The sequence below is a fragment of the Arthrobacter sp. QXT-31 genome (assembly GCF_001969265.1).
GTDB lineage: Bacteria > Actinomycetota > Actinomycetes > Actinomycetales > Micrococcaceae > Arthrobacter.
Map to the genome: position 1 here is coordinate 54614 of NZ_CP019304.1, position 112579 is coordinate 167192.

Genomic DNA, 112579 nt, shown 5'->3' on the forward strand with positions numbered 1-112579 from the left:
TCCCGCGGATGGCCAAGGTCGGTGACGACTACTACCTGACCCTCAGCAAGCCCCTGGCCGCGGAGAACAACAACACCCCAGACCCCGAATTCTGGGAACCTGTGAAGCTGTCCGCCTACCACGCCGCCCTCGAAGCGTCCGGCGAGGCGGTGACCTCATGAGCTCCCCGGCCATTCCGCCCCTCCTGTTCGACGCCTTCCGGGACGGCACCCGGGCATCCTGGGGCGCCCTGCCCGAGACGCCTTGTATTCAACCTTGGCCTCACGCCAGAGGAGGCCTACCGGTTCACCGACCCCTACAGGCCAGGCAGGAAGGGCTGGGTGATCGGGTGCTTCGCCGTCGGCGTCCTGAGCTTTGTCATCCTGATTGTCATCGGCGGCCGGATCGCCATCACCAGCTTTCTGGGCATCCGCGGCGTCATCGCTTCGGCGGACTCCGAGGGGGATGCCTGGTCATGGGTGGGTTTCGCTGCTCTCATTGCCCTATGGCTCTCGGTCATCTGCGCGGCCATCCAGCTGAGCTCCCGCCGCCGGCCGGCGAAGGCATGGACTGCACGGCTCAGCGCAGCCTGGTCGATCCACGGCCACCTGCTGTTGCCCGTTGAGTCCATCCCCCTTGATGTCCGTGACGAGGTGGTCGGCCTGCTCGAGCGGCTGGAGAAGGCACGCCGCGGCCTGATGGCCGGCGGCCTGCCCGGTGACGGCACCGAGCTCGTCCCCGCGATGGAGGCAGTGCGGGTCCTGGTCGCCGCGGCCGCTCTGCCCAAGCATGGGGCGCAAATGGCGGCAGCACCCGACATCAGCGACCCCGCGGTCCAGCGGCTCGCCGCCGAGTACAAGCGTGCACTCAGGGTCCGCAAGGAAGTCCTCGCTCGAGTGAAGGAGGAGGCCTCCGCTGTGGAGGCGTTGCTGGCGGCGCGGCGCCGCGCCCGGGACGACGCCCAGTTGATCCAGATCGCCAACCGCGACAACCAGTAACGAACGGTGTCCAACGCCTCCCCCGGCTTAGGACATCAGCCTTGTATGCTCATTCCGGATGACGGCCGCGGGGGGGATGCGGTCGTCGCTGTACGCGAAAGTCTCTCGCCATGTCCATTAGGAAAGTGCTTCCAGCTGCCCTCGTCGCTTTGGCCGTTTCGGCCGCGGCCCTGATTGTGGCCCCGCCCGCCACCGCCTCCGCCCAGGTGTACAACCCATGTGCCAGGCTCAGCGCCGGCCAAACCAAGTTCTCAGGCTTCGGAGCCGCCAGGGTCACGTTCGCGACGGCCACCACCCGGAACACGAGCCTGCTCACCATCACCGGCTGTGTCCGCTCCGGCAGCCGGTACATCCAGGAGTGGCAGGACTGGGGCTATGGAGGGCTGCGGGGGTTCGCTGCGCAGAACAAGGAGTGGGAGGACACGTACCGGTCTCCGACTGGTTCGTTCAGCTTCACCGAGGCTCTGGGGCGCAGCAACCCCGGGACTGCGCTGAAGTACCACAAGGTCAATTACTGGTCCCGTTGGGGCGGCGAACGGAACCAGAACTACAACCAGTACTTCGAAGGCGCCGGTGGCGAATCCGACGAAAACCTCTGGCAGTTCATGAACCAGGGCTACTACGAGCAGGCTGCGGTGATCAACTACAACCGCAAGCCTGACATGCCCACGGTTCTGGGTGCCTCATTCGCCATCTTCCTGCACGCTGGGCGCACCCCGAGCGCGGGCTGCGTCTCGACCAGTTTGGCGACCGTGACCCGCTTCCTCCGGAGGAGCCGGCCCGGTGACCGCATCATCATGGGCTCCGTGGATGACGTCTTCACCCCCTACTCGAGCAACCCGTTCGGTGCCATCACGGCCAAGTACGCACGAACGGGCGGCCCGGCCAGCTGGCTCGGCAACCCCGCCTCCCGTGAGACCTCAGGACTCCGCAATGGTGGCTCGTACCAGGCGTTCCGCGGCGGATCGATCTACTGGTCGGCCGCCAGCGCGGCACACACCGTTGGAGGCGCGATCCGCGGCACATGGGCTGCTGCCGGCGCGCAGAACGGTCTCCTCGGCTACCCCGCCTCCGATGAAGGCCGCGGCCTGAAGAACGGTGGCTCGCACCAGACCTTCCAGGGCGGGCGCATCCACTGGTCCCCGGCCACCGGTGCCCACATCACACGCGGGGCCATCCTCTCCGCCTGGGCAGGTTCCGGATATGAGCGCGGACCCCTGGGCTACCCGACCTCGGATGAGGTGAAGGGGCTGAAGAACGGCGGTTCCTACCAGACCTTCCAAGGCGGGGTCATCCACTGGTCCCCGGCGACCGGTGCCCGCATCACCCGCGGGGCCATCCGCGCGGCATGGGCGGCTGCCGGTTACGAACGTGGCACTCTCGGCTACCCCACCAGCAATGAATTCGCCTTCAGCGGCGGCACCGTACAGAACTTCCAGGGTGGCGTGATCACCTGGACCGCCACGGCCGGAGCCCGCAAGGTGACCGGTGCGATCGGCGCCAAGTTCAACACTTTGAGGGCCGCCCTCGGTACGGCGGTAACCAGTGAAACTGCCATGGCGTTGGGCGGCCGCAGCCAGGGCTTCCGCGGCGGCTACATTGTCTGGTCCAGCTCCACCGGTGCCCGCCTGTCCTCCGGGGCCACCCGGACCGTCTGGGTAAGAAACGGCGCCGAGTCCGGACCGCTCGGATTCCCTATCTCCGATCCGCGGCCGGGGACAGCAGGCGGCACCGTTCAGGAATACCAGCATGGTCGCATCTCCGTGTCTTCAGACGGCACGGCCACGGTCGACCTGAACGCCCCAACGGCGGCGCCGGCTCCCACGCCGTAACCGGGCAGCGGTGAGGATTCCGTCCGATGCCTCACACATGAGCGCCATGGACTCTTCCTCACCGCTGCCCCGGCCTGTGCCCACCGAGATCACACCTCTGGAGGAGCGCGCCGTTCTTCGCTTCCAGTACGACCTCGACTTCCACAAACGTGTGCAGGCGGCCGCTGAAGAGCTGCTGGCGGAACATCCCGACGATCCGTTGTACATCCGGCTCCCGGACGCCATGAGGTCCCTGCAGCAGCAGGACGAGGCCGTGGTGAGCGACGACCAGATCACCGCCGGCACCCGGTACCTCGCCGACATTCTTGGGCTCCCGTACGCGGTGATCCAGGACAAGGAGAGGGAGGGCCTCAAGGCAGGTGTCCACGGCCTCCTGGCGGCTGTGAACGGTGCGTCGGCGTGAGCATCGAAGTGGCCGCAGCCCTGCTGGCAGAGCACAGCACCTTCACCTGGAACAAGGCACGCACCCGCATCCGCTGCAACGCCACTGACTGCGACGCCGTCATGGATGCCCACGATGGGGAATCAGGTGCGGCCGCTGCCTTCCCCTGGCATCAGTCCGACCTGCTTCCCGTGAGCGCCGAGGCCATCCTGGCCGAGCACAGCGCGTACGGCTGGAACAAGGACGGAACCCGCATCCGCTGCAACGGCTGCCGGACGGTCATGGGCGCCGACGGGGGCACCGGGGCACTGCTGGCGTTCGCCCGGCACCAGGCAGAGCAGTTGCCCGAAGCGGTTGCAGCCGAGCCACTGTCGGAACAGGAGACTGTTCCGGTTGATGAGCCCGACATCCCCGAGGAAGTGGCCGGCGAAACCGAAGAGGAAGACGAGGAAGCCTCGAGCGTGCCGACGGTTCGCCGCAACACCAAGCTCCTCGGAGAGACGATCGCCGCGCTCAAGTAAGGTGACCGGGTCCAGGCAACCTTCCACACCGTCCGCTACGGCCAGTTCACGATCGAAGGCACCGTCATCAAGGGCGGAGCGGGGCTGGACCGCAACCAGCTCATCGTCGGCGGCTGGCACATTAACGCGAACGCCCGCGCCTCCAAGCACCTGCGCGAGCTGACCGTCCTGGCCACGGCAGGCAACCACGACTACCCGGTGGCGCCCCCGCCGCCTCTGCCCGAGCACTACGGGAACGGTGCCTGACCTTGCCCGACTACATCACCTTCCGGGAAACCATCGAGTTCGAAATCGAGGTCCCGGCCAACGACTTCGAGGCCGAACACCACTACGGCTACGGATTCCGTGAAGCCGATACCGTGAAGTCGATTGCCAAGTAGGTTATCGGCCGCCGCCACGAACCCGACTACGTGATCGACATCGATTTCAAACGCGAGGTGTACATCCTGCGCGCCGACGGCGTTGAAGTGTTCGGCGACCGCAGCCATGACGCAGTCATCGCGAAATTCAGGGAGATCACCGGGTCGACGCAGCTCATTGACCTGTTCGATGACCTGGAGGACAAGGACAAGTCCTGGCGGTAGGAGCGGTTGCAGCCGGGGCTGCTACCCGTCCAGTCCGGTGAGAGAGCGGTCGAGTGCCCCACACATGACGGGCATGGAATTTTACGGACACGTCAACACCCTGGAGCAGTTCTTCTCGTACGGCCCCGACGGGCAGCTGCGCTACAGGCCCTGGAACCGCAACTACTCGACTGTCCATCCGGACAGAGAGCCGGGCACCGACATGAACTCCGTCGCATTCACGATCAGAGGCGGCGAATACTTCCAGGTCATGGAAGAGCTCGACAAAAGCGAAGGCCGCGGCGGTGTCCGGCCAGCCGGAAACTTCATGGACGACCGGGGCGATGGAACGGAACCGGGTCGCCACCGGCGCCGGAGCCGTCAACAGCCGGCACCGGATGGACACCAATGAGGCGATGCGGCTGCTGACCATCAACAAGGGCCGCTCGCACCGACTCGCCGGATGGTCGGTCCTCGACTCGTGGCGCACCGTGTCCGCCGAACAGATGGCCGCGTTCACCGGCTCCCACCTGTTCCTGGATCCGTCCTGCTCCAACATCGCCGCGTCCTTCTCCATCGATCTGGTCGACTTCGGCACCTACTCCCACCCGTCCCGGCGGCTGGCCGGCAAAGACCGGGGCATCCTCTACCGGCCCGGCAACTCCGACGCGTTCGACAAGCTCGTCCGCCCGACCCTGACGTTCCCCGAGTGGGTGTCCGTCACTGGTGGGTCCCCGTGGAGCCACGGCGGACAGTACGACCGGCACAACCTGCTCTCCGCAGAGCTTGCCCTGCGCGCCGCAGAGTACCTCCCGGTCGGGGCCGTCCTGGGCGAGAAGCACGCCACCGTTGACCTGCTCGCAGGCACCGGCATCGGCAAGACGGTGAAGAACCCGGACAACCGCCGCGCCGACGGCGTGCTCGTCCGCCCCGACGGGCTGCGCGTCGCGTACGAGATCACCGCGACCGCTTCCGCCTCATTCGACTCCAAGGTCCGCCGCTGGGCGCAGCTCCTCGCCGAGCGTCCGCTGGAAACCTCCGGGCTCGTCGTTGTCTTCATCGCAGCACCTCACCCGGACCGTGGCCGGGCAGGCCGTGACCCGCGCAGTGAAATCTACCGCCGTCTCTCCAAGGTCCTCACGGAGTTCCCCGGCGTCGGCGAAGACTCCCCGGCCGCGCGCATTGGCGTCGTGTCCTGGGACGAGTGGTTCCCCGCCCGGCACGAGGTGAGTGAGCAGTTCTTCACCCTCGCCGCCGACTTCGCGCTCGGGGACGGCCGCGGCGCCGCCAAGTGGGTCAGCCGGCCACTGCTGGATGGCTACGCGTTCACCCCCTGGCACACGTTCGACGCGACCGCCGTCGTGGAGAACGCGCCGCTGATCGCTGCGTCCCCGCACTGGTTGCGCACCGGGGAGCACACCAACCTGCTCGGCACGCCCATGTCCAGGGCGAAGCAGTAAGCACCGGTACCGGCACCTGTCCGGCCCGCGCTGGGACCGCCGCTGCCGCTCGGGTTCGCGCGCGGCGCTGCCGGTAACGCAGGACTCCCGGACCGGCTCCGTATCACCGGCTGAGGGTCCTCGCCTGCGCCGGGTGGTCAGCTGACAATCTCTGGCCTTGGCTACTCCCAGAAGGCGTCGGCCTTGGCTGTATCGTCGAAGAACTCCCGCCCCTCCGTGATCTTTCCGTCGCGGATCTGGAACGTCAGGGCGGCATCGGTATCCAGCGTCTTGCCGCCGTTCTCCGCGTGGTTGTGCTGCAGCCCGACAATGTGGTTGTCCCCACCGATGAGTTCCTGGAGCGTCACCTTGAAGGTTCCGTTGGAGCGGGCGGCCAGTTCACCGAAATAGCCCAGGACGGCCTCACGCCCCTGCTTGGTCCCGGACAGCACCCCGTTGCCCGCGACGTGCCACACCGAATCTTCGGCGAACATCTCCCGCAACGTATCCATGTCACCGGCCTGGAAGGCCTCGTAACCGCGCCGAATCAGTTCAACATTTTCCTGGGTTCCCATTTCCGGACCTCTCCGTCTCCATTGTCGGAACACTCTCGGACGGCTAAAGGGTAGCCCTGGCCCATGCCCTTGTCGATGACGATTTCGTGGGCGCCAGGTGCCCCGCGCACCGCCTCATCCGGTGTCGGTGTTTAGGCGGCATGCCCTCGCCGTTTCCCGCCGCGACACTGCATCTTCACCGGGCCGCCCTAGCTTGAGCGGAGGCAACAACACCCCGGAAAGGCACCCGTTTCATGTCACCTCTCGTCCCCCGCTCCGAACGCACTGCTGCCTCCGGGTTGTCCCGAAGAGGTTTCCTCGGAACGGCGGCAGCGGCGACGGCGCTGGCCGCTACAGGCTCACTGCTCCCGCCATCGGTCCAGGCGGCCATGGCCCAGCCCATCCGCCCCGGCGGCCTCAAGGCCGTCAAGCACGTCATCGTACTCATGCAGGAGAACAGGTCCTTCGACCACTACTTCGGAACACTGCGCGGCGTCCGCGGCTTCGGCGACAAATCCACGCCCCGGCTGCCCGGCGGCAAGTCCATGTTCGAACAGCCCCGCGACACCGGGGAAACCGTTCTGCCGTTCTCGCTGCGCAAGGCCGCCGAACTTGCCGGGCGGCCAGGCTCCGACATCCAGTACCTTGGCGCCCTCGACCACTCTTTCAAGGGAACCACTGCGGCATGGAATAACGGCTGGTGCGACAAGTGGGTTCCCGCCAAGGGGCCCTCCACCATGACGTTCTACGAACGGGCCGACCTTCCACTGCAGTACGAACTGGCCGACACATTCACCATCTGCGATGCCTACCACTGCTCGGTGAACGGATCCACCAACCCCAACCGCAACTACCTGTGGTCCGGGACCAGCCTCAACGAGCCCGGCAGCGCGAACCGCGCCGTCACCAACGCCGCCTACAGCTACGACCACGCCGGCTACGACTGGACCACCTACCCTGAGCGGCTGGAGGCAGCCGGCGTGTCCTGGCGCATCTACCAGGACTGGGACAACTTCACCGACAACGCCGTCGAGTACTTCAAGACCTTCAAGGACATCGGCCACACCATGCTGGCCTCCGTGGACGGCCGGCTCCGCACCACCGAAGAGTTCTACAACCAGCTCGCCGGGAAGACGCCCGCAGAACAGCAGCACCTCCTCGCCCAGCTGGCCGAGGGACGCTCCCGGCTGAACGACGCCGACAGGGCGCTCTTCGACAAGGCCATGTGGCGCGGCGAGCCCAACACGCTGCTGGACCGGCTCCGCGCGGACATCACCTCAGGAACGCTGCCGCAGGTCAGCTGGATTGTCCCTTCCGCGGCGGACTCGGAGCACCCCAGCGCATCAACCCCCGTCGGCAGTGCAAACTTCGTCTACCGGCTGCTCGACACCGTCGCGAGCGACCCGGACATATGGGCCGGCACGGCCATCTTCTTGAACTTCGACGAGAACGACGGCTACTTCGACCACATTCCCCCACCCGTCCAGCCGCGGCCGGCATCGGGAGAATCGACCGACTGGTTCACCGGGGAGCCGATCGGGCTCGGACCCAGGGTCCCCATGACCGTTGTCTCGCCCTGGACCATCGGTGGCTATGTCAGCTCGGAAGTCTTCGACCACACCTCCGTCATCCGCTTCCTGGAACGCTGGACCGGCGTCGAAGAACCGAACATCTCCCCCTGGCGCCGGGCCGTGTGCGGGGACCTGACGAGCGTCTTCGATTTCGACACCGCCGGCAAGCCCCCAGTACCGGAACATCCAGGGCCCGTGCCGCATGCGGTCAGCCGTTGGCGCCCCACACCGCCAGCGAACCAGACGGCCCCTGCCCAGGAACCCGGCTCGCGGCCCGCCCGTCCGCTGCCGTACCGGCCACGGATCCAGGCCACCGCCGGTGCAGCCCGGGTCACCCTCGACCCGGCCAACAGCGGGAAGCAGTCGGCGCACTTCATCGTCTATGGCTACGCAGGGGAACTCGCAGAGCCGCAGCACGTCGACGTCCTCGGACGGCAGACGATCCGCGTCCCCGTGCCGTCCGGCAACTACGACCTGACGGTCCTCGGCCCCAACCGCTTCCAGTACGAGATGAAAGGCTCGACAGCGGGCGCAGCCGCCGGCGTCGGATTCACCGTCACCGGACGCCGCGGAAAGCGTGACGTGGAGGTCGAGCTCAGCAACCACGGGCGGGACACCGTGAGCCTTGAAGTGCGCTCCTTGCAGTACGCCAAGGTGACAGAAAAGCTCACGCTCAAGCCCGGGCAGCGAAAGACACTCGACTGGCCCGCACCTAATGGCTGGTACGACGTTGAGCTCACCTCCCTGAATGACACCGGATTCCGCCGCCGGGTTACCGGCAGGGAAGAGGACGGAAGCGAGGGCGTCTCGGGCTGACCGCCCTCCCCGTCCGCTTAAAGACTGGGCCGGCGACTGAGCGCCCCTCCTGGCGCACACATCCGGTCGTCGGCCCTCCGGGTGGGAGCGAATCTCCCGTTTGTCCACGACGGCACGTGGCGTTGTCCGCATTCTGATTGCGCTGAGCCGCCGCCGAATATGGCTTTTATCGTTGGCTCGCTACCTGCCGTCAGCCTGTTTGAAAGGTCGTCCCATGGCACTTGATCTCCTCGAATGCGTCAACTGCCAGACCGACGACCACGTGAAGCTCGTGGAAAAAATGACGGGAACCCAGAGGCGGCTCCGGTGCAAGCAGTGCGGACACGAGTGGCTCCGCGGCGAACCAGCCCGGGAACCGGTGGCAAGGCCGCTGCCGACACTGGCGGAGATCAAAAAGCAATTCCCGAAACCAGGGGACGTTGATCCTGCGAAACTCGCCCGGGCGAATGAGCTCAAGGCCGAGTTTCTTCGCACTGAGCCCGAGCCTATGCCCGATGTTGCCCCCTACTGGACCAAGTATCGGCAGATCTTCAGCGCCGAGGGTCTCCCGGAGGCGGACCCGCAGGACCTCAAGGCTTTCGCCAACTCAAGCGTCGGCGCACGGCCAGGGAACATGTCCGGCTTCAATCAAGCATGGAATGAAATGGGCGCCGATGCCGCCGCAGCCCAGGTCCGCAAGGCAATCGACTACCTGCTCCGCGGAAGCTCGCCCGCAGCGCTAGAAGACCGCCTGACCGATCTCATCGACGACACCACCCCCAACAGCATGAAGGGCCTCAAGGAGTCACTGCTCACGAAGGTGCTGTGCATCGTCTACCCCGACAGGTTCCTGACGATCCTCATGTACACCGGCATGGCCGGGAAGCGGGAAATTGCCCGCTCACTGTGGGGCTCGAACTTCACGCCCCGGAGACGGTCAACTGGACCATCGGACGCCTCATCCTCTGGAGCAACGACCTGTTGGTGGCACTCCTCGGCGACGGCTTCGAGCACAAGCAGCACGCCGCCGAATTCCTATGGTGGGCCAAGTACAAGATCTAAACCGAAACCGCTCCGCTACCGGAATGCTGACCAGCCAGCCGCCGGTCTGCACGTGGTGCTGAAACAAACCTGACAGCTCCCACGGACCAGCACCTGCAACTGCCGGCAGCACCCGGCCCAACACGCCCTGCCTACGCATGGTTTCGGGCATGAACGAACAAAATCCGAAAGACAAATGCAACGCCGACCGCCGGGAAATCGACGAGTGGATGTCCGGCAACGGCAGTAAGGTTCTGGTCGGAATCCTGGGCGTCATCGTCCTGTGGTTCATCGTCACCCGGTTCTGGTGACCGGCGTGAATGGCAGCTACGGCCGGGCAGGCAACGGGCTGTCCGGTAACACCGGCTGGGCGGCCAGCGGGGGCGCCGTGCAGGCCGGTGCCCGCGGTGAGAAGCAGACCGAAGAGGTGCTGCGCCAGTTCGCAGACCGGGCCGCTGTCCTGCACGACCTTCGCGTCCCGATCCCCGGGTTCAACGCCAACATCGACCCCGTCATCTGACTGGCGAGCACGGAGGCGAAGCCTAGCCGCGCTCCTCGAATGTTCGGCGTTGACTTGTCCTTGGAGAAGCCATGTTTTTGAGACTGGACGAGTAGTCTGAGACGACGTCCGGTTTCCAGATCTAATGCTTCCGCGTGGTCTCTGGCGAAGAATGGCCCAGTTGTTTCTGAGCAGTTTCGTCGCCGTAGAGATCAGCGATCTCGCTACCGACCGTTGACCGGAACGTGTGGGGCGTAATTCTTTCGAGAATTCCTGCGTCGCCTTTTGCCTTCCTGAAGTCTGATCTGAAATTGCTTGTGACGGCGGCGGATCATGTCCTGAATCCAGTCATTTGTCAGCGGGAGTGTCCTGTGGCTTTTATTGGACTTGGGATAAGTCTGACGGTCGAAGACGCCGGAATCCTCCACCAGGGTTCCGCTCACCGTTACCCAGATGTTGTCCCCCTCGATTTGAACGTCGTCCCAGCGCACGGCGAGACCTTCACCTATGCGCATGCCTGTGGACAAGAGGAATTGCACAACGTCGGAGAGCCTGCCCGTGGGCTTGGGTCCTCCGACTCCTGGCTCCGGCTGCCGACTCCGGACGGCCTCGTGCACGGCGGCCACTGTTGCCGGCCTCAGCTTCACAGGGGTTTTCCGCGGACTGGGCAAGTTGGAGACAGAGCGGACGGGATTGTCAGTTCTGTGCCCCTGCCGAACGGCGTAGTCCATGACTTGTGTGAGTACCTGCTTGGCTATGGCAGCGGTCCTGTAGCCATCGCCGGTTTCCTTTTTGTACAGACTATGGATGAAGTCTTCGCACTGCGGAGTTCTCAGCCCCGCCACGCTAGTCTTTCCGAGGGCTGGAAGAATGTGGTTCCGCAGGTTGCCCCTGTACGAGTTCCATGATTGCATCCGCAGGCCGTCAGTGGGCGGTGCACCTGTTTGAGCGATGTTGTCGATCTTGACGGGCGCTGGTCGACGAGCCTGGAGCCAGCGTTCAGCTAGCTCTTCAAGGGTGAAAGAAGCGAGCTCCGCTTGCGCCGCGAGCTCTTTGCGCCGCGTCGACTCCAACTCTGCCTGCTTGACGGCAAGCCGCAGTGCACGATCGGCGGCACCTGCAGTTCTTCCAGACCGCTTGATGTCATGGCGTACTCCTTCGTCGTCGTTATAGCGACTCCGGGCTGTCCATCTGCCGGACTCATCCTTCGTGGGCTTGTACCGGAAAAGTTGCCAGGCGGGCATTTTTGCCCGTGTCATCAGCTGACCCTCTTTGCCTGGTTTTGCATCCAGCTATCCACGTCGCTCATGCGGTAGAGGACACGTCCCTGTCCAATTCGCACGTACGCAGGGCCGCAGTCCAGGCTTGCCCAGTTGGCCAGCGTGGCAGCGCTGAGCCGCATATGGCCCGCAGCTTCTTTCCGAGTCAGCCAGACTGTTTTCTCGATCTCGTAATTTGCCTCGTTCATATTTACTTCTATGCAGCTGCCGGCGCGACGGGTGTCACTTTGTGGCGCCACCAGTACGGGCACACTTTGGGGCACACTTTGGAAAGTGATTGGCAGGAGTGCCCGTGAACGCTTCTCCGATGACAATCCGCTAGATTCCGGGGCGTAGGCCATGATCGGGGACGTGTAGGAAGCGGCGGGAATCCCACACTCGAAAGGAAAAGGTCCTCAGGTGGATTCTGCCCAGAGAGGCCCGGGAGGTCCCGGGATCCCTCGGTTCTTCGGCATGCGGGCCTTTGCGAGGACCCGATACCCCCGGACGACCAGATCTCCACAAACCCGGGACCGGCGCCCCGTGCAAAACACGCGAATTTCCTCGACTCCGATCATGCTGTTGTGCAAACCGTGGGCAATGAAGGGACATGAACAACCAGCCAGACAGCAGGCACCACCGCCCGGGACGGCCCGCTCCCATTCCACAACGTCATGTAGTTGTCCAGCACGGAGGCAATGAACAGGTATGAAGCACAGCAGGCCGGCCGGCACCTCGCTCCAGGACACCTCGCCAAGAATTGACGGAGCCATGCAGTAGACGCCGGAGACAACGATGAAGAAGCAGAAAGAACACCACGAGCCCCACAGGAGGAACCCCCAGTGAAGAACCAACGGCGCGCAAAAGGAATCCAAGCCAGATTTTTCTCAGGTCATGTTGCCCAAGCCACGAACGTCCATGAACAGGTAACGAACGACAGACCGTCGATCCAGGAAGGCAAGGAGGCAACAGGCCACCAATGAAAAAGGCCCCCGAAGGGGCCCTTCACAACACAATTTGTGCACACTCAGAGGCCGAAAAGCCCCTGAACAGGGAAAACACGTGCCCGAGATGGGACTCGAACCGGGCACCAAACCCTGAAAACCCTCCATTCCCCCGAAAACATCCCCAAGCCGGCCCAATCCGACGCCGGTACAACCGAATCCGAAGCCCAAGGTGTGCACATTGTGCACACCTTCTTTTGTGCGCATTTTGGGCTTCAATCCGTGTACGTACAGCGTTTTGAGGGCGAGGAGTACCATGACGGGCGCGCACGGTCACTCCGCCTGATGTCCGGAGAAACCGGGCCTAACCGAGCCCGACGCACGGCCTTGCCCGTGCATTTCTGTCCGGGGCAAGCCGGGGACAAGAATTCCATAAACGTCATCGCGTGGTGACCTCCTTCGAACATCTCATGGGCGAACATCACAGAAGAGGCATGACCGAACGTCGACCTACCGGGCACCGGAGTGCCACAAGGCCCCGCACGCTCCGACATGACGGAATCACCATTATCGGCGCATCAAAATGAGCTGCGTAGACGCCATTGGCCACGATGGTGTCCCGGCCCGGCGACATTTCTAAGTGACGCGGTTGTGGAGGCTGCCGGGTTCGTGGCGGACTTCATCTTGGCCTGCAGCCACATCCAGGCCCGATCCGGGTCCTTGGCCGCCGCTACAACAATAAAGCCCCGGACCAGGCAGGTCCGGGGCTAGCTACTACGTTACGCTCGATGATCACGCTGAGATCCACGTGTATGTCATTGTCTGCTTGGAGGCGGGTCTCAAGGTAGCGGGCCAGGCGTGTGTCGCTGGCTGTGTGCTCGCCCTGCGGGATCGCACCGCTAAAAACTGCTTTGGTCTCTGTGGACTTCAGTACGTCCAGCGGCGCCCAGCCACGACGGGTGGAAGTCATCCGCTCGATGTCGGTCCGGAAGGATAACTTGTGTCCTTCGCGGGCTGTGGCGCGCATAGTGAAGGGGATAAAAGTTATTGACAAGGGGTCCTTTCATAAGGGCTGCCAGTCTTCGGCGCCCGCATATAACAAGGCCTCCTGCCGGGGCTCTTATTCCCTTCCCGTACTCAAAGAGTCGAGCATCACTACGGTTCGGGTGCTTCCTTTTCCCGCTCCGGATCAACGCGCTTCGGGCGCCCGCACGCATACCCGGCGCCAGTACCTGTGGTCCTGCGGGACCAAGCTCGGGCAGGCACGGATGTATGGTTGTGCTGGCTAATAGTTGCCGCACGTCCTACACGAGGAAGCCACGAGGTGCAGGTGTGAACGAGTACGAGGCTTCACTGGTCATCAAGTCCGGAGCGGAACTGCTGTCTTCGGCTTCTTCCGACCCCCGCTCGGAGGAAGGCTACGCGGCTGTCAAGGCCAACATCTCGGAAGCACTGGAACGCATAGCGGAAGCTCTTGACAACTTTGAATCCAGTTCGGGAGCGCCCAGCCGTTCAACCGGCTGGGTCCAGGACCTCCACCGCGTAGCGGACGACCTGGCGGAACGATAAGGCCGAAACGCCGATGACAGCGAGTGACCCGGACCGGCCACCTGCAGCACGTTTTGATCGCGCCGTGCTGGTCTTCAACCCCGGCAAGCCTGGCATGACCGCCACGATCATCGAGCTGCAACGCGAGCTGGCCGCCGGAGCCCCGGATCTGCAGGTTGACTTGCTGCCCACCGACTTCGCCGGGCACGCACGGGACCTTGCACGGTCCGTCGCGGCCGTAGGGTCCCCACTGATTGTTTCGGTCAGCGGCGATGGCGGGTACAACGAGGTTGTCAACGGGGTGATGGACGTTCCTGGCAGCAAGGCCGTGTGCACCGTCGTCGCGGCAGGTAACGCCAACGACCATCACCGGAGCATGCCCGAAAGACCCTTGCTGGAGGCTGTCCGGGAAGGCCCGGTCCGGCAGATCGACCTTTTGCGCATCACGTTTGGGGAGGGACAGCCGGAACAGGTTCACTACGCCCATTCCTATGTCGGTTTCGGGCTTACGCCGTTGATGGCCATCGGTATCGAGAGCGGCGGAAAGGGGAAAATCCTCGAACTTCTGTCCGTCGCCCGCACACTCTCGCACTTGCGCCCGTTCGAGCTTGTCCGGGCCGACGGGGCGACCGCCCGCTTCGACAGTCTGATCCTGGCCAACATTTCGCGGATGGCCAAGTACGGGACGGTTAGCGAGTCGGTCGGTCCCGATGACGGCAGGTTCGAGGTTGTGACGCTCCCCCACTCCGGGCGCTGGAAGATGGTACTGATGACTCTCCGGGCGGTGACGATGGGACTGGGGAATCAACCGAGCGTCAGCAGCTACGCCTTCACCACGCGTGATGCTGTCCCTTGCCAGATTGACGGCGAGGTCAGGCATCTTCCCCCGCCACCCATGTTCTGGTGGAAAGCGCGAAGGGCGCCCTGGCCGTTATCTGACCCAGGGGCGCCCCTGCTTTATCTGATGACTCGCGGGCTTGCCGCTCCGCGCGGACCTATTTTTAGTGGAAGTGGATCTCGGCGGCGGCCCTGCGGACCGATTCGAGCCGTTGTTCCTCGATGAGGCCGAGGGCATCGAGCTCCTCGGCCCGTTCGGTGCGCTCCAGCGCCGCTTGGGTAGTGACCTCGTTCAGGATTATGCCAAGGAGGTGGGCCAACCCTGCCTTGAGATCCATCAGGTTCGTGTTCGTGATGAGGAGGCGGCGGTCTGAGACACGGAGCTCGACGTCGCTGTACCCGGCATCTGCGAGCCGCCGGCTGATGTTGCTTCCCTGGAGCAGCTCGAGTTCCCGGGGCTCGGGCCGGCGCGAGAACACTACCGGAACGGTGTAGCGGGAGGCGGCCCGTGCTGTCCCGAGATCATCCGGTAATGCGGAGGCGAGGATCCCACTGAGCGATAGCGGCGAATCGGTGCGTGCCGGAGGAGGGATTTGTGTGGTGGTCATGGCGTTCTGCCAACGTTCTTGAGGATGCACTGCCGGACCCGCGGGAGCGTGGACGGCTGTGACTGAGGTTCAGTGACCCGGGACCGGGCCAGCTGGAGGGAGGACTTTGCCAGCGGGCGCAGAAGCAGCGCGCTTATGTCCGCCCTCTTTGTCCCAGCTCTCGGCCGCATCAGAGTCGGAGTGGCTCGATGCCGTGTTCCCGGTTCTACGGGGCTGTGCGCAGAGGAGTTGGGGACGTTCACCGGAAGCGGATGTCCAATCACGACTTCCCGATAGCTCCGAGCATACAGGCGGAACGTTGTTCGTGGTCATGTATGCGGCAGATTCCGTGGGAGTTGGGCTAACAGCTTAAGATGCGGCGTCCAAGGTTGATGTCCGGCGCCTGGTTCTGCCCGTCCCGCTGATCGGTGATCTTGACTCTGGAACCGGGCAGCTGCCCGGCCCCGGCCGCCATCAGCTCGCACGCCTCGACCAGGGTCTGTGCGGCCAAGGGGCGAGCTTGGTCTGGTCGTTGTGGTGCTTGCAGCCTGGGCACGCCACGCGCACCGGGTACTTCGCTGGACCTTTCGATCCAGGAACTCGCCCCGGCAGGCGCCCACCTCCATTTCCGCCGGCGGGTGCACTGGAACCGACACCACGACAGGAACAGCACGCAAAAGCGCTGGAAGTATCCAGGTGAAGCCGGTGTCCGGGCTGGTGTTCTTGCGCTGCCGGCAGTCCATTCGCTTTCGGGCGGGATTTCTTCCCGCGCGCACAGATTACCGTCCCCACAGCGTTGCCGTCCGGCCTGACTGCGCCGGCGCTTTGCCTCCCGGGCAAGACGTCCTCACTTTTCGCCCAGATTGCCACAGGACTCCTCCAGAGGCAGAGCATCCCAGGGATGCGGGCCGACAGCTCCGCGGCTGCGTTAGGCCGGTACCTGTATCGTTCGAAGTCAGGAACCCCTTCGGTTCCGCGACAGGAGCAACCATGGCTGACAAGTCCCCCCGCCAAGCAGCATCCAAGAAATCCGACAAAACCATCAAGCAAAAACGCGCCGACAAGAAGGCCGCCGCGGCAGCCTCCAGTTCAGGAGACAAGGCCACCGCGGCCAAGGCGACGAGCCCTAAAAAGTGAGTGTTTTGACAGATCACCTCACCCTCGGCGTGCTTTCCAGCACCAGAAAACCTGACGAGCAGCGCCTTCCGATACATCCCCTGCACCTGAAGCGCGTTGCCCCTGAAATCCGGCAGCACCTGATTTTGGAAGAAGGCTACGGGGAGCGTTTCGGCGTTCGGGAATCCGATCTCGCACCACTTGTGGGGCGCATCGTCCCGCGCGAGCAACTGCTGGCGGAGGCCGACGTCGTTCTTCTGCCCAAACCGCAACCCGAAGACCTTGCCGAACTCCGCGACGGGCAGGTCCTATGGGGTTGGCCGCACTGCGTCCAGGACCGGGCCATCACCCAGCTGGCAATCGATAAGAAACTCACGCTGATTGCCTTCGAGGCGATGAACCACTGGGCCAGCGACGGCGGCTTTGGCCTGCACGTGTTCCACAAGAACAACGAACTGGCCGGCTACTGCTCGGTGCTGCACTCCCTGGCCCTGACCGGCTCCACCGGGGACTACGGCAGGAGGCTGAGCGCCGTCGTCATCGGCTTCGGCGCGACGGCGCGCGGGGCCGTCACCGCCCTCAACGCCCACGGCATCCATGACGTCCAGGTCCTGACCAACCGGAGCGTGGCCGCCGTGGGTTCGCCCATCCATTCGGTACGGATTGCCCAGTTCGATCACGACGACAAAGCACCATTCCTCAGCGAGGTCATCACCGAACGCGGACGGGTACCGCTGGCGCCGTTCCTGGCCGAAAGCGACATCGTGGTCAACTGCACGCTGCAGGACCCCAACGCACCATTGACCTACCTCCGCACCGAGGACCTGGACGCTTTCCGGCCCGGCAGCCTGATCGTGGATGTTTCCTGCGATGAGGGTGGGATTCAGCTGGGCGAAGACCACCACGTTCGCCGAGCCGATGTTCACGGTCGGGGACCACATCGACTACTACGCAGTGGACCATAGCCCCTCCTACCTCTGGAATTCCTCCACTTGGGAGATCAGCGAGGCCCTGCTGCCCTTCCTGGAAACGGTCATCACCGGGCCCGCGGCCTGGGCCGGAAACGAGACCATCAGCCGTGCCATCGAAATCCGCGAGGGCGTGGTCCTGAACCAGGACGTGCTGCGGTTCCAGCAGCGGGAACCGCAGCACCCGCACTTCCCATTGCCCGCCTAAGGCACGTCACCGCATTGCCCGCGTTGGGCGAGGGGTTGTTCGCCCCCGCTCGGGTGCGGCGGTCGGCCTGATGACCGGAGACCGGCGAAAGAGCCGGGACTAGTGACCGGGAAGTGCTGCATCATCGAAAACCATGAAGCCATAAACGTCTTTATCCCCTGGGCAATGCCGGTTAATCGGCCCCGCGCGCAGCAGCATTCATGATTGAAGGACGCTGCCCGGACCGGTAGGCAGATGCGATGACGGGTTCGAGTTCGTCGATCACGGTACGGTTCCCGGGGAGAACCACATGGGCGAGAAATTGCGATTCGAGCGTCGCAACACCGGCTGCCACGGCTGCGAGTTTGGCGTCTGTGGACAAGGCGAAAGAATGCCAAAATCTGCGGGCAGCGAGCTCCAAGGCTTTTGCTGTATCTTCCCGGCTACGGGACCCTTCGACCTCACCCCGGACAGGAGGGATTCGGTCAGGTTGCGGTATAGAGATGACGATGCGGAACTGCCTTCCGCAGGCCCTGAACGCAATGGCGCTGAGCCGCCCGCGTTGACTGAAACGAACATCGGTCGCCCCAAAGTTCAGGAGCGCACGCTCGACATGTTCCCGTGCATCCCCAACGCTGAAGGAGTCACCACGGTGCACAAAACTCCGGCTATCAAAAGTTGCCATCGTCTAACTATGCGCCCCCATGCCGCCCTCGACTGCTTCAGCCCATCGGCGGGCCGAAGAAAGCTACAGGACCGATTTTTTGGGGACTTTAGGTGCAGTGGGGTTAACCGGGCCTAGTGTTGGGTGTGTCGGCACATGCCGCGCAACTACCCTCAGGGAGGGTGCATGAACTCCAAGCAGTCCAGGTCCGAACAATTCATGCTGTATCTGAAAAGTCTGGGTGGTTCGGAAGCTGACGTTACCGGATCTGCCTGCGCGGTCAGCGATGAGGACACCGTGGAGACGGTAATCTCGCGGCTCAGGATGGAGAAATACACTCAGGGCAGTAAACTCGTGGACCCCTCGATTCTTCAGGCCTGCGCCCAGGTCCTAATTAGCAGGCGCGACGAGAACAAACCCCTCCACCTGCCGCGACATCCCCAAGAAGGGGACTATCAGTTGGATATCCGCCTCGCCGGGTCCCTCACAACCAGGGAACCCATTCCTGTGAAGAGCCTGAAAGACGCCAAAGTCTGGGCCACGGAACGACTCGACGCCATTGGCGCCCAAGCCGGTGTCATCTACCTCTCCACCCCTGGCAACACTGGAGCGGGAACGGGGACGCTCGTTTCCAACTTTGAACGCTCCGTCGGCTGGCTGGTACCGATAACCACGCCGCCCGCCACCGCAGAATGAAGGACATCATCGACTGGATCGGGCGAAAAGGAAAACGATCTCCACATCCCGGCTGGCCAGCTGGACCTCGGTCACCCATGCAACGACGCTATATGACGTGTCGAAGGTCTCGTGCGAACGCTCCCGATCGGACTCCGCGGTCGCTTTAAAAACGCCAGGAGACCCTGACCTGCAGCGTTACGGGGCTCTCACCACCACGTAGCAGAGTCACTGCGCCGTCCATGAGCGGTGACTAACTCCAGTCAACAGCCCTGATAGCAGCTGGGCTGGCAATTAGGGGTTAATGCGCCCATGCTGGTCAAGAGCAGAGCGATGAATCGGTCAAGCCTACGGCCCCTGAATCGTGAACCTCAGGCGCTGATTAACGACCAGTTCACAGTTCCCGGTCAGAGCCGTTATGCAGTCAGCGGCTCTGATGGACCACGTCGCAGCCCGTGGCAGCGACGTTTCTCGCGACCCAACATATTGGGTGTGCTCCACACAGGGCGCAGCAAGAACGAGTCCCAATTTTCATGACCGGGCCTGCCATATGTGGAACACTCCCCACAAGTCCTTGGACAGCTTCGTGATCGAAACCTCGGCCCGGACTGTCGCTGTTCCAACTCCGGAATCGACAGTGAACTGCCTGGAGCTGACCGGTGCACTGAAAACGTCCACGAGCAGCTGGGCCCAAGGTAACTTGAAGGCTATAGGAGCATCGTCGAAGCCTCGAAGCAGGAAAATCGAAGCCAAAGAACCCGGAGGCTGGGTGAAGCTGGAGGGGATTGACAGCAGCCTGGATGCTGCTCGGGGCAAGCACTTCCAGGTCGTGATTTCAGGGAAATGGGACTGCTCAGATGCTCGTTCAGTGCCGTGGAACGAGGTCGCGTTGCACTGTGGGAAGTTGGTTCAGTTCGTGCGGACAGGCATCGATGTCCAGTTCGCTGACGTGATCGCCGATCGCGTAGTAGGCGAGGCAGGCCTCCAAGGGTCTAGGTCCGAAAGTAAGCAAGCTGCGTGCGCCGATTGCCGCTGCCGGTACTCGTCCACCAGACAGCGCTCGTTGGGTCCCTAAGGGGCCGGGGACTGCTGGAAGAGGCTTCTGTCTAACCGGGCAAGTCGCCGCGCACCCCTCACGCCCCTCGCATTCCCGCCCTGACGGGCGGCGAGCTCCCGCTACTTCCGGAAAGTTGCTTCACGGGACGGTGTCCTTGCACACTGCAGACTGCTCACAGCCCGAGCCCGGCCGCGGCGCATAGCCTTGTGGTCTAGGATGGCCAAACAAGCCAACTCTAAAAGGGCAGGGGCCATGTCATCGTCTTCCAAGGACTACTGGACCCAGGACGAAATTGCGGCGCACGAGGCGCGAGGTGGAGGGTGGGGCGGCGGTGGCCGGCCCGTTCCGGGCATTGATTACTCCACTGCTCCGTCCTTCATGCAGCCGGTGAAGACCAACCGCGACCGGAACCGCGAATCCAGCCCGGAGGGTGACAGCGATGATGATTGGGCGTGAGGCCATAACGCCAGGATCTGGCTCGACAGGGTGGGTTGCTAAACGATATCTCTGAGAGGTTGCGACCCCAAGCTACGTTCTGGCCGTTCTGATCGTCCATTGTCGCCGGGCGAATTCCGGACCGCGGGCTTTGGGATACGAAGCCACGGGTAGCTTGCTGACGAAGTTGACCTGGGAAGCTGAAGGCCCTCATCCATGGAACGCCGCTCCTACAGGACGTCGAGGCAAAATTCCTCGACCTGGCCGCGCTCCTGTCAGTGACAAACCCAGTGGCCTGTCCTCCAAGTTTGGCTGAGCGTGTAGACTTGGTCAAAAGCGTCCACGCAGATGGTGGTCCCGTTCCGGAGGCCCGACCCGGCTTCTCTTTTCTTATCTGGAAGCGCCCGACTAAGAGATCCGTGCCCGCTGTTCACCGCAAACGCAAGGTTCCTTAAGCAGACGCGGCATCAACCCCTAACCCGCGTGTGCGCCCGCACACCCGCGGGGACACCCTGCACCGCGTCTTGCACGTCCCGCTCCCCGTCCTTGTCGGGGCTAAGCGGCGAAGATCCGTCCGGTCTGCCGAAGAGTCGGGCGGCAGGTCCCTGCCTGCGCCGGTTCCAACACAGTATTGTTTCCCGATTGCGCTTGTGCGCACGTAGCCTGAAATGGGTGTTCCGATCACCACCACCGTCCCCAGTCCTCCCTCCTGCCCGCCCGGGCCTCACGCCTACTCAGACGCGCAGACGTTCCCTGTCCTGACCAAGGCGTACCTCCAGCTCTCCCAACAGGTCCGCGAGACGGGCCTGCTGCGCCGGACTCCGTGGTTCTACGCCCTTGTCGGCGGCGTTCTTGCCATCGGGATCGCCGGCTGTGCCGCCTTGTCGGTTCTGCTCGGGCCGAGCTGGTTCCAGCTGTTGATCGCCGCCGCGCTCGGAATTCTGTTCACGCAAGTCGCCTTTCTCGCGCACGAGGCAGGGCACCGCCAAATCCTGGCAGGGGGACCAGCCAACGATGTGCTCGCCCGCTTCTGGGCGCTGTGGCGGGGTTGAGCTATTCGTGGTGGGACTCGAAGCACTCCCGCCACCACGCGAACCCCAACAAGGTAGGCCGCGACCCCGACATCGAGGTTGACACGATCTCATTCCTCCACGTGGACGCGGCAAAGCCAGGGGCATTCGTGCCCTGATCACCCGCCGCCAGGGCTGGCTGTTCTTCCCGCTGCTGACACTGGAGGGCCTGAATCTGCACTATCTCAGCCTTCGCCACCTGCTCTCCCGAGGACCGGTCAAGGGCCGCAGGTCGAGCTTGGCCTGCTGGCGCTGCGCTACTCCGCTGTCCTCCTGCCGCTCTTCTGCTGCTCCCGCCAGGCATGGCGTTAGCATTCCTTGGAGTCCAGCTGGGAGTTTTCGGCCTGTACATGGGTGCGACGTTCGCCCCCAACCACAAGGGCATGCCTGTGATCGACCGCGATGCGAAGCTGGACTTCTTCTCTAAGCAGGTGCGCACGTCGCGGAATATCTCCGGGGGCTGGTGGGCCACGTGGCTCATGGGCGGTCTGAACTACCAGGTGGAGCACCACCTCTTTCCGAGCATGCCGCGCCCGCATCTGGCCAAAGCCCGCCGGCTTGTGCGTGAGCAGTGCACCCGGCTTTCGGTTCCCTACACCGAAACCAGCATCTGGAGCTCCTACGGCACCGTAATCACCTACCTGAACAGGGTGGGCCTCGCCGCGCGCGACCCCTTCGAGTGCCCCATGACCGCCCAGTACAGGCGCAGGTAGTGGCCTGCAGGGGGACAGAACACAAGCATCGAGCAGTCCGCATCACAGCGCGGTGCTTGAACAGCACGTTCTGGTCCCCGGCTGGCGGCCCGCGTTCAGATCCTTCCAGACACCAGCGCCGCTCCTGCCGGACGGCCCTTTGCAGACCCGAAAGGCGTACGCTGAATCATGAATAGCAACTACGTTCGGGGCGCTTCCCTCAGCTGCTCCTCGCTCCAAATGGACATCAAGCAAATGCTCGACGGGGCCGGGGCCCATGATTGCCGTATCACTTCCGAGCACGGCAACGGAGCGGTCACCTTCTTCGGAGACCATCAGTTTCGTCTGATCGTGCCGCACCCTGAGCCGACCGATCCGCCTAGGGTGCCCGGCACCAGCCAGCGCGGCGAAACATCAACGGTCAAGAACACCGGCTGACCTGGAAGCCGCGCGCCATTCCTGGCGTCAGTTGTCCTGCTGATCAAGGCCAAGCTCGAAGCTGTCGCAGCCGGCATCGTCACTTTCGACGAGGAGTTCCTCGCCTACATGCTCATGCCCGAAGGCGGGACCGTCTTCCAAGCCGCCGCGCCCACGATCGCTTCTTCCTACGCCGCCGTTGAGGTCCTTCACATGAGCGGGCTGGCTACCGCTGCTGCGAGGACAACCTCCAACTAACACACCAAGTCCGGCACCGAAGAAGTAACGGGAGAATCTAACCAGGGGTCTGCACCATGGGAAGAACCGCAACTAAGGGTGCGGGCCTGTGCAGGGTGCAACTTGATAAGGGCCGTCTCGGGATCCATCCCGCCGTCGAGTCAGTCCGGCTCCCGGCAGCACGGTAACCTGAAGCCATTTCGGGCCGGTTCACGAGCGGACACCCGGCTTCTCCCGACCAGGCCCGTGTAGTGGTGAAGCGCGCAGGACGTGCGCCAAGCCCGCAAGAGCGCGGCCCAACAGCTCAGCCTCCAAAAACGGGAGCCCGGCTTCGGCAATGACTCTGGCAATAGCGTCAGCGACTCCCCCGTTAACGCTTCGAGGCGGGAACTGGCCTCTGGATCGTTAATGAGCCCCGATTCGAAGACAAGACGATGCGCGCGGTCATCAGTTGCAATGAAGCGGAAATAGGCGCGGATGACGGCCCGGACCCGTTCCTTATTCTCCGTGGTGGAGTCGAGCGTGACGGTCAGAAGATCCGTCAGGGCAGTCAGGTGAAAATCCAGCAAAGCAAGGTAGAGCTCACGCTCGGACAAAATACTGGTACAGCACCGGCTTGCTTACCTGAGCTGCGCGCATAATGTCATCCATGGCGGCGTCACGGTAGCCATAAGCGAGGAACACCCCCTGGGCCGCAACCATCAGCTGCGTCCTGCGGTCGTTCCGGGACAACCTCGCACGTGCCCCATCGGCCAGCTCACAGCCAGTCAACGGCTCGGATGCCTCTGCCTGCGGAACCACTGTTGCCCTCTTTCCGCTCAGCCTCACTGTACCGGGAGAAATGAAAAGCCAACGTGAACCGACAGGATTGCAGAACACCCGCGCCGGCGGCGAAAGCCGGCCGCGGTCCCTCCGGCACGACCTTGGTGAAGCATTCAGCGGCTAACTCCGCCGGGAACGTGATGATACTGTCCACCCGCAGTGCCAGATGCTCCGCCACCGAAATAACCCCAAGACGATTGTGAGCGGCCATGAAAACTGCCCGTAGATGGTCAGCCCGCTGAGGCGGATTCCTGGGGCCGATGCAACACCCGAGCCCAGCTGGGCATCAGTACATCACGAAGACGCCCGGCGGGTGCGCCCCGGTCCAGTGCAGGCCAGACGGGCTGGCAGGCCTTACAGACTGGTGTCCACGATTTCTAGCACGCCTGGTCGACCAGCAGGCTGATTGCCTAAATATGTTGTTCGGGCTAGCGGGAGCGCTTAGGCGTACATCTGGCCTACCAGCGTTCAGGGGCAGGTCCCCGGGCGAAGCGGCGTCCGGTGATCTTCTCGGGGGTGGTGGTCACGAAGACGTATTTCACCGTAGGAATCCACGACTGCAGCGGAAGTTTCGCTGCGGCCTCAGTTTCGACCGAGTTCTGCAGAACTTTTGCCGTTCCGTGAACGATGACGCTCCATGCGAGGTCCTCGGTGAAGCCGTCTGTTTCCAACGCAACGTGACGATTGATTGTCAGATTTACCAGCTTGCTGCCCTCAGCCGTGCAGAAAAGGACAACGCCGTCGTGGGCGAGGTAATTGATGGGGAAAATCTCGGGTATATCGCCCACACTGACGGCAAGCCTTCCAAGTTCGGATCCGGCCAACAGGTTCCACGATTCCGTTGGTCCGAGTTCCTGCACGGGATGCTCCTGATCAGGCTTCATGGGTGCTCATTTCCGGAGAGTTTATCTTGGTAGGTGCAGAGGGTGACATGAATCGACGGGACCAACGATCACGTGTCCGAAGGACTTTGACCATAAAATCAGTATGACGGTCCAGCGACCATATATCTCTCTAAGGCCCAAGCTGCTGGTGAGGCCTAAAATCCGAGTTTGAACCAGGCAGGCGGGTCCGTCGGGTCAGGTCATCGGTTCCTGACGGTCATGGGCCTGCATGGGGAGCAGCGGTCATTGCCTTGAACCCCAGCCGCCTGCCGTTCCGGGGACGCGTCGAGGACCCCCGCCTAATGGGATACGGTCAGCACGGAAGACGTTTCCCTACGCCTTTAGGTTCTTTGTCTTCGGCGGTGAGCAGGCCCAGCTCCAGGACGGCTTCGACATCGCTGGTGTCCGGCGCGGCGGTATCGTCGTCGGTCATGCTCGGTTGCTCATTCCCCCAGTTAGAGGGTGAGAGCCCGAAACCTATAAAGGAGCAGGCACACTGGACCATACCCGATGTTCCTGCGGGAATGCTTTGCCAGCCAGAGTCGTCTGCCAATGGCAACCCGGTTTGAGGACTCCAAAATCCGGAACTCTTCGGCCTGCGGAGACAAAGCCCCACCTGGCATCCCTCACAGAGCTCTAACAGTCATGCAGCCAGCCGGACGCCCTGCCATGAACGGTCGTGGGGGCAGAAACAGGCAACACGTCCGGATAGCTGGCTCCGCAACCACAGAAGGTCATGCGGTTCCACCCCGGGCCGGCCATGAATATGCAGAACAGCCCATCACAACCGGAAAGGAGGAGTGGGATGAACAACCAACGTCAAGCAGAAGAGAAATTTTCCGTCGAACGTTCTCAGATCATGATGTCCGACCCCAAGCTGTCCATGAACAGGTACCAAAGAGCAAACACTCAAGCACAAGAACCGGGCAAGGAGGCAACCGGCCACACCACCGGCCACCAATAAGAAAGGCCCCCGAAGGGGCCCTTCACACTACAAATTGTCCACACTCAGAGGCTTAAAAGCCCCTGAACAGGGGAAACACGTGCCCAAGGTGGGACTCGAACCGGGCGCCAACCCTTGAATACACGCCACTCCCCCGAAAACATCCCCAATCCGAACCAGTCCGACGCCAGTACAACGCAATCCGAAGCAGAGGGTGTGCACATTGTGCACACCCTCTTTTTGCCCCCTTCGATGCACTAGCCAATGGGGAGCGCTCCGCCGCACGACTCGCACCAAGCTCGCGTACAAGGCTGCCACAGGGTCCCGACACCGAATCCATCCGGCAGCAGCTGCAGCGAGTTTCCCGACACACGTGTTGCGAGCATGAGTCCGGGACTTACGTACATCGCCTCCCGCACCTTTCCATCCATCGGCGGCCTCTCTCGCTTTCATCGCCCGTCCGGCGCTCCAGGACATGACTGACCCGGCCAGCCTGAGGACATGTCCAGAAGAAGCGCAGCAACCCGAAAGGCATGCGAACCTCATCGGTCATTCCCACACTATTGACGGCCTTCCCGGAAGGCCCTGGAACTCAATTCCACAATTAGAGGGTTGGAGGCGCGGGTGACTGGACCGGGGCTTCGACACCCGGCCGCGCAGCGAGCGGTCCTTCTGGGCGGCGATGCGGCACCGGATCGACCCCCGGAACATCAGGCTGCGAATGACGGGCCCGGCAGCGGTGGACTACGTCCTCTCCAGCTATCCCAACCTGGTCTGATGACAGCAACGGTCCCGTCCGGCACCTACTACCCGGACGGCAGGCAGCAGCCCCGCGGGCCGCGCCCCTGGTGCATGTCGTGCAGCACGGACGAGCATCTGCGCGCCGAATCCATCACGGCCCTGGACAAGTCCAGCGACTCACTGGCGGTCGCGTTCAGCTGCTCCTAATGCAACGGCTCACGCGTCCAGGCAACCACAGCAGAGCTCCTCGCCCCGGTGCTGGTCCGCAACCCTGGCCTGGCCGACGACGTCGTTCACGTCGGCTCCCTCTACATCCACTGCGGCGAGCCGATGACCCCACCGGATCCGGCCCGCAGGACCTGGAGCGTCCGGTTCACACCCAGCCCGGACCGGCTGATTCCTGGGCGCGTACCTGCACACCCGGGTGCTGCATTGCCGGTGCGGCTTTCAGATGGAGCCGCCCCACTAGCCAGGCCTGTCCCGGGTCCGGGACGTTGCCAGACAGTCCAGCATGGGACAGCCCGGCAGACCGGTGCCTGGAAGATCACGGCAGGTGTGGCTGTTGCCGTCACTGCGTCCTTCCGCTGTCCGGGCACTTGGCTGGCGCAGGACGAGTATAGTCAGGGCTTTCCACCGGGACAGTCGGGGAAGCAGCAAAGTGCCCCCCCCCCCCTTGGCCGGCCCAGCGTCCATCGACGATGTCCTCAAAGGAGGCGGGATGACCTGACGCCCCTTCGTGTTCAGTGGGCCGCACTCGCGCTGGTCGCCAACGGGGCACGCAAAACACCGGGGCCGTTAGCTGCGCAGGAGGTCCAGCTCCTGGATCCTGCGGTACAGGGTTGCACCGACGGCCAGCAGATCCTCGATTTGCCAGTCGTTCACCTGGGTTCTAGTGGAAACCCGAGCGTATCCGATGAGCTTGTTCGCCATAGCCGTCTCGCCGACTCGCCAGAGGGTGTGCGCAGAATCTACCACCGCTGCGAAAGAGACAACCACGGCCCGGCATCGAAGGTGCAACGCGGAGCGACGGGCAACCACGCTGACACCGCAAACCACTCGTTCAGCAGCAGCGAGCCTCACAGGTGAGCGGCCGGTAACCGCCGGTCTAGACGGAGGGCATGGAAACCATCCAACCCTGGTCCACGAATCCGTCCGGAACTTGTCTAGCAGGACAGCATTGACCCCCGGCATTCCCGTGGCAAAGATCCTGTCACGGGATGGGATCTGCTGGCCATTGCCGTAGAGAGGGGGGACATACTCAAAGGACAGCCACTCGCGCTGCACTAACCAGGGCCCGAAGAGGAAATGAGGCAAGCGCATAGCCGACCAAACACGCCCACCAACCACCGAACTCCTCGTTGACCATTTGCAGGACCTTGTCCTGAAAACCCAGGACGTCAAAGAACTGCTGGACGAACTGGCCGAGTTCACCGCCGTCGCCCCGACCGACCCAGCCACCGCCTTCTGCAGCATCACGCTGATCCAGCGGAAGAAACCAGTGACCGTGGCCCGCAGCGAAGACAGCGCAGGCCACATGGACGAAACCCAGTACGCAGCCGGTGACGGACCCCGCCTGGCGCCAATCCGTCAGCAGACGATTGTGCATCTCCCTGATATGACGGTCGAGGAACGCTGGCCCGGCTTCACCGCGGTAGCCCTGGAAGCCGGGGTAGGATCCAACCTGTCGGTCCCGCTGATCCTGGAAGGAGAAGCCGAAGCAGGCCTGAACCTGCACTCCACACGGCCCCACGGCTTCACCAGTGAAGACATCAGCCTGGTCGAAACGTATTCATATCATGCGTCCAAGGCACTGCGCCTGGCCGTTCGGATCAGCCAGCCCGCCGAGGCGAAGGCCCACCTCATTGCCGCCATGGAATCCCGGACCACCATTGACCTGGCCACCGGCGCGATCATGGCGCAGAACCGTTGCAGCCAGGCCACAGCCATGAAGATCCTGAAAATCGTTTCCAGCACCCGGAAGATAAAACTCCGGGACATCACCGCATCAGTAGTCGCCTCCGTTTCCCAAGACCCCAGCGTCCGGACGCACTTCGACGCTTAAGACCCGGGGAAACCTTGGTCGGCCCCGGCTTGACGGAACCCCGTTGTCGGCAGGCAACGCCAACGGTGGTGTCAGGCGTAGTTTTCCGGGGGTTGGACGGAAGGGGGCCCGCGAGCCCGGCGGGGATCTGACCTCCCTCGTCGCGGCACTGGTCGCCTGTCAGCGCACACCCGGCCGTGCACGACCCCAGTCCGCTGCTTCATCGAAGGGCAGGCAAACCCCAGGGCCGCCGGGCAGGGCTTCCACGGGTGCCGGCCTGGTCGGTCGTGCATGGACTGAGTACGGGTGTCCTTTGTGCGGTCGTTCCCTGGGTTTGAAGAGTGGCAGGTCATCGGGGTCGTGGATGCCGTTCAGATGGGCCAGCAGCGCCTGCCCGGGCTGACCGGGGTTGCGGGCCAGATGATCCAGTAAGGACGTGCGCGTATCGGGATCAAGACCGGGCTGGGCCAGAATTTCCCCGATCAGCCGGTTGAGCTGGAATTCCAGAAGCCCCTCCCGGGCCGCCGGCGGCACGTCGGGCCCAGCGGGGACTTGTGGTCTTCCGGTGGCCGCGGTGTGCTGGCCGGGGCCCCCGGTTGTGGCGTGCAGCGTCATGATCATGTCCTTTCGCCGGCGCCGGCTCCCGGTCGCGTACGTGACCGTTCGCACCGGCGGCGTTGCCAGTAGTCCCCGGTCTGCATGAGGATCACACCAAAGTGGTTGTCGTGGGCCCATTGTTCGGGCTCAACCGGGGAAATTCCCGGCGCACCTTGGGGACTGGGCCGCCCTCCCCTCGCCCGCACCGGGGCCGCCGGGTGCTCGACCCGCCTTGGGCCCTGCAGGGAAAGTGCTCCGTTCATTTGCGGCCAAGCCGGGGCGGCTGAGCCTGCGCTAACAGTGGGGGCCGTGGACTGACGTCAGCACACCTTTCGTGGATTGGCTGCTGGGATGGGGTATTTTGGACGTCCACTCCGCCCGGCGGCGGTAGGGCGTGCCAGGGAGTTCATTAAGAACCAGTCGGTCTTCATGGGAGGGCTCCCCGATGACCAACCTCATGCTGTCGGCCGTGCCGTTGTCTTTCCAGGGTTGCCCGATCACACCAACTGCACCGCACAGTATCCACCCGGCCAGCACGCGCCATCCCTGGAGGAAACAGGGAGGTTTTTCAGCGTGGCGTGGCTGCCGCCAAGGCCTCCTGGATGAGGTGGCGGGCGGCGGCCTGCGCCAACCGTGGGGCGTCGTGATCCGGCGTGGGCATACCGAGAGCCTGCGCCCCCTCCATCAGGAGCGCAAGTGTTCCAGCGAGCCCGTCCGGGTCGGCGGCGCCGGCCTGCCGGGTCATGAGGCGGATCCACTCCAGTACGCCGGCCCTGTGCTCTGCAATCCTTGAGTGCACGGCGCTGCCCGCGCCGGCCTCTGCGGACGCCTTCTGGAACGCCGCTCCCGGTACTCCCCCGGGTGTCCTTCCCAAAGCAGGGCATCGAACATGGCTGTCAGACGGTCGGCCGATGTATCAGTTTCCTGCCCCGCCGCCCGCCGCAGTTCGATTTTCCAGAGCCTGTCCATCTCATCGAGGTAGGCCAGGACAAGGTGTTCCTTGCTGGGAAAATGCCTGTAGAACGTCGCCTTGGCGACCTCGGCCTCCTCGATGATCCTGTTGACCCCCACTCCCCGCAAACCATCAACGTAAAACAAGGCAGCCGCGGTCCGCACGATGCGGTCCCGCACGACGTTGCTTCGGCGTCATTCACTTGACTCACGCTCCCTGTCGGGTGGTGCGCCGGAGTCTGCCGCTGCGTCCGTTGCTCTGTTGCGATGTGGTGCGTTGCGTTAGCGGTCACCGCATGAAGTTAAACCGAGCCTAATAGCCCTACACCCCCCACGCTACGCCCATCCCCTCCCGAGGGGATGGGCACGACCGTGATCAGTTTTGATTTACGCTTATTGCCCGCGCCCGGAAGCCGGCCCCGGCTCCGGGTGATTGAGGCAGGGAATCAGCGAACCCGCATCCCTCAGAGCTGTCCGGTTTCTTCACCTGACTACGGCGTCCGGCCGCTCACCGCCCGGACGCCTGTCCGGGCGGTGAGCGGCCTGTGAACGGGAGACAGGCCGAAGAACAGCGCTCATCAAACGCGGTCGACACACGGACAGAAGCGGCGGAAACCACCAAGAACAGCCTGGCCCGGAACCCCGTCGTGTCCCGGCAAGCGGCAGACCGTGCAGCACGCGCACCGTATCTCCTCCGGTGGCGGCCGGGCTATCCGCGGCATGGAGTCGCCCGCTCTTCCGTCGTTCAAGCAACCGGCGAAGCCCGGCAGTGACGGGCGCCGCGAGGCTACCCCGGCATGACGGGCACGACAATCGGCCGGACGGGTCCCGATATGCGCCCGCACCATGGTGGATCAGCGTGTTTTGGCGCTGTCCGCCCTTTACGTCCCGGAACGTCACGGAGGCGTCAAAACAGTGTCCGCACGAACAGTGCATTGCACCGGCCCATACCGTGCCCGGCCCCACATTGCCCGGCCTCTGGTGCCTCCGCACGCTGGTCCACGATCAGTAGCAGTGGGGCAGATCCGGGGGCCGTTAAGGACCGGTGCGCCGACGCTGCAGGGCTTGGCTCTCTTTTCGCGCTTCTCTCCCGGAGGTCGCTGCCGCCGCTTCTACAGCGCCTTTTGTGAGAAGCCAGCGCATTGGATAATGACTCAATAGCCTGCATCTATCCGCTGAAGTTGTCAGCGTCGGGCGCGGCGCGACGTCGTCGTGGTTGTCGCGGCCCGGGGAAAGGATCGCCACCATGCCGACCTTTCGACTGATCTTGGCCCAGCCCGTGAGCCCACCGCCTGCCGGGGCCGGGTTCGGCCGGCAAGTCTTATTGCGGGCGCAGGGTGCACGGAACCGGCTCCTGTGATGGACGCCAAGCTGCCGCCGGTCGATGAGCTTGCCTCCTTCGCCGCCAGGATGTCGGATTTGCTGCTGACCCACGACGACGTCGGAGAAGCCGTCCGGGCTTTAACCCAGGTCCTCATCGAAGCGATCCCCGGAAGTGCAGGGGCGGGCGTTAGTCTCATGGATGCGCGCGGCCAGCGAACAAGTACCTCGGCTACCGATCCGGTCGTGCTGGAGGCGGACCAGTTGCAGTACGACCTGCGGCAAGGACCCTGCCTGACGGCCTGGGCTCAGCAGACGACGATATTGATCGACGACACGCAATCGGAAAAGCGCTGGCCTGCGTGGATCAGAGGCATCGCCCATCTGCCACTGCGCTCAGCTCTCAGCTGCCCCCTCTCGACTCCTCACGGCGCCATCGGGGCCCTGAAAATCTACTCCCGCAATCCCGGCGGCTTCGATTCCCGAACCCTCCGGTTGGCCGGCCTGCTCGCGCGCCCGGGTGCCCTGATGCTTGCCAACGCCCAGGCACGCGACGCGGCCCAGCATTTCCGCACCGGATTGGTGGCACTGAAAGGCCACGACGCACTGGGAACGGCCATGGGCATCCTGATGGTGCGACGTCGCTGCAGCCGGGAGCAGGCCTTCGCCATGCTCATCACGATTTCGCGGGAACGAAACCAACCGTTGCACCAACTAGCCCAGGAAATCGTAAGCGGCGAAACCACGCTTTAGACTTCCCGGCGAGCTGTTCGTCCGGGCGGCCCTGTCCAGGGAAAGAGGGTGGCACGGCGTCCCGGGCCGCTGTCACTTATAACTGCATGGGGGCGCCGGCCACCGCCAACGGATGCAGCCACCGGCCATAATCCTGCGTCCTGCTCGTTCAGGTGTTGCCGTCGCGCGGGGGCGGCGCCGGGCGTATCCTGCGCGGCTTGAAGCGAGTAGGCTCGGAGATACGCGGACCGTGGATGTCCCGGTGAGCGTTGTGCCATGAGCGCGCACCAAGGCACGGCGTCTCCGGCCGTGGAGACCACTCCGGAGCAAGGTCCGGGTACTCAACCCTGGCATCAAGGATTGAGGCAGGTAATGGCCGCAACCACGCAGCCGCCAACGAGCACGCATAACCCATCACCCATCAGGCAGCAGCAGCAGGATGTCGTGCCCGAACCTGCCCTCGCTGCTGTTAGCCCGGTGCCACGCCGCCGCCTTCCCGGAAGTCAGCCATGACCGTCCCGTCACTGGCACAGGAAAAGATCCTTGCGGAGATCGTGGCCTACCCGGATCCCGAGCCCGGAAGGGACCTCGAGCGCGTGCCATGAGCAGAGATGCTGCAGCGGAGGCACAACGGCACCTGACCTCCCAGGTCTTCCGTCAATCCGATCTTGGCCTTGACGCACTGTGGATCCATTACTTCAGCATCGGCGGAGACGCCGGACCACTGGAGATCGATGCCTACCTGCACGACTCGTACATGCTGCGCCCCGTCCAGCGGGACCTCCTCGACCACGCCATCGAGGAGATGGGCGACGCATAGAAGGGCGAACAAATGCGGTGACCGGATGCCCCCACCCTGTCGCCGCCATCTGTCGCCATTCGCGCCATAAGGCGCTATCTGCCAGGGCTTCTTTCTGGGCATCCCTTGCCACCGCAAGCTCTACCCAACGGGCGGCCGCTGCGTCGCAGCAGGCACTGGGCGGGACCCCAGTCGGTGAGGCCACGGACGGGGTCGTTTGTGGCTGCATTGTGCAGCGGGCCGGCTCCTTTTACATTTGAATCCATGACGGAGGACGATCTGGAGGACGCGTTCGAGCGGCTACATGATTTGATCACCGGGGCCGAGGACCTCAAGGGATTCCTTGACGGCGTCGCCGGGTTCGCTGCAGAAAAAATGTCCCGCGTCAGGGGTACGCAGATCGAGTGCGCGGTGACACTGCGCAGGCGCAAACACAGCACCACGATCGCGGGCAGCAGTGAAAAAGCGGTCATGCTGGACCAGATCGAACAGCGGATGGGTGAAGGACCATGCGTCGAGGCTCTGGAGGTCGGCCACCCGGTCATTCTCTCGGACGCCCACAATGAAAAGCGCTGGCCAAACTACTGCAAAGTCCTTTCCACTGAGGGATACCGCAGTGCCGTGGGGATCCCCTTGAACCTTGGACCAGACTCCGACGGTGTGCTGGACTTCTTCGCCGCCCCGGCCAATGAATTCGCCCCGGACACTCTCGGGGACGCGCACGTGTATGCCGACATGGCCGCCCGCACCCTGCGGCTCGCCATCAGGATCAGCGCGGCCGAACAACTGGCGGACAACCTCAAGGCCGCGCTGGAAAGCAGAACCGTCATCGACCTCGCCTGCGGGATGATCATGGCGCAAAACAACTGCCCGCAGGATGAAGCCATCGAGATTCTCAAGAAGGCATCCAGCGGCCGCAACGAAAAACTCAGGGTTATTGCAGAAGAAATTGTTCAGCGCGTCTCAAAGTCTGACGCCGCCACATACTTCGAGGAATAGCCAGGACTTAGGCGCGGCAAAGTTTCCCGGCGTTCGCCAACGCCAGGACCCCACATCACTGGGCCGGATAAGCGTGATGCTGGATCGGTGGACCAGGACACCTCAGCAGCGGCGACGTCCACGAGCCGCTCACAGTATGGGAAGACTTCAACAACGGGCGAAACCTGACGCGAAGTAGCCGCCACCGGCAGCAACCGGCGCGGCGGCCGCAAGCCGTCGAGCTACTCACGGGCAGGCGCTGGTACGTCATCAAATCGGCACGTGAGGCCGGCGCAAACCTGGGCCCAGATCGGCGACGCACTCGGGATCACCAAACCAGCTGCCCACGACGTCCACCGCCGCAGGATCGAAGAGCAGGAGAAACACCTGCCGGACCTCCACGACGCGGCAGCGGCGCACCGTACTGGAAGACTGAAAGCCCCCTGCACGGGGATGGCTTAGGGGACCACTCCCTAGGTGGGCCAAATCCCAATTTTGGCTAAGACTCTAACTACAACCTAGCCTGTTTTCGGGCTATAAACGTGGAACGAGAACGGTGCCGCTAGCGAAGCCAAGGACAAACTTTCCGCTTTGGTGGAGGAAGCCGACAAGACGCACGAGATCACCAGATCACCCGCCATGGACACCCGCCGGCAGTCCTGCTGTCCGCGGCGGACCTGGAGTCGCTGCAGGAAACAATTCATTGACTTTCCCGGCCTCCCGTTCGCGAAGACCTGGAAGGCCCGCGCGACATGGCGGACGGCAATACGACCAGCGGCGGTGATCTCCGCCGCGAGTTCGGACTGCCGCGGGGCGACAGATGCACTCGACCCCGACCATGCGCCATGGAAGGTCAAAGTAACCAGACCGGCGTTGAAGGGCTTTCGGCGGTTGCCGGAGAAGGCAGCGGCGGCGATCGTGGAATTCGTTACTGGCATCCTCGCTGCCGACCCTCATTGGCCGAGTAAACCGTTGACGAACGAGCCCCTCGGCCTGCGCACGTCGCGCCGGGGCAACTAAAGGTGTTGTTCACCCTCGGCGTCGAAGGGCACGTTCTGAACGTCCACCGTATCGAACACCAGTCCAACGTCTACACGCCCCGCTAGCCAACTGACACGGGGACCGGAAACCGGCTACCGAGGTCATGACCCGGCTCCGCCATGCCTACTACGTGGCGGCTCTGGTGGCCGGACGTAACTAGCATCAGGATCCGGACAGCCCCCTTCGGCACGTCCGCCTGGACCACCCGCGGTACCATCACCGGCACACCCCTGACCTGCGGCTGGGACACCACCGCGGTTGCCCACTGACTCTACGACCTGCGCGCCACTACGTGAAATGGCTCATACCCGGCAGGTCACCTTTCGTGGCAGTCGGTAGTCCCAGCGGGTTCGTGCCCCCGGGGGAAGGTCTTAGCTCTCCCTATCGGCGGGAAAGCGTGAGATTCCGCGCCAGGCCAGTCGGTAGACCAGGTCGCTGGCCACCTCCAAGTCGTGGTTCCCGCTGGTTCCAGCCAGTAGCATGCGCTGACATACGCCAGGCCGGCTAGGGCGCGGCCCAGCATGGCAGCCTCCACAGGCAGGAGCCTGGTGTCTTCGGCAATGACTCTGGCAATCTCGTCAGCGATACCTCTACTAAACGTTTCGAGGCGGGCACGGGCCTCAGGATCGTTAATGAGCCCTGATTCGAAGACAAGACGATGTGCGCGGTCATCGCTGGCGATGAAGCGGTAATAGGCGCGGATGACGGCCCGGACCCGTTCCTTGTTGTCTGTGGTGGAGTCGAGTGCCCCGGTCAGATGATCCGTCAGCGCAGTGAGTGAAAATTCAGCAAAGCAAGGTACAGCTCGCGCTGGGACGAAAAATGCTGGTACAGCACCGGCTTGTGACCCGGGCAGCCCGCGCAGTGTCATCCATGACAGCGTCATGGTAGCCACAGGCTACGAACACTTCCTGCGCCGCGACCAGCAGCTGCGTCCTGCGTTCGTTTCCGGGACAACTTCGCGCGTCGTCCCCCGTCGGCCAGCTCACCAGGAGCCGACGGGTCGGATGCCTCTGCCTGCGGAACCACTGTTGCCCTCTATCCCCCCTTGGCCTCACTCTACCGTGACAAGTGAAAGCCAACGTGAGCCGCGGGCGCCTCCTGCACGACCTTCGAGGTTCCTCCGCCTTGGGTTGTCCGATGGTGCCGCCTTTGGAACGATAGACAGCATCTCCAGCATCAGGGGATCCCGATGCCGATGTTCGGCCCGATGAAGGGGTGGCGGTGACACGGCAGCCGGGGGTGCACGGCCAGTTGTTCGTCCGGCGCCGGCGAACCGGTGGCCGTCGTTCTCTTTGGCTGGGGGATCCTGTGCTTTGGAGGGTGCCGCTGCAGTTGTGGGCACCGGTATGCTCCTGCATGGCCGCCCGGGGTGTGTAAGGTTGTGTTGTGGGCGGTTCCCCACCGTTCAATTTGAAGACACGGGGTGTGAGTGTGGACGAGTACGAGGCCTCATTAGTCATCAAATCGGGCGCGGAACTACTGTTGGCCGCTTCGTCTGACCCCCGTTCCGATGAAGGTTATGCTGGGGTCAAAGCCAACATCTCAGAAGCGCTTGAACGTAGCCGAAGCGCTGATGAATTTTGAGGCTGGTGTGGGTTCCCCGAGCCGTTCCACCGGCTGGGTTCAGGACCTCCGGCGCGTCGCGGACGATCTAGGGGAAAAGTAGGGTTGTTGCGGGCCGATGGTGGCCCATTGAACCTGGCCAGACAGGCCGGGCGGGTTTGACCTGGTTGTCGTGCCGACGAGCCGACTGTAAAAAGAGGTAAAGGCCATGGCAGCGTCTTCCAAGGCTCATTGGACCCAGGACGAGATCGACGCGCACGAGGCGCGAGGCGGAGGATGGGGTGGCGGCGGCCGGCCAATCCCTGGCCTTGATTACTCCACTGCGCCTCTTTCATGCAGCCCGTAAAGACCAGCCGTGACGGGAGCCGCGAGGCCAATCCTGAGAACGATGGGGATGACGATTGGGCTTAACGTATCCGTGCTGTGAGCATCCCCTGTGGCGGGGGCGCCTCCCCTTGACGATGATAAGTAAACTTATCAGTGGGCGTGATGTCCAGCAGTGCGGCGTCACGCTCCTGGCAGTTACAAAGCAAGTGATCTTATCCTGCGGGTTCGATTGAACGTGTAAGCTTGCTCAAACGCGTCCACTCAGATGGTGGTCCCGTTCCGGAGGCCCGACCCGGCTTCTCTTTTCTTATCTGGAAGCGCCCGACTAAGAGATCCGTGCCCGCTGTTCACCGCAAACGCAAGGTTCCTTAAGCAGACGCGGCATCAACCCCTAACCCGCGTGTGCGCCCGCAACCCCGCGGGGACACCCTGCACCGCGCCTTGCACGTCCCGCTCCCCGTCCTTATCGGGGCTAAGCGGCGAAATCCGTCCGGTCTGCCGAAGAGTCGGGCGGCAGGTCCCTGCCGTGCGCCGGTTCCAACACAGTATTGTTTCCCGATTGCGCTTGTGCGCACGTAGCCTGAAATGGGTGTTCCGATCACCACCACCGTCCCCAGTCTCTCCCTCCTGCCCATTCGCGGGCCTCTCGCCTACTCAGACGCGCAGGCGTTCCCTGTCCTGACCAAGGCGTACCTCCAGCTCTCCCAACAGGTCCGCGAGACGGGCCTGCTGCGCCGGACTCCGTGGTTCTACGCCCTTGTCGGCGGCGTTCTTGCCATCGGGATCGCCGGCTGTGCCGCCTTGTCGGTTCTGCTCGGGCCGAGCTGGTTCCAGCTGTTGATCGCCGCCGCGCTCGGAATTCTGTTCACGCAAGTGGCTTTTCTCGCGCACGAGGCAGGGCACCGCCAAATCCTGGCAGGGGGACCGCCAACGACGTGCTCGCCCGCTTCTGGGCGCTGTGGCGGGGTGAGCTATTCGTGGTGGGACTCGAAGCACTCCCGCCACCACGCGAACCCCAACAAGGTAGGCCGCGACCCCGACATCGAGGTTGACACGATCTCTTCCTCCACGTGGACGCGGCAAAGCCAGGGGCATTCGTGCCCTGATCACCCGCCGCCAGGGCTGGCTGTTCTTCCCGCTGCTGACACTGGAGGGCCTGAATCTGCACTATCTCAGCCTTCGCCACCTGCTCTCCCGAGGACCGGTCAAGGGCCGCAGGTCGAGCTTGGCCTGCTGGCGCTGCGCTTCGCCGCTGTCCTCCTGCCGCTCTTCTTGCTGCTCCCGCCAGGCATGGCGTTAGCGTTCCTTGGAGTCCAGCTGGGAGTTTTCGGCCTGTACATGGGTGCGACGTTCGCCCCCAACCACAAGGGCATGCCTGTGATCGACCGCGATGCGAAGCTGGACTTCTTCTCTAAGCAGGTGCGCACGTCGCGGAATATCTCCGGGGGTTGGTGGGCCACGTGGCTCATGGGCGGTCTGAACTACCAGGTGGAGCACCACCTCTTTCCGAGCATGCCGCGCCCGCATCTGGCCAAAGCCCGCCGGCTTGTGCGTGAGCAGTGCACCCGGCTTTCGGTTCCCTACACCGAAACCAGCATCTGGAGCTCCTACGGCACCGTAATCACCTACCTGAACAGGGTGGGCCTCGCCGCGCGCGACCCCTTCGAGTGCCCCATGACCGCCCAGTACAGGCGCAGGTAGTGGCCTGCAGGGGGACAGAACACAAGCATCGAGCAGTCCGCATCACAGCGCGGTGCTTGAACAGCACGTTCTGGTCCCCGGCTGGCGGCCCGCGTTCAGATCCTTCCAGACACCAGCGCCGCTCCTGCCGGACGGCCCTTTGCAGACCCGAAAGGCGTACGCTGAATCATGAATAGCAACTACGTTCGGGGCGCTTCCCTCAGCTGCTCCTCGCTCCAAATGGACATCAAGCAAATGCTCGACGGGGCCGGGGCCCATGATTGCCGTATCACTTCCGAGCACGGCAACGGAGCGGTCACCTTCGGTTTCGGAGACCATCAGTTTCGTCTGATCGTGCCGCACCCTGAGCCGACCGATCCGCCTAGGGTGCCCGGCACCAGCCAGCGCGGCGAAACATCAACGGTCAAGAGCACCCGGCTGACCTGGAAGCCGCGCGCCATTCCTGGCGTCAGTTGTCTCTGCTGATCAAGGCCAAGCTTGAAGCTGTTGCGGCCGGCATCGTGACTTTCGACGCGGAGTTCCTCGGCTACATGCTCATGCCCGGCGGCGGGACCGTCTTCCAAGCCGCTGCGCCCGAGTCGGCTCTCTTCCTACGCCACGGAGGTCATTCACAACCTGGGTGAGGCCAGCTATCGCGGCCGCGAGGTGGACCAGCGCAATCTTACACATCAAAGCTCGGGCATTAAAGAAGTAACGGGAGAATCGAAGCAGGGTTCGGAACCAATGGTAAGAACCCTGATCAACGGTGCGGCTCGTGCAGGTTTAGCTTGAGCATGGTCGTTTCCGGAGCCACTCTGCTGCCGAATTAATTCACCGTAAGGCAGACCAGGAATGCAGCGCACTCCTACCGTGGATGCGACCCATTCTCCAAAATACTACCTGGTGTCCTGCGGTGTTTATGATGCATCCGGGTCCCTACGGGGGATTGGCCCACTTCCAACAAAGGAAATGCATGGCAGTGGGCGTGAGCCTGCACGAAAGGATTTGATCATTGGTGGAGAGCCGGTTCCCCGACGAGGACCCGTTTCCGCTGCAGGACTTGCCTGGCGGCGGCGCCCCGTTGGTGCGGGAACAGGCGTACGAGATCATTCAGGCGGTCCTGAGCGGCACTGATCCCGCCGGGGAGGAGGCCCGTGAACGCTTACGCGAACACGTCGCCGCGCACCCCGGAAACCCGGAGACCGCCCTCCGTGAGCACCTTGTCTTTTCCCGTGCCCTGGCCAGGCACCTGGCCGGGAAGCCAAGACCCCCTCGGGAGGACGTCCATCGGCACCAGGGCGAACGGGACATGGGCAGGCCTGGCCAGGAACGGGCGGCGATCGAGGCCGTCCTCCGGGGCGACAGGCTGGTCACCGCCTTCCAGCCCATCCACGACCTGGCCCGGAAGGAAGTCATCGGCGCAGAGGCCCTGACGCGCTTCGTGTGGGAAAACGGGGACGACGCGGGGTCCTGGTTCCGGAATGCTGCAGCCGTCGGCCTGGCGGCAGACCTTGAATTCTCGGCACTGCGAACTGCGCTGGCGGCAGCACAGGACCTGCCGGCCCACTGGTCCTGGCCCTGAACATCTCCCCGACGGTCTGCCTTGATCCGCGGCTGTTGCTGATCCTGGAAAACGCTGCTGTGGAACCAGCCCGGATCATGCTGGAACTTACGGAGCGGATCCAACCCGGACAGTTGCGCCCTCTTCTGGACGCCCTGAGGCCACTGCGCCGTAGCGGCATGGGGCTGGCGGTCGATGAAGCCGGACCGGACGCGGCCTCGATGCGCCACATCCGGGTGCTTAAACCCGATGTCCTCAAGGTCCGCCCGGACCTTGTCGCCGGCATCGACACCGATCCCGGCCGCCAGTATCTCCTGGCCGACCTCGTCGAGTTCGGACGACAGACCAGTGCCGTCCTGGCGGCGGTGGGAATCGAAACGGGCAACGAACTGGCCGTCCTGACCCGACTGGGAATCTCCGCCGGTCAGGGACACTTCCTCGGCAAACCCACGCTCGAGCCCAACGACTGGGCCACCTGGTCAGCCCTCGCCCCAGAAGGCACCAGCCGGGCACGGCACAGGGCCCCGGAACCACGTATGGAAACCCGGAACCCCTCCACCGACATCTGAGTGACCGGAGGCCTCCCCTGCTCGGCTCCCGCCATATTGCGATGTGCCACGCGAACGTTATGTTGAGGTCCTCGTGGGCGAGATTGTGGCAGCGCGGATGCGCGCCCGCGCAGAGTTATTCGGAGCGGCTACTTCCCGTCTTCTGTGGGAGCCTGGCAGGAGTGGTGGTATCTGGTCCGACCTGATGTTCGACGGCTTTTCGCTGCTCAGCAGGAGCCATCCGCCGCTGGAAACGCTGGCCCGGCTGCTGTTTATCTATGTATCTCTCGTCCTGTGAATGGCCGTGGGCCTCGGGCGGCAGGCTACCTGTGGCGGCGCCTGCCGCCGTTGGAGGTCCATGACGACCGTCGTGTCGCCCTGTTCCACTGTCAGGCTGGCGAACGCCTGGTACTGGCGGGTGACCTCGACCGTGTATCCTACCGATTCAAGGGCTGCTCTCATCTTGTCCACGGACGCCGCGAACGTTTCAGGGGTGTGCCTTCGGTACAGCGCGAACAGATCGACGTCCTCTGACATCCGGGCGATCACGCCGTGTTCGGCCAGTGCCTGTCCGCCGGCGAGGATGAAACCGTCGTCGGCGAGAACGGACAGCGCTATTCCGGTTGCTGCGCGCTGAGCGTCGTCCACGAAGGATGCTCCCGGCTTTCACGGTGCTTGGGTAGCTGAGGAAAGGCCGTCTCCCAGACTTGACGGCACCGGTCGGGCAGCCGCATCGAGGGCCACAGGGCAAGCAAGCGGCCGGCGTTTACGATGCGGCCGATCTCATCGACCGACCCCGAGTTCTGCAGCGCCAGCTGGTACAGCACGGCGCAGCTTCCATCGTCACCCACGTCGTAGCCCCTGCCCGGTCCCCAGTCCAAATGGACCGGCAGCTGCACCGTACCCGACGCCGGGCCTTCAGATGCTCAAGCGCACCCGGGATCAGGTAGACGAGGGAATCAGCTATGGTGTGCCGGGCCTCTGGCCCGTAAACGTAGTCCCGCAGGCCCGTCCGAACCCGTTCAGAAACGGTTGTGCCTTCCCTGACAGCCTTGGCATGGGCCTGGTCCCACAAGTCATCGTCAATACGGATCGTATGCCTCGTTGTGCCGGCCGACATCACGCCCTCCTGACCAAGTCCCTGTCCTTCCGCTTCCAAAATTACAGGGTGTCATGACACCTCGGAAAGCATTGACCATCCTATCTGCCGGCAGGATCCGGACTTGAGGCGTCACTGCCCGAAACCCTTCGCGTCGGCAACAAAACCGCAACCCGCAGCCGGCAAAAGAAATAACCGGCAGGTCATGCCGCGCAGCGCCCGTCGCCGTATGAACAGGTATTAGCCAAAAGGAAGAAAGGATGCCGCCCGTGCACGGAGAAAAGTCAGACTTAAGTGTGCACATTGTGCACGCCCACCATGGCCGGACAAACCCGCACGCTGGCCACCCGTATCGGCAGCAGCGGGACCACCGATCGAGAAAAAAGTCTGGAAAAAACTTCCCGAGGTCATGTCATCGCGACATCCACTGCCCATGAATAGGTGAATAACCAGACACAGCCATCACACCAACCCCTCAAGGAGGACCAAATAGCGCCAGATACCAGCAAGCGGAGGGCCACCCAGCCACGGCCCTGAACCCGCCACCCGCACAACTAAATAGGGCGCCGCGGGCCCCAGGCACAGGCCGCGATAAACGTCAGAGGGACCCAACAGGGTCAATGTCCACACATTAAAGCAAAAACCCCCTCTGACGAGGGGGTATGCCGTGCCCGAGGAGGGACTCGAACCGGGCGCCAACCCTTGAAAACACGGCACTCCCCCGAAAACATCCCCAATCCGAACCAGTCCGACGCCGGTACAACTCAATCCGAAGCCCAGGGTGTGCACAATGTGCACACCCTCTTTTTGCGCCCTTGATGCGCTGCCCAGCGAAGTGCAGCTGCCTTCCCTACGTGAGAGTTCCCTTTCGACACACGCCACCTCTACGCCTCGAATCTCCATTCCTTCGGGGCAAACCGGAGCCCGACGCACGACCTTCGCTGAGCGCTTCTGTGCGGAACGAGCCGGGGGCTGAAATTCAACGAACGTCATAGCGCTGCGACCTCCTTCGGACCTCTCATGGGGCAGACCATGAAATAGGCCATGAAATAGGCCATGATCAGGACCTAACCGCTTCCAGCACGCGTCAGCCATCAGGCGCGTTCCAGGCCGACGAAATCTGATATAGGCGTTAACGCGGGGGATGTAAGCAGTTGGGAGAGAACTTCTGCTTCGGAAGGTCGTTGGGTCTGATTACGGCAGACAGGCTCCTTTGAACCTTTAGCTATGGGTGTGTCCGGCGGCCGAAGAGGGGCTGGGGTTCTCGATAACTCAGGAGAAGGAACCGACCGGAATAAGGCCGTGATTGTTCCTGACGTTCTGGCCAATGGGTTAGACCGACGGCTGTCCAGGAAGAAGCTGAACAAATCCGGTCTTGCGAAGTGACATGGCAGTTGTATCGCACCTGCCGTTCTGTAGAGCTCACGTGTCTCATGAGACATCCGCTGGTGGCGGTACTGGAACAGTAGGCCGGCACTCTAGTGAGTGCCGGCCTGCTGTTCGAGTGTGTGGTCGCGGAACGCCAGGTGTTGCCGATTCCCCGGGGAACTTCGTCGTCAGCCAGACAGTCGCTGGCTTTCAGCTGCTGCGGGTTGCTCGGCTTAGGTGCTCACGCGCGGTCGAGGGTGTCTTGCCGATGGTGTCCAGGTCGAAATCCTTTGATTCCTTGGCCGCGGCGACGGCGGCCACGGCGATGGCCGTAGTGAGGACAATGATGGCGACCAGCGGCCAGGTGCCACCAGACCACAGGACGAGGCTGCTGGCGATCACGGGGGTGAACCCGGCGAGGAGGATGGCCGCCGTCTGGTAGCCGACGGAGATGCCGGTGTACCGGACTTCGGTCGGGAACAGTTCGCAGTAGAAGGCCGGGAGGACCGAGTAGACGGCGGCGTGGCCGAGTGTGAGGAAGATGGTGACGCCGGCGATGATGGCTAGTGGGTCCCCGGTCTGGATCATCGCGAAGATGGGCCAGGCGCTGACGATGATGACGGCTGCACCAAAGAAGAAGGTGTTCTTCCTGCCGATTCGGTCCGAGACTGCGCCGAAAACGGGAATCATGACGATGTTGAGTGCCGAACCGATCATCACCGCGATCAGCCCGTAGGTCGCGGGTAGCTTTAGTGTTGTGGCGACGTAGGAGAGCAGGAAGACGGTGAAGAGGTAGTAGTTTCCGGCCTCGGCAAAGCGTGAGAACAGGGCGATGATCAGCGGTTTGCGGTGGTGTTTGAAAACCACCGGGATCGGCGCCTTCTGGTGTTCCTGCTTGCGTTCGGCTTCTGCCTTGGCAGCCAGGAAGGCTGGGCTTTCGGAGGCGTTGAGCCTGATGTAAAGGCCCACGGCGGCCAGGACGATGCTGATGAGGAAGGGCACACGCCATCCCCAGACGTTGAACTGGTCACCGGAAATGGTTTGGGCGATGGCGACGGCGGCGGTGCCGAGGAGCAGTCCGCAGGAGACGCCGATCTGTGGCCAGGCGCCGAAGAACCCGCGCCGGCGGGCGGGCGCGTTTTCGACGGCGATGATTGCCGCTCCGCCCCATTCGCCGCCCACCGCGAAGCCTTGGGTCAGGCGCAGCACGCAGAGAAGGATGGGAGCCCAGAAGCCAACGGTGTCATAGGTGGGGAGAAGGCCGATGGCGGCGGTGGAACCGCTCATGATGAGGAAGGTCAGGATCAGGGTCGACTTGCGTCCGATCCTGTCTCCAAGGTGGCCTGAGACGAAGGCCCCGGCTGGGCGGGCGAGGAATCCGACGCCGAAGCTGGCGAGGGCGGCGATCTGTGAGACGCCGGGTTCTGTCGAGGGGAAGAAGAGGGTGCCGAAGACAAGGGCTGCGGCGGTGCCGTAGACGGTGTATTCGTACCATTCGATGATTGCGCCGACGGTGCCGGAGATCAGGCTCTTACGCCGGATTTGGGCAGGCGTGAGAGCGCCACGTGTTGAGGCCATGTTTGGTGTCCATTCAGGAGGAGCGGGAGCGGGTCCCGTTGCGAGTGCGTGGGTTAGGAGCTTTCGTCGATGACGATGGCCGCGCGGGTAACCTCTCGGGCAAGCGACTTCTCTAGGGCCTCTTCGACGCCGTCCAGGGTGAAGGTCGCGTCCACGAGGGCACCGAAGGGGTACTTGCCCTGGTGCTCGGCCAGGAACTTCAGGGACTTGTGGAGATACCGGCCTTCGTAACGGTCCACGTGCCTGATCGTGAGTGCCTTGCGCGTGACATAGCCGGGGTCGAACGGCACGGTGGAGCCGGGTGACAGGTTACCCATGACGACGTAGCGCCCGCCGCGGCGCAGCTGTTGCAGTCCCTCGCTGAACGCTGCGGGCGCGCCCGTGACTTCCATGGCCACGTCAGGGCCTTGGCCAGCGGTCAGGCCCTGGATGACCTCGATCCGGTCATCAAGCTCAGGAATCTCTCCCATGTTGATGATGTGGTCGGCGCCGAAGCGCTGCGCCTGGACAAGCCGGGGTTCGGATCGGTCGATGACGATAACGGCAGCTCCGCGTTCCTTTGCCACCGCGATGGCGTTCAGGCCCAGTCCCCCTGCTCCTTGGATGAGCAGGGTCTCACCGTACTGGAGCCCGATCTGGTCGATGCCGAAGGTGACCTGTGAGAGGGCGCAGTTGGCGCTGGCTGCCACGGAATCCGGGATCTCGTCGGGAACCTTGTAGACGTGCTGCCGGGGGTGGATGTAGTAATGCGTACCGAAAGCGGCGTGGAAATGTGGTGCCTCGCCCGGTTGTTTCCCGAAGAATTCGTATGCGTTGTCGCAGAGGTTTGGCTGCCCACCCAAGCAGCGTGCGCAGCGGTCGCAGGTCTGGAAGTAGGTGGCGACGATGTGGTCTCCGACAGAGAGCGGCTGGCCTGCATTGTCTGTGGCGCGGTCTTTGCCGATAGCGGCGACGGTGCCTACCATTTCATGGCCCAGGCCACCGCTCTTTTTCACGGGGTGCTTGCCGTTCCAGATGTGGAGTTCGGAACCGCAGACGTTCGCCCTGCTGACTCTCATGAGGATCGCACCCGGTTCAGGGGCGGGAAGCGCGTATTCGGCGTAGTCGAGAACCCTGGGGCTGGTCATCACAGCGACACGGCCGTAGGAAGTTTCATGCATTCGAAGTCCCTTTCAAAACGAAGGTATGGAAAGCAGCTGCCGGGGCTGGAAACAGTCCCGGCAGCTGCCGGTATGGAGCTCTCGCCCTATTCGGCGACCTCGACGACGACGTCCGCTCCTGTATGCACGGGGTCCGCCACGTGCTGGTTCTTCCGGGCGAACAACACTGCGACTCCGGAGAGCACGCAAGGGATCGCGCCGAAGTAGAAGGCTGCCGTCGCCCAGGTGCCGCCGCTTCCAAGGATGCCGGTGGCTGCGGCGCTGGCCAGGATCGCCCCGATGGGGCCGACTGCTGCGACGAACGCCGCACCGCGCCCACGGATCCGGGTGTGGTAGCTCTCCCCCACGAAGAACAGCACGCAGGAGTAGGGGCCGATGAGGAAGAACGTTCCGACGCTGTAGAGGGCGACCACGGTCCAGAAGTCGCTCGGGCCGAAGATCATCGCGGTGAAGACAATGCCGCCGGTGATCCAGCCGAAGGCGATGACGTTTCGGCGGCCGAACCGGTCGCCCAGGGCGCCGTGGGTGAGGTAGCCGAGGTAGGCCACGACATTGGACATCAGCAGGATGGCCAGCGAATTCGTGAACGAGACGTGGTGGATGGTGGTGATCACGGTGGTTCCGAGGACGCTGAAGACCTGGACAGGGAAGTAGTTCAGGACGTGCCCGAGTCCCAGGGAGAGGGTGGTGCGCAGGCTCCGGCCGCGGAAGATGTCGGCCATGGTGCTGGGCTTGTGGTGCTCCTCGATGCCGAGGGCTGCAGAAATCTCCTGAGCCTCTGCATGGGCGCCGCTCTTTTGGAGCTGGTGGATCTTGGAGATGGCCTCGAACTGCGGCGATTCGCGCAGCTTACGGGTCAGGGCGGCAACGATAAAGGACGGAATAGCGGCGAAGACGAAGCATCCGGCCCAGCCGATGTGGGGCAGCAGGACAGCGGTAAGCGCTGCAGCGAGGATGGCGCCGATAGGCCAGCCGCCCTGGACGAGGGAGTAGATGAAGCCCTGGCGCTTCTTGATGCGGGGGTCATCGGAGGCGCCATAGAGCTCACTGAGGTATGCGCCGTTGACGCCCTGCTCGGAGAGGCCGAGTCCGCTGAAGGAGCGGATCAGGACGAGGAAGGGGGCGGGAAGAAGACCGGCAAGGGCGGTCAGCACAGAGGCGACCCCGGCGCCGGTGGTGGCGAAGGCCATACCTGCCTTCCGGCCGAACTTGTCCATGACGGGGCCTGCGGCGAGGCCGACGATTACTGCTCCGGCGGACATCCAGGTCACGAGGCCGGCCTGGGCGGCCTCATCCATGCCGAGGGACTTGCCGAGTTCAGGCAGCAGGGTGCCGAAGAGGATGAAGTCGTAGACGGCGAATGCCCAGGCCAGGAGGGCGAGGACGGTGGCGAATTTGATCTGCCCGTTGGTGACGTGCGCCGGCCGCCAAGCCGTGTTGCTGATGGGGGACATGATCCACCTCCATTGGTGGGTAAAGAGGAATGTGATGGGGGTTACATCTGTTTTTGGGCGTGACTGCCTAGGGACTTGGCGGCAGCAGTGCCTGTCAGTGGGGCGCCCGATGTGCGGCGCGTCGGGCGGGCCGGTGGACCCGGCCCGCCATCAGGGAGTCCTTAAGCGGACTTGCTTTCGATTTCTTCGAGGATCGGCAGGAGGAACTTGCGGAACTCGTCGTAGTTCTCCGTGACCGGGAAGTGTCCGAGCCTGGGCATTTCCCAGAACTTCGACCCCTTCACCAGGTTCGCGGCTTCCTTCGTATCAGCCGGCGAGGTGTTGGGGTCGTATTCACCGGTCAGGAAGTAGAGCATGCACTTACTGGTGTCGATCGCGGCGGCCTCTTCGGGGCTGACGTTGTGGTCGTAGTAGTAGTAATAGAGGTCGCCGGCGAAGACACCGGGGCCGCCACACTGGTATTCCCACTGGATCTCGCGAACGTTCTCCTCCGGGGAGTACGGGGAGATGTTCAGCATCATGGCAGCGCCGGTAGAGGTGCGCGAGACGTTAGGGTTGTCGAATTCGCGGCGGATGCCGTCCATGCCGACTTCCACGTATTCGGCCGCGGAGCGCAATGCGCCTTCGACGGAGATCGTGGCCCGGTAGCGGTCGTCGAAGTTGGAGGCCAGGTCGATGGCCAGGTGCCCGCCCATGGAGCTTCCCATGTAGACGGGCCGGTCCAGTTCCAGGGCTTCGGAGAGCGCATTCGGGAAGGCCATCATGCGGGACTTGGTCATGTTGTATTCCTTGGTCCACCACTTCTCACCATGCGGGGGAAGTGACTTGCCGTGGAACGGCAGGTCGAACGCGATGACCCGGTAGCGGGAGGTGACCTCGGCGTCATTGAGCAGGTGACGGTACTGGCGGCCGTCGGAGCCGGCGGTGTGCCCGACGATCAGCGGGATGCCCTGGCCGGCCTCTTCGTAGTAGACCCGGTATTCGACGTCCTCCACGGTGAGGTAGACGTACCCGCCTTTGATGGGTTCGAACTTTGCCATGACCTTACGCTCCTTCGCGGTTGAGCTGGCGGAAAATTTGCATGAGCCGGTTCAGAGCCGGCAGGTAGGCGTAGAGCTGGTGGGTGTTGCTCAGCAGCACCCCGTGCTTGGCGGAGGAGCTCTGCAGCGACTGGAAGAACGGGCGCGGGAAGGGTGCCGTCATGTCGTCCCATTGCTCATCGGTGCCCTTGATCCAGATGGCTGAATCCTGCGGGTCTGTGTCTGACGGTTCAACGGAAAGGAACTTGCCGTCATCGTAGGTGGCCAGCCAGGCCTTGTCGCCGACGGCGACGTGCAGCTTGCCGGTGTAGTAGCGCATTTCGCGGGTGAACTCGAAGTCCTCGTTCGCGGTCTGCAGCACTTGTGCGAAGTCACGCATTGATTTGCCTTTCATCAGTGAAAGCAGGTGTGGTGATGGGGTTGGCGAGGTACTCAAACATCCTCGTGTGGTCCTCGGCGCCGTGCCCGGCGTCAAGGACGGACTGCCAGATGGCCTCGCAGTCGTGGCTGAACGGTGCCGCCACGTTTAGGGAATCGGCGAGGGCGGTGGCGATTTTAATGTCTTTGGTCATCAGGCCGATCGGGAAGCCGGATCCGTACGTGCCGCTGAGCATGAACTGTGCGACCTTGTTCTCGGACGTGTTGCTGCGTCCGGAGGAGGCGTTCAGCACATCGTTGAGGACCTTCGGGTCGATGCCGAAGCGTTCACCAACGCGCAGTGCTTCGACGGTGGCGGCGACCGAGGCCGCGGAAACCAGGTTGTTCAGTGCTTTGGCTGCGTGTCCGGAGCCGGCTTGGCCCACGTGGATGGCGGATCTGCCCAGGACATCGAAGAGTTCCTTGGCCTGGTCCATGTCCTGCCAGCGGCCGCCGACCATGATGGCGAGCTGGCCGTTCTTGGCTCCGCGGACACCGCCGGAAACCGGGGCGTCCAGGTAGCGCATGCCCTGCTGTTCCAGCCGGGCGCCGAGGTCACGGGAACGGATCGGCTCGGAGGAGGACATGTCGATGAACAGGGTGTTCAGTGACGCGGCGGCGGCGACTCCGCCGGTCAGGACGGCTTCGACGATGTCGGAGTTGGGCAGCATCGTGATGATGATGTCCACTTCCTGCCAGGCCTTGAGGCCGGTGACGGTGCGGGAAGCGGGATGTTGGTCCTGGAAGCGCTGAATAGCGCCCTGGTCCCGGTCATCGACGATGAGCGTGTGGCCGGCTTCGGCGAGGCGGGAGGCCATGGGGAAGCCCATGTTGCCCAGTCCGATGAAGCCGATGGTGCTCATGCTTCAGCTTCCATTTCCTTGAAGACCTCGCGGGCGAGGCGGAAGCTTTCCAGTGCCGCCGGGACACCGCAGTAGATGGCGACCTGCAGGAAGACTTCCTTGATCTGCTCCTTGGTGACACCGTTGCGGATGGCTCCGCGGACGTGGACCTTCAGTTCGTGGGGCCGGTTCAGGGCGCTGATCATGGCCAGGTTGATCAGGCTCCGCTGGGCGCGTTCCAACCCGGGGCGGTTCCACACGTCACCCCAGCAGTACTGGGTGACGAGTTCCTGCATCGGCATGGAGAATTCGTCGGCACTGTCCAGGCTGCGCTGAACGTAGGCGTCGCCGAGTACTTCGCGGCGTGTGGCCAGGCCCTTGTCGAACAGTTCCTGGTTCAGGGTTGCGGTGCTCACTGTGCTGCTCCTTGTGCTGCTTCCTCGGCGGCGTTGAGGGGGGTCTGGTCCCAGACCGCCTGGATGTTGGTGAATTCGTGGACTCCGAGGTAGGAGAGTTCACGGCCGAAGCCACTCTTCTTCACTCCCCCGATCGGGATGCGGGGGTCCGAGACGGAGAGTCCGTTGATGAAGACGCCGCCGGCGTCGATTTTCCGGGCCATGTCCCGGGCCTTGGCGTTGTCACCGGTCCAGATGGCTGCGCTCAGGCCGAATTCGGAGTTGTTGGCCTTCGCCAGCGCGTCCTCTGCGTCGTCGGCGGCGATGACCGTGGCAACCGGGCCAAAGATTTCTTCCTTGAAGGCGGTCATGGACTCTGTGACGCCGGCCAGGACAGTCGGAGCGTAGAAGGACCCTACCCCGGGGAGCCGGTGACCACCGGTCAGGAGTTCGGCGCCTTCAGCGACGGAACGCTTCACTTGGTCATCGACATCCAGCAGGGCTTCCTCTTTGGCCATCGGTCCGACGAAGGTCTCCGGGTCGGTCGGGTCGCCGACTTTGAAGCCCTCGACCTTGCGGGCAAGCTTGGCCGTGAACTCTGCGTACACCGGACGCTCGACGATGATCCGCTTGGCCGAGATGCACACCTGGCCGGCGTTGACCATGCGGCCTGTGGCTGCAGCGTCAACGGCCTTATCCAGGTCCGCGTCCGCCAGGACAATGAACGGGTCAGAACCACCGAGTTCAAGGATGACCTTTTTCAGGGCGCGGCCGGCTTCTGCGGCGACGCTCTGGCCCGCTACGGTCCCGCCGGTCACGGCCACGCCGGTGATCCGCGGGTCATGGATGATGGCCGGGACCTGGTGGCGGTCGCAGTTGACGACCGCGAAGGTGCCCTTCGGCAGGCCTGCCTCCTCCCACAGGTCCTGCAGGGCCAGGGCGCACCCGACAACGTTCGAGGCCGGCTTCAGCAGGTATCCGTTACCGCTTAGGATGATCGGGGCTGCGCCCCGGAAGATCTGCCAGACCGGGAAGTTCCACGGCATGATCGCCAGTACGGTGCCTGTGGGCAGGTAGGAGACATACGCTTCGGGACCGATGGTGGTCGGGGTGTCCTGCAGCATGGCAGGGCCGTTCTCGGCATACCAGTCGAGCATGTTGGCGCACTTAGTGACCTCGGCCTGTGCCTGGGTTACTGGCTTGCCCATTTCGGTGGTGATCACGCTGGCCAGCTTCACCGTGTCCCTGCGCAGCAGGTCTGCCAGCTTCCGGAAGACGTTGGAGCGCACTTCCACGGATGTCTCGCTCCAGGCTGCGAACCCTTTCGCAGCAGTGTTGAGAATCTCCACTACGGCGTTCTCATCCACATAGGGATATGCCGCAACGTCTTCGCCTGTGGCAGGGTTCGTCGACTTAGCGACGGCAACTTCTATGATGCCCATTGATGTGTTCCTTAGAGTTCGTGTGATGGGACTAACAACGACTCTAGAAGCCTCCGACACTTTGATAAATAAGAAGTTTCCGAAGTTTCACTTCTCGCAGAGAGAACGATGGTTCCTGGCCATCTTTTCGCCAGAACGAGTTCGCCCGGGGTTGCTAGTTTCCGCCCCTCCTGCGATCCTTCTGTGTACGTGATGCTTCACGGTTTGTTACTTCATCGAGAGAGAACGAGGACAATGGAGATCTCGCAGCTGGAAATCTTCCTCGCCGTCGCCGAGACGGGAAGCATCACCAAGGCGGCGACCAAGTTGCTTCGTGCTCCGTCCAACGTTTCCACGCGCATCCAGCAGCTGGAACGTGAGCTGGGCGTGAAACTGCTGGTCCGGGACAAGCGCCAGAGTTCCCTCTCTGCCGACGGTGAGCTTTTCCGCGACCACGCGCAAAAGATCATCGACCTCGTCAATGACGCCAAGGCCTTCACTGCCCAGGGCGAGCCCCGGGGAAAGTTCAGGCTCGGAGCTTTGGAAAGCACGGCGGCGGTGCGGATCCCGCCGATCCTGGCCAGCTTCCATCTGCACTATCCGGCGGTCGACGTTGAACTGGAAGCCGCATCATCGGGTGTGCTGTTCGACCACCTCCTCAACGGGCAGCTGACAGCAGCCTTCTCGGACGGAAAACCGGCAGTGCCGGCACTGACTGGCATTCGGGCGTTCGCCGAGGACCTGGTGATCCTCACACCGCAAACCGTGACGGAGATCGACGACGACTTCAAGGCCTCCCACCCGACCGCGTTCATGTTCGGGACCATCTGCTCCTACCGCCAGCGCTTTGAAGACTGGCTCGACTTCCAAGGGATCGTTCCCGGACGCATCGTGGAGATCTCCTCGTACTACAGCATGCTCGCCTGCGTCGCGGCCGGAGGAGGTATCTGCATGATGCCCAAATCCCTCTTGGAGACCTTGCCGGGGGCCAGCAAAGTCAACGCCCACGTGATCCCGGGCAAACTGGGCAGGGCCGAAACCTGGCTGATGTGGCGCCGCGACTGCCGGTCAGCGAACCTCAAGGCATTCATCACCGAACTCAAAGAACACCTGAACCCCCTGGATCAGGCGGAGGAAGCAGCAGCCTGACAGACACAAAGGGCCCCCGCTGAGTTGCGAGTTTCAGCGGGGGCGGTCTTGTGCAGGCTGCGCGCTGTTTCGTGCCGCTCAGGAGATGAGCGCGCCTTCGACAAGGACGTTAAGTCCGACATCCTCGCGATAATCAAAAGCGCGCCGGGAGCCTGACTCGTCGATGACCCAGACCACGGTGGAATCGGCGGTCTTGGTGTCCACAACGGCCGGATACCGGCGCCCGTTTGATTCAACGACCTCAACTGGGTCGTTCGCTGCAAGAAGTGTCCAGTCCTGGGTGGCACGGAATTGCTGCCTCATTATTGCTTCCCTTCAGCAAAGGTCACGGGCATGGATTGGAAGAGTCCGTCGCAATAGGCGCTCACAACGGCGAGGCAAATGCGCCGGAGCCGCTCAGGGAACTTCATTGGGGATCACCTCGGTGGTATAGGTGGAGACGTGGCGGGAAGCGAGCCGCGGAATGATTTTTGTGGCGCCCAACTCCAGGAAGTGTTGGCTTTCCCGGTGCCGGTTGAAGTCATCAGCGTCGTGGTAAGACTGCAGGATCACGATCTGCGTCGTATCCTGTACGCCGCGGTAAAAGTCATAGCTAATGTTGCCCGGCTCCTTGCGGGTGGCTTCAGCCATGGCGCCCAGCAGTTCTAGTACCTGGTCGGTCACTCCGGGCTTCGTCCCGTAATGGGCGACTACGTTGAACACAGCTCTCCTTCGGGAATGTTTAGGTTGGAGGGGGAATCGGGCCGTGCCTCGATTCGATACCTTCAGCGTACGGATGCTCGCCTGTCCGATGTAGCGGCAGTTTGGCAAGCATTCCTTCTCAAACTGAGAACGACCACGGCACGGGCCTTTCCGTCGGGGTCGACCCGGTGCCGTGGCTTGAACCTTTGTCTCCGTGATCAGGACCCCGCGGGAATCCAGCGGTAGAGAGTGGGCACGGAGACGCCCAAGTCCCTGGCAACGTCCTTGGGTGCTATGCCTTCACGCAGGAGCTTCTTGGCCGAGCGGATCTTCGACTCCGTCATGACTCTCTTTCTACCGCCCACCCGTCCCTGCTCCCTCGCGGCAAGCAAGCCAGCCTGAGTTCGCTCGACCAGGAGATCCCTCTCCATCTGCGACAGGCTGGCCATGACATTGAAGAAAAAACGCCCAGAGGCCGTGGTCGTGTCGATTGCGTCCGTCAGGCTAATGAATCCAATCTGCTGCTCGCTGAGCCTCCCGGCGAATTCCAGGAGGTCCTTAGCGCTCCGGCCCAGCCGGTCGAGCTTCCAGACAACGAGCGTGTCGCCTTCCCGCAGAACATCAAGTGCCCGATCTAAGCCTGGACGTTGCGTTTTCGCTCCGCTCATCACGTCGTCGAAGATCCGGTTGCATCCAGCTGCCTTGAGCGCATCAAGCTGCAGGGACAAATTCTGATCGCGCGTGGAAACCCTGGCGTACCCGATGCGATGCGTCGTCATGAATCAAAAACTTCCGTTCTCGAAACCCGTCCGTGGGTGTTGAATTGAGCCTATTGTTTTGAGAATCGTTTATGAGAACGCCGGCGAGGTGTGGGTTTTGGCGGTGCTTGGCGGCGTTCTGTTGTCGCTATGTGTCGTGACTGCCTATAGCTGACCGCTGACAGTAGTGCATGCGCGCGGAGTCATTCGGGGCTGACGTGCCGGGCCAAGGGTCAATTTCTACCCGCTTATGTGGTCGTTGCCGCGCATTCGAACGGCGACCACCAGGCCGGAGGCGGCTGTGAGTACGGCGACGGTCGCGATGGCTGCGGGAATCCCATACAGGTCTGCGAGAAGACCCGACAGGAGTGCACCGACGGCGAAGCCGCCGTCACGCCAGAGGCGGTAGATCCCGACGGAGCGGGCCCGCCAGGTGGGGTGTGCGACGTCCCCGATGGCAGCGAGGAGGGCGGGGTAGACCATAGCCGTCCCGGTACCGAGGAGGACTGCGGCGACGAGCCAGGGCCCGAAACTGTGGGCTGCAGCGACTATCGCCAGTCCCGCGGCTTGGACGATCATGCCGGTCACAATGAACCACTTGCGGCCCCACCGGTCTGAGGCGGCACCGGTGAAGAGCTGCCCGGCGCCCCAGACCGCGGGGTAAACGGCGGCCAGGATCCCTACCTGGTTCAGGTTTAGCCCGGCGTTAACGAAGAGGACCGGAAAGAGGCCCCAGGCGAGGCCGTCGTTGAGGTTGTTCACCAGTCCTGCCTGGCTGGCTGCGGAGAGTGAGCGGTCTTTGAAGCTGGTGAGGGTGAAAACCTGTCCCGTGGTAAGGCCGCCGTCGGCACTCTTGTGTGCACTTACGTGCAGGGAAGCCTCGGTCCTGGCGTGGTGGTGGGTCTCGCGAATGGTCAAGGCTGACAGTCCCAGCCCGAGGGCGACGTAGGCGGCTCCGAGGAGGAACGGGCCGGGCCGGAGTCCGTAGGTGGAGGCGATGTAGCCGGTTGCGAGGGCAGTGACGGCGACGCCGAGGTAGCCTGCCGCTTCGTTCAGACCCATGGCGAGGCCGCGCTGTTTCGGGCCCGTCAGGTCCATTTTCATGATGACGGCGGTGGACCAGGTCAGGCCCTGGCTGATGCCGAGGAAGACGTTGGCCGCGACAAGCCATCCCCATGACGGGCCAAGGATGAGCATGAGCGGGACGGGGATCGCTACCAGCCATCCTGTGACGAGGACGGGTTTGCGGCCGTACCGGTCAGAGAGTGTTCCCGCGAAGTAGTTTGTCGCGGCCTTGGACAGGCCGAAGGCGAGGATGTAGGTCAGGGCGCTTGTGTACAGGTCCAAGTGGAAAACCTGCCCTGCCAGCAACGGCAGCACGGTGCGCTCCTGGCCAAGAGTGCCGCCCACCAGGGCGTTGACTGCCATCAGCAGCATGAACTGCGCCAGGTTCTGTCGCAGGCCCAGAGTGACGCCGGCGGAGTCAAGGGTGCTTCCCGCCTTTGTTCTGGCCATACCGGGATGCTCTCTTTCTTGCCGGGGACATAAAGGTGCCCGGACACGTGGGGGACGTGGCCGGGCGGGCCCAGGCAGGAGGGTGTCCTGCCCGGGCGGTCTTAGGGGTTTACTCTGCTGGGACGGCGTTCTGTCGGGTCTGCTGGAGGGCGTCCCAGGCGGCGTAGCTGCCGTCGAGTTCGACGACGTCGTACCCGGCGCGGCGCAGGGCGCTGGCCGCGACCGAGTTCCGGACGCCTGACTGGCAGTAGGTGACGATGGTTCCGTCGGTGGGGAGCTTGTCCAGGTGCCACATGATCCGGCCGCCGCTGAGCTGGTACGAGCCGGGGATGTTCCCGGCGATGTGTTCGCTGCGGTTGCGGACGTCCACGACCAAGGCGACGTCAGAACCCTGCAGGTCCTCGGGCTGGATCAGCTTCGGGGTGGTCATGGGGAGCCCTTCGATGCTGGTGACGTAGCCGGCGACGTTGTCGATGCCGACCCGGACCAGGTGGTCCCACACGTCCATAGCCTGTTCCTGGTCTGTTGCGAGCAGCACCAACGGGTTCTTATCCGTCTCGGGGTTCACGACCCAGGCACCGTAGCTGGCCACGGACTTGCCTGCCGGCACGTTCAGGGACCGGGCAACAGTTCCTTCGTGGACGTCGCTGTTGGGGCGCGTGTCGATGAACGTCAGGGTGTCCTCTGCCAGGCCAGCAGCAACGATGCCGGTTGCCAGTTCGGGCAGCGGCGTCCGCTCACCCATCACGACAGGGCCTTCACGGTTTTCCCGCTTCATCCGACCGAAGTAGGCGTGGGCGTCGGGCTGGCCGTCGAGGAGCTCATCGATGAAGCCCTGCTCGTCATTGGCGGCGAGGTAGGGACCCCACCAGGAGTAGAGCCGCTCGTAGCCAACCGTGGAGGACGGGATGGCGCCGAGAGCCTTGCCGCAGGCGCTGCCGGCGCCGTGGGCCGGGTGGACCTGGACGTAGTCCGGCAGGGTCAGGAACTTATCCCGCAGGCTGGCGAAGAGCTGCTTGGCACCGTCGAAACGGGTGTCGATGCCGCCGGCTGCCTCGTCCAGCAAGTCCGGCCGGCCCAGGTCCCCGGAGAAGACGAAGTCACCGGAGAGCAGGTAGCCGGGCTGGTCGCTGAACGCGCCGTCGGTGACCAGGAAGGACAGGTGCTCGGGAGTGTGGCCCGGGGTGTGGAGGGCCTGGATGCTGATGTTGCCGATGGTGATCTTGTCACCGTCGTAGAGGCGTTCGCCGTCGAATTCGTACTGCCAGTCCGGTCCGCCCTCGCCGGAGACGTAGATCTTCGCGCCAGTGGCGGCGGCCAGCTCGCGGGTGCCGGAGAGGTAGTCGGCGTGGATGTGGGTTTCGGTGACGGCGACGATCTTCATGCCGTTCTTTTCCGCCAGTTCCTGGTAGACCGCGATGTCGCGGCGGCCGTCAACGACGATGGCGGTGCCGTTGGCCTGGCAGCCGATCAGGTAGCTGGCCTGGGCGAGGTCTTCATCGTAAATGCGCTCGATAAGCATCTGGTGTTCTCCTTCATGGAGTGGGTGTCTGGGGGGATTGATTTAAGTGTAATACCCCTGGGGGTATATCGCAATGAGGAATGTGCGCCGGGCAAACGGTACGTGTGCTAGGCCTGCTGGTGGTTTTCGGAAGGCTGGAGTTTGTCTATGTCCAGGTTTTTGACGGCCTGGATGACCTCTTCGAGTCCGGTGGCGTTGAGCGCTCCGGGCTGGGAGAAAACCAGCTTTTTGTCCTTGAAGGCCATGAGGGTGGGGATGGAGGTGATGTTCGCTGCGGCGGAAAGGGCCTGTTCGGCTTCGGTGTCGACCTTGGCGAAGGTGATGTCCGGGTGCCGTTCGGCGGCGGCTCCGTAGGTGGGGGCGAACATGCGGCAGGGGCCGCACCAGGCTGCCCAGAAGTCAACGAAGACGATGTTGTTGTCCTCCAGGGTCTGGGCGAAGGATTGGTCGGTGATGTCGATGGTTGTCATGATCTGTCGTGTCCTTTCGGGCGGGTGGGTGGTTGCCCTGCGGCGGGGTGCCTAGGTGGTGGGGAGTCCGGCGCGGGTCCAGGCGGTCATGCCGCCGGTCATGGTGTCCGCTTTGTAGCCGGCGCCGTTGAGGGCGTCGGCGACGGCGGCGCTGCGGTTGCCGCTGCGGCAGACGGCGATGACGGGCACGGCCGGGTCGAGTTCGCCCAAGCGGGCCTGCAGCTGGCCCATGGGGATGTGCAGGGCGCCGGGGATCATGCCTTCGGCGACTTCGAAGTCCTCGCGGACGTCCAGGATGCGGGCGGTGGAGCGGCGTTGGTCGGCTTCGGTAATGGTGATTTCAGCCATGGGGGTTCTCCTTCGAAGTGGTTCGGCTGGTGTGTGGAAGTGTTGCTTGCCTAGCGGACGGGTTCGCCGGTCTGGCGCCAGGCGGCCATGCCGCCGCGCAATGAGTAGGCGTCGTATCCCTTGGCGGCGAGGAGCCGGGCTGCTGAGGCCGAGCGGACGCCGGAGGCGCAGACGGCGATCACCGGACGGGTTTTCTGGATGCCGGCGGTGCTGGCCTGCAGCCTGTCCAGTGGGACGTGCTTGGCCTGAGGCGCCCGTCCGGTCCGCCATTCCTGGGCTGACCTGACGTCAATGAGCGTGGCCCCAGAGCCCAGGAGGTCCTTGGCCTGCGCTACCGAGATTGTCTTGTAGGGCTTGCTGAAGGCCTTCTTGAGGGAATCGATCAGTCCCATGGTGTTCTCCTCTATGGATGGGTCAGGCGGTGACCGTGCCGGCGGTGACCCACGCCGCGACGGCGAAGATGAGTACCGCGAAAGAGATACGGATGTGCTTGTCCTTGAGGCGACGGGCAAACCGGGCGGCAACGAGCGATCCTGCGATGGCCGGGACCGCGAATGCCAATGTGGTGGTCCAGTCGATGGTGTAGCCGGCGGCGTGGGCGCTGAACCCTGCCGCGGAGTTGACGGCGATGATTGCCAGCGAGGTCCCCACGGCCTGCTTCATGCGCAGGCCCAGGAAGATCGTCAGCGCTGGAGTGATGAGGAAGCCGCCGCCCACGCCCAGGAGCCCGGTGAGGAACCCGACGAGCAGGCCCACCCCCACGGCCTTCGGGGCGCAGGACCGGAAGGCCCGGTTGGGTCCAACGCTGCAGGACCCTTCGGTTTCGCGCGGCTTCTTGAGCATCCGGATGCCCGCCACCACCATGATCGCCGCGAAGGCCAGCATCAGGATGTTCGGGTCCAGCAGCTTGCCCACGGCCGCGCCTGCCCAGGCAGCGGGGATGCCCGCCGCACCCACCAGGGCGATGACCGGCCAGTTCAGGCCCTCCCGGCTCCGCGGGAACAGGGCCGCCAGCGAGGAGATTCCCACCACCAGCAGGGAGGTGGGAATGGCCTGGGCAGGGCTCATCCCGACGCCGTACACCAGGGCCGGAACGGCGATGATGGACCCGCCGCCGCCCACTACGCCAAGGACGATGCCGACGGCCAGCCCCAGACCCAGGGCCGGGATCATGCCGCGGCGTCCTCTGCGGCCACCTGAACGGGAAGCTGCAGGATGGCGCTTTCGCGGGTGGGTTCGTTGGCGGCCTTGTTCCACGGCATGGCAGAGAGGGCCTTGCCCATGGCGCAGGTGTTGGTCGCGGCCGAGAACGTCAGTCCGGTCCCAATGACCCCTGCAAGCGTCCTGATCTTCGGAGAGACGAACTTGCCGCCTGCCAGGCCCAGGACCACGAGGGACCCGGCCACAAGGCGGACCTGCCGCTCAAGGTCCCAGCGGTCCTTACCCTTGACGACGTCCCCGCCGGCGGCAGCGAAACCGGGTGCGCCGCCGGTCAGTACGTAGGCGGTGTCGATACCGGACTTGGCAAGGCGCTGGCGGGCCTGCTCGGCGCGCACGCCGGACTGGCAGACCAGGACCACGCGGGAACCCAGGCGGGCGGCGAGCTCGTCGGTGTGCTCGGACAAAAGCGGTAGCGGCACATTGTAGGAGCCGCGGATGTGCATGGACTCGAATTCTGCGGCGGAGCGGACGTCGATGACCAGGAGGTCCTGGTGCTCTTTGAACCAGGACTGGAGGGTTTCAGGGGCGAGTGCAGTAACGGCGGGTGCTGTGGAAGGGGAAGTCACGGTTGGCCTCTCGGAAGGGGGCGGGGGGATACCCCACCGAGTATTCCAGATACCCCGTGGGGTAGTCAAAACACCCTAGGGGGTATAAGATTGATCCAAGCCCCGATATTGGAGAAACCCGTGGAACTCAATCCCTCAGAACTCACCCCTGTCATCAACCGGCTGAAGCGCGCCCAAGGCCAGCTGTCCGCAGTCACCCGCATGCTTGAAGAAGGCAGGGACTGCAAGGACGTCGTCACCCAGCTCGCCGCTGTCTCGAAGGCGCTGGACCGGGCCGGGTTTGCCATCATCGCCACGGGCCTTGAGCAGTGCATCGTCCAGAAAGACGCAACGATGGACAAGAAAGACCTCGAGAAGCTCTTCCTCTCCCTCGCCTAATCAGGCCAGCCGTCGATCAGCCCAAAGGAGACCCATGACGTACACACTCACTACCACCGTCGACCTTCCCTGGGCCGAAGCCCTGGACCGCGCCCGGGACGCCCTTGCAGCTCAAGGGTTCGGGATCCTCACGGAAATCAACGTCCGCTCCACCTTCCAAGCCAAGCTTGGCGCTGAAGCGGCGGACGCTGTGGGCGACTACGTCATCCTCGGGGCCCGCAATCCGGCCCTGGCCAGCCGCGCCCTCGCAACCGAACCCGAAATCGGCGCGCTGCTGCCGTGCAATGTCGTGGTGCGCCGGAACAAGGACGCAGAGAAGACCACGGTGGAAGCCATCGACCCCCAGACCATGGTCCAACTCAGCGCCGCACCGGCCGTCAAGGAGATCGCCGACGACGCCGGCACCCGCCTCCGGAAGGCCCTCGCCGACCTGGGCGAAACGGCGAAGTAGGGACGTCCGTGCAGACAACGATCCCAGGGACCGTGCAGGCCGGGCCCGGCCTGCTCATCCACTCCGCCGGCCCGCTCGAAAAGGATGCCCTGGCCGGCATCCTGCGCAGCGCCGCCAACGCCCGCACCGCGCTGGGTCAGGAAACTGGCATTGAAGTCGTAGTCCAAGGGCCCGGCGTCAAACTCCTCGCCACCAACACGCCCGCCACGGAAGCCATCACAAACGCCGGGCAACTCCACGTGGACATCCTCGCCTGCGGCAACAGCATGGGCTCAGCCGGCATGGAAGACAAAGACCTCGCCCCAGCATTAGCACGGGGGTATATCGTGTGCCCGCGTTTGCGCCGGAATGCCGTCCGGCGCTCAGATTGGGCGGATACTGAGGGTACTTATCGCCGTGCAGGGGAACCGACGTTAACCGGCCGCTGCTGAACGTTGTGGAGCGCCGAGGGGCTGTCATGCGCAAGTGGGACCAACAGGGCGAGATCCTCCACGAGCATCAGAAAGTAATGGGAAAGACGCAGCCGCCGCGGGACTTGGTCGACGCCTGGGCGGTAGGGGTCGTCGGCCTGATGGCACTGTTTGGGCTGGTCTACGGCCTCGCAGCCTATCTGAGCCGGTAGAGGAACGGCGCCGCCGTCCCTGTGGCAGCGGTCCGGCGGGAATCCTGGTATTTTCGGTGACCCGATGCCTCATCTTTTGCAGCTCTGTGCGCTCGGGCAGCGCTGTCTGTTGCTGCCCGCGGCGGGAACGGATGCGGCGCTTTCAGCAGCGACGACTTGCTCAAAGCGTGGAAAGATTCCAAAAGCGACCCTAGACAGACCGGTCTGTCTAGGTATACCTCTTGTTGCAGCGGTGTTCTGCGGAGCCTCTGATTGTACGCCTTGGGCGCCGCTGGCTGGCGGGAACGACAGAGTTGGACGGGAGTGCAGAGATGGTCGACGACGATATCTTGGCAGTAGCAGAAGCAGCGGCGGTGCTGGAATGTCCCGGCGTCGAACAGCACAGTGCAGAGTTCAGGCTTCGTTCCGCGATCGCCGCTGCTGTGTCGCATGGCAAACCGGTTCGGCAAATTGCCACCGTCGCACACATGACCGCCCTGGAAGTCGTCGATGCCGCCGAAGCTGTTGCCTATCAAGACCGGTGCGAGCCGGACGCTGTCCACAGTTCCATGGTGCAGCTGGCTTGAGCATCGCGACCTGCCGCCAGCGGTCATTGGAGTGCCCCCACGTTCGCCCCGCGGCTGAAACAGCCGCCAACCTCCGGAGTTTCCATAAAAAATATGGTTTGGCTTCGCCGGCCTCGGTTCAAGGTTTCACCGGGATTTCCCAAGGTGAACTGGCCATACTTGCCTTGTCTGGCTCGGAGAACACTGTTTTTGCCACCAGACCCGTCGGTCCCAGGGTCCCCCAATACCTGGGGCTGACGGAATCACTCATCCACGGCACCCGGCCTGGATAAGCGATGTCCTGCAGTATGGCTCGGCGGCCGGTGGAAGCCCGAAAGACCCGGTGGATTCACCGCCTGATGCTCCGCCACGGGCCCTTGGTCCCTCGAGGACTGTAACTTCAGCACCAGCGGGAACAGCTCGCCCGCCTGCGGTCACCGCAACGCACGAACCAAAAGGCGCCTGAGCGTGCTGCACGCGCGGCAAATAGACACCCGGCTCGCGACACGCTCACACCTTGACAGCACACCTGCCGGACTTAATGTCTGGGCAATCCGATTCACGGATTCACCGGCCGGTCAGCGGGGCGGAACCGAAGAGCCCCGTCGCAATGGTCACAGGCGGGGCTCCTCTGATGGTTCGGCTCCTCCGCCGATGGGTGAGCGGAGACGCTGGACCAAAGCTACGGACGGGAGATACAGCTTTGCAAAGTTGTGGCCCAGAAACACCAACACCCCTCACGAAGATGGCAGCAGCACGTTCCTGGCTTCGTCCGCCGATATTGTCGTGTCTTTTCAGCCCGCGAGCCCGAGACAACTAGGCAACCGGCAGTCAGCACCCAATCAAACTGCGTGCTCTGACCGCCCCCAAGGTCGGTCAGAGCACTTACCACCATAGTAATTTGAACTTGCCCTGGGCAACGAATTGCCCGCGGAATACGGGCGCAGAGACCGCCAAATCAGTGCTCCGCCCAAGGAGGCGCGACTCCTCGGCTTATTAGCGGCCACGAAAATGACCGGCGGCCAAGGCCACAACCCGGGAACGACTACAGTGGGCACGCTCCGTGGACAGTCGCCCTGTCGCCCGCCCCGACGGTGCGCTAATTGTTCGCTCCGGCCTTCGGGCTCCGCCGGGATCTACTGTATCCACTGGGTCTCCGAGGGCGAACTGCCGTACTGGTCTAAATTCAGGGAGAAGTCTTCGAGCTTTAGTCGTCTGGGGAGTCCTCGAGCCTGATTACTGAAGGACCGCCCGTGCCAGCGCTGGACCCTGAAACCCTGATCTTCCGGTACACCTGCATGTACGGGGGGCATTCACGGGGCGGGAGCACGATTCGTCGGAGTTCCCTATCGACTGGACGGTGTCAATCTCCGCTGGGGCTGGAGCGTGGAGGGAAGCGCGGGCCAGGACGTGCACGTCGGGGACGCGTTTTTAAGGATCGTGCCCGATGCCGGCACGAGCAACTTTCCGGGCACCATGGGGGCTGTTGATCCGGATGTTGAGCGTCGCCCAGATGCAAGCCCATGAGAGGCCCGACTTGCTGGCTTCCTGTATGAATCTGGGCTGTGCTCTTCCGGTTCTTTCCTCCTTGAGGGGGATCCGCAGTACCGCGGGCACCGCATCGGTCACGGCATCCAGAGAACGATCCTGGGGACCGTTTGAAGGAACACCGCGCTGGCCGTCGTCGGCGACACCGTTGCTGTCTGATGATGCCCCGACGGAGGGTGCCCCCGAGTACGAGAAGGCCAGAACGGTGCTGCGCCACTATTGGCTGGCGGTCGGCTTTCGGGAGGGCAGCAGGTGATGACCTCTACCGCAAATACCCCAAAGCGGAGCCGCGAAACTAGGGCCTCACCCCCGTCCACCTCGCGGACTCATCCGCAGTTAAAGTTCCTCACGGCGGATTCTGCTCGCACCAGACCCCTGAAACGGACCGGGCTATCCCGGCCCACTGCGGCTGTGAGCCCTTTCCAGCCGTGAGGGGCCGCAGGTTGCAAGGTGGATCAAGGCTTTCCCAAGGATTCGGCGGCAGACTGTCCTTGCTCCCTTCATGGGGGTGCAGTCACGGGCAAGGTGCTGCAAGTTCCTTCGTCGGGGCCGGAACGCTCCCCCAATACGCTCCACCCCGGCGGAGGGCACATTAACGTTCTTGAGGCCCATCGCGTAGTGCCAGCAGCAGCACCCAAACCGGTTACGGTTATTCACGATCCGGGCAACTATTCTGCGGAAAGCCTTGTATGGGATGCGAGGCTCGCAAAATACGGCTGGAACAAGGATCAACCGGACGATGAAAGCTATTCCTCCATCTACTTTTCGCTGTTAAGCCTGGGAGATTTCGGACGCTACGTAGTTGAATCAGGCCTCCATCACTTCTCACGCTACCGCACAGGCTCCGAATACCCAGAGCCCTTGGACAAGAAGCCACGATTTATCCGTGCCAGGTGGAAGAAGTTCGTCGCGTCGCTGAGCGATGACCAGAAGCATGCACTCGAGACCCTCGTGCGCGACCCCGGGCCCGAACGGATGATTCAACTCAGCATCCTCCAGTATCGCGGTGACGACCTGCTCACCGACGAGCAATACAAGTTACTCGACAGCGTGTACGTCTATCCAAAAGCCGTCAACGACGAGTACCCGGCCAAGGACGCACGGCGCTGGGTCTTCCGCCGTGCGCTCAGCCTCGGCTGGACGCCGAAGCTCTTCGGGGTGCAGGACCGTAGCATTGGGCGGGGTCGAGGACGGGAAGGGCATAAGGCTGAACGCTGGGGCAAGAAATACCAGTGGATGGCCTACCACGAGCTGTTGGCCCGCGTCGCTGACAACTACCACCCTTCTCGACGCTTCGACGAAAACCAGCCATATGAAGGACTGCATCAGATTACCGGCGAGCGAGAAATCGACCCCAGCCTCCCACCAATCGATTTCCGCGCCTTCAACGAAAATGGCGGAATCGGCGCAACCGCGTGGCAACCTCCGCTGATCCAGCTTGAGGAATGGCCGCCCACACCGCTCGACTTCAACCAGTACCGGGGAGACATCCGACGCTTTCTCGCCGATATGGACTCAGAACCAACAGTTGCAGGCTCCATGTTCCGTCGTGACCGTGGTGGCAACGATTGGGTAGTTCTTGAAAGCGTCATTAAGCAGGTGGATCCCCAGGCCCGAAAGGGCTGGAGGGGCCTTCGCGAGCAAGCCGCCGTCGACACCCTGCTCATCGCAGCAGACGCCGCTGAGGAGTTTCTCACCGACCTACCTGACGATCCTCACCATCAAATCCCTGACCTCTTCGATTCTCATGGCCACACCGGCTGCTGCTATGTCGGCGAAGTTGGTCGGGTCGGTGGAAGCTGCTGTCACCGACACGACCAGCTCCGGCCGATCGAGGTCGGCAACAAGACCTTCCGGCTCGTGCCGACTGTGGAGCAATATTCCTGGGAGGGCAGTGTCCTCGACTGTTCTATTGGCGAGACCGCAAGCACCGTTCTTCCCTCAACGTTCATCCAACAAACTGCAGGACTAACATTCGACATGCGCGGGCCAAGCTGGCTGAACGCAGCCGGTCATCCTATCTTCACGTACTACGAAGAAGAAGGGAACGACAGCCACGCCTTTCTCGTAAGCGCATGCTTCCTCCGCAACTTCTTGACTGAGCACAAGCTAGCGCTGATCGTGCTGCACTGGTTCGACCGGATGGAACTTAAAGAAGATCACAGCGGCCCACACCCTTATGCAGAGTCAAGGATCCATGCCCGAATGTCAGCAGACTTGAAGATCTTCGAAGATACGCCGAGAAGGAGCGGACGAGGCCTCGGTTGAAAGGGCCTGCAGCCGCTTAAGTTCCTAGGCTCTGAACTCCCTCTACGCGTTGAGAGCACGTCGCTTACCGGCCGCGGTGTCTACGCCCTACGTTTCGATATTTGGTGCGCTTTGACCATCGGCAACTACGACTGGGGCTTGTAGGTGGTGGTGGCGCCGAGGTGGCCAAACCTCCCTCCGGATTGACAGCCTTCGGCACGAGGTCACGCCGAGTGGCGGGCCATGAGCGTCGCTGGCTAGTTGATGATGGCAACGTCCGGCTCCCAGAAATGACGGGTGACGCCATGGTCTTCGTCGGCAGCGCGTTCACCCAGCTCGATGGTTATGAGTTCGTCACCTTCGTAGGCGGGACTTAACTCGAGCGCAAGATAGTCAAACAGCTCTCGCTCGTGCACTGCGATGATGACCTGTCGTTCGTTCTGTTTCGACAATAGACGGACGAGGGCAGCGAACTGCGCGACATGCACCTCGTCCATCGCTTGCACAGGGTCGTCGAACACCAGACAAGGGACGAGAGGCTCGACTGCGAGATGGAGCGCGAGAAACAACGACAGCGCTGCGGTGTTGAGGTTGCCTGCGGACAACATCATTTGCGGTGGCCCGCTGGTTTCCCCGTCGCGGTGAATGGTTTCCAGTTTGATGTCGAAGGTCTTCTTGGCCGCGCTTGGGATGCCGAATCTTGGAATGAAGCTCTCGTCGGGGGCGAGTCTGGTGAACACAGACTTCCATACGTCATTGAGGGACTCAGTGAAGACGCGGTGGACGATGGCGGTTCGCGCCTGTGATGCGGCTTCGTGGACCTCCTTCGCCACTCCTTGACGGCGTTTGGCTTCCGCGAACCGGTCTTCCCAGTGCTTCTTCTGTTCCACCACGTCAACCACTTGGCGACCGATCAGAGAGTCGCGCTCAAGGGCTTTCACCAGGAAAGCAGCTTGCTCAACGGCCTTCTCGCTCTGCTCGGCCTTGCCCTTGAGGCGGGCAACGTGGGCGTCCGCGTGGTCACGCAGTTCGTTCAACGCCGCCGGGAAATCCGAGGTTGTTGGCACGGCTGCCCGCAGCACGTCCGCATACTTTGCGATCTCGCGGCTGATGTGTGCCTCTTCCAAGGTCGCAACCTCAAGGTCGTCCAGTGTCTGTTGAAGATCGCGCTCGTTCCGCTCGAGATCTTTGCCGTAGGACTTCGCCAATTCGATATCACCGACCTGGACAGCGAGTTCGGTAAGCATCGTGAGACGGTCCTCGATGAACTGCCGCTGGTCTGGAGTGAGAAGGGTGCCCGATAGCTTGGTGAGTTCGACTTCAGCACGTGCAATTCGTGCGACCAGGCGATCGCGATCATGGCGAAGGACCACGAGTTGCTGGCCATGGGTCGCTAGGTCGGCCAGTTTGCCATCAATGTGGGCCAACAAATTGTGCCCGGCGGTTTCAGCGAAGTCACGATCACAGACTGGGCATCTGTTGCTTTCTACGGCCACAGCGCGGGCTGCGGTCAGGCTCTCCACGAGTGCACTTGAATGCTCGTGAGCCGCGGTAAGTCTCGTTTGAACTGCATCAAGCTCGGCCTGGTCGCTCACCAAATCCGTGCGAACGGACTCGGTCTGCCTGTGAAAATCCAAATCGCTGCGCAGTTTCTGAGCAGCGACATTCTTGGCATGTTCGATCGCGCTTCGCGGATCGGTCTGAAGGCTGGCGCCGGCGGCCGCCGCGGCCGCTTCCCATGCCCGAATCTCTACCCCGCTCGTGGCTTCCCATTCCTTTTTTCGGGTCGCCGTAGCTGCTAATGCGGTGCGCTTCTCCTCGAGGCGCTGCGGGGTTGGGCGCTCAAGGAGCGCGGAGATGCGGCCGCCTAAGGCGATGAGCTCTTGCTGACGTCTTGTCGCACCCTCCAACTCTGTACGGGTGGAGGTGTCGTGGCGGAGTGCGTCCGCGTATTCGAGGAGGGCCTGATCGGTCTCCTGTTCGGCCCCACCATGGTTGAGGCCTGCGATCGTCTCGCGCAGCGCGGTTCGCGCGCTGGCAACCTCCGACCGACACTCTGCCAACAGGGCGGTTTGTTTCTTGAGTTCAGCTGCTGCGGCTTTTGCTTCACGGTCGGCGTCGTCTACGCCTATTGCGAGCTTCTTAAGAAACCTCAGGTCGAGGGCCTCACGGAGTCCGTCGCGGAGGGCATCTAGCTTCTCCAACCCGAGGAGTTCATTGACGAACTTCTCCAGCGCCGATTGATTGCTTCCCTCGCGGTCCTGATACAGATCGAGCAGACGACTCAGGGAGGCCTGGTCCAGGTAGCAGCGTTCGGCGTAAAACTGCGCCGTCGACGTGCTGAACGCCGGGGTCCCTTCCGTACGCGCACCGCCGACCGTCAGCGGCTGCCCGGGATTACCTGCTTGCAGACTCTCGGCGACATCGACACGAACGGTCGCGTATGGCTGACCGAAGAATGGTAGATGAGCTCTGTAGCGCGGTGAGCTCCGTTCCATGCTCCGGATGGAACCGGTCAGCGCAAGCTCGAGCGCGGACAACACGCTGGTCTTTCCTGTCCCGTTGGGCCCATGAATGAGAACGATGGGGGCATCTAGCGGGAACTCGCGCGTGCCCTCGATACGGCGGAAGTCCGAAACCGTCAGTCGACGAACCGGAAGGTCACGCATTTTCGTCTCCCTTCTTGTCTGTCCAGCCTGCCCCGGCGTTCGCGTACCGCCGCAGAGCTTCCCGGACTGCTTCTGGTCCGTCTTGGGCGGCTTGGATGAGTGCAATATGCTCCGATGATGCCTTAGAAGGTCCAAGGGCACCCATCACATCGTTGAGCGGGTCGCTTCCATGCATGAGATCGGCGTTGGGGAGGCTGAGGGGGAGCAAGACAGCGACTGCTTCCTCGATTTCGGATACATCTGGCGTCGCTGACGATATAGGAAGGATCCGTGCATAGCGTTCGAGCTCCAATCGATCTCTGGCAGCAACTCCGCCGAGAACCACGAGGCTGACCGGGCGACGAGACTCGGCCAGGTCGAGGGAACGAGCTAGACCTGCGACAAGGCGCTGCAAGCGGCGAGGAGGAACTTGGTCAGTGGCAATCAATACCAAGTCATGCGAACTCTTGGTTCCTCGCGCGGCCGCTTCGAAGTCAAACTCTGTACCGACGATCGTCAAGGGCTTCGGCAGCCGTTCGAAGCCAGCGCGTTCGAGTACAGCAAGGACGTTGTAGACACTCGTCATCAGAATCCTCCTGCCAGTTTGAATGCCTCATACAACTCGTCAACTGAGGACGTCTCGCACATGCTGGATGCGACGTTGAACCGTCCAGCGCCGGACTTGCCATCGCGTCCATAACGGGATCTTGGGGACCTGGTCTGCGTTCGAGGCTCCTCGTCCGCAACGACGACCAGAGCACTCGCGTCGCCATCGTCGAGTGCACCATCCAACTCGAGCCCCGTCAAGGCCGGGGCGTCCTTCACGAAGAAGACACGCGCATCTCTGGGACCGGCTAGAAGACGGATCACGCCACCGTCGGGTGCTTTACTGTAGCCTGGCTCAACCGACCACTGTCCGGTGCTGAGTCCTCTAGCAATGAGGGCCAACGCGATGGCGAGCCGACCGAACTGTTTCGCTGGGTAATCCGGGTTGAGCACCGCATGGGCGATGGGACGCTCCGATAGCGGTTCGTAGCGTTTAGTATTCTCATCCGGGGTCCGGCCCGCGCGGAAGATTGTCAGAGCCAGATTCACCACATCAATCAAGCGGGCTGTGAACCCGCGCTGAAACTCCAAGATCTCCGAAAACTCGAGTGTTTCAAAGTTGTCGGGTTGAGCAAGGCTGGCGGCAAGGTCGCGCAGCTCGAAGAGATGGGTCTGCAACCGCTGCGCGGCCGCCGGCTCCCAGACGCCCTCAACGCTATGTTCGAGCAGGTAGCTCAGCTTCTCCGTGAGAGACGCCAGAACCAAAGCCAACAGTGTCGGCTTGGCGTAAGCCCCCAACAGAGCAGACTCCGCAATCGCCTTCGAGTTGCCCTGATAATTCTCACCAAACGTAATTTTGAGCAAGAGCCGGTGGTACGACTCGAGTCGCTCTTCACTGAGCACAACGGAAGGGGGAGCCGCGGGCCACGGGCGGGAAAGGTCCTGAATGGAATTCGCAAACATCGTGTGGAGGTTCGCGTCCTGCGCCGACAGGCCTAGCATCAGGGTCAGTCTGTCCGTGTACAGCGTTTCAAGATGCTTCCGCATGGACCGGTTCTCTTGCTTCGTGGTCCATGTCGAGATCTGCGACTCACGAGCAATGAGATGATCTCGATACTCCCCCTGGAAGTCTCGGGCGCGCACCGCGCACCCGTGGAACTTGATGATGTCGATACGCGGGCCGTGTTCACGGAAGTCGTCAGGTTTCACCACCACGCGGACGAGCGACGCAAATGCCGGGGTCAGTTCATTCAATGCCTTCTCGAGAAGGCCGTCCCAGTTGGCCGTGACCGCTGTTGGCACCAACCCTTCGAGCAGGAGGATAGCGATGCAGTAGTGCTCTACATCTGGTTCAAGATCCGGTGCCCCGTACGTGTCCGGAACATCGAGCCCGGTCCAGACGAGATAGTCTTCTGGACTATCGTCCCCAACGGGTACATCGAGCACACTTGAGTACTTCGTCACGAGTGCGGCGAGGATTTGCTTCCGCAGATCCCAGTTGCTCACCGCGATAGAGAAATCGATAGATTCAAGTTCTTCTCGGGTCAATGGCGTGAGCCGAAGGACTTCATCGAGCGCCATCCGGTACTCGCATTCGGGGTTAATTGGATCGAGGTGCGACCGGAGATGCTCTATTACACGCTCGAGGAGATCGTTAACATTCGGAACCCTCTCGCGCGAGATCCCCGAGCCCAGCCAAAAGACGTACTGTCCCGCATTGAAGCCAGAAGAGAACTCTGAAAACGTCGAGTCAAACTTCTCCAATACAGCCGGAACTGTTCTTGCAGGTTCATTGCTCATTCCAGCCCCCCAGGTGCGAAAAGTCTCCGCGCCTCGCGGATGGGCGACACGTCAATGCGCGTCCTCACCCATCTTGCCATGCGTTGCAGGCCTCTTACCTTGCTCTTCCTGGGGCGTGTCACCGGTGACGGGCCCGTTAGACCCTGATCACGAGACGACATTGCACCCAGCTAAAACGGCTACCAGCATGGCTTCAGGGTGAAAAGACCCCATTGACCATGTCGGTATCCAATCCTCATTCTCGGGGGGTCAGGCCCGCCGCTGCACACGGCGCAGGTCTCCGCGGCTGATGTGGTCCTATTCCGCAGCAATGCCGAGCCGAGTCAATGGAGTATGAAACCTGGTCATGCAGCCAGCCGGACGCCCTGCCATGAACAGTCGAGGAAGCAAAAACAGGCAACGTCGCAGCGCGGGACAGGTTCCTCCGAACCCGGAAAAGGTCATGCAGTTCCGCCCTAGGCCGACCATGAATAAGCGGAACAATCCACCACAACCAAAAGGAGGAGCGGGATGAACAACCAACGTCGAGCAGAAGAGAAATTTTCCGCCGAAGGTTCTTAGATCATGCTGTCCGACCCCAAGCTGTCCATGAACAGGTACCAGAGACCAAACACTCAACCACCAGGCAAGGAGCCCGCCGGCCACACCACCGGCCAGCAATGAAAAAGGCCCCCGAAGGGGCCCTTCACAACACAAAATGTGCACACTCAGAGGCTAAAAAGCCTCTGACCTGCGGAAACACGTGCCCGAGGAGGGACTCGAACCAGCCGCTCCCCCTGAAAATCCGCCCCACTTTCGAAAACCTCCCCAATCCGGCCCAGTCCGACGCCGCTACAACTGAATCCGGAGCCCAGGGTGTGCACATTGTGCACACCCCCTTTTTTCGCTCTCTGAGGCACCACGCAACGAGGAAACCCAGCCATGCAGGGCGTGAAGAATCCTATTTCCATTACGACGGTGACGCCAGCCGGACCTCGCCCTATCGAGAACCGGACTGCCACACGGCCCGGCTCCCTGCAACATGACGAAAGGTTCATTATCGACTCTTCTATGGTTGTCAACGTAGCAATGGCTTGAGGCTGTCGGCGTTGAGCGTGCGGTAGATCCGTCGGGCGAGGTAGCGTTTCACGCACCGGCGGATCTCCTTTTGGTTAGACCTTCTGCCTTTCGTTTGGCTGCGTATGCGATGGTTTCCGGATCGAATGCCATTCTTGTTAGAGCAATCATGTGCAGCGCTTTATTGAGGGTCCTGTCGCCGCCGCGGTTGAGCCTGTGACGGACGGTATTTCCGGATGACGCGGGAATGGGGTTGACTGCGGCCAAGGAGGCGAAAGCTGCCTCGGAACGTACCCGGCCCTGATGAGACCAAGCGGTGAGACAAATGGCTGCCGTGACTGGGCCGAAGCCGGATTCCTGCAGCAGTGGTGCGGCTTCGCTGACCTCAACCAGTTCGGTGATCCGGGAGCCGTTTGCTTTGATTTCAGCATCAAGGTCGCCGATGCGCTTAGCAAGCCTAACTGCTTCGGAGCGGGCTACCGATACCGCCAGAGGTTCTTCACGGGCCCGCCACCGGGACACCTCTAGTATCTGGCTCCCGGTCAACGAGCTCCGCGCATCCAAACCCAAATCATTGGTCCGGAGCAGTGCGGTCAACGCATTGACTGTCCTGGTCCGATCGGTTGTCATCGACTGACGTGCACAGACCAGGACCCGCAAGGCTGCGCGGACCCCTTCGTTCAACCGTGGCCGGCGCAGCTTATGTTCTTCCAAGGCAAGGACCGCAGAAGCGATCCGGTGCGCGTCCAACGGATCCGACTTTCCAGCCCCACGACGGGGCATGGCATCCATGCGCGTGGCCTCGGCGACCTGATAACCGGCAGCAGCGACAGCCCCGGCCAGCACGGCACCATAGGAAGCGGCGCCCTCGATCACCCACAGAGTTGCTAGATCGGCTTCGGTGCGACGGGCGACCCAGGCAATAGCGCGACTGATTCCGGCACCAGTCACCGGGAATTCCCGGGTGTCGATCTGTTCTCCGCTTGGCACGGCGATGATGGCGAAGACGTGCTTCCGGGCATGGGTGTCAACGCCCACGACAAACGGGTGGGAATAGGCAACGATAGTCATAGCGGTTCTGGCACCTTCCTCATTTCGCGGACATGGTCAGGGCCGTTACGGGCCGGTGCCAGTCCGGGTAGAGGTCACTTCGGAACAGCACTGTGACGAGCCACGCCCCGCGAGGAGCGGACAATCTTCTGATCAAGTCACCGAGGTGGGCCGGGCAGGTGCCGGCCGCCCACCCAGCAGACGGACATGTCGATAAAAGGACACCCAGAAAGAGCCGGGGCCAAGCGTTTAATGAGTCACGACCGCCAGGTGGAACGGCCTGCACTTACTCTGCCAGCCAATCCCAGACCAGCCACTCCAATCCTCACAGGCGTTTCACCTCGGGACCTCGTTGGATGAAATGATTCTCGCGTTTAAATGGTCCTCGAGCTAATGGCCAGCCTTCCTCGCGCCTCCTGTGCCCCACGGGTAGGAGGCATGCCTGGCTAAGGGTTCGGGATGGATGCCAGCAGGGTGGACGGCAGCATCATCGAACTTTGAGGCAGCGTGGACGACCGCGCGACTCGCGCAGACCGCTGGTCCCGCTGCGAGCGATGCGGGCCCGTTTAGCCGAGGCGTTCTAGCTTTTTCATGTGACGTCGCGCCCTGACATTCCAAGGCCAGGCGAAAAATGAGTTGACCAAGACAACGTTCATTTCTAAGCTCCGACGCCGAATCTCGTTGTACAGCAGGGCTAAGGAGGCGTTAAAGGCTTGCAAAGCCTCATCGGCTTCAGATAGCTCGCCGAAATTCAGCGCGGCTGTTGTCGAGCTTTTCAATGGCTTTCGACATGCCTTCGTCGGCGTATATGAACCGCCTCGCCAACACAGCGCGCCATTCGTTTGTTGCCCTCTCCAGACGAGATACGTGATTTTCGTCGTGCAAATATTTGCCGTCTTCGAACGATAGTTCGTGCCCCTCGGCGACACGGGACTGCAACTGCTGTACATGAGTCCGGAGTCGGTCTCGAAGGAGCGTCAGCAGAATCAGCTGAGAATGAGCTGCGGCAATCACCTCCTCATGAAACGAGTTGGTCGCCTTGACCTGATCGGTGTTCCATGCTCGACGTGAACCCGCGAATGCTCCAAGTGAGGTGGCCGCCGCCCCGATGACTACGCCGGCTAGCCCACATAGGGGGCCAATCAGTTCACTTGTCATGGCTTATTCCTCGACCATTAACACCAACTCGGGAACTGGCTGCTCGTGCCATCTCAGAGGTCTGCACCTAGTAGACCGCTATTGCCGAGATGATGATTGCCGGTCCCCGGAGGAAAGGTTCGACTTTTTCATCCCCTACGGCCCCAACGTCAAACACCTGCGACATAGCATTCACTTGTTCGCTCAACGTCGGACTTGCCATGAGCAGACGCCTCATTTGACGTTCCCAGCCGGGAAGCAACCATCTTTCGGCGGTGTAGAAGTCGCCATCATCGATGAGTCGGGCAACTGTCCCAAAAACCCTAATTTCTCCCTCAATATCGGTAATGGATCGTGATCCAACGAAGTGACCGGGCTCAACGTCGAGGTAGATGTCGTGCTCAGAAACCGGCCGATCTAGCCGCAAGAGAAGCGGAATTGGCAGAAGCGCGTTGTCCAGGAAGGCACGTTTGGCATGTCTTAGGAACTCTGGTTCGAGGGCCGCAACGTTTAGGTTACTGAGATCGACGTGCTCCGACTGCATCGCAAGCAGGGCAATATGCATTAGCTTCCCCACGAGGCTGCCTTGGTGGAGGAAAGACTCCCCCTCCAGTTCGACCAAGTCGTCCCGGGAAAATCCGTCAGCAGTCTCTGTACGGACGTGTCCTTCTTCGATGAGGGAATCGAGGACACGGCTTACCACTGCTTTGTCTTTCGGGGCGAGCGTAAAGCTCTTCTGCAGCTCGACGTCCTTGCCGCCTTTGCCGCGAAGGCCTACGCCGGCGATTTGGGCGCTGGCTTCTCCCGATCTTCCCTGAGTCGATTTCTCCACAATCTCAGTGGGCACGGGATAGCGGATCTCGTGGTAGTCAGCCTGCGCAGCCAGGGTTTCCATATCAAGGTAGACAGGGTTTCGAAGTGCCATGAGTTTCATGATGCCGTGGATAAGCGGGCTCCAGTGGGACCCCGGCCATGTTGCCCCCGTCCTATGGTCCGACACCGGGATCTGGATGAATTGCTCAAATCGTCGCCGGGCACGTTTCCGACGGCCGCCTCATCGATTCTAGATGTCTGTCGGGACAACCATGGAGCCGCGTGGGTTGACGAAATCACAATTATCGGCGTTTAAACCGCGGGGCAGGAAGTGCGCGATCTCGCGTCCGAAGGCGTTTCTCATGCCCCCACATTGAGTTGGGGGTCTTAGCAGGCGTTGTGGCGTGAACAGGCGCAGGTCGGGCAGGCGGCAGCCGCCGCTGACTATGTCAATCCTTCTTGGCCCCGGTTGGACGGACATATCTGGCCACCAGGAGTCCTGGGGCGCTGTTTCGCATACGAACCAGCGGAATCGCTGGGCCACACGAGGGCCGTTCCCCGGACGGTTTGTAGTACTGGTCCTGCGGGACGATATCTGGGCTGGGTCGGGAACTCCTCCAACTGGTGCAATCCCCCGATGACTTCCGTCGTGCAAGAATCACCGCATGGATGAGGATGAGCGGCAGACCAGGCAAGAATTGATGATCCTCGATGCTCTGGTACAGGCGATGGATCGGCGTGACGAGGTCTTCCAGATGATTGAGGATTCAGAGGACAGCGACGAAGCAATCCGCCGGGTGGGTCAACTGTTGGGTGTAGGAGAGTTGGCAGCCGGGCAGTCCTCGACCTGCAGGCTAGAAGATTCACCCGTGGCCAGCGCCGGGCCATCTCTTCCCGTGCAGCAGAACTTAGATTGCAGTTGCCTTGATAATCGCTGAAGACTTCGTGCTTTGGGTAGATGACTGGTTCCCCTGGGGGCGGGAATAGCTAACGCGTGATGGTGAGTGGCTTAACCGGCATGGCGCACGAGGCACGATCAAAGTTCGTAGGTCCGTCTGCACGGTTGTTCCGGCCGGTGTCGTCGCACCAGTCGATGTTGTACGGCATCGCCGTCACGGTCGCCTTTCCAACCGCCATTGCCGCAGGGACCTTGAAGGTAAAGGTGAATGCTCCCGAGTCGGTCATTGGCGCGGTTTTGTTAATGACCTTGGTGCCGGCCTTATCCGTGACGCTTACCTGGATCTGGGCATTTGAGCCGTACCTGGGGTCGCAGCCTGCAGGGGGTGCCGAGACTGTTACCGCTTCTCCCGATTTAGCACTGGTTGGGCTGACTGAATAAGCCGGAGGAAAACAAGGAGGCTCGCCTCTTGAAGAGGAGGAGCAAGCGCCCACCGTAGCTACCATCGGAACCACGAACACAATGACCAAGAACAACTGCCGCGGACTCGTGCTCGCGTGATTCCTGCCAAGGAAGCTCATGCTCCTATTGTTCTCATCCTTTGCTGGTCACAAGTGGAAAAGCCGAAGTTCGTCGTTGGATCGTTGTTCTTTCCCGTCTGAGCGGCGCCCTGAACTGGAGCGCCAATGGAGGTTCGCGGAGGAAAATGGACTAGACCTCGCGACTGGTGCCGCGAGGGGTTCCGTAGTTGGCACGGCGCAGCCGCTGGGAACCTCAGCGGGTGACGAAAGAAAGCGAGTCTTTGCCGTTCGTCCAGGTCAGGGTGTTGTTGCTGTATCCCAGCCCCACATCGCCCTCAAGGAATTCAAGGACCCAGTCCCGCCTTTCCCCGCGGCCCTCGATGCAGCCTGACGCGCCAAGGGCGCGCTGCCCCGTAATGCGCATGGTGCTGCCATCGATAGTTACGACGGCATCAAGGGGACCGCAGGGCATCACAACCGTCAGGTAGGTATCCCCATCGCGTTTGGACAGTTGCGCCGTTACCTCCCCGGCAGTTAGCCAAGTGATTGGCGTGTCGTCATCAGACCCGGCGACGCTGGTGTATTTGCCGCAAGGGGCCTCATCCACGAATTGGGCACATTCACTCGATGACGTCGGTGATGTCTGCCTTGGTTTCGGGACCCCCGCGCTAGAACCACACGAGGCAATCATCATTCCTGCAAATAGAACAGCAGAAACGCTAGCAAAAAGGTTCTTCATAGTCCCCACCGACGCCGAGAGATTTCTCGAAGCGTATACCCCACATGCGTTTTGTCAGAAGAAGGACAACCTGGACAAAAGGGGTAAAACCAACGGCATTCGGCAAGTTAGTCGCGCCTTGGTGAGGAATTGTTCCGAAGGCTTTAGGGTGGCCTTGCTCTTCTTCCAGATAGTCAAGCCCACGACGAACCACCCAACTGCAAAAGCTAGCGCAAGGACTGGCTGCCAAATCTCGGCTCCTTCAAGAAGGGCGCTAATGCCCAGTCACCCAAATACCAGAGTGTCGACTATGGCAAACACCAGTACTGTTCGCGGTCCCGCGTAATCGTTCATCTGATCTGCTTTCTGCCAAGGCCATCCGTGCCTTCCTTAGGAGCCCCCGGAAGGTCCACGGCGCCTCCTGGCCGAAAACGCAAGAGCTCCGCAGCAGGTTACAGGCACCGGCGTTCCGGAGGGACCCCGCCCGGGGAGGCCGAGCCCATCCGGGCCCGAAGGCCAAAAGCAGGGCCAGAAATAGCGGTCCTACTGGGGCCAGGCAAGCCTGTCACGGCCAGCAGTGATGCTCCCGGAATTCGCAAGGGTGATTGATTGGGGAGGGGACCTTGGTCCCCCCTACGTCTCTCAGCTTTTTGCAGGGTGCGCCCCGCATTCTTCATCCATGTCAGTTTCACGCCGTCAGGCCTTGCAGATCGGTGGAGTCGGACTCTTTGGCGCCTTTGGACTCGCTGTTCCGCTGACTTCGGTCAGCGCCAAGGCGGCCAGCCAGCTGGACCCGAAGAACATGCCCAAGCCCTTTCAGCCGAAGCTTCCCATCCCGTCCGTGCTTGCTCCCGAGAGCACCACGATTGGTGCTGATGGCAAGCCCGTTCACGTGTACAGGATCCGGCAGACGGTGGGCATGGCGAATATTATCCCCGGCTTGAAGACGCCGATCCTGGGCTATAACGGCACCTTCCCTGGCCCCACCATCGAGGTAAACCAGGGCGAACGCATCAATCTGGAAATGGAAAACACGCTGCCGCTTTTCCACCCCCAGTGGGGTTACCGGCTGGATACCTCAACACACCTTCACGGGTCAGCGTCGCTCCCCCAGTACGACGGCTACGCAAATGACATCACGGGCCTCGGGATGTGCAAGGACTACGAGTACCCCAACTTCCAGCCCGCCCGGACGCTGTGGTACCACGACCACGCCGTGCACAACACCGCACAAAGCGTGTACTCGGGTCTGGCCGGACAGTATCACCTGCACGACGAAGTCGAACGCAACCTGCTCCCCCAAGGCAGCTTCGACGTGCCTCTGACGATCTCTGACGCAATGTTCGCCCGGAACGGGGCCCTTGCCTACAACGACAACAGCCACTCCGGGCTGTGGGGTGACGTGATCCTGGTCAACGGGGCACCGTGGCCGGTCATGAAGGTCCAGCGCCGCATTTACCGCTTCCGGATCCTCAACGCCTCGATTGCGCGCTCCTACCGGTTCCAGCTCAGCACCGGCGACCCGGTCACCATGGTCGCCACGGACGGCGGGCTCATGCCCACCGCCCAGCAGGTGACATCCTGGCGGCAGGCCGGCGCGGAACGCTACGAGATCCTCATTGATTTCTCCAAGTATCCCGCGGGCAAACGCGTCGAACTTCGCAACCTGTCCAACAAGAACAACATCGATTACGACAACACCGGCAAGGTCATGGCCTTTGACGTGACCGGAGATGCCGTGGACACCTCCGGTCCCGCAGCCAAGGTGCTGCCAACACTCCTTGCCGGAAGCAGCACGATGAGCCTGACCCCGTCGCAATCGGTCAAGACCCGGCGGATGCGCCTGAAGCGGGACAACGAGATCTGGACCATCGGCGGCATGCGGTGGGACGACGTCGTCAAGAGCGGGTACAAGAAGGTACTGGCCAACCCGGACCTGAATGATGTGGAAATCTGGGAAGTCGAAAACAGCTCGGGAGGCTGGTTCCACCCGCTTCACATCCACCTGGTGGATTTCCAGATCCTCAGCCGCAACGGCAGGGCGCCTTTCGCCTATGAGCGGGGCCCCAAGGACGTGGTGTACGTCGGCGAGGGGGAGACCGTACGCCTGCTGATGCAGTTCGGGCCCCATCGGGGACGGTACATGATCCACTGCCACAACCTGCCCCACGAAGACCACGACATGATGGCCCAGTTCAGCGTCGGCTACAACCCCAACGACCCCGACCCCAACGACCCCATTGAAGCTTCCCGGCCCGTACCCATCGGCCAGGTTGCACCCGCGCAAGGGACGGCGGAGCTGCCGGCAGCAGAGACCGCCCAGCCCACGGAGGCGGCCGCCCCCGTCACCGCTAACCCGGCAGCCCCGCCGGTTGCGCAGGCCCCCGCCCCGGCTCCTGCTGCGGCGCCTGCGGGACAGAAGGATGTCGTGACGATCACCTCCGCCCGGCACCGCCTCAACAAGGACATGACGTTCGCGGGCACGTCCAGGGTCGCCGGCGGAGTCCCTGCCGGGTCCGGGTCGGTCACACTGTACGACGTCATACCCGGACAGCCGCCCGCCAGGCTGGGAACAGCACCGGTCAACGCCTTGGGAAACTGGTCGCTAACAGTGAAACCCGGCCCCACCAGGCAAGTCAGGACGGTCAGGGCCGACTCCAGCCGGGGCGGCACGGCCACCCGAGGGGTCGACACCCGCTAGCACGCCCCCGACCGGGCAAGCACTTCAGTGCCGGTGAACCTCGGACCGCCACCTTCTCCCGCGCAGGAAGCCACGAAGAGGCCCGCGTGCGGAAAATCCCCATAGAGGAGTGAAAGGCTGGACTCCCGCAGGCGCCGAGCCTTTCACAGCCGTCCGGGGTGAGGCCCCGGCGCCGGGAGCCGTTGTCGGCTGATTCCTTCAGGAACTGAAAGCAGCAAAGGGGACACAGGAAGCCTCCTCTGCCAAGCTGATTCCCGTGACCTTCGCAGAACCCCGGGGGGTCGTGTAACGTTCTGGCACTGCGGCTGATACCGGGAATTGCCGCCCATCACGTCAGGACACGTACCGGCGTCCCGGGAAGCCGCCGCAGGAGGCCGGCACCGACCGATCCACCCAGCGCCAGGCTGCAGCACGCTGCACGGTGAGTGAGCCTCAGAGCCCCTTACACATCCTGTGCCGGTTTGCGCCCGCTTCGCCTCCCGGTCCGCCAACCCGGCAAGGCGGCATCCAAAGCCTGAATTTTGGCTGCATCAAGGGAGCCGCGGCGCAGCATGAACCGCTGCGTGTGGATCCAAACCCCCAGCTGGTGCTCCTCCGCGCTGGCCGCGCCCCGGTGCCGGGGCCAGTCCTGGCCCGAGGAACGGTAAACAACCAGCGCTTCCAGCCGCCCACGCCAGCGGGCTGCGTCGCCCGTTGACCGGGGGGTGACCTGCCACTCGGGCAGCACAGCCAAACCGGTGAGAAAGGTTGATGCTAAAGCTCCGGTCTCGGCCTCCCGGCGGCGGCGTCTGAGCCACGTCGCAAGGTTTCGCTCATGTGCATCCAGGGATGCGGAGGAGGGGTATCGTCCTGTCTGCTGAACAAGCCTGATCACATCGTTCATCCGGGCCAACCCCCGTGGTGTCACTGCAACTCCGCCTGCTGCCGGGGCCGGTGGCTGCCCCGTAAGCGCACTGCCAGTCGGCTCACCGGAGGGCTGGCGGGATCCCCGCCGCCGGGTATTGGGTTCCTCGACGGACTCACGCGGTACTGAACTCAAACTGAACTCACCTGCGGTCGCTCCTTTGCTGGCCCGGGCACCAGGATTCCTGTCGGGAAACCCTACAGGAAGATTCAAGAATGCGAGAGATAGAAAGGCGCGCTCCCCACGCCCCTGCGGCACATCGAGCCTTGGAAGGCGAGGACGGGGCCTTCGCTGTTAGCTGGGGCGCCTCCAGGCAATGGCCCCATGACCCCGGGTCTTCCGACAGTGTTTGCGCGGCCTCCCTCAAAGCAATTTTTCGGTGTGCCTAAATTTACGGTATTCTCGTCTTCGACACCACAATGGCGAGGAGCGATGATGGCCACCCCCACCCTTCAGCTACGTCCGGCTACTGGCCGGGTCTGGTCCCGGCTTCTGCTGCTGGGCCCGGCGTTCGTCGCCGCCATCGCCTATGTGGACCCCGGGAACGTTGCCGCGAACCTGACGGCCGGGGCCAGTTACGGATACCTGCTGGTGTGGGTTCTGGTCGTGGCGAACGCGATGGCCGTGCTGGTGCAGTACCAGTCGGCAAAACTCGGCCTGGCCACGGGGCTAAGCCTGCCGGAAATCCTCGGAAAGCGGCTCGGCACCCGGCGCCGGCGGCTCTACTGGGCTCAGGCCGAGATCGTTGCAGGCGCCACCGACATGGCAGAGGTGATTGGCGGCGCCGTGGCCCTGAACCTGCTCTTCGGACTTCCGCTGCTCGCCGGCGGGATCATCATCGGCCTGGCGTCGATGTTGCTGCTGGCCCTGCAGACGGCCCGGGGCCAGCGGTCTTTCGAGTACGCCATCCTGATCCTGCTCGGGATCATTGCCGTTGGCTTCGTGTCCGGTTTGTTCGTCAACCCACCCGACGGCGGCAGCGCCCTCGGCGGACTGCTGCCCCGCTTTGAGGGAACGGACACGGTCCTGCTGGCGGCCAGCATGCTCGGCGCGACGGTGATGCCGCACGCGATCTACCTGCACTCCGCCTTGGCCCGGGACCGGCACGGCTTCTCCGAAGACCCGGCGGTACGGACCCGTCTGATCCGGGCCACCCGCTTCGACGTTATCGGCGCCCTGCTGCTCGCCGGCGTGGTGAACATTTCGATGCTTCTGCTGGCCGCGTCCAGCCTGCGCGGCATCGAGGGAACCGACACCATCGCCGGCGCCCACGCCGCCGTCACCGCCGCACTCGGCCCGGCCATCGGCGTGGTGTTCGCGATCGGGCTGCTCGCATCCGGACTGGCGTCCACATCCGTCGGTTGCTACGCGGGCGCGACCATCATGGGCGGCCTGCTGAAGGTCCGGATTCCGCTGCTCACCCGCCGGGTGATCACCCTGATCCCGGCCCTGCTTATCCTCGGCGCGGGCATCGAACCCACACTCGCCCTGGTCCTGAGCCAGGTACTGCTCAGCTTCGGCATCCCCTTCGCCCTGATCCCACTGATCCGCCTCACCGGCAAACGCGAGGTCATGGGCATCCACACCGACTCCAAGGCCCTCAAGATCGCCGGCTGGACCAGCGCCACTCTGATCGTCGGCCTGAACTGTGTGCTGATCACCCTGACCCTCACCGGCCAGTCCTGACACCAGGCAGCGCGCCGGTATCCCCACCGGCCGGGGTCAGGGTCGCGTGGAAAAGACTACCCACAAGGCGTCGGACGCCTGTGCCCCCAGCGCGGTGTCCTGATCCTGCCCGGCGAGCCGAACAGTCGTTCCGTGCGAGAAGGCCCCCCGTTCTCCTATTAAGAGCTCCGCGCCCGGGGTGAGCCCAAGCCCCGCCAAGTAGCGCAGGAGTGCGGCGTCAGCGTCCGACACCCGGTAGATGGTGACCTTCTGGCCGGGCGCTGCGGCGGTGAGCTGCACCGCCTCAGGCCTCTGGTACCGGCCTTCGGCGGACGGGATCGGGTCACCGTGCGGATCCTGTGCCGGGTGGCCCAGCAGCTCATCGATCCGGGCGAGGAACGTCTCGGATACCGCGTGCTCGAGCACCTCGGCTTCCTGGTGAACTTCGTCCCAGCCGTAACCGAGGAACTGGATCAGGAAGGTTTCCAGCAGCCGGTGCCGGCGGACCACCATCACCGCCAGATCACGGCCCTCGGCGGTCAGTTTGACGCTCCCATACCGCATGTGTGTCACGAGCCCCCGGCCGGCAAGTTTCCGCACAGCCTCAGACACGGTGGACGCGCCAAGGCCCAACCCCTCGGCAATGCGTCCGACGGTCACATCCTCCGTTGACCACTCAGCAGCTGACCAGATGAACTTCAGGTAGTCCTGGGCGGAGGAGGTCAGGTCAGACACCGGCATGACCCTGATCGTAGCAACGGGGCCGGCTGCTTTCCCTCACGGTGAAGGAACCGGTGAAGCTGTCTCCCTGTGCAGGGACCGACCGGATGCTGAGAGTGTTTCCGGTGGCGATAGCTTCCGGGTCGTCATCGTTGATGACATAGGTGCCCGAGCCTCCGGCACCGGTGGTGGCGACGACGGTCCGCGCCGTCACGGACGTTACTCCGGTCCGTGACGGCCGGGCACTGCTCGGCATGGGCTTTGGAAGGGGGACCCCGTACGCAAGGTTTTTGGAAGGTGGTGCCCGCACTCTGGGTCTCGGGTCAGGCCTGTAACCTTGATGGAATGGAGGCGACGATGGCTGTAGGCGGGTTACGGCTCTTCCGTTCCCTCCTCGTGACCGGGACAGTGTTTGCGCTGGCCGCCGGTGCGCATGTCCTCGGTGGAGGCATCCTTCCGTCTCCGGATATTTCGCTGGCCCTGATTGCCATCGTCATGGCCGGTGTGATGTCCCTGGCCGGCAGGCAGCTTTCCCTGGGAAAGATCGCGGCCGTTCTTGCCGGTGGGCAGATCCTGCTGCACGGGGCACTCAATGCCCTTTCCAACCGGGCCGGCTGCCACGCCGATTCCTTCTCCGACAGCGCAGCGCACCACACAGTCCAAACGGCCGGCCTCCTGTGTCAGTCCCCCGCCTCAGCTGTCCCTATCCACGAGTCCGCTGGATATTCCATGTCGCTGGCGCACCTCTGCGCTACCGCCGTGACTGCTGTCCTGCTGGGCAGGGCCGAAGCCGCCCTGTGGCAGCTTGCCGCGTGGCTGCGGCCACTGACGCGTTTCCTCCAGCCCGCTCCCGTGCCCGGTTGCCGGCCGGTGCTCTCGGGCCCCGCCCCGGACCCTGCCCTGCTGCCTTGGCGGAATCTGCGCGGCGACGGCATCCGCGGCCCGCCCTCGCCCGGCGGCGCCCTCCTCCCCGCCCGGTCGCTCTGACTCAGCAGCGCCCGGAGGCCGCACGCCTTTTTCCGCCCCCTACTTTTCTTTTTCCGCCGCCCCACCCGACATATCCCACGTGGGGCGGCCCCAGTGAAGGACATTCCCATGCCACTGACACACCCACGCACCTTGAAGATCGCCGCAGCCGGCGCCGCTACCGCTGCCCTGATGAGCCTCGGCCTCGGAGCGGCGTCCGCCCACATTGAAGTAACGCCTGAGGCCACGGCAGAAGGCGGCTCAACCCAGCTGACCTTCAGGGTTCCCAGCGAGTCCAAGACCGCCAAGACCACAAAGATCAAGGTCGATCTGCCCGTCTCCACGCCGTTCAGCTCCGTCCGGGCCAAACCCGTTGCCGGCTGGACAGCCCAGATCGTCAAAGGCAAGCTGCCCAAGCCCGTGACCGTGAACGGCGCGACGGTCACGGAAGCGCCGCTGTCCGTGACGTGGACCGCCACTGACCCCCAGCACCAGCTGTCGGATCAGCAGTACCAGACCTTCTCGATTTTCGCCGGACGGCTTCCCAAGTCCGGCACCACGGTCATGCTGCCGATCGTGCAGACCTACTCGGACGGAAGTGTCCGGAACTGGGACGACCCGGCGGTTGAAGGCCAGGACGAGCCACAGGACCCCGCCCCCTCCTTCGTTACCACTGCCGCCGCAGCCGAAGGCGCTCACGCTGAACCCGCAGCCGCAGCCGCAGCCGCAGAACAGGCAACCCAGCCCGCGGCCGCCGTCACAGCCGACAACACCACCCAGGGCCTGACCTGGGCGGCCTTGGCCGCGGGGATCCTCGGCCTTGCCACAGGCGCTGCCGCCCTGTTCCAGGCGCGCAGGACAAGGAGCTGACAGCAAGGCCGCCTCGGCCCGCGGCATGAAGCCGCGGGCATGACAGGCCAGGCACCCAACCAGCACCCTCGCGCACGAAGGTGTCCGCGGATTCGGGGACGGCTGGCGGCATTTGCTGCCCGCCGTCCCCGTCATGGACCGGCTTGCAGCCACCCCCGGGCACCCAGCAGCGGAAACACCACCCCCAGACCAGAATTGCAGCAAAGCACCATGACAACACCCAAGCGCATGCGACTCCTCTCCACGTTGGCCCTCGCGGCTGCGGCCGGGTTCGGCCTGCTCTCCGCCGCACCGGCGTTCGCCCACGATGCCGTCCAATCGACGGCACCTGCGGAAAACGCCACCGTCACCGCCGCCCCCGGGACCGTGTCCCTGACCATGTCCGAGCCGCCCATGAATTCAGAGGAGCTGAACCTCAGCATCATCACCGTCACCGACGCCACGGGCAAAGCCCTCAGCAACGGAAAGGTCGCCGTCAGTGGCGCCACCATTTCCACGAAAATCGACAAGGGCAGCAACGGACCCTACAAGGTGGTGTGGCGAACGGTCTCCTCAGACGGCCACCCGATCCAGGGCAGCTATTCCTTCACAGTTCAGGATCCATCGGCGGCCCGTACGAAGCCGGGAGGCTCAGCTGCGGCGACTTCCACCGCCACTGTGCCACCTGCTGCCGCCACGCCCGCAGCGGAGCAGAACCCGGGAGCGGACAGCGGCGCAGCGACGATAGCTGTTACTGTCGGCGCCGCAGCTCTTCTCCTCGCAGGATTCCTGGTAATGCGGATGAGAAAGGCCGCCGGCAAGAAGTAGCGGTCACGCGTCTGCCGGTGACCTAACTGGCCCGGCAGACGCGGACCCGGGGCGGCTGACGCAGGCCGCCAATCAGGACGGTCCAGGTTCGGGACGTACGTAAGAAGCGGGCAGCGGCGGCCCGGTGAAGTCCCTCCGGGCTAAGCTGGACTGGTGTGCCACCCCAGTAAGAATCGCTCCCTGCCCGACTGCGCCTCTATCGGACACGGTCAACCCTCTACGCTGATGCTGTCCGGAGTCCCCGGGCTTTTGTCCGCTCAGCCGGTCCGGCTGTGACTTACAGGTTCCTCCTGTCCTGGCGCTGGCTGGGCATCTTCTTGATGGCGGCGCTGTTCGCCGCTATCTGTGTTGCGTTGGGAAACTGGCAGATGGATCGACGGAACCAGGCGGTAGCCGAAATCCGCAGGGTTCAGCAGAACTACGACAAGAGTCCTGTGCCCTTCGAGGAGGTCCGCCAGTTATTCGAGGTGGCGGAGGCGGAGGCAAAGTGGACTACCGTCTCGGTCAGCGGCCGGTACCTTGCCGCAGACCAACGAATCGTCAGGAACCGGCCGAACAATTCCGCGCCGGGGTACGAGGTGCTCGTCCCGTTCCGTTTAACCTCCGGCGAGACCATCGCCATTAACCGGGGGTGGCTTCCGATCGGCAACGTCCGCTCGGGCTACCCGGACGCCGTGCCCGCGCCGCCGCGCGGTAACGTCTCCGCGGTCGTCCGGATCAAGCCCTCGGAGCCTGCACTTGACCGCGGAGCCCCCGCCGGTCAACTGGCCAGCGTGGATTTACCGGGATACGCCCGGCAACTGGACTATCCGTTGTTGACCGGCAGCTATGGTGTGATGGCCTCGGAGTCGCCGCGACCGGCCGAGGCTCCGCAGCCCCTGGCCCTGCCCTCCGTCCAGGAAGGCTCCAACCTTTCCTACGCCATGCAGTGGATCACCTTCGGCGTGCTGGCGTTTGTCGGATTCGGCTATGTGGCCCGGCAACAGGCGCGAATCGCCCGCGAGGAGCAGGAACCCTCCGTTGCCACCCGATCCCCCGCCCGGCCCCCGCAGCAGCCCAGGCGCAGGGGCCGTGGTGAAGAGGAGGACGATCTTCTGGACCGCCTGGGCCTCTAACCCACCGCCGCCAATGCAGGACGGATGGTACTCGATTCCTTGCTGCGGCTTCCCGCGAGTATTGATTGCTGAGGCCCCCGCGTCGGCCCGCCGCGGTCAGGGGACAGACAGCGCCAACGGCAACGACCGTGGCAGGGGAGCTAAAGGGGATGGCAGCGCCATGGCGCGGAGATGACAACCGCAGGTGGATTCCCCGGTTTCGACAGGCTCACAAGGGCTCACTTCAGCGAACCCAGGGTCGACCGGAGGGATGTGGCGGCCTTGACGGCAGCAGCTTTTGGCCCAGTCAGGCCGGCCGCGACGTCACTGACGGCCTTGGCGATGGACAGTTCCGCCGTTGCGGCGCCGGCAAGGTCGCCGCGGCCATTGACGAGCCCCCAGTGTTCCAGGTCCTTGGGCCCTGCCAACAGGGTTGAGAGAACGTCATTGCCGTAGACGCTGCCGAGCGGGTCGGCGCTGCCCGCTCCCACCGGGAGGGACTTCCAGGCCTCCGTGTATTCGGCCGGGCTGGTAGTGCTGCCGGAGCGAACCGGAATCCGTTCCTCAGGGGCAATGGCCAGCCACTCGGCGTATCCGTTAGTGAGGAAGTACTCGACGAACCGGCGGGCTGGCTCACTGTCCGAGTCCGCCGTCACGGTCCACGAGGCTACCTCACCAAACCGGGCCGGTCGTTGGCCGTCAGGCCCCTGGATGCCGGCCGCTACCCCGGTGTTGCGGGCCAGGAACAGCGGGTCCGTCTTGCATTCCGGGCAACTCGGCCGTGTATCCGTGCGCATGCCGGCCAGCTCATCCAGCAGGTGCGTGGACCAGATGGCCATGGCCGCCTTACCGGCAAAGTAGGAGGTTCGCACCGAGTCGATGTCCTGGACGCCGGGCACGGAATAGTCCTTGAGCATGTCGCGGTAGAAACTGAGCGCCGCCACGCACTGGGGGCTGTCGAACGCTATGGCGCCCTCCGCATCGACCATCTCGCACCCGTTGCCTTGCGCAATATGCTCGAAGGACTGCTGGGTGAACACCTGGCCGGTCCTGTTGGCCGCAACTATGCCGGCCAGCTGCGGGGAATCCAGTTTCCTGGCCGCCGCAACGATGTCCGCATAGGTCTGTGGTGCCGACAAACCCGCCTTCGCGAACAGGTCTTTCCGGTAGTACAGCACCTGCTGCCAGGCTGAACCGGGCACGGCCAGCTGCCGTTCGCCGTCGCGCGTCAGTTCAAGTGAACGGCGGGCCCACGTTCTTTCGCCAAGGTTGCCCACAATGGCGGCGTTTGCCTTGTAATCGATGTGGCCGGCGGCCGCCATGGTCCGGACCTGCCCTAGCGACAGGGAAGCCATCACGTCGGGAAGGTCACCGGAGGCGGCCGAGGACGTCAAGACCTGGTTGAAGCGGTGCGAGGGAACGCCGACGAGGTTCACTTTCACGCCGGTGGCGGCGGTGAAGCCGTCGCTTATGGCGCGCACCTTGGCCATCCGGTCCGGAAGCGCCTCGGTGGTCCAGACCGTGATGTTGAGCTGATCCTGATGCTGCGGAATCACATTCGGGCCACTGCCAGGTGTGCAGGAGACCAGAAAGGCCGCCGTCAAGGACACAGCCGCTAGAACGCTGCCCACCCTGGCTTTGCTTCTGGTCCGATTCACCTGGCGCTCCTGCCGTGCACTGCCCGAAAATGAACGCACGCACCACGTGGCGACCCGCGCCCAACTGGGAGACCTGTGCGTCAAGCGTATCCAGTCACGGCCCGGCTGTCAGCAGGGACAGGCGGTGCGGGGTTCCCCGGCAGCCGGTGGCTTGACGGGTGCCATGAAAGGAGGGGACAGCTGAAAGCAGGGCCTTCCGCTGCCCGCAGCAACAGGAGATGATTTTTGCCCTCTATACACGCAAGGATGTACTTTGGGAGGATGGAAACGCTCACTCACGCGCGGGTTCTGGCGCAGGCACCGGTGCTGGCCAGGTTCGGTCATGCCATTTCCGACCCCACCCGGGCGAGGATCCTGCTGGCCCTCGCTGACGCTCCGGCCTACCCTTCCGATCTTGCGGACTCATTGGGAGTGTCCCGGCAGAGCATCTCCAACCACCTCACATGCCTGCGCGGCTGTGGCCTGGTGCTGGCGGTTCCGGATGGGCGGCGCAGCCGCTACCAGCTCGCAGATGCGCGGCTTGGCCACGCCATCAGGAACCTGATCGGCGTTGTGCTTGCTGTGGACCCGGCCTGCTGCGCACCCGACGGGCGGTGCCTGGCATGACCACGGTCTCCGTTGAACTCAACCAGTCCCGCCGGGAGGTCCTCAACCGGCGCATCCGGCTCTTCGCGGCTGCGACCATCACCTACAACGTCACTGAAGCGGTCGTCGCCCTCTGGGCAGGAGGGGCGGCCGATTCATCTGCTCTGATCGGTTTCGGTCTGGACTCGGTCATCGAGGTGGCCTCCGCGGTTGCCCTGTCCTGGCAGTTTTCGTCAAGAAATCCCGACCACCGCGAAGCGCTGACGCTGCGGATCATCGCCATCTCTTTCTTCGCCCTGGCGGCGTTCGTCAGCTTTGACGCCATCCGGTCCCTCACCGGCGGCGGCGTAGCGCAGCCCTCCACGCCGGGCATAGTGATCGCGGCCCTGAGCCTGGCCATCATGCCCGTCTTGTCCTGGCTGCAGCGCCGTGCCGGCCGGGAGGCAGGATCCCGGACCGCAGTGGCCGATTCCAAGCAGACGCTCCTTTGCACCTATCTGTCTGCCGTCCTGCTGGCAGGGCTGGTACTCAACAGCATGTTCGGCTGGTGGTGGGCCGACTCGGGCGCTGCCCTGGTCATCGCCGTGATCGCCGTCCGTGAAGGACTCAGCGCCTGGCGCGGCGACATCTGCTGCGCCGTCCCACAGACGGCGACCGCCCCGGGGCGGTCTGTGGCAGCAGACTGCTGTGCGCCACCGGTTGCTGCCGTTCCCGCCGGACTGGACGTCGCTGCCACGGCCGGCCCCGAACTGCAGAGGGCAGGTGGCCCAGTGAACGTTTACCTGTCCTCCACCGGTGCCACGGCCCGGGGATGCTGTGACGGGTGCGGTCCCGCGACCGCTCCAGCGGGGTCCTTGCCCGCGGTGGGCAAGGCAGACTGAACCATGGATGACAGTTACAGGAATTCCGGCATGAGTGACGGAACCTCAAAGCGACGGCTTCGGCCAAGGGCCGTGTTGGCTGTCGCCGCAGGAGTGCTGGCATCACTGGACCTGCTGGTCAAGACCGCAGTTGTGGCAGGCCTGAGTCAGGGGGAGGTTCTTGATTATGGACTGTTCAACCTGCGGCTCGCCTACAACACCGGTGTTGCCTTCAGCCTTGGCGCTGCCCTGTCCCCGTGGACGGTCGCCGGGGTCACCGCCGGCATCGTGGCCGTCTTGGCTCTCTTCCTGGTCCGCACCGCACCACGGCTGAGCGTCCCGTCCCTCGTTGGTGCAGCCCTGCTGCTTGGCGGGGCGCTGGGGAACCTCGCCGACCGCCTGGACGGGGCCGGCGTCGTTGATTACCTGCACACGGGCTGGTTCCCAACGTTCAACCTAGCCGATGTCTTCGTCGTCACCGGGGCCGGACTGCTGGCTCTTGGATCCTTGCTCGGGCCTTCCGCGGCCCGGAACGGCAACTGAGCGGTGGGCATCGGCGAGTACTTCGCTTCCATCGTCACCTCCGGCGCCCTGGCCCTGGCCCTGCCGCTGGCCGCGGCGGCAGGACTGGTCTCATTCCTTTCCCCGTGCATCCTTCCGCTGGTTCCCGGCTACCTGGGTTTCGTCTCCGGCCTGACCGACCCTGGCCAGCCACGGAACAGACGCCGCGTCCTTGCCGGGGTCATGCTGTTCATCCTCGGTTTCGGCGCCGTCTTCACCCTGTACGGGGCCGCGTTCGGAGCGGTCGGAGTGTGGCTGGTCCGCTGGCAGGATCCGCTGATGAGGGCCATGGGGGTCCTGGTGATCCTCATGGGCCTGGTCCTGCTGGGCCGGTTTTCCTGGCTGCAGCAGACCCGGAAGTTCCGGCTTCCCGGCCAGGGCGGGCTGGCCGGCGCGCCGGTCCTTGGCATCGTGTTCGGCCTGGGATGGACGCCCTGCATGGGCCCGACGCTCAGCGCTGTCCTCAGCCTCAGCGTCACCACGGGCAGCGCTTGGCGCGGCGCAGTGCTGGCATTCGCTTATTGCCTGGGCCTCGGGATCCCCTTTGTTCTGGTTGCCCTGGGCCTGAACTGGGTTACCCAGGCCCTGGCCGTCATTCGCAGGCACATCCGTGCCGTGAACATCGGCGGCGCGGTCATGCTCATGGTGCTGGGCATCCTCATGGTCTCCGGGATCTGGGTCCGATGGATCTACCAAATCCAAAACCTCGCCGGCACCTTCATCACACCGGTGTAGGGGCCGCAAAAGGGAGCGGGCAGGGGCGCAGCGGCTACTCCCCTGCACCGCTCGCCCTTCCTAGCCCGGGACGCCGCCGGTGCAGGCAGCGCCCGGTTCGGGGGTCTGCGGGCCCTGCACGTATTTTTTTATGAAGGACGGGAGCCGGCCGTCCCCGGAGCTGTCCACGGCGAGCTGCTTTCCCCATGCGGTGGCCATCACGGGTGAGGGCTGGTCCTGGACGGGGCTGAGCAGCAAGTACTCCTGCCCGCCGGCCAGCGCGGTCAGCCGGTCAATGTCGGCCTTGGGCAGGTCCGGGCGGTACGAGATCCACACCGCGCCATGTTCAAGCGAGTGCACAGCCCGCGTCTGCGTGACCGGGGCGGTGTAAATGCCGCAGTTCGTCCACACCGGTGCATGGTCCCCGCCGGTCGCAGGGGTCCGGGGGTAGCTGACTTCCTCGCTGGTGTGGTTCCTGGACTGGTCCGGGAAATCCTGCTCGCCTTCCACCGGCCGGGCAGCTTCGGCCCGAATTTGCTCGCGCTGCTGCACCTCCCCCACAAGGACGAAGGCAACCGCGGCAACGAGGGAGAGGACCAGTACCGCGCCGGATCCCCAGATCAGCCAGGCTCGGCGCCGGTCGGCCCGGCGCTGCCTGGCCAGGGCTGCCTGGACGATGGCTTTACGTTCCTCGGGGGTTTTCCTGGGTCCGGGCACGGGTTCTCGCTTTCTTGTGGTGGGTCAGAGTCTGCCGCGCAGCTCTTCCAGGGCGTTGATTTCAGCGGTTTGGGCCGCAACGATCCCGGTGGCCAGTTCCCTGACCTTGGCCGTCTTGGCCAGTCTGGCAGCGGCCGTCGCCATGACCACCCCGCCCCGGTGGTGGCGGACCATCAGTTCGGTGAAGAGCCGGTCCGCTGCCGGACCGGAGGATGTGCGCAAGGCCTGCATCTGGGCCGTCGACGCCATGCCTTCCATGCGGGCCTCACCGGGCCGGTTTCCGTCCCCGTGTGATGGGGCGGTTCCGTGGCCGGTCCCCATCCAGGCCATCGGCTCCTGTGACCGCGCCTGGGAGAGGCCCCAGTCCCGGAGCCATGCGAACATCTGGCCGTTCTGCTGCTGCTGGGTCGTGACGATATCGTAGGCGATCGCCCGGATCTCGGCGTTGGCGGATTTGTCCCGCACCAGCAGCGCCATCTCAACGGCCTGGGCATGGTGGGCCTGCATGTCGCGGGAGAACCCGGCATCCGCCCCCGTGTCGGAGACGGATTCCTCACCTGCAGAGAGCCGCCCGAGGGCGAAGGACACAAGAGCAGCGATCAGGACCACTGCCACCAAGAGCACCCACCGGGCCCAGGCCCGGACCGGCGCACGAACCCGCGGCGGAACACCGGCCCCACCGGCAGGACTCATGCGCCGGTCCCTGCCTTCACCCCAGGGTGCCGGTTCCCCGGACCGTCCATGGCCGGTCCTTGGCATGGCAGGCAGTGCAGATGGCGGGATGTTGGTCGCACGTAGTCCTTTCAGCCGGCACCGGGGCATCAGGTCCGTGGCGGAGGCGCCCCCGTGGCCTGGATTCCGGCCTCGGTCCAGGGGATTGTCAGTACACGAAAGCCTGAATCAAACAGTAACCGGAACGCCGCCGCCCGCACAATTCCGATTTCCCCGGCACGTCCATGACCGACGCGTTCTTTTTGGGGCTATCCCCGCACTCCCCGTACCATCACGTCTGTGGATATGTTCATACCAAATGGTCCAAAGGCACCCGCCTCCCGGCGCCGGAGCATTCTCGGCCTCGGCGCCGCGGTCCTGGTTCTGGCCGGATGCGCGCAGGAGGACGGCCTCGCCGCCCAGGCGCGTGCCGGGGATAACAAGAACTACATCGCAGGGGACGGCTCGGTCAACGAATACCCTCCGGAGAACCGCGGCCCCGCCGTCGCCCTCAGCGGCCAGCTCTTCAGCGGTGAAACCGTGTCCTCCGCGGACTGGGCCGGCAAGGTGGTGGTGCTTAACTTCTGGTACGCGGCCTGCGGGCCCTGCCGGGCCGAAGCGCCGGACCTGAGCGCCCTGCACGAGGAATTCACAGGCAAAAATGTGCTGTTTTACGGTGTCAATGTCCGCGATGATGCCAAAACGGCGGCTGCGTTCGAGCGGACGTTCGCGGTGAAATATCCCAGCTTCGATGACAGCGACGGTGCCGTGCTGCTGGCCATGACGCAGTACGTTCCGCCCCGGGCGGTGCCGACCACGCTCGTCCTGGATACCCGGGGCCGGGTCAGCGCCCGCATCCTGGGCATCTCGCGCAAGAGCACCCTGAAGGCCTTGATCACTTCCGCAGCCGCCTGAGCGGCGCGTCCTAATTCCTGCCCCGGCGCGCTTCGGACCGCTCTGCGAGCCGCCCCAGATAGTCGTTGTAGGCGTCAAGGTCCGGCGTGCCGTCAGCTGCGGCTGCCCGCTCCGCGCGCACCCAGCCACGGGCCTCGTCCCGCTGCCAACGGACCAGGATGAACATCAGCAACAGCACCCCCGGCAGCTCCCCATAGGACCAGGCCAGGCCGCCGGCCACGCCCTGGTCCTGCATCGGATCAACCTTCCAGCCCGCTGGCGGGTCGGAGAAGAAAGAGACCATCGGTGCGGTTGCCATCATGATCACCACACCGAAAAACGCGTGCAGCGGCATCTCGGCGAAGATGTCCACCAGCCTGCCGAAATGGGTCTGCCTGGCCGGCAAAGGGTCGGCAGAAATCAGGGGAACGGTGAACAGGATGCCGGCCAGCAGGAACAGCAGCTCCAGCCCGACATGGCCGTACCAGTTCGGCAGCAGGAAATCGGCCAGCCCGGAGAAGTACACCCCGTAAAAGCTGAGCAGGAACAACGGAACCATGAAGGCCGGGTGGATCGCCATCCGGCCCCAGCGCGAACGAAGACCCCAGATCGCGGCCCTAAGAACCGGCCGGCCGATCCGGTTGTGTGGCGTGGCCCGCAGCAGCAGGGTTCCGGGCGAACCGATGACCAGCAACGGCGGCACCGCCATCATCAACGTCAGCTGCTGGAACATGAAAACCGAGAACATCTTCAGCCCATAGCCCTCAAGGCCGGCACCCATGACGACGATGACCGCCACGCACCCGACCAGGAACGAAGCGGTCCGTACCACGGACCAGCCGCGTCCGCCCCGCCACAGTTTCACCGCGCCGGCCAGATAACAGAGCGCTGCAAGAGCCGTCAGGACAGGGATGAGGGGCACCGGTTGCAGGTTGGGGGCAAGGTACTCCCCCAGCGTCGGTGGCAGGGAGGGGAGCCAGACCGGCCCTGTCATTCCGGAATCGGACACGGCGGTTTCAAGCATGCCGGGCCCCGGTACTCCGGATGCCCGGCAGTACGGGGCCGGGGTTTAGTGGTTGCCGACGATCTTTAGCCGTTCCTGGCCGGTATGCCCGACGTGCGTCAGGCCCAGGTCCAGCAGCATCCTGACGTGCGCGTCCGCCAGGGAGTAGTAGGCCATCCGGCCGGCGCGGCGGACGGCCACCACGCGGGGACCCCTCAGCAGCCGCAGTGCGTGGGAGACGGCTGATTCGCTCAACCCGGTGGTCGCGGCCAGATCGCAGACACACATCTCGCCTTCGAGCAGGGCAATGAGGATCCGGACTCTGCCCGGATCCGAGAGCAGTGTGAAGATGACCGCAAGGTCCGCCACATCGGATTCGGCAGGCATCCGTGACTTCACCGCCTCGACCCGGTCCGCGTCGACCAGCCGCACGCTGCAGTCGCTTTGCCGGCCTGCCCCGGTCGCGGGAGCCTGTGTAATTCTGCTCATTCATAAAGGCTACCTTCACCTGCGAATGCTTCGCATTCGCGTCCCTGCCGTCATGACCGGACCGCCAAGGACCGGGTGCGGCGGGCTCCGATTGTCGTCTGAACAACTCTACAGATAATCTTGGGAGGTGCCGCCTCAGACGGCGCGGCCTGCCCGGGGATCCGTCTCGGAACAGGTCCGGCCTGTCGTTAAGGACTGATTGTGGCGCTCAAAGCCCCCACTGCCACTGGGAATAGGGCGATATCACCGCCGCTGCGGTGGCTTGCCATAGCCGGTGCGGTCGCGCTCACCGTCGTCCTGGCCGCCACCGCCTACGGCCAGGGGGTCCTGGCGGCCGAAGTCCGGGATCCGGGGGCCGTGGTGCGCTGGGGTTACGGGGTGGCCCAGACCCTCCAAAACCTCTCAGCCGCGGCGACCATCGGCGCGCTCTTTTTCGCGGCGTTCATCATCCCGCCCACCGCTCGCGGGGGCAGGCGCCGTCCGTCTGCCCCGCCCCGGGCGGCGCTGTCCGCAGCTGCCGGAGACGAACATCCGGCGTTCACGAGGATCATGGCCCTGGCCGCCGCTGCCAGCGTCCTCTGGACTGTTGCGGCCACGGCCGTGCTGGTGTTCAGTTTCGCTGACATCGCCGGTATCCCCATCAGCGGGAGCAAGGAGTTTTCCACCCAGCTCGCGTTCTACATCACCGACCTGCCCTCCGGCCGGGCGTGGGTTTCGGTGGTCATCATCGCTGCCGTGGTGTCAACGCTGTCCTTTGCCGTCAGGTCGGCCGGCGGGCTGGCCGCAACCGCCCTGCTGGCCCTGTCAGGGTTGCTGCCGGTCGTGCTCATCGGACACGCAGCCGGCGGCAACGACCACGAACAGGCCATCAACTCCCTGGCCCTGCACCTGCTCGGGGTCTGCCTGTGGGTCGGGGGAATTATTGCCCTGACCGTCGCGGGAACCGCCCTGGGCAAGAACACCGCCGATGTCCTGCGCCGGTTCTCCACGCTGGCGGGCTTCGCCTTCGTCCTGGTCGTCGGCTCCGGAATCATCAATGCGGCCATCCGCCTGGAGTCCCCGCCGGCCCTGGCCTCCCCGTACGGGGTGTTGCTGGGGGCCAAAACCGTGGCGGCACTCATCCTGGCCGGGATCGGGCTGCTGCACCGCAGAAAACTCATCCCGGCGCTGGAAGCCCCTGCCCAGCCGGGTCCCGGCGGCCGGTGGCTGCTCTGGCGCTTCATCGTGGCCGAACTGCTGATCATGGCCGCGGCCAGCGGCCTTGCGGCTGCCCTGAGCCGGACACCTCCGCCCGGCGGAGAAGAGGCCAGGCCGGCCCTGACCCCTGCGGAAATCCTCACCGGCTATCCCCTGCCGCCCGAACTCACCACCCAGACCTGGTTTACGGTATGGCGGCCGGACTGGCTGTGGATCACCGTCGCCCTCGCGGCCGCGTATTTGTACCTGCGCGCCGCCATCCGCCTGCGGCGGCGCGGAGACGACTGGCCATGGCTGCGGGTGGCCCTGTGGTTCGTCGGCCTGGCCGCCCTGGTGTTCTTCACCTCCGGCGGGCCCTCCGTCTACGGTCGGGTACTGTTCAGCGCGCACATGCTCGACCACATGGCACTGACGATGATTGCCCCTGTTTTCCTCGTGCTCGGCGCCCCGGTAACGCTGGCTCTCAGGACACTGGGACCCCGGAGGGACGGTTCCCGCGGGCCCCGCGAATGGCTCCTGCTCCTGGTCCATTCCCGGGCCGCGGCGGTGGTCACACACCCACTGTTCGTGGCTGCAAACTTCGCCGGCTCCATCGTCCTCTTCTACTACTCCGGTGCCTTTGGCTTCGCCCTGCGCGAGCATGCCGGACATGAACTGATGACGGTGCACTTTGTGATCACCGGCTACCTGTTCGTCCTGTCCATGATCGGAATGGACCCCGTGCCGCGCCGGGCCCCCTACCCGCTACGGTTGCTGCTGCTCCTGGCCACCATGGCCTTCCACGCCTTCTTCGGTGTCACCCTGATGGGATCGACAACCCTGATCCAACCCGAGTGGTTCACCGCCCTGGGCCGGGACTGGGGGCCTACGGCGCTGGAAGACCAGCAAAAGGCCGGAGCGATCACGTGGGGCATTGGGGAGATCCCGACGCTTCTGCTCGCCATCGGCGTGGCGGTCACATGGTCGCGCTCGGATGCGCGCGAGACGCGCCGGCTGGACCGCGCCGCAGACCGGAACAACGACGCCGACCTCGATGCCTACAACGCCATGCTCTCCCGCCTCGAACACCGCGACGGCTCGGCGCCCGGAAGGGGCGGCAATGGCTGAGGGCCCCGGACTGCACGTTCCGGCCCGCGCCCCTGCAGGCGGCAGCGGACCGGCCGTTCCGGCCCCGAAGCGGCAGAGGCCCAACCACGTGACCCGGACCCATCCACGTACTGCAAACCACTCCCTGGAGGCGCGCCCATGAGCGGACACGACCACTCCCACGGCACCGCCGACGCTGCCGGCCAGCGCGGCAAACTGATCATCGTCTTCGCGATCACGTTCGCGGTGATGGTCGCCGAAATCATCGGCTCGGTGCTCACCGGCAGCCTGGCGCTGCTGGCGGACGCCGGGCACATGTTCACCGACTCCGCCGGGCTGCTGATCGCGCTGATCGCCGCATCGCTCGCGCTGAAACCCGCCACACTGAAACGCACCTGGGGGTACAAACGGGCCGAGATCGTCGCCGCCGCCGGGCAGGCGGCCCTGCTGCTGGGCGTGGGCGGTTTCGTCATCGTCGAAGGCATCCGCCGCCTTTTCGAACCCCCGGAAGTCGGCGGATCCACAATGCTGTGGTTCGGCATCATCGGCCTGGCCGGCAACGCCATCGGCCTGCTCGTGCTCGCTTCGGGCCGGCATCACAACTTCAACATGAAGGCCGCCTTCCTCGAGGTCCTTAACGATGCCCTCGGCTCGGTCGCTGTCATCGCCGCCGCGGTCATCATCGCCCTCACCGGCTGGACCCGGGCCGACGCCGTCGTCTCCCTGCTGATCGGCGCGCTCATCATTCCCCGCACCCTGAAACTGCTCCGCGACACCACCGATGTGCTAATGGAAAACGTCCCCCGCGGCCTGGATCTGGCCAAGGTCCGCGAGCACATCCTGGCCCTGCCGCACGTCATCGACGTCCACGACCTGCACGCCTCCCTCGTCGCCTCCGGCACCCCGGTCCTCTCCGCCCACGTCACCGTCAAGGACATGTGCATGCGGGACGGCCACGCAGCCGGAATCCTGGCCGACCTGCAGCGCTGCGTCGCTGAAGACTTCGATGTCAGCGTCGAACACTCCACCTTCCAGATCGAACCCGCCGCCCACCGCGACCAGGAAAGCATGCCCCACTAATGACACCCGCACCACCAACAGCCCCGAAACCTCCCGCCACCAAACCCGCCGACACCGCCAAGAAAGTCCGGGCCGTGTTGTGGACCCTGCTGGCGTTCATCGTCGTCGCCGGGGTGATCGGCTACGCCCTGGTTAGCGGCGCCAAGCCCGCCCCTACTCCCGCGGCGCCTGCAGCCGACGCCCAGCTCGTCCGGGAGGACAGCCACCGCGTCACCACCCCGACTACCGAGAAAGCCCAGCTCGTGGAGTTCCTGGACTTCGAATGCGAGTCCTGCCGCGCCGCCGCGCCCCTGGTGGAGAAGCTGAAGAAGGAATACGGGGACCGGATCACCTTCGTCAACCGCTACTTCCCCATCCCCTCGCACCGCAACTCCGGCACCGCCGCCCTCGCCGTGGAAGCCGCCGCCCAGCAGGGCAAATACCAGCAGATGTACACCAGGATGTTCGACACCCAGCCGCAGTGGGGCGAAAAGCAGGACTCCCAGGCCGCACTGTTCCGCACCTACGCCCAGGACCTCGGACTGGACATGGCCAAATACGACGCCACCGTCGCGGCCGAGGCCACCAAGGACCGGATCCGCAAAGACATCGCCGACGGCAAAGCCCTCGGCGTCACCGGCACCCCGACGTTCTTCCTCAACGGCAAAAAGCTCACCCTGGACACCGAAGAGCAGTTCCGCCAGCTGCTCGAGGACGCCGCCAAATAGCCGATACCCCGGCTGCCCCCGTACCAGTGCCGGATGGACGCCGGGCGAACGGACAGCCAGGACTCCTCGGCCACCAGCACCAATGGAGGACCAAAACCGATGAAACAGCACAGCCGTCCACGTTTCCAGGCGTTTTTCCGGATGGCCGCTGCAGCAGCAGTGCTGCTGCCCGCCGCCCTTGTGGCCGCTCCGGCCATGGCACACGACAACCTGTCATCGACGGACCCGGAGCAGGACTCTTCAGTCGCCGTCCCACCCGCCACCGTGTCCCTGACACTGTCGGAACCACCGATTAATACGGAAAGCCTGAACCTCAGCATCATCACGGTCCAGGACGGCACCGGAAAAACGATCAGCGACGGGAAAGTTACCGTCAACGGGCCAACCCTGTCCACCGGTGTCGGCCCCGGAAGCCCGGGGAAGCACACCGTACAGTGGCGGGCCGTATCCTCCGACGGGCACCCGATCGAAGGAACGTTTTCCTTCACGGTGAAGACGCCTGCCGCCTCCGTTGCCACACCGCAGACGGTTCCGGCGGTGCCATCTGCCTCCGCGGTGACGACCGCCCCCGCTGCGGGGGGCACCACCCCTGAACGTGTGCCGGGGCCGGATAACCGCAACGCCCCGCTGACACTGGCCATCGCCGGGGCGGTTCTGGCTCTCGCCATCGGCGCAACCTGGTTCTTCCGCCGGCGGCACCGGAACGGCGGCGCCTGACCCGGACACGGCCGGTTTCCCTGGACCAGGGACCCAGCCGCGTCCGTCAGTGCCGGGCAGTGATCGAGCCTCAGGCCTGGTGCCGACGTCCCCGGACTGTTCGCAGAACCACGCCCCCGATTGACGCGCAGGCCGTTGCAATGAAACTGGCCACGCCGGCATTGAACAGCACGGGGTTGAACCAGGGCAGCGGGGCCGACGCATCGGCTGCCGTGATCAGCGACCACCAGTATCCGACGGAAAATACAATCCACAAGGTGCCGGCCACCGAGGCCGCCCAGGACAGTTTGGAAAACCAAGGCCCGGGCGTCCGGTACGAGAAGGCCACCGCGATCAGGACGACGCCGGCCGCGGCCAGCAGCTGTAGGCCCAACAGGTATGCCCCCCCGATAAGCCCCACCGGGATGACGAGCCCGCCGATGAGGACCAGGCGGCGGGCACCCAGCGGCATCCGCGCTACCGCGCGCGGCCCTGCCGGGTGCGACTGCTGGCGGCTTGGGGATTCAACTGGCATTTCTTGTCCTTACGTCCCGTGAGGGGCTAGGGGGCCGTTCCGAAAGGCGGAACGGAACAGATGAGCCGGCCCGCAGCCTGGGCCAGAACAGAAGAGGGCCGGTGAGCCGCTGCCCCCAAGGCAGCGGCTCACCGGCCCTCAAGTCTCGGCGCTCTACGCTCCGGGGCGGACGAACGTGACCGGACCGGTCGCCGTCAGCCAGGACAACGGATGAACAATCGTCTCGTTGACACCGTTCATTCCGCCGCTGAGGACCTTCCCGCCGCCGACGTAGATTCCTACGTGTCCGGGCTGGACGACCATGTCACCCGGCTGAGGGGTGCTGACAACACTGCCGTAGTTCATAAACTGCATCGGGGCAAGGTCACCCACCGGGATGCCTGCGGCTCCCAACGCCTTCTCGACCATGGCCGTGCAGTCCTGGGTGATACCCAGCTGGGCGTAAGCAGCAGACACCATCGCCGCGTTGATGCCCCCGGCCGCGGGGGCAGGGGCGGGAGCCGGTGCGGGCTGCACGGACACCACAGGCTGTGCAGGCGCCTTGACCGCAGCCGAGGGCTGGACAGGTGCCGCGGGGGCCTCAACCGCAGCTGCCTGGGGCTGCACCGCCGTCGCAGCCGCCGGGGCCTGCTCAACCACGGGAGCGGGCGAGGAGCTGACAGCCGGGCGTTCAAAGGAAATCCGGACATTCGAGCCGGCGCTCACAGCCGCGGACACAGGACCGGCAGCTTCCGGAGCCGCGGCCGGTACCGCTTCGGGCTGGGCCGGGGCGGCCGCAGCGTTGGCGGCGATGCCGCTGGTCAGCACGAGGCCTGACGCCGCGGCGATCACAGCCGCCTGGCGTCCAGCGGTGCCCGCGTTGGTCGAGACAGCTGATGCGATGGCCCCGAGGCGGTTCCCGCGCGGGGTGATCGCGCGATGCCGCGCGACAGCTTTACGTGAAGACATGACAAAGGCCTCTCCCAGAGCCTGCGGGGTTAGCTGTCGGATTCGGATGGGAGACACCCGGCCACACGGACACCCCGCACAAGTGCGGGCTGGCGCGCGGCTTCACCCCAAGGCCTGCTCAGCGAACAGGCCGCAAATGGTTTCCCCGTCTCTGCCGGACGATGTATGCGAACGGATCCCGGGCAGCGGCAGAGTTAGGCAATCTGCGCGGGAGTGCCGGTATCGGAGAGAACAGGCACGCGATACACCCTAGCGTGTATAGCCTGCGAATGTCACATTGAAGTAACGGCTAGAGCCTCCACCATCTGTGGACGTGCCGGGAACTCCCTCCCCCGGCCTGTACCCGCCCGCAGCAGGCGGCCCCCTTACAGACGCCCGAGACCCTTTTCGTCCTGACCTGAGCCGCGCGCCGGTCCCGCGGCCCATGCCCCCGCACGTGGGAGAAACCTATGCCTGAGAACCCGTTTCGGCGGCCGCGGCGCGCCCGTTCCGTCGCCGACGCCCCTCCCGTGCGAGTCCGAAATGCGCTGCCGATCCAAGGAACGCCACAACGCCGAGACCGAACAGGCCACCGGAGAACTCCGACAGCGATGGGGATCTGGCGGTGAGAATGCTCAGCCAGAACATGATGGTGAAGGCTGCCCACACGCCGGCGCATACGGGCGCGAGCCACTGCCTTCCCGGCACTTCCGGAAAGAGGGTTGCCGTGGTGAGGCCAAGCAGGGCGATGAAGCCCACGTAGAACAAGACAGTCGAAAACGAGGCGGGCGCAGTAACCCCGGAATCATGAGCGCGGACGCTTACCCAGTACACGATGCTCACCGCGATCCATGCTGCAGCAGCCGCTGCCCACAACGGGAAACTGTGCTGCCTGGAAGACTGCGCCCGGTTCGTCAGTACCAGCAAAACCAGACATCCACAGGCCAGCACCTCTGTAATGGTGGGCACGTGTCCGCCGCCACTGACAACGGCAGCGCACAGAACGGCAGCCAGGAGAAGAGACCGGGCCTCAGGCCGCGTGGACCGGGACGTCCGGGCCGTCGTCACGGAAACGTGACGGGATTCGACGCCGGCCGTATCCAGCCACTCTTCCCTGCCCTGAGGTGCAGGCAGGCCCCTATCGACGCTCACAATGCCCCCTCTGATGGCCAGTTTGCTCCTCTACCGTGCCGGTGCGACCTTGGAGAATTCTTTAGCGCGGGGGGAACCCTGTCTTCAGGAATTTCCCAAGGCGCTGCCCTCAGTCTTGGATCAGCACCAGCCGGTTCCGCTTTCGGGCACCCGTGGCAACCGTGGTGCTGGGATGGGAGTTGGAATGAGGACCGCGATGCGGCTGGGCGCAGCCGCGGCACTGCTCGCCTCCGGGCTGCTGGCCCTCGTGCTGGTGTACAGGTACAGCGGGGCAGGCGGTCCGGGCATCGTGGACCTCAGTGGACCGGTGGTGCGTTGGGGCCTGCCCACGACCAAGTTTGTGTTGAATCTCGCGGCCGCCTGCACGGCCGGTCCCCTTGCGCTGGCCGCCTTCGCCCTGCCGCCAAGGGAACCGGCCCACAAGGCTGCGCTGCGGCTTGCCGGGTGGGCTGCTGTCATCTGGGCGGCCAGTACTTTGGCCTACACCGGCGCCAACTTCCTGTTCATTGCCAACCGCCCGGTTTCGACCGGATTTGACGCCTCCTTCATATCGTTCCTGACCGGCATCGATGCCGGCCGTGCGGGGATGGTCAGCGCGGCCCTTGCCGGCACCGTGGCCTGGTGCTGTTTTCGGCTAAGCAGCCCAGGCGGCGCTGCAATGGCATTGCTTCTGGCGTTGTCGGGCCTGGTGCCGCTGGTGCTGAAGTCCCATGCCGCCGGCGGTTCCGGCCATGCTGACAGTACGGCCGGGGTTGTCCTGCACTCCTGGGCGGCTGCGGTATGGGTTGGCGGCCTCGTAGCCTTGGTGGTACTGCGACCCCTGCTTCCCGGAGCGCGGCTGGCAACAGCGGCCAGGCGGTATTCCACGCTGGCACTGGCATGTTTCATCAGCCTGACCGCTTCAGGCGTTCTGGCCGCAGGGGCCCAGATCAGCACCCCTGGGGACATGATCAGCGCCTACGGCGGCATCGTCGCGGCGAAGACGGCAGCACTTCTCGTCCTGGGCCTGTGCGGGGCACTCCACCGGCAGCGGGTGCTGAAACGTCTGGGCAGGGATCCACAAGCGCGAAGGAATTTCCTGGCGCTGGCCGTGAGCGAACTGGCCGTCATGGGCGCTGCCTCCGGCATGGCCGCAGCGCTGGCCCGCACAGCACCGCCCACCGCTTCACGCGCAAGCAGCGCTTCACCGCCGGACCCCGTCGGTGCATGGGACTACCTTTCGCGGTGGTCCCCGGACCCCGTCTGGCTGCTGGTTTGCGGTTTCGGCGCCTTTTTCTACCTCTCGGGAATCCGACGGCTGAGGGCAAACGGCAGGCCGTGGCCGCTGTACCGAACAGTTTCATGGCTGGCCGGCCTCGTTGCCCTCTTCATGATCACCAACGGCGGCCTTCGTATCTACCAGGGGTCCTCGTTCAGCTCTCAGATTCTGACCCAGATGATGCTGACCGCCGTCGTGCCGCTGCTGCTCGTCCCGGCAGCACCACTGACCTTGGCGCGCCTCACGATCCGCACCAGAACCGACGGCAGCGCCGGCGCCAAGGAAGTCCTCCGCAGAACAGCCCAGCGACCGGTCATGGCCCATCTCTCGGACCCTGTGATTGCCGCTTTCCTGCTGGCAGCGACACTGATCGCCTTCTACTCTTCGCCCCTGCTGCAATGGTCCGCAGCCAATCAGCTCGCCTACACGGCAGCAGCTGTCCTGGCGCTGCTGTCAGGATGCCTGTTCACGTCGGCAATGCTGCGGACACGGGACGGCAAGGGCGCGGGGCAGCCCGTCAGCCTGTCGCTGGCTGCCGCTGCAATTCTTTTGGCAGTCTACGGCTGGCGGGCAGGCGGAACGGAACTTGCCATGGGCGTGGCAGGAGACCCCGCAGCGGGCATACAAGCGATCGCCTCCCCCTGGGAAAGCCCGGCAGCCATCACCACCTGGCTTATAGCGGGAGTCACCTTGGGCATCATCGGAACGGTCACCGCCCTGCGCCCTGCACACCCCAGAGCAGCACCCGCCAAGACAGAACCGCCTGGGCCAGATTCAGACCGCTCACCCGGACCCGGCAAACTCACCCCCGCCACCACGGACAGTCCCACCCCCACCACGTCCCGTCCCCTGACCAGGAAGTAACGGTCCCGCCCCGAGTTTGCTTTGTACAGGCCAGCGCTCGGTCAGGTGCAGCTTCCCGGCCGCTTCCGAATGATCGACGGCTTTGGATAATATCGGAGTAAGTCGATGATAGAGGGTTAAGTGGGTGTCGGCCTGGCCGTTGCCCTGTTCCGTTCCCTCGCCGACCCGGCACGGTTGGCGATCCTCCAGCGTCTGGCCGGCGGGGAGCAGCGCGCTGCGGACCGCGTTGTTCAGCTCTCGCTCGCCCAGTCAACGGTCTCGGCCCATGTGTCGTGTCTGCGTTAATGTGGGCTGGTCGAGGACAGGCATGAGGGACGGCAGACGTTCTACGCCCTTAGCCGGCCGGAACTGCTGGACGCCCTGGCGGCGGTGGAAACCCTGCTGGCAGCAACCGGCTACAAGGTGGCGCTATGCCCCAACTACGGGCCATCCACCGAGGGAAAATAATGGAGGCTACCGGCACGCTCTCCCCCGAGGAAACCGAGCGCCTCACCCGGAAAGGCCTGCGGTTGGCCCGGTTCACGGTCGTCTATAACGTCGTCGAAGGCATCGTGGCGGTGACGCCGGCATCTTGGCCGGGCTGGTCTCCGTCATCGGCTTCGGCATCGACTCAGTCATCGAATCCATCTCCGCGGTTCTCGTCGGCATCCGGCTCGCTGCCCGGCTCCGGCACGGCCACTTAGACGAACGCAAGGAACGCGTCACCCTCAAACTCGTCGCCATCACCTTCTTCATCCTTGCCGCCTACATCACCTATGAAGGTATTAGGAGCCTGATTGACGGGGAAGCGCCCGAGAGCTCCCCCGTCAGCATCGGCATCCTCGTGCTGTCCCTGATCGTGATGCCTTTTCTCGCCGCCATGAAAAAACGCGTGGGAGCCCGGCTGCGGGACAATCTGATCCTTGCCGACGCGGCCGAAACGAAGATCTGCGTCCTGCTCAGCATCTCCACACTGCTGGGCGTGGCCCTGTACATGCTCATCGGCGCTGCTTGGCTGGATCCCGTGGCCGGTTTCGTCATTGCCGGCTTCGCCATCTGGGAGGGAAAGGAAGCTTGGGAAGGCGAGCTTGTGGAAGTCGCCGCCGACGACGACTAGGCCAGCTCGATGAGGGCTGGGCCGCACCGTTGCTGTGTCACCCTGACTGCGTCGTTGATGCTCTCCGCTGCTAATGGTCGGCACACCCGGCAGCGGTGAGGAGCGGGACGGCCTGGGTTAGGCCAGGACGAGCAGCCCGGTGGCGAACATGATGGTGAGGCCCAGGAGGATTCCGGTGACGGTCAAGGGCGTGAGGGTCCGGCCGGTGCCGTCCCTGAGCATCGGAAGCAGCTTGATGGCGACTTGGCCGACGGCTCCGGCGCCGAGGCCGAGGAGGAATGCGGCGAGGGTGGGCTGGTAGACGGTGGCACCGATCAGGGTTCCGAGTATGGCCGGTGCCCCGGCGATGAGCCCCAGCATCGCCAGGCGCGCCAGGCCGGGCTTTTCGTGGGCCAGGGGCGTGACGATGGCGAGGCCTTCGGTGGTGTTGTGGATGGCGAACCCGACAATCAGGGACGCGCCGAGGGCCAGGGATCCGACGGCATAGGCCGAGCCGATGGCCAGACCCTCCCCGAGGTTGTGCAGCCCGATGCCGATCGCGATCAGCAGCGCCAGACGGCCCGGGGACAGCGCCGCGGGCTGTCCGGTAACGATGCCGTGCCGGCGCATCCAACCGTCGGTGGCCTCCAGGACCAGGTACGCGATGAGGGCCCCAAGGATGACGACGAGCGGGCCGCCGAAGGAACTGTTGCCGGCGACGAGGCTGAACGCTTCGAGCGTGGCGTCGAAGGTCAGGAAGGCCAGCAGGCCGACGGTGAGGCCCAGCAGGGCCCGGACCCAGGCGGCCGATGAACGCCGCACGAATGGCATCCAGAGCATGCCCATCGCGACCGGGATGACACCCACGTAGATGCCGAGCAAGGCCATGAGTCCGAAGAAGGATATGCTCCGCTCAGGGCTCAGAGCCGCAGCGTCGATGGAGGCATTGATTTTGCCGCCTACCGAGGTGACCAGGGCGATGTCATAGGGGTCCCCGTCCACCCAGTGGTAGCTGACGGTGATGGTGCTGGCCTCCATCGGGGCAATCACGTCATCGGTCTGGGTGAAGGCTGCGTAGTAGTCCGAGACGTTGACCTGCGCGATGGCCACCGGGTCCGGCCCCTGGTTGCGGACCGTGAGCACGATCTGTCCCGGGGTCAGGCGGATGTCCTCGACCGCCACGTCCTCCTTGGGCGGAACGCCCTGGCCGAGGCGCGAAAGACCGGGTCCGTTCAGGAGGGAGAACAGGCCCAGCAGGACGGCGATCAGCACCAGCGGTCCGAGCCCGAGCAACCAGCGCGGTTTCTGCCGCCTGGGCCCCGGCCCGTCCGCCGTTTGGTTGGTTTTCACGGTCTTGGTTGTTGTCATGCTGCGCTCACCTCGAAGAAGCCCATCCAGCCCAGTTCGGCGAATTCGGTCTTGTGGGCGTGGAACATGTATTTGCCCGGGTAGGGGAAGCGCAGCTCGAGGATGCCGCGCTGGCCCTGGACCTGGGAGATGGTGTCGGTGTATTCGCTGGGGGTCAGCATCGTTCCGGTCGGGTAGTAGTGGAAGAAGTTCCCGTGGATGTGGAACGAGTTGATGGGGTCGTACTCGAGGACGTTGATCAGGTGGATCCGGACCAGTTCGTTCTGCTTGACCTGGACGGGGAAGTCCATGAAGTGGAAGGGCAGTCCGTTGACGGAGTAGAACTCGTTGTCGTCCCCGCCGTCGGTGTTGTAGCCGTTCATCACCATGACCATTTCGTTGTCGGCCTTCGGGCGGCCCTTCTTGGGTTCGATGATGAAGGCGCCGTAGAGGCCTTTGGCGATGTGCGGGGCCAGCGGTGACTGGTGGCAGTGGTACAGGTGGGTGCCGAACGGGGTGGCGTCGAATTCGTAGGTGAAGCTCTGCCCCGGGGCGATGGAGCCGGCGCCGATGCCGGGGGTTCCGTCCATGGTGGCCCGGTGGATCCCGTGGAAGTGGATCGTGTGCGGGTGCGCCCCGGCATTGGTGAAGTGGATCCGGAGCGCATCGCCTTCCCGCGCCCACAGGGTCGGCCCGGGGATCCGGCCGTTGTAGCTCCAGCCCGGGAACGTCACACCGGGGGCGATCTCGAACTCCTTGTCCACCGCGACGATGTCCCATTCCCGCAGCGTCCTGCCATCGGGCAATTTACTGGTCCTGCCCCGGTCAAAGTCATACAGGATCGCCGTGGGGTCAATCCCCGCCCGGTCAGGCAGAACTGAACCGCCGGCGAAGCCTGCATGCCCGGCGTGATTGGTCATGCCGGCAGGGCCCGTGCCCGATGCCGGGTCAGGGACGGTGACCGCAGCGCCACTGGCAGGGGACTGCCCGGCACCGTGTCCTCCATGGCCCGAAGACGTGTCGGGTTCCTTGGCGCCCAGCAGCGTCCACCCTGTGAGGGGCGCAGCGGCAAAGGCAGCGGCGCCGGAGAGCATGCTCCGCCGGCTGGGCACCGACTTTCCATGGGTTCTCGGCTGGCCGTCCACAAGATCTCCAATGATCGAACACTCGTGTTAGACAAGTCTAACATTCATGTTCTGTTGGTAGGATCAAAGTATGACCGTCTCCGAACTCAGCGCCTCCGCCCAGGACTATCTGAAGATGATCTGGTCCGCCACGGAGTGGTCGGAGTCCCCCATCACCATCAGTGCGATGGCGGAGCGCATGGGGGTGAAGCCCTCCACGGTGTCCGACGGAATCAGGCGGCTGGCGAAGCAGGGCCTGGTCACCCACGCGCCGTACGGAAGCATCGAACTCACGGCCGCCGGGCGGGACCACGCCGTGCAGATGGTGCGCCGGCACCGGCTCCTGGAAACATTCCTCGTCCAGGTCGTCGGTTATGGCTGGGACGAGGTGCACGACGAGGCGGAAATCCTTGAGCACGCCGTATCGGACAGGCTCATCAGGCGCATCGATGAAAAGCTCGGCCACCCCACCAGGGACCCGCATGGGGACCCTATCCCTTCGGCGACCGGGCAGCCGCACACCCCGGAAGGGACCCCCCTGTCATCGGTGATCCCGGGACGGGCTGTCACCGTCACCCGGATTTCCGATGCCGACCCACAGGTGTTGCGCTACTTCACCGAACTCGGCCTGGTACCGGATACCCGCCTCACCGTTCTGGCACACCGGCCGTATGCCGACGTCACAACCATCCGGCTCCCGGACCGCGACGTCGATTTGGGTCCCTCAGCCGCAGAGGCCATCTGGGTCATCCCCGGCGGTTAGACCAGGTAAGAAACACGTCCGGCCCTGCGCGGGGTTGTCACGGCTGTGGGACAGTTACTCTTCTGAACGTTCAAGCAGCCGCTGCCCCCTCATCCGGAGCCTGTAATGGTATCCGTGCCGCCGTAGCCCGGGCGTAGTACCGTCAGCACCGTTCCTGGGGGAGCCTCGTCCGTTTCCGACACACTGACCACCTCATGAATCCGCGGGTCGAAGGGGACGTTGTCGGCGTCGATCCGCCGGTAGCCAAGGCGGGACAGCGTATCGATGGCCTGGGATCGGATAGTGGCTACGCCATCGACGAGCGGGTCCCCGGCAGCCGGGGCGTGAGCCACGCCAAAGAGACCTTTGCGCGCTCCTCTGCCCTTAGCTGTGCGTCCCGGACGGCGCGCTTTCGACCGTTGTCTGCATCAGCGAGTGCGCGCCGCCACAGATCTCCCATTTTGGCCATTGGAGGTCCGAGCCACGATGTCACCCAGCTCCCACGCTCTTACGCGGAGGCCCTGCGTGCGCTGCAGATCCGGGTACATTCCATCGACCCCTACGGGTGCACCCGCTACGACCAGCTGGGGATCTACCGCATCCTGGACATGCCCGGCAGCGAAACTGACCTCTCCGGCTACGTCGAGGGGTGGTTAGGTGCGCTGCAGAGTAACGACGCCCGCCGGGGATCCGATCTGGTGCGCACCTTGGCGCAGTATCTGGATCACGGCGGCAACTACGACAGCACGGCCGACAGCCTTGCCATTCACCGGAGCACGTTGCGATACCGGCTCAAATCCATCCGGCAGATCACCGGTTTTGACCTTGCTGATCCCGAGACCCGCCTCAACCTGCACGTTGCCACGCGCGCCTGGCGCCTGCGATCAGCGCGGCAGCGCTGACGGATCAGATCAAGTTCAAGCGGTAGCGCCCACCAGCTGCCTGCGCTTGGACCTGCGGGATGCACGTACGGGCGGTTTTTAGGCGTCCCGGGGCCATGCCGGCGCAACGGCGGCGGAGGAGACTCAAACTGAAATATGTTGCCGTAGACAGCCAGAGAAGGCAGCGGGGATCCGATGAGTATGAGCAGACCGACAGCCGCCGAGGGCAAGCCCTCGCGCCCGTCTCCAGGACGCAGGAGGGCGTGGACCGCAATTCTCGGCTCGGGGTTACTCATATTGGGATCGGCGTGCACGGGGTCGCCTCCGGCTCCGGCTCCGGCATCACAGTCCGCCAGCGCTGAGGGTTCCAATTCCACAGGGGACCTTTCAGCCGTTCCTGGGATAGTCAGAGAGGTCGAACCCTCTGTGGTCACGATCCAGACATCGGGCGGCGTCGGCAGCGGAGTGGTCTACCGCAGCGACGGCACCATTGTCACTGTCGCCCACGTGGTGGAGGACCAGCAAAAGAAGCCGTTCAAGAGCGTCCGGATCCGCTTCGCGGACGGATCTCAGGCTCAGGCCACCGTCGTCGGAGTTGACGACCCAACCGATGTGGCGGTGGTGAAGGCTGACCGGGGCAACCTTCCGGCCGCCAAGTTCTCGACGGCGCTTCCCGAAGTTGGACAGCTGGCGGTTGTTATTGGCAGTCCGCTGGGGCTGGAGCAGACCGTCACGGCGGGCATCGTTTCCGCACTTCACCGCAATATGCCACCGTCAGAGGGAGCACCGCAGGGGCTAATCGACCTCATCCAGACGGACGCGCCCATCTCCCCGGGCAATTCCGGTGGAGCCGTGGTCAACAGCAACTCGGAGGTCATCGGGCTCTCAGAAGCCTATCTGCCGCCCAGCTCGGGCGCCGTCTCGATCGGGTTCGTAACTCCCGCGGCGACCGTGATCGATGTAGCGGACCAGATACTGAAGAGCGGGGTGGCCACGCACGCGGTCCTTGGGGTTGTTCCGACCGACATCTCTCCTGAGGTCGCAAGCCGCTTTGGTCTCCCCGCGACGTCGGGCGCGCTGGTCATCGAAGTCGCCCAGGGCGGACCGGCAGCCAAAGCGGGACTGGAGCCCGGAGACATCATCACCCAGTTCGACGGGCAGAAGATCGCCAGTGTGACCGACCTCCTGGCCGCTGTCCGCAAGAGGGACCCGGGGCAGCAGTCCGACGTCGGGTACCAGCGCGGGCAAGAAACAAAGTCAGCGAAAGTCACGCTGGGGAGCACTGCAAAAGGATAGACCCTGTCCGAAGGCCCCGGCCGGCAAGTTACGAGCGAACCAATTCCAGAACCAGAGGTCTGGCTATGTCTGAAACACTGCCACAACAATTGTTTAAGGGATCAGGACTGCGCTGGTTATCCGGGGCATTGCGGCTGTTCTGTTCGGCATTTTGGTTGTCGTCTGGCCCGGTGTTTCCGTGCTCGAACGTGCGTTCGACTACTCCAAAAGAAGCGCCCCTGATCCTTTTGCGCGGCTGCCCGACACCCAGGGCTCCGCCGGATAGGTCGGACTCGGCTCACTGGCTGGTTAAGGAAACGCGGTGCCGCCGGAACCGGTTGTAGTACACCCAACCTGACACCCAAGACCTGTACCTCCTGACGTTCGTCTGGGAAGGCCCTAGAACTCAATCCCACATATAGAGAGGGCTTGAGGCGGCGGTGGCTGGTCAAAGGATTGGGTACGTTAGCGTGAGCACGCTGGACCAGAACGAGAGACGCCAGCTCGACGGTCAGGTTCTGGACCGGGTTTTCGCGGACAGGGCTTCCTGCAGGACACCGCCAGGCCTCAGCTCACGGAGCTGCTGGGCTTTGCCCGTGTCGGCCACCCATCCTAGGTGCTGGGCATGGTCAGGATGCGGCGGGTCCGCCAAGGCGCCGTGTTCGGGAGCATACACGAGCCCCTTCGCGATCAGGCTTGCCCTGATAGGGCCAAAGCTCGCAGCGCCCGCGACCCAGCCTGGCAGCGATTTCGCCTGAGGAGTTACCGGCGTCTCCGTCTTCGGCCATTGCGCGAAGACAATTTTGAAGCCGGCCGCGAGCCGTGTTCGAAGGATTCGTGGACCCAGGGAATCCGTTCCTTTGGCCCGCCGGCTAGCTCGAGGAATATTACGGGGGTCTGCGTTCGGTCCGACACTGAGTCGCGGCATTGTCCCCCTATGTCAGGTGGGCCTCGAATGATCGCGCCGCAGGTTTTCTCTAGGCTGCGGCGACGACCATCAGTGCTGTCTGTAGGCGTAACTGGGGGCGGCAGGACCTGCATTCCATTTTAAGTCGGTCCCCACATACTGGAGGTCGGCGATGGCCATTTTGGACATTCACATTAATGATGGCTTCGTGCCGATGGTGGACGGATCGCTGGTCTATCATCGGGGTTTCGGGGACCGCCGCACGGCCGTGAACGATCCCAAGCCGGCGCTGGCAATGAGCCCGCGGGTCATCAGGGCGAATGGCCTGGTTATGGCCAGCCGCACTTACCCCCTGGGCGCCCCGGTACCGCCGTTGGGTAGGCCGGCACCCTTGCGTTCGGACCCTGCAAATCCGCGGCAGTTCCTTGCCCGGCGCGGCTACTGGGCAAGCTATTTCCCGGACCGGACGCTGATCGCCGAAACGGGGAGCACCATCCAGATCATGGTGCACAACAACCTCTCCCAGCCCCATGAGATCCGGTTCCACCGCGCCGGAGCGGGCGGTGCTGACGTCGGCTCCGGGCCTGTCGCACCGGGAAAGACCAAGCTGCTGTCATTCCGGGCGCCGGCGCCCGGGACCTATCTGTTCACTGATCCGGGCAACCAGCCGGTGGAGAGGACGCTTGGCCTGTACGGGGGGCTGGTGGTGATCGATCCCGCCAATGCGTGGCGGCTGGCTGCCGGTAAAGCCGAGTTCGAGCGCCAGTGGCTGTGGCTGTGCCACGACGTTGATTCCAACTGGGCCCGCATCGCGTCGAAAGGACAGACGGTTAACCCTTTGAGCACCCCTGCGGTGCCGGACTACTTCACGCTCAACGGCTTTTCCGGATTCCAGTCCCTGGCCATCACCCAGGACGAGGCGTTCAACCACCGGCGGAAGGAAGACACCCTGCCTTCCGGCCACCCCCGCGAAACCGACGTCCGGAACTTCAGCGCCTCCCCCTCGGCCGGGTCAATCCGCTCCGGACAGCTGATGAGAATGGTGAACGCCGGGATCGTAGACCACCAGCTGCACTACCACGGCAACCACGTGTGGACGGTGCGCGCCAACGGCATCGACTTCCCGCGGACCAACGGCAGGGTCTCACCTCAGGGCGATGTCATCCTGCAGCAATGGGAAGACACAGTCCAGCTGCAGCCGCTGGAGCGCAAGGAATCGATCCTCCCGGTCCGGCGGCCGCCTGAGGTCATCGATGAGGTCTGGAACGGGAGAACCGAGGACTGGACATACCCCATGCACTGCCATGCCGAGCTCTCCCAAACCGCACACGGCGGGCTCTATCCGGGCGGCCTCCTGTCCGACTGGGTGCTGGCCGACCAGCCCGTCCCTGAGACGGGGCTGCCAGGAACCGTCGAGGACGACGCGC

118 protein-coding genes, 4 pseudogenes and 1 riboswitch (2 of these 123 cut by a window edge) are annotated in these 112579 nt (G+C 63.8%); of the genes and pseudogenes, 64 read left to right on the top strand and 58 right to left on the bottom strand.

The features are described from left to right. From BWQ92_RS00300 to BWQ92_RS00330, 9 genes are all read left to right on the top strand, one after another. Positions 1 to 161, top strand: the 3' end of a protein-coding gene (locus BWQ92_RS00300; protein ID WP_076797733.1) for a hypothetical protein. 364 nt of this gene lie to the left of the window's left edge; the window shows 161 of its 525 coding nt (coding positions 365-525); its start codon lies off the left edge, out of view; the stop codon is at positions 159 to 161. A gap of 159 nt (positions 162 to 320) precedes the next feature. Next, complete coding sequence (locus BWQ92_RS00305) at positions 321 to 977, top strand: hypothetical protein (protein ID WP_076797734.1); 657 nt, start codon at positions 321 to 323, stop codon at positions 975 to 977. A 110-nt stretch (positions 978 to 1087) separates the two neighbouring features. Further along, on the top strand, positions 1088 to 2809 hold the full coding sequence (locus tag BWQ92_RS00310) for a hypothetical protein (RefSeq protein WP_076797735.1): 1722 nt from the start codon (positions 1088 to 1090) through the stop codon (positions 2807 to 2809). 37 nt (positions 2810 to 2846) lie between these two features. After that, positions 2847 to 3212, top strand: coding sequence for a hypothetical protein (locus BWQ92_RS00315; protein WP_236783054.1), 366 nt, complete (start codon positions 2847 to 2849; stop codon positions 3210 to 3212). Next, positions 3209 to 3712, top strand: a complete 504-nt coding sequence (locus BWQ92_RS00320) for a hypothetical protein (RefSeq protein WP_076797736.1) — start codon at positions 3209 to 3211, stop codon at positions 3710 to 3712. Before BWQ92_RS00315 ends, BWQ92_RS00320 begins: the two co-directional genes overlap by 4 nt. 248 nt (positions 3713 to 3960) lie before the next feature. After that, positions 3961 to 4092, top strand: a complete 132-nt coding sequence (locus BWQ92_RS24445; RefSeq protein WP_257787660.1) for a hypothetical protein — start codon at positions 3961 to 3963, stop codon at positions 4090 to 4092. A gap of 30 nt (positions 4093 to 4122) precedes the next feature. After that, positions 4123 to 4296, top strand: a complete 174-nt coding sequence (locus tag BWQ92_RS23325) for a hypothetical protein (RefSeq protein WP_157365056.1) — start codon at positions 4123 to 4125, stop codon at positions 4294 to 4296. A gap of 73 nt (positions 4297 to 4369) precedes the next feature. Beyond that, positions 4370 to 4687, top strand: a complete 318-nt coding sequence (locus tag BWQ92_RS00325) for a hypothetical protein (protein ID WP_076797737.1) — start codon at positions 4370 to 4372, stop codon at positions 4685 to 4687. Then, the gene (locus BWQ92_RS00330) at positions 4620 to 5735 is read left to right on the top strand and encodes a hypothetical protein (RefSeq protein WP_076797738.1); all 1116 of its coding nucleotides are present in this window, start codon (positions 4620 to 4622) and stop codon (positions 5733 to 5735) included. Before BWQ92_RS00325 ends, BWQ92_RS00330 begins: the two co-directional genes overlap by 68 nt. A 161-nt stretch (positions 5736 to 5896) precedes the next feature. Here BWQ92_RS00330 and BWQ92_RS00335 read toward each other — a convergent pair whose 3' ends face one another. Then, the gene (locus tag BWQ92_RS00335) at positions 5897 to 6289 is read right to left on the bottom strand and encodes a nuclear transport factor 2 family protein (protein WP_076797739.1); all 393 of its coding nucleotides are present in this window, start codon (positions 6287 to 6289) and stop codon (positions 5897 to 5899) included. A 233-nt stretch (positions 6290 to 6522) separates the two neighbouring features. Between BWQ92_RS00335 and BWQ92_RS00340 the strand changes: the two genes are divergently transcribed. From BWQ92_RS00340 to BWQ92_RS00350, 4 genes are all read left to right on the top strand, one after another. Beyond that, positions 6523 to 8655: a phosphocholine-specific phospholipase C gene (locus BWQ92_RS00340; protein WP_076797740.1), complete on the top strand. Its 2133-nt coding sequence runs from the start codon at positions 6523 to 6525 to the stop codon at positions 8653 to 8655. Between the two features lie 214 nt (positions 8656 to 8869). After that, positions 8870 to 9769 carry a hypothetical protein gene (locus BWQ92_RS00345; protein WP_236783055.1) on the top strand — a complete coding sequence of 300 codons (900 nt, stop codon included), beginning with the start codon at positions 8870 to 8872 and terminating at the stop codon, positions 9767 to 9769. A gap of 76 nt (positions 9770 to 9845) precedes the next feature. Continuing rightward, positions 9846 to 9986, top strand: a complete 141-nt coding sequence (locus BWQ92_RS23330) for a hypothetical protein (RefSeq protein WP_157365057.1) — start codon at positions 9846 to 9848, stop codon at positions 9984 to 9986. After that, on the top strand, positions 9983 to 10195 hold the full coding sequence (locus BWQ92_RS00350; protein WP_076797741.1) for a nuclease-related domain-containing protein: 213 nt from the start codon (positions 9983 to 9985) through the stop codon (positions 10193 to 10195). The genes BWQ92_RS23330 and BWQ92_RS00350 overlap by 4 nt, the downstream gene beginning before the upstream one ends. 121 nt (positions 10196 to 10316) lie before the next feature. On the opposite strand, the gene BWQ92_RS24640 is transcribed toward BWQ92_RS00350, so the two are convergent. Genes BWQ92_RS24640 through BWQ92_RS00365 form a run of 3 tightly spaced genes read right to left on the bottom strand, consistent with a single transcriptional unit; the run spans position 10317 to position 11642 of the window. Next, the gene (locus BWQ92_RS24640) at positions 10317 to 10445 is read right to left on the bottom strand and encodes a hypothetical protein (RefSeq protein ID WP_442856771.1); all 129 of its coding nucleotides are present in this window, start codon (positions 10443 to 10445) and stop codon (positions 10317 to 10319) included. Continuing rightward, complete coding sequence (locus tag BWQ92_RS00360; RefSeq protein ID WP_076797742.1) at positions 10399 to 11433, bottom strand: site-specific integrase; 1035 nt, start codon at positions 11431 to 11433, stop codon at positions 10399 to 10401. The genes BWQ92_RS24640 and BWQ92_RS00360 overlap by 47 nt, the downstream gene beginning before the upstream one ends. Further along, positions 11433 to 11642: a helix-turn-helix transcriptional regulator gene (locus BWQ92_RS00365; protein WP_076797743.1), complete on the bottom strand. Its 210-nt coding sequence runs from the start codon at positions 11640 to 11642 to the stop codon at positions 11433 to 11435. Before BWQ92_RS00365 ends, BWQ92_RS00360 begins: the two co-directional genes overlap by 1 nt. Before the next feature lie 2067 nt (positions 11643 to 13709). On the opposite strand from BWQ92_RS00365, the gene BWQ92_RS00375 reads away from it, so the two are divergent. Continuing rightward, complete coding sequence (locus BWQ92_RS00375) at positions 13710 to 13946, top strand: hypothetical protein (protein ID WP_236783038.1); 237 nt, start codon at positions 13710 to 13712, stop codon at positions 13944 to 13946. A 64-nt stretch (positions 13947 to 14010) separates the two neighbouring features. Continuing rightward, a complete protein-coding gene (locus tag BWQ92_RS00380; RefSeq protein ID WP_236783056.1) occupies positions 14011 to 14988 on the top strand; it encodes a diacylglycerol/lipid kinase family protein in 978 nt (325 codons plus the stop codon). Here BWQ92_RS00380 and BWQ92_RS00385 read toward each other — a convergent pair. Together BWQ92_RS00385 and BWQ92_RS23335 are read right to left on the bottom strand one after the other, a co-directional pair. Beyond that, positions 14927 to 15370: a hypothetical protein gene (locus tag BWQ92_RS00385; protein ID WP_076797746.1), complete on the bottom strand. Its 444-nt coding sequence runs from the start codon at positions 15368 to 15370 to the stop codon at positions 14927 to 14929. The genes BWQ92_RS00380 and BWQ92_RS00385 overlap by 62 nt on opposite strands. A 340-nt stretch (positions 15371 to 15710) precedes the next feature. Then, the gene (locus tag BWQ92_RS23335; protein WP_157365058.1) at positions 15711 to 15860 is read right to left on the bottom strand and encodes a hypothetical protein; all 150 of its coding nucleotides are present in this window, start codon (positions 15858 to 15860) and stop codon (positions 15711 to 15713) included. Positions 15861 to 16339: 479 nt separating this feature from the next. On the opposite strand from BWQ92_RS23335, the gene BWQ92_RS23770 reads away from it, so the two are divergent. Next, positions 16340 to 16486, top strand: coding sequence for a hypothetical protein (locus BWQ92_RS23770; protein WP_172804230.1), 147 nt, complete (start codon positions 16340 to 16342; stop codon positions 16484 to 16486). Next, positions 16483 to 17641: pseudogene (locus BWQ92_RS00390) on the top strand (N(5)-(carboxyethyl)ornithine synthase). Before BWQ92_RS23770 ends, BWQ92_RS00390 begins: the two are co-directional and overlap by 4 nt. 172 nt (positions 17642 to 17813) lie before the next feature. Here the strand turns inward: BWQ92_RS00390 and BWQ92_RS00395 are convergent. Next, a complete protein-coding gene (locus BWQ92_RS00395; RefSeq protein WP_076797747.1) occupies positions 17814 to 18305 on the bottom strand; it encodes a hypothetical protein in 492 nt (163 codons plus the stop codon). A gap of 165 nt (positions 18306 to 18470) precedes the next feature. On the opposite strand from BWQ92_RS00395, the gene BWQ92_RS00400 reads away from it, so the two are divergent. From BWQ92_RS00400 to BWQ92_RS00430, 5 genes are all read left to right on the top strand, one after another. Then, positions 18471 to 18980 carry a hypothetical protein gene (locus BWQ92_RS00400; RefSeq protein ID WP_076797748.1) on the top strand — a complete coding sequence of 170 codons (510 nt, stop codon included), beginning with the start codon at positions 18471 to 18473 and terminating at the stop codon, positions 18978 to 18980. A gap of 1288 nt (positions 18981 to 20268) precedes the next feature. Next, the gene (locus tag BWQ92_RS00410) at positions 20269 to 20472 is read left to right on the top strand and encodes a hypothetical protein (RefSeq protein WP_076797750.1); all 204 of its coding nucleotides are present in this window, start codon (positions 20269 to 20271) and stop codon (positions 20470 to 20472) included. A gap of 647 nt (positions 20473 to 21119) precedes the next feature. After that, positions 21120 to 21503, top strand: a complete 384-nt coding sequence (locus tag BWQ92_RS24065; protein ID WP_076797751.1) for a hypothetical protein — start codon at positions 21120 to 21122, stop codon at positions 21501 to 21503. A gap of 302 nt (positions 21504 to 21805) precedes the next feature. Then, on the top strand, positions 21806 to 22234 hold the full coding sequence (locus BWQ92_RS24070) for a fatty acid desaturase family protein (RefSeq protein WP_335633110.1): 429 nt from the start codon (positions 21806 to 21808) through the stop codon (positions 22232 to 22234). Positions 22235 to 22402: 168 nt separating this feature from the next. Beyond that, positions 22403 to 22651, top strand: a complete 249-nt coding sequence (locus BWQ92_RS00430; protein ID WP_076797754.1) for a hypothetical protein — start codon at positions 22403 to 22405, stop codon at positions 22649 to 22651. 27 nt (positions 22652 to 22678) lie between these two features. Here the strand turns inward: BWQ92_RS00430 and BWQ92_RS23340 are convergent, their stop codons facing one another. The 3 genes from BWQ92_RS23340 to BWQ92_RS00450 form a co-directional block, all read right to left on the bottom strand. Further along, positions 22679 to 22843, bottom strand: coding sequence for a hypothetical protein (locus BWQ92_RS23340; RefSeq protein WP_157365059.1), 165 nt, complete (start codon positions 22841 to 22843; stop codon positions 22679 to 22681). A gap of 606 nt (positions 22844 to 23449) precedes the next feature. Next, the gene (locus BWQ92_RS24450) at positions 23450 to 23569 is read right to left on the bottom strand and encodes a TetR/AcrR family transcriptional regulator (RefSeq protein WP_257787661.1); all 120 of its coding nucleotides are present in this window, start codon (positions 23567 to 23569) and stop codon (positions 23450 to 23452) included. 578 nt (positions 23570 to 24147) lie between these two features. Continuing rightward, complete coding sequence (locus BWQ92_RS00450; RefSeq protein ID WP_076797757.1) at positions 24148 to 24573, bottom strand: pyridoxamine 5'-phosphate oxidase family protein; 426 nt, start codon at positions 24571 to 24573, stop codon at positions 24148 to 24150. A gap of 805 nt (positions 24574 to 25378) precedes the next feature. On the opposite strand from BWQ92_RS00450, the gene BWQ92_RS23345 reads away from it, so the two are divergent. Beyond that, positions 25379 to 25537: a hypothetical protein gene (locus BWQ92_RS23345; RefSeq protein WP_157365060.1), complete on the top strand. Its 159-nt coding sequence runs from the start codon at positions 25379 to 25381 to the stop codon at positions 25535 to 25537. Positions 25538 to 26293: 756 nt separating this feature from the next. Then, positions 26294 to 26464, top strand: coding sequence for a hypothetical protein (locus BWQ92_RS23350; RefSeq protein ID WP_157365061.1), 171 nt, complete (start codon positions 26294 to 26296; stop codon positions 26462 to 26464). A gap of 588 nt (positions 26465 to 27052) precedes the next feature. On the opposite strand, the gene BWQ92_RS24455 is transcribed toward BWQ92_RS23350, so the two are convergent. Further along, entirely contained in the window at positions 27053 to 27187 is a 135-nt protein-coding gene (locus BWQ92_RS24455; RefSeq protein ID WP_257787659.1) for a hypothetical protein, read from the bottom strand. 436 nt (positions 27188 to 27623) lie between these two features. On the opposite strand from BWQ92_RS24455, the gene BWQ92_RS00455 reads away from it, so the two are divergent. Next, on the top strand, positions 27624 to 28319 hold the full coding sequence (locus tag BWQ92_RS00455) for a GAF and ANTAR domain-containing protein (RefSeq protein ID WP_236783057.1): 696 nt from the start codon (positions 27624 to 27626) through the stop codon (positions 28317 to 28319). Positions 28320 to 28478: 159 nt separating this feature from the next. Here the strand turns inward: BWQ92_RS00455 and BWQ92_RS23355 are convergent, their stop codons facing one another. The 3 genes from BWQ92_RS23355 to BWQ92_RS00460 all read right to left on the bottom strand — a co-directional run bounded on the left by BWQ92_RS23355 (position 28479) and on the right by BWQ92_RS00460 (position 30026). Then, positions 28479 to 28913, bottom strand: a complete 435-nt coding sequence (locus BWQ92_RS23355) for a hypothetical protein (RefSeq protein ID WP_157365062.1) — start codon at positions 28911 to 28913, stop codon at positions 28479 to 28481. A 550-nt stretch (positions 28914 to 29463) separates the two neighbouring features. Continuing rightward, positions 29464 to 29640, bottom strand: coding sequence for a hypothetical protein (locus BWQ92_RS23360; RefSeq protein WP_157365063.1), 177 nt, complete (start codon positions 29638 to 29640; stop codon positions 29464 to 29466). Then, a complete protein-coding gene (locus BWQ92_RS00460; RefSeq protein WP_083706172.1) occupies positions 29637 to 30026 on the bottom strand; it encodes a TetR/AcrR family transcriptional regulator in 390 nt (129 codons plus the stop codon). Before BWQ92_RS00460 ends, BWQ92_RS23360 begins: the two co-directional genes overlap by 4 nt. Positions 30027 to 31205: 1179 nt before the next feature. Between BWQ92_RS00460 and BWQ92_RS00465 the strand changes: the two genes are divergently transcribed. From BWQ92_RS00465 to BWQ92_RS23365, 4 genes are all read left to right on the top strand, one after another. Next, on the top strand, positions 31206 to 31919 hold the full coding sequence (locus BWQ92_RS00465; RefSeq protein WP_076797759.1) for a GAF and ANTAR domain-containing protein: 714 nt from the start codon (positions 31206 to 31208) through the stop codon (positions 31917 to 31919). Between the two features lie 580 nt (positions 31920 to 32499). Next, positions 32500 to 32718, top strand: a complete 219-nt coding sequence (locus BWQ92_RS00470; RefSeq protein ID WP_076797760.1) for a hypothetical protein — start codon at positions 32500 to 32502, stop codon at positions 32716 to 32718. A gap of 243 nt (positions 32719 to 32961) precedes the next feature. After that, positions 32962 to 33696, top strand: coding sequence for a GAF and ANTAR domain-containing protein (locus tag BWQ92_RS00475; RefSeq protein WP_076797761.1), 735 nt, complete (start codon positions 32962 to 32964; stop codon positions 33694 to 33696). Positions 33697 to 33957: 261 nt separating this feature from the next. Next, on the top strand, positions 33958 to 34137 hold the full coding sequence (locus BWQ92_RS23365) for a hypothetical protein (RefSeq protein ID WP_157365046.1): 180 nt from the start codon (positions 33958 to 33960) through the stop codon (positions 34135 to 34137). A 56-nt stretch (positions 34138 to 34193) separates the two neighbouring features. Here BWQ92_RS23365 and BWQ92_RS24080 read toward each other — a convergent pair whose 3' ends face one another. Together BWQ92_RS24080 and BWQ92_RS24085 are read right to left on the bottom strand one after the other, a co-directional pair. Beyond that, entirely contained in the window at positions 34194 to 34613 is a 420-nt protein-coding gene (locus tag BWQ92_RS24080; protein WP_236783058.1) for a hypothetical protein, read from the bottom strand. Between the two features lie 474 nt (positions 34614 to 35087). Beyond that, positions 35088 to 35700, bottom strand: a pseudogene (locus tag BWQ92_RS24085) (TetR/AcrR family transcriptional regulator). 1494 nt (positions 35701 to 37194) lie between these two features. Between BWQ92_RS24085 and BWQ92_RS00495 the strand changes: the two are divergent. From BWQ92_RS00495 to BWQ92_RS24410, 4 genes are all read left to right on the top strand, one after another. Next, the gene (locus BWQ92_RS00495; RefSeq protein ID WP_076797762.1) at positions 37195 to 38310 is read left to right on the top strand and encodes a fatty acid desaturase family protein; all 1116 of its coding nucleotides are present in this window, start codon (positions 37195 to 37197) and stop codon (positions 38308 to 38310) included. Between the two features lie 168 nt (positions 38311 to 38478). Continuing rightward, on the top strand, positions 38479 to 38775 hold the full coding sequence (locus tag BWQ92_RS23370) for a hypothetical protein (protein WP_157365047.1): 297 nt from the start codon (positions 38479 to 38481) through the stop codon (positions 38773 to 38775). 529 nt (positions 38776 to 39304) lie between these two features. After that, positions 39305 to 39871: an EAL domain-containing protein gene (locus BWQ92_RS24405; RefSeq protein ID WP_157365048.1), complete on the top strand. Its 567-nt coding sequence runs from the start codon at positions 39305 to 39307 to the stop codon at positions 39869 to 39871. 35 nt (positions 39872 to 39906) lie between these two features. After that, positions 39907 to 40419 carry an EAL domain-containing protein gene (locus BWQ92_RS24410; protein WP_076797763.1) on the top strand — a complete coding sequence of 171 codons (513 nt, stop codon included), beginning with the start codon at positions 39907 to 39909 and terminating at the stop codon, positions 40417 to 40419. Between the two features lie 255 nt (positions 40420 to 40674). Here the strand turns inward: BWQ92_RS24410 and BWQ92_RS00510 are convergent, their stop codons facing one another. The 10 genes from BWQ92_RS00510 to BWQ92_RS00555 all read right to left on the bottom strand — a co-directional run bounded on the left by BWQ92_RS00510 (position 40675) and on the right by BWQ92_RS00555 (position 51193). Beyond that, a complete protein-coding gene (locus BWQ92_RS00510) occupies positions 40675 to 41046 on the bottom strand; it encodes a nucleotidyl transferase AbiEii/AbiGii toxin family protein (RefSeq protein WP_076797764.1) in 372 nt (123 codons plus the stop codon). Beyond that, positions 41013 to 41225, bottom strand: coding sequence for a hypothetical protein (locus tag BWQ92_RS23780; protein WP_076797693.1), 213 nt, complete (start codon positions 41223 to 41225; stop codon positions 41013 to 41015). Before BWQ92_RS23780 ends, BWQ92_RS00510 begins: the two co-directional genes overlap by 34 nt. Positions 41226 to 43075: 1850 nt before the next feature. Continuing rightward, the gene (locus tag BWQ92_RS00520; protein ID WP_076797765.1) at positions 43076 to 44443 is read right to left on the bottom strand and encodes an MFS transporter; all 1368 of its coding nucleotides are present in this window, start codon (positions 44441 to 44443) and stop codon (positions 43076 to 43078) included. A gap of 53 nt (positions 44444 to 44496) precedes the next feature. Further along, entirely contained in the window at positions 44497 to 45603 is a 1107-nt protein-coding gene (locus BWQ92_RS00525; RefSeq protein WP_083706174.1) for a zinc-binding dehydrogenase, read from the bottom strand. A gap of 86 nt (positions 45604 to 45689) precedes the next feature. Continuing rightward, positions 45690 to 47057 carry an MFS transporter gene (locus BWQ92_RS00530; protein WP_076797766.1) on the bottom strand — a complete coding sequence of 456 codons (1368 nt, stop codon included), beginning with the start codon at positions 47055 to 47057 and terminating at the stop codon, positions 45690 to 45692. Positions 47058 to 47218: 161 nt separating this feature from the next. Continuing rightward, positions 47219 to 48097, bottom strand: a complete 879-nt coding sequence (locus BWQ92_RS00535) for an alpha/beta fold hydrolase (protein ID WP_076797767.1) — start codon at positions 48095 to 48097, stop codon at positions 47219 to 47221. A gap of 4 nt (positions 48098 to 48101) precedes the next feature. After that, positions 48102 to 48476, bottom strand: a complete 375-nt coding sequence (locus tag BWQ92_RS00540; protein WP_076797768.1) for a hypothetical protein — start codon at positions 48474 to 48476, stop codon at positions 48102 to 48104. Further along, entirely contained in the window at positions 48469 to 49377 is a 909-nt protein-coding gene (locus BWQ92_RS00545; RefSeq protein ID WP_076797769.1) for an NAD(P)-dependent oxidoreductase, read from the bottom strand. Before BWQ92_RS00545 ends, BWQ92_RS00540 begins: the two co-directional genes overlap by 8 nt. Beyond that, positions 49374 to 49772, bottom strand: coding sequence for a 4-carboxymuconolactone decarboxylase (pcaC, locus tag BWQ92_RS00550; protein WP_216639962.1), 399 nt, complete (start codon positions 49770 to 49772; stop codon positions 49374 to 49376). Before pcaC ends, BWQ92_RS00545 begins: the two co-directional genes overlap by 4 nt. Then, positions 49769 to 51193, bottom strand: coding sequence for an NAD-dependent succinate-semialdehyde dehydrogenase (locus tag BWQ92_RS00555; RefSeq protein ID WP_076797770.1), 1425 nt, complete (start codon positions 51191 to 51193; stop codon positions 49769 to 49771). Before BWQ92_RS00555 ends, pcaC begins: the two co-directional genes overlap by 4 nt. 234 nt (positions 51194 to 51427) lie before the next feature. Here BWQ92_RS00555 and BWQ92_RS00560 point away from each other — a divergent pair, with 234 nt between their 5' ends. Continuing rightward, the gene (locus BWQ92_RS00560; protein WP_076797771.1) at positions 51428 to 52321 is read left to right on the top strand and encodes a LysR family transcriptional regulator; all 894 of its coding nucleotides are present in this window, start codon (positions 51428 to 51430) and stop codon (positions 52319 to 52321) included. Between the two features lie 78 nt (positions 52322 to 52399). On the opposite strand, the gene BWQ92_RS00565 is transcribed toward BWQ92_RS00560, so the two are convergent. The 10 genes from BWQ92_RS00565 to BWQ92_RS00610 form a co-directional block, all read right to left on the bottom strand. After that, on the bottom strand, positions 52400 to 52624 hold the full coding sequence (locus BWQ92_RS00565) for a hypothetical protein (protein ID WP_076797772.1): 225 nt from the start codon (positions 52622 to 52624) through the stop codon (positions 52400 to 52402). A gap of 93 nt (positions 52625 to 52717) precedes the next feature. Then, a complete protein-coding gene (locus BWQ92_RS23785; protein ID WP_076797773.1) occupies positions 52718 to 53023 on the bottom strand; it encodes a putative quinol monooxygenase in 306 nt (101 codons plus the stop codon). Between the two features lie 197 nt (positions 53024 to 53220). Then, on the bottom strand, positions 53221 to 53781 hold the full coding sequence (locus BWQ92_RS00575) for a recombinase family protein (RefSeq protein WP_076797774.1): 561 nt from the start codon (positions 53779 to 53781) through the stop codon (positions 53221 to 53223). Between the two features lie 219 nt (positions 53782 to 54000). Then, on the bottom strand, positions 54001 to 55275 hold the full coding sequence (locus BWQ92_RS00580; RefSeq protein ID WP_076797775.1) for an MFS transporter: 1275 nt from the start codon (positions 55273 to 55275) through the stop codon (positions 54001 to 54003). Between the two features lie 109 nt (positions 55276 to 55384). Further along, positions 55385 to 56797, bottom strand: a complete 1413-nt coding sequence (locus BWQ92_RS00585) for an MBL fold metallo-hydrolase (RefSeq protein ID WP_076797776.1) — start codon at positions 56795 to 56797, stop codon at positions 55385 to 55387. A 107-nt stretch (positions 56798 to 56904) separates the two neighbouring features. Next, a complete protein-coding gene (gene trxA / locus BWQ92_RS00590; protein WP_076797777.1) occupies positions 56905 to 57267 on the bottom strand; it encodes a thioredoxin in 363 nt (120 codons plus the stop codon). A 51-nt stretch (positions 57268 to 57318) separates the two neighbouring features. Then, positions 57319 to 57615, bottom strand: a complete 297-nt coding sequence (locus tag BWQ92_RS00595; RefSeq protein ID WP_076797778.1) for a rhodanese-like domain-containing protein — start codon at positions 57613 to 57615, stop codon at positions 57319 to 57321. Between the two features lie 50 nt (positions 57616 to 57665). Then, positions 57666 to 58007: a rhodanese-like domain-containing protein gene (locus tag BWQ92_RS00600; RefSeq protein ID WP_076797779.1), complete on the bottom strand. Its 342-nt coding sequence runs from the start codon at positions 58005 to 58007 to the stop codon at positions 57666 to 57668. Positions 58008 to 58029: 22 nt separating this feature from the next. Continuing rightward, on the bottom strand, positions 58030 to 58788 hold the full coding sequence (locus BWQ92_RS00605; RefSeq protein ID WP_076797780.1) for a sulfite exporter TauE/SafE family protein: 759 nt from the start codon (positions 58786 to 58788) through the stop codon (positions 58030 to 58032). Then, entirely contained in the window at positions 58785 to 59402 is a 618-nt protein-coding gene (locus BWQ92_RS00610) for a rhodanese-like domain-containing protein (protein WP_076797781.1), read from the bottom strand. The genes BWQ92_RS00605 and BWQ92_RS00610 overlap by 4 nt, the downstream gene beginning before the upstream one ends. Positions 59403 to 59522: 120 nt before the next feature. On the opposite strand from BWQ92_RS00610, the gene BWQ92_RS00615 reads away from it, so the two are divergent. The 6 genes from BWQ92_RS00615 (at position 59523) to BWQ92_RS00635 (ending at position 65214) form a co-directional block, all read left to right on the top strand. Further along, a complete protein-coding gene (locus BWQ92_RS00615; protein ID WP_014920545.1) occupies positions 59523 to 59780 on the top strand; it encodes a metal-sensitive transcriptional regulator in 258 nt (85 codons plus the stop codon). 34 nt (positions 59781 to 59814) lie between these two features. Continuing rightward, positions 59815 to 60231, top strand: coding sequence for a DUF302 domain-containing protein (locus BWQ92_RS00620; RefSeq protein WP_076797782.1), 417 nt, complete (start codon positions 59815 to 59817; stop codon positions 60229 to 60231). Positions 60232 to 60239: 8 nt separating this feature from the next. Beyond that, the gene (locus BWQ92_RS24090; protein ID WP_236783059.1) at positions 60240 to 60662 is read left to right on the top strand and encodes a hypothetical protein; all 423 of its coding nucleotides are present in this window, start codon (positions 60240 to 60242) and stop codon (positions 60660 to 60662) included. A gap of 26 nt (positions 60663 to 60688) precedes the next feature. Beyond that, entirely contained in the window at positions 60689 to 60853 is a 165-nt protein-coding gene (locus tag BWQ92_RS23375; RefSeq protein ID WP_157365064.1) for a hypothetical protein, read from the top strand. Between the two features lie 311 nt (positions 60854 to 61164). Next, complete coding sequence (locus BWQ92_RS00630) at positions 61165 to 61419, top strand: hypothetical protein (RefSeq protein ID WP_076797783.1); 255 nt, start codon at positions 61165 to 61167, stop codon at positions 61417 to 61419. A 2145-nt stretch (positions 61420 to 63564) separates the two neighbouring features. Next, entirely contained in the window at positions 63565 to 65214 is a 1650-nt protein-coding gene (locus tag BWQ92_RS00635; protein WP_157365065.1) for a hypothetical protein, read from the top strand. Positions 65215 to 65450: 236 nt separating this feature from the next. Here the strand turns inward: BWQ92_RS00635 and BWQ92_RS00640 are convergent, their stop codons facing one another. The 6 genes and pseudogenes from BWQ92_RS00640 to BWQ92_RS00665 all read right to left on the bottom strand — a co-directional run bounded on the left by BWQ92_RS00640 (position 65451) and on the right by BWQ92_RS00665 (position 74364). Then, positions 65451 to 67862: an AAA family ATPase gene (locus BWQ92_RS00640; RefSeq protein ID WP_076797785.1), complete on the bottom strand. Its 2412-nt coding sequence runs from the start codon at positions 67860 to 67862 to the stop codon at positions 65451 to 65453. Further along, positions 67855 to 68427 (bottom strand): hypothetical protein, encoded by a 573-nt coding sequence (locus BWQ92_RS00645; RefSeq protein WP_076797786.1) that lies wholly within the window; start codon positions 68425 to 68427, stop codon positions 67855 to 67857. Before BWQ92_RS00645 ends, BWQ92_RS00640 begins: the two co-directional genes overlap by 8 nt. Beyond that, a complete protein-coding gene (locus BWQ92_RS00650) occupies positions 68427 to 70187 on the bottom strand; it encodes an SIR2 family protein (RefSeq protein ID WP_083706176.1) in 1761 nt (586 codons plus the stop codon). Before BWQ92_RS00650 ends, BWQ92_RS00645 begins: the two co-directional genes overlap by 1 nt. A 1057-nt stretch (positions 70188 to 71244) precedes the next feature. Then, positions 71245 to 72314, bottom strand: a pseudogene (locus BWQ92_RS00655) (IS110 family transposase). A gap of 711 nt (positions 72315 to 73025) precedes the next feature. After that, positions 73026 to 73451: a hypothetical protein gene (locus BWQ92_RS00660; protein ID WP_076797788.1), complete on the bottom strand. Its 426-nt coding sequence runs from the start codon at positions 73449 to 73451 to the stop codon at positions 73026 to 73028. Between the two features lie 67 nt (positions 73452 to 73518). Continuing rightward, a complete protein-coding gene (locus BWQ92_RS00665) occupies positions 73519 to 74364 on the bottom strand; it encodes a DUF6414 family protein (RefSeq protein WP_076797789.1) in 846 nt (281 codons plus the stop codon). A gap of 544 nt (positions 74365 to 74908) precedes the next feature. Here BWQ92_RS00665 and BWQ92_RS00670 point away from each other — a divergent pair. Continuing rightward, positions 74909 to 75181, top strand: coding sequence for a hypothetical protein (locus tag BWQ92_RS00670; protein ID WP_236783060.1), 273 nt, complete (start codon positions 74909 to 74911; stop codon positions 75179 to 75181). A 49-nt stretch (positions 75182 to 75230) separates the two neighbouring features. On the opposite strand, the gene BWQ92_RS00675 is transcribed toward BWQ92_RS00670, so the two are convergent. Together BWQ92_RS00675 and BWQ92_RS00680 are read right to left on the bottom strand one after the other, a co-directional pair. Beyond that, entirely contained in the window at positions 75231 to 75428 is a 198-nt protein-coding gene (locus BWQ92_RS00675; protein ID WP_236783061.1) for a hypothetical protein, read from the bottom strand. 487 nt (positions 75429 to 75915) lie between these two features. Beyond that, the gene (locus BWQ92_RS00680; RefSeq protein WP_076797790.1) at positions 75916 to 76269 is read right to left on the bottom strand and encodes a hypothetical protein; all 354 of its coding nucleotides are present in this window, start codon (positions 76267 to 76269) and stop codon (positions 75916 to 75918) included. Positions 76270 to 77059: 790 nt separating this feature from the next. On the opposite strand from BWQ92_RS00680, the gene BWQ92_RS00685 reads away from it, so the two are divergent. Continuing rightward, entirely contained in the window at positions 77060 to 79081 is a 2022-nt protein-coding gene (locus tag BWQ92_RS00685) for a multicopper oxidase family protein (protein WP_076797791.1), read from the top strand. 442 nt (positions 79082 to 79523) lie between these two features. Here the strand turns inward: BWQ92_RS00685 and BWQ92_RS24645 are convergent, their stop codons facing one another. After that, positions 79524 to 79964, bottom strand: a complete 441-nt coding sequence (locus tag BWQ92_RS24645; RefSeq protein ID WP_442856741.1) for a helicase associated domain-containing protein — start codon at positions 79962 to 79964, stop codon at positions 79524 to 79526. Between the two features lie 456 nt (positions 79965 to 80420). Here BWQ92_RS24645 and BWQ92_RS00695 point away from each other — a divergent pair, with 456 nt between their 5' ends. Further along, entirely contained in the window at positions 80421 to 81671 is a 1251-nt protein-coding gene (locus tag BWQ92_RS00695; protein WP_076803431.1) for an Nramp family divalent metal transporter, read from the top strand. Between the two features lie 36 nt (positions 81672 to 81707). Here the strand turns inward: BWQ92_RS00695 and BWQ92_RS00700 are convergent, their stop codons facing one another. Then, the gene (locus tag BWQ92_RS00700) at positions 81708 to 82391 is read right to left on the bottom strand and encodes a metal-dependent transcriptional regulator (protein ID WP_076797793.1); all 684 of its coding nucleotides are present in this window, start codon (positions 82389 to 82391) and stop codon (positions 81708 to 81710) included. After that, positions 82378 to 82626 carry a hypothetical protein gene (locus tag BWQ92_RS00705; protein WP_157365066.1) on the bottom strand — a complete coding sequence of 83 codons (249 nt, stop codon included), beginning with the start codon at positions 82624 to 82626 and terminating at the stop codon, positions 82378 to 82380. The genes BWQ92_RS00700 and BWQ92_RS00705 overlap by 14 nt, the downstream gene beginning before the upstream one ends. 101 nt (positions 82627 to 82727) lie before the next feature. On the opposite strand from BWQ92_RS00705, the gene BWQ92_RS00710 reads away from it, so the two are divergent. From BWQ92_RS00710 to BWQ92_RS00725, 4 genes are all read left to right on the top strand, one after another. Further along, complete coding sequence (locus BWQ92_RS00710; RefSeq protein WP_076797795.1) at positions 82728 to 83357, top strand: hypothetical protein; 630 nt, start codon at positions 82728 to 82730, stop codon at positions 83355 to 83357. Between the two features lie 108 nt (positions 83358 to 83465). Next, a complete protein-coding gene (locus tag BWQ92_RS00715) occupies positions 83466 to 84206 on the top strand; it encodes a YcnI family copper-binding membrane protein (RefSeq protein WP_076797796.1) in 741 nt (246 codons plus the stop codon). Between the two features lie 210 nt (positions 84207 to 84416). Continuing rightward, positions 84417 to 85013 carry a copper resistance CopC family protein gene (locus tag BWQ92_RS00720; RefSeq protein ID WP_076797797.1) on the top strand — a complete coding sequence of 199 codons (597 nt, stop codon included), beginning with the start codon at positions 84417 to 84419 and terminating at the stop codon, positions 85011 to 85013. 272 nt (positions 85014 to 85285) lie between these two features. After that, positions 85286 to 86128: an SURF1 family cytochrome oxidase biogenesis protein gene (locus BWQ92_RS00725; RefSeq protein WP_076797798.1), complete on the top strand. Its 843-nt coding sequence runs from the start codon at positions 85286 to 85288 to the stop codon at positions 86126 to 86128. Between the two features lie 218 nt (positions 86129 to 86346). On the opposite strand, the gene BWQ92_RS00730 is transcribed toward BWQ92_RS00725, so the two are convergent. Then, on the bottom strand, positions 86347 to 87663 hold the full coding sequence (locus tag BWQ92_RS00730) for an ABC transporter substrate-binding protein (protein WP_236783062.1): 1317 nt from the start codon (positions 87661 to 87663) through the stop codon (positions 86347 to 86349). A gap of 363 nt (positions 87664 to 88026) precedes the next feature. Here BWQ92_RS00730 and BWQ92_RS00735 point away from each other — a divergent pair, with 363 nt between their 5' ends. The 4 genes from BWQ92_RS00735 to BWQ92_RS00750 are packed head-to-tail and all read left to right on the top strand — an operon-like array spanning position 88027 to position 90506. After that, positions 88027 to 88371 (top strand): ArsR/SmtB family transcription factor, encoded by a 345-nt coding sequence (locus BWQ92_RS00735; RefSeq protein ID WP_076797799.1) that lies wholly within the window; start codon positions 88027 to 88029, stop codon positions 88369 to 88371. After that, a complete protein-coding gene (locus tag BWQ92_RS00740) occupies positions 88368 to 89231 on the top strand; it encodes a cation diffusion facilitator family transporter (protein ID WP_076797800.1) in 864 nt (287 codons plus the stop codon). Before BWQ92_RS00735 ends, BWQ92_RS00740 begins: the two co-directional genes overlap by 4 nt. 30 nt (positions 89232 to 89261) lie before the next feature. Further along, the gene (gene lspA, locus BWQ92_RS00745) at positions 89262 to 89753 is read left to right on the top strand and encodes a signal peptidase II (RefSeq protein WP_076797801.1); all 492 of its coding nucleotides are present in this window, start codon (positions 89262 to 89264) and stop codon (positions 89751 to 89753) included. 3 nt (positions 89754 to 89756) lie between these two features. Next, on the top strand, positions 89757 to 90506 hold the full coding sequence (locus BWQ92_RS00750; protein ID WP_076797802.1) for a cytochrome c biogenesis CcdA family protein: 750 nt from the start codon (positions 89757 to 89759) through the stop codon (positions 90504 to 90506). 60 nt (positions 90507 to 90566) lie between these two features. Here the strand turns inward: BWQ92_RS00750 and BWQ92_RS00755 are convergent, their stop codons facing one another. Beyond that, positions 90567 to 91202, bottom strand: coding sequence for a DUF3105 domain-containing protein (locus BWQ92_RS00755; protein WP_076797803.1), 636 nt, complete (start codon positions 91200 to 91202; stop codon positions 90567 to 90569). Between the two features lie 24 nt (positions 91203 to 91226). After that, a complete protein-coding gene (locus tag BWQ92_RS00760; RefSeq protein ID WP_076797804.1) occupies positions 91227 to 91895 on the bottom strand; it encodes a DUF305 domain-containing protein in 669 nt (222 codons plus the stop codon). Between the two features lie 324 nt (positions 91896 to 92219). On the opposite strand from BWQ92_RS00760, the gene BWQ92_RS00765 reads away from it, so the two are divergent. Next, positions 92220 to 92828: a TlpA family protein disulfide reductase gene (locus tag BWQ92_RS00765; RefSeq protein ID WP_076797805.1), complete on the top strand. Its 609-nt coding sequence runs from the start codon at positions 92220 to 92222 to the stop codon at positions 92826 to 92828. Positions 92829 to 92838: 10 nt separating this feature from the next. Here BWQ92_RS00765 and BWQ92_RS00770 read toward each other — a convergent pair whose 3' ends face one another. Both BWQ92_RS00770 and BWQ92_RS00775 read right to left on the bottom strand, forming a co-directional pair. After that, on the bottom strand, positions 92839 to 93831 hold the full coding sequence (locus BWQ92_RS00770; RefSeq protein WP_442856742.1) for a cytochrome c oxidase assembly protein: 993 nt from the start codon (positions 93829 to 93831) through the stop codon (positions 92839 to 92841). 45 nt (positions 93832 to 93876) lie between these two features. Further along, entirely contained in the window at positions 93877 to 94299 is a 423-nt protein-coding gene (locus BWQ92_RS00775) for an ArsR/SmtB family transcription factor (protein ID WP_076797806.1), read from the bottom strand. Between the two features lie 201 nt (positions 94300 to 94500). On the opposite strand from BWQ92_RS00775, the gene BWQ92_RS00780 reads away from it, so the two are divergent. The 4 genes from BWQ92_RS00780 to BWQ92_RS00795 all read left to right on the top strand — a co-directional run bounded on the left by BWQ92_RS00780 (position 94501) and on the right by BWQ92_RS00795 (position 99086). After that, positions 94501 to 96603 carry a cytochrome c oxidase assembly protein gene (locus tag BWQ92_RS00780; RefSeq protein ID WP_076797807.1) on the top strand — a complete coding sequence of 701 codons (2103 nt, stop codon included), beginning with the start codon at positions 94501 to 94503 and terminating at the stop codon, positions 96601 to 96603. Between the two features lie 138 nt (positions 96604 to 96741). After that, a complete protein-coding gene (locus tag BWQ92_RS00785; RefSeq protein ID WP_076797808.1) occupies positions 96742 to 97662 on the top strand; it encodes a cation diffusion facilitator family transporter in 921 nt (306 codons plus the stop codon). Further along, complete coding sequence (locus BWQ92_RS00790; RefSeq protein WP_076797809.1) at positions 97662 to 98369, top strand: DsbA family protein; 708 nt, start codon at positions 97662 to 97664, stop codon at positions 98367 to 98369. Before BWQ92_RS00785 ends, BWQ92_RS00790 begins: the two co-directional genes overlap by 1 nt. A gap of 99 nt (positions 98370 to 98468) precedes the next feature. Further along, positions 98469 to 99086: a copper resistance CopC family protein gene (locus BWQ92_RS00795; protein WP_076797810.1), complete on the top strand. Its 618-nt coding sequence runs from the start codon at positions 98469 to 98471 to the stop codon at positions 99084 to 99086. A gap of 70 nt (positions 99087 to 99156) precedes the next feature. Here BWQ92_RS00795 and BWQ92_RS00800 read toward each other — a convergent pair whose 3' ends face one another. The 3 genes from BWQ92_RS00800 to BWQ92_RS23085 form a co-directional block, all read right to left on the bottom strand. Next, positions 99157 to 99600, bottom strand: coding sequence for a hypothetical protein (locus BWQ92_RS00800; protein ID WP_236783063.1), 444 nt, complete (start codon positions 99598 to 99600; stop codon positions 99157 to 99159). 153 nt (positions 99601 to 99753) lie between these two features. Then, positions 99754 to 100548, bottom strand: coding sequence for an NlpC/P60 family protein (locus BWQ92_RS00805; RefSeq protein WP_076797812.1), 795 nt, complete (start codon positions 100546 to 100548; stop codon positions 99754 to 99756). A gap of 4 nt (positions 100549 to 100552) precedes the next feature. Further along, positions 100553 to 100759: riboswitch (cyclic di-AMP (ydaO/yuaA leader) on the bottom strand. A gap of 236 nt (positions 100760 to 100995) precedes the next feature. Continuing rightward, positions 100996 to 101370, bottom strand: a complete 375-nt coding sequence (locus BWQ92_RS23085; protein WP_076797813.1) for a hypothetical protein — start codon at positions 101368 to 101370, stop codon at positions 100996 to 100998. Positions 101371 to 101863: 493 nt separating this feature from the next. Here BWQ92_RS23085 and BWQ92_RS00815 point away from each other — a divergent pair, with 493 nt between their 5' ends. From BWQ92_RS00815 to BWQ92_RS00825, 3 genes are all read left to right on the top strand, one after another. Then, positions 101864 to 103801 carry a cytochrome c oxidase assembly protein gene (locus tag BWQ92_RS00815; RefSeq protein ID WP_172804231.1) on the top strand — a complete coding sequence of 646 codons (1938 nt, stop codon included), beginning with the start codon at positions 101864 to 101866 and terminating at the stop codon, positions 103799 to 103801. A 120-nt stretch (positions 103802 to 103921) separates the two neighbouring features. Continuing rightward, entirely contained in the window at positions 103922 to 104086 is a 165-nt protein-coding gene (locus tag BWQ92_RS24535; RefSeq protein ID WP_335633088.1) for an ArsR/SmtB family transcription factor, read from the top strand. A 286-nt stretch (positions 104087 to 104372) separates the two neighbouring features. After that, on the top strand, positions 104373 to 104897 hold the full coding sequence (locus BWQ92_RS00825; protein WP_236783064.1) for a cation diffusion facilitator family transporter: 525 nt from the start codon (positions 104373 to 104375) through the stop codon (positions 104895 to 104897). A gap of 117 nt (positions 104898 to 105014) precedes the next feature. Here the strand turns inward: BWQ92_RS00825 and BWQ92_RS00830 are convergent, their stop codons facing one another. Together BWQ92_RS00830 and BWQ92_RS00835 are read right to left on the bottom strand one after the other, a co-directional pair. Further along, on the bottom strand, positions 105015 to 106244 hold the full coding sequence (locus tag BWQ92_RS00830) for a ZIP family metal transporter (protein WP_076797815.1): 1230 nt from the start codon (positions 106242 to 106244) through the stop codon (positions 105015 to 105017). Beyond that, a complete protein-coding gene (locus BWQ92_RS00835) occupies positions 106241 to 107335 on the bottom strand; it encodes a multicopper oxidase domain-containing protein (RefSeq protein ID WP_236783065.1) in 1095 nt (364 codons plus the stop codon). Before BWQ92_RS00835 ends, BWQ92_RS00830 begins: the two co-directional genes overlap by 4 nt. 103 nt (positions 107336 to 107438) lie before the next feature. On the opposite strand from BWQ92_RS00835, the gene BWQ92_RS00840 reads away from it, so the two are divergent. Beyond that, positions 107439 to 108110: a metal-dependent transcriptional regulator gene (locus tag BWQ92_RS00840; RefSeq protein WP_076797817.1), complete on the top strand. Its 672-nt coding sequence runs from the start codon at positions 107439 to 107441 to the stop codon at positions 108108 to 108110. A gap of 89 nt (positions 108111 to 108199) precedes the next feature. Here BWQ92_RS00840 and BWQ92_RS00845 read toward each other — a convergent pair whose 3' ends face one another. Continuing rightward, positions 108200 to 108442 (bottom strand): nucleotide exchange factor GrpE, encoded by a 243-nt coding sequence (locus tag BWQ92_RS00845; protein ID WP_236783066.1) that lies wholly within the window; start codon positions 108440 to 108442, stop codon positions 108200 to 108202. Positions 108443 to 108550: 108 nt separating this feature from the next. On the opposite strand from BWQ92_RS00845, the gene BWQ92_RS00850 reads away from it, so the two are divergent. From BWQ92_RS00850 to BWQ92_RS00865, 4 genes and pseudogenes are all read left to right on the top strand, one after another. Next, entirely contained in the window at positions 108551 to 108991 is a 441-nt protein-coding gene (locus tag BWQ92_RS00850) for a PucR family transcriptional regulator (RefSeq protein WP_236783067.1), read from the top strand. Positions 108992 to 109396: 405 nt separating this feature from the next. Beyond that, positions 109397 to 110266 (top strand): S1C family serine protease, encoded by an 870-nt coding sequence (locus BWQ92_RS00855; RefSeq protein WP_083706180.1) that lies wholly within the window; start codon positions 109397 to 109399, stop codon positions 110264 to 110266. 419 nt (positions 110267 to 110685) lie between these two features. Further along, positions 110686 to 110849, top strand: a pseudogene (locus BWQ92_RS24095) (recombinase family protein); the annotation flags it as partial. A gap of 475 nt (positions 110850 to 111324) precedes the next feature. Further along, positions 111325 to 112579 carry the 5' portion of a multicopper oxidase domain-containing protein gene (locus BWQ92_RS00865; protein ID WP_076797818.1) on the top strand. 1094 nt of this gene lie beyond the right edge of the window, so the window shows 1255 of its 2349 coding nt (coding positions 1-1255); it begins with the start codon at positions 111325 to 111327; its stop codon lies off the right edge, out of view.

Coding starts and splice junctions, on each gene's coding strand:
- BWQ92_RS00705 (WP_157365066.1), bottom strand. CDS start 82,626: ATGCCGAGCAGTGCCCGGCCGTCACGGACCGGAGTAACGTCCGTGACG.
- BWQ92_RS00340 (WP_076797740.1), top strand. CDS start 6,523: ATGTCACCTCTCGTCCCCCGCTCCGAACGCACTGCTGCCTCCGGGTTG.
- BWQ92_RS00430 (WP_076797754.1), top strand. CDS start 22,403: ATGAATAGCAACTACGTTCGGGGCGCTTCCCTCAGCTGCTCCTCGCTC.
- BWQ92_RS00660 (WP_076797788.1), bottom strand. CDS start 73,451: ATGACAAGTGAACTGATTGGCCCCCTATGTGGGCTAGCCGGCGTAGTC.
- BWQ92_RS00620 (WP_076797782.1), top strand. CDS start 59,815: ATGACGTACACACTCACTACCACCGTCGACCTTCCCTGGGCCGAAGCC.
- BWQ92_RS00700 (WP_076797793.1), bottom strand. CDS start 82,391: ATGCCGGTGTCTGACCTGACCTCCTCCGCCCAGGACTACCTGAAGTTC.
- BWQ92_RS00400 (WP_076797748.1), top strand. CDS start 18,471: ATGAACTCCAAGCAGTCCAGGTCCGAACAATTCATGCTGTATCTGAAA.
- BWQ92_RS00475 (WP_076797761.1), top strand. CDS start 32,962: ATGACGGAGGACGATCTGGAGGACGCGTTCGAGCGGCTACATGATTTG.
- BWQ92_RS00585 (WP_076797776.1), bottom strand. CDS start 56,797: ATGCTTATCGAGCGCATTTACGATGAAGACCTCGCCCAGGCCAGCTAC.
- BWQ92_RS00310 (WP_076797735.1), top strand. CDS start 1,088: ATGTCCATTAGGAAAGTGCTTCCAGCTGCCCTCGTCGCTTTGGCCGTT.
- BWQ92_RS23360 (WP_157365063.1), bottom strand. CDS start 29,640: ATGACCCGGCAGGCCGGCGCCGCCGACCCGGACGGGCTCGCTGGAACA.
- BWQ92_RS00815 (WP_172804231.1), top strand. CDS start 101,864: ATGAGGACCGCGATGCGGCTGGGCGCAGCCGCGGCACTGCTCGCCTCC.
- BWQ92_RS00495 (WP_076797762.1), top strand. CDS start 37,195: ATGGGTGTTCCGATCACCACCACCGTCCCCAGTCTCTCCCTCCTGCCC.
- BWQ92_RS00775 (WP_076797806.1), bottom strand. CDS start 94,299: ATGAGCAGAATTACACAGGCTCCCGCGACCGGGGCAGGCCGGCAAAGC.
- BWQ92_RS00365 (WP_076797743.1), bottom strand. CDS start 11,642: ATGAACGAGGCAAATTACGAGATCGAGAAAACAGTCTGGCTGACTCGG.
- BWQ92_RS00760 (WP_076797804.1), bottom strand. CDS start 91,895: ATGAGTCCTGCCGGTGGGGCCGGTGTTCCGCCGCGGGTTCGTGCGCCG.
- BWQ92_RS00695 (WP_076803431.1), top strand. CDS start 80,421: ATGGCCACCCCCACCCTTCAGCTACGTCCGGCTACTGGCCGGGTCTGG.
- BWQ92_RS00685 (WP_076797791.1), top strand. CDS start 77,060: ATGTCAGTTTCACGCCGTCAGGCCTTGCAGATCGGTGGAGTCGGACTC.
- BWQ92_RS00520 (WP_076797765.1), bottom strand. CDS start 44,443: ATGGCCTCAACACGTGGCGCTCTCACGCCTGCCCAAATCCGGCGTAAG.
- BWQ92_RS23345 (WP_157365060.1), top strand. CDS start 25,379: ATGAACAACCAACGTCAAGCAGAAGAGAAATTTTCCGTCGAACGTTCT.
- BWQ92_RS00330 (WP_076797738.1), top strand. CDS start 4,620: ATGGAACGGAACCGGGTCGCCACCGGCGCCGGAGCCGTCAACAGCCGG.
- BWQ92_RS00735 (WP_076797799.1), top strand. CDS start 88,027: ATGGAAACGCTCACTCACGCGCGGGTTCTGGCGCAGGCACCGGTGCTG.
- BWQ92_RS00555 (WP_076797770.1), bottom strand. CDS start 51,193: ATGGGCATCATAGAAGTTGCCGTCGCTAAGTCGACGAACCCTGCCACA.
- BWQ92_RS00465 (WP_076797759.1), top strand. CDS start 31,206: ATGGACGCCAAGCTGCCGCCGGTCGATGAGCTTGCCTCCTTCGCCGCC.
- BWQ92_RS24455 (WP_257787659.1), bottom strand. CDS start 27,187: ATGGCGAACAAGCTCATCGGATACGCTCGGGTTTCCACTAGAACCCAG.
- BWQ92_RS00580 (WP_076797775.1), bottom strand. CDS start 55,275: ATGGCCAGAACAAAGGCGGGAAGCACCCTTGACTCCGCCGGCGTCACT.
- BWQ92_RS00525 (WP_083706174.1), bottom strand. CDS start 45,603: ATGCATGAAACTTCCTACGGCCGTGTCGCTGTGATGACCAGCCCCAGG.
- BWQ92_RS24645 (WP_442856741.1), bottom strand. CDS start 79,964: ATGAACGATGTGATCAGGCTTGTTCAGCAGACAGGACGATACCCCTCC.
- BWQ92_RS00630 (WP_076797783.1), top strand. CDS start 61,165: ATGGTCGACGACGATATCTTGGCAGTAGCAGAAGCAGCGGCGGTGCTG.
- BWQ92_RS24065 (WP_076797751.1), top strand. CDS start 21,120: ATGGGTGTTCCGATCACCACCACCGTCCCCAGTCCTCCCTCCTGCCCG.
- BWQ92_RS00670 (WP_236783060.1), top strand. CDS start 74,909: ATGGATGAGGATGAGCGGCAGACCAGGCAAGAATTGATGATCCTCGAT.
- BWQ92_RS00675 (WP_236783061.1), bottom strand. CDS start 75,428: ATGACCGACTCGGGAGCATTCACCTTTACCTTCAAGGTCCCTGCGGCA.
- BWQ92_RS00840 (WP_076797817.1), top strand. CDS start 107,439: ATGACCGTCTCCGAACTCAGCGCCTCCGCCCAGGACTATCTGAAGATG.
- BWQ92_RS23330 (WP_157365057.1), top strand. CDS start 9,846: ATGAACGAACAAAATCCGAAAGACAAATGCAACGCCGACCGCCGGGAA.
- BWQ92_RS00535 (WP_076797767.1), bottom strand. CDS start 48,097: ATGGCAAAGTTCGAACCCATCAAAGGCGGGTACGTCTACCTCACCGTG.
- BWQ92_RS00560 (WP_076797771.1), top strand. CDS start 51,428: ATGGAGATCTCGCAGCTGGAAATCTTCCTCGCCGTCGCCGAGACGGGA.
- BWQ92_RS00575 (WP_076797774.1), bottom strand. CDS start 53,781: ATGACGACGCATCGCATCGGGTACGCCAGGGTTTCCACGCGCGATCAG.
- BWQ92_RS00710 (WP_076797795.1), top strand. CDS start 82,728: ATGGCTGTAGGCGGGTTACGGCTCTTCCGTTCCCTCCTCGTGACCGGG.
- BWQ92_RS23355 (WP_157365062.1), bottom strand. CDS start 28,913: ATGACGCTGCACGCCACAACCGGGGGCCCCGGCCAGCACACCGCGGCC.
- BWQ92_RS00805 (WP_076797812.1), bottom strand. CDS start 100,548: ATGTCTTCACGTAAAGCTGTCGCGCGGCATCGCGCGATCACCCCGCGC.
- BWQ92_RS00665 (WP_076797789.1), bottom strand. CDS start 74,364: ATGAAACTCATGGCACTTCGAAACCCTGTCTACCTTGATATGGAAACC.
- BWQ92_RS00315 (WP_236783054.1), top strand. CDS start 2,847: ATGAGCGCCATGGACTCTTCCTCACCGCTGCCCCGGCCTGTGCCCACC.
- BWQ92_RS23770 (WP_172804230.1), top strand. CDS start 16,340: ATGGCTGACAAGTCCCCCCGCCAAGCAGCATCCAAGAAATCCGACAAA.
- BWQ92_RS00795 (WP_076797810.1), top strand. CDS start 98,469: ATGAAACAGCACAGCCGTCCACGTTTCCAGGCGTTTTTCCGGATGGCC.
- BWQ92_RS00765 (WP_076797805.1), top strand. CDS start 92,220: ATGTTCATACCAAATGGTCCAAAGGCACCCGCCTCCCGGCGCCGGAGC.
- BWQ92_RS00345 (WP_236783055.1), top strand. CDS start 8,870: ATGGCACTTGATCTCCTCGAATGCGTCAACTGCCAGACCGACGACCAC.
- BWQ92_RS00385 (WP_076797746.1), bottom strand. CDS start 15,370: ATGACCACCACACAAATCCCTCCTCCGGCACGCACCGATTCGCCGCTA.
- BWQ92_RS00600 (WP_076797779.1), bottom strand. CDS start 58,007: ATGGGACTGATCGATTCCCTCAAGAAGGCCTTCAGCAAGCCCTACAAG.
- BWQ92_RS00470 (WP_076797760.1), top strand. CDS start 32,500: ATGAGCAGAGATGCTGCAGCGGAGGCACAACGGCACCTGACCTCCCAG.
- BWQ92_RS00360 (WP_076797742.1), bottom strand. CDS start 11,433: ATGACACGGGCAAAAATGCCCGCCTGGCAACTTTTCCGGTACAAGCCC.
- BWQ92_RS00650 (WP_083706176.1), bottom strand. CDS start 70,187: ATGAGCAATGAACCTGCAAGAACAGTTCCGGCTGTATTGGAGAAGTTT.
- trxA (WP_076797777.1), bottom strand. CDS start 57,267: ATGACAACCATCGACATCACCGACCAATCCTTCGCCCAGACCCTGGAG.
- BWQ92_RS23375 (WP_157365064.1), top strand. CDS start 60,689: ATGCGCAAGTGGGACCAACAGGGCGAGATCCTCCACGAGCATCAGAAA.
- BWQ92_RS00540 (WP_076797768.1), bottom strand. CDS start 48,476: ATGCGTGACTTCGCACAAGTGCTGCAGACCGCGAACGAGGACTTCGAG.
- BWQ92_RS00450 (WP_076797757.1), bottom strand. CDS start 24,573: ATGAAGCCTGATCAGGAGCATCCCGTGCAGGAACTCGGACCAACGGAA.
- BWQ92_RS00740 (WP_076797800.1), top strand. CDS start 88,368: ATGACCACGGTCTCCGTTGAACTCAACCAGTCCCGCCGGGAGGTCCTC.
- BWQ92_RS00325 (WP_076797737.1), top strand. CDS start 4,370: ATGGAATTTTACGGACACGTCAACACCCTGGAGCAGTTCTTCTCGTAC.
- lspA (WP_076797801.1), top strand. CDS start 89,262: ATGAGTGACGGAACCTCAAAGCGACGGCTTCGGCCAAGGGCCGTGTTG.
- BWQ92_RS00830 (WP_076797815.1), bottom strand. CDS start 106,244: ATGACAACAACCAAGACCGTGAAAACCAACCAAACGGCGGACGGGCCG.
- BWQ92_RS00595 (WP_076797778.1), bottom strand. CDS start 57,615: ATGGCTGAAATCACCATTACCGAAGCCGACCAACGCCGCTCCACCGCC.
- BWQ92_RS00800 (WP_236783063.1), bottom strand. CDS start 99,600: ATGCCAGTTGAATCCCCAAGCCGCCAGCAGTCGCACCCGGCAGGGCCG.
- BWQ92_RS00645 (WP_076797786.1), bottom strand. CDS start 68,427: ATGACGAGTGTCTACAACGTCCTTGCTGTACTCGAACGCGCTGGCTTC.
- BWQ92_RS00565 (WP_076797772.1), bottom strand. CDS start 52,624: ATGAGGCAGCAATTCCGTGCCACCCAGGACTGGACACTTCTTGCAGCG.
- BWQ92_RS00395 (WP_076797747.1), bottom strand. CDS start 18,305: ATGGCAACTTTTGATAGCCGGAGTTTTGTGCACCGTGGTGACTCCTTC.
- BWQ92_RS00790 (WP_076797809.1), top strand. CDS start 97,662: ATGACACCCGCACCACCAACAGCCCCGAAACCTCCCGCCACCAAACCC.
- BWQ92_RS00785 (WP_076797808.1), top strand. CDS start 96,742: ATGAGCGGACACGACCACTCCCACGGCACCGCCGACGCTGCCGGCCAG.
- BWQ92_RS00720 (WP_076797797.1), top strand. CDS start 84,417: ATGACAACACCCAAGCGCATGCGACTCCTCTCCACGTTGGCCCTCGCG.
- BWQ92_RS00530 (WP_076797766.1), bottom strand. CDS start 47,057: ATGTCCCCCATCAGCAACACGGCTTGGCGGCCGGCGCACGTCACCAAC.
- BWQ92_RS00770 (WP_442856742.1), bottom strand. CDS start 93,831: ATGCTTGAAACCGCCGTGTCCGATTCCGGAATGACAGGGCCGGTCTGG.
- BWQ92_RS23370 (WP_157365047.1), top strand. CDS start 38,479: ATGAATAGCAACTACGTTCGGGGCGCTTCCCTCAGCTGCTCCTCGCTC.
- BWQ92_RS00545 (WP_076797769.1), bottom strand. CDS start 49,377: ATGAGCACCATCGGCTTCATCGGACTGGGCAACATGGGCTTCCCCATG.
- BWQ92_RS24450 (WP_257787661.1), bottom strand. CDS start 23,569: ATGGTTGCGGCCCAGGGGGTGTTCCTCGCTTATGGCTACCGTGACGCC.
- BWQ92_RS00410 (WP_076797750.1), top strand. CDS start 20,269: ATGTCATCGTCTTCCAAGGACTACTGGACCCAGGACGAAATTGCGGCG.
- BWQ92_RS00335 (WP_076797739.1), bottom strand. CDS start 6,289: ATGGGAACCCAGGAAAATGTTGAACTGATTCGGCGCGGTTACGAGGCC.
- BWQ92_RS23350 (WP_157365061.1), top strand. CDS start 26,294: ATGACAGCAACGGTCCCGTCCGGCACCTACTACCCGGACGGCAGGCAG.
- BWQ92_RS00640 (WP_076797785.1), bottom strand. CDS start 67,862: ATGCGTGACCTTCCGGTTCGTCGACTGACGGTTTCGGACTTCCGCCGT.
- BWQ92_RS24080 (WP_236783058.1), bottom strand. CDS start 34,613: ATGCCAGTAACGAATTCCACGATCGCCGCCGCTGCCTTCTCCGGCAAC.
- BWQ92_RS00715 (WP_076797796.1), top strand. CDS start 83,466: ATGCCACTGACACACCCACGCACCTTGAAGATCGCCGCAGCCGGCGCC.
- BWQ92_RS00605 (WP_076797780.1), bottom strand. CDS start 58,788: ATGATCCCGGCCCTGGGTCTGGGGCTGGCCGTCGGCATCGTCCTTGGC.